The sequence below is a fragment of the Aliidiomarina minuta genome (assembly GCF_003987145.1).
GTDB lineage: Bacteria > Pseudomonadota > Gammaproteobacteria > Enterobacterales > Alteromonadaceae > Aliidiomarina > Aliidiomarina minuta.
In genome coordinates, this window is record NZ_PIPL01000001.1 from 1,721,476 (window position 1) to 1,836,818 (window position 115,343).

At 49.3% G+C, this 115,343-nt stretch carries 107 protein-coding genes, 5 tRNA genes and 1 riboswitch (2 of these 113 only partly in view); of the genes, 39 read left to right on the forward strand and 73 right to left on the reverse strand.

What is annotated here, in order from left to right:
• From pyrC to CWE09_RS08330, 8 genes are all read right to left on the reverse strand, one after another.
• On the reverse strand, window positions 1–463 hold the start of the coding sequence (pyrC, locus tag CWE09_RS08295; protein WP_126803503.1) for a dihydroorotase. The gene continues 590 nt to the left of window position 1, outside the view; the window shows 463 of its 1,053 coding nt (coding positions 1–463); its start codon is at window positions 461–463; the stop codon falls past the left edge of the window.
• A 111-nt stretch (window positions 464–574) separates the two neighbouring features.
• On the reverse strand, window positions 575–1,012 hold the full coding sequence (locus CWE09_RS08300; RefSeq protein ID WP_126803504.1) for a Csu type fimbrial protein: 438 nt from the start codon (window positions 1,010–1,012) through the stop codon (window positions 575–577).
• Between the two features lie 26 nt (window positions 1,013–1,038).
• Entirely contained in the window at window positions 1,039–3,651 is a 2,613-nt protein-coding gene (locus tag CWE09_RS08305; RefSeq protein WP_198679680.1) for a fimbria/pilus outer membrane usher protein, read from the reverse strand.
• A gap of 52 nt (window positions 3,652–3,703) precedes the next feature.
• Window positions 3,704–4,450, reverse strand: a complete 747-nt coding sequence (locus CWE09_RS08310) for a fimbrial biogenesis chaperone (protein WP_126803506.1) — start codon at window positions 4,448–4,450, stop codon at window positions 3,704–3,706.
• Window positions 4,450–4,908 (reverse strand): Csu type fimbrial protein, encoded by a 459-nt coding sequence (locus tag CWE09_RS08315; protein ID WP_126803507.1) that lies wholly within the window; start codon window positions 4,906–4,908, stop codon window positions 4,450–4,452. The genes CWE09_RS08310 and CWE09_RS08315 overlap by 1 nt, the downstream gene beginning before the upstream one ends.
• A gap of 143 nt (window positions 4,909–5,051) precedes the next feature.
• Window positions 5,052–5,141: riboswitch (cyclic di-GMP riboswitch) on the reverse strand.
• A 134-nt stretch (window positions 5,142–5,275) separates the two neighbouring features.
• Complete coding sequence (locus CWE09_RS08320) at window positions 5,276–7,225, reverse strand: MacB family efflux pump subunit (RefSeq protein ID WP_126803508.1); 1,950 nt, start codon at window positions 7,223–7,225, stop codon at window positions 5,276–5,278.
• Window positions 7,226–8,395: an efflux RND transporter periplasmic adaptor subunit gene (locus CWE09_RS08325; protein WP_126803509.1), complete on the reverse strand. Its 1,170-nt coding sequence runs from the start codon at window positions 8,393–8,395 to the stop codon at window positions 7,226–7,228.
• A complete protein-coding gene (locus CWE09_RS08330) occupies window positions 8,392–9,015 on the reverse strand; it encodes a thymidine kinase (RefSeq protein ID WP_126803947.1) in 624 nt (207 codons plus the stop codon). The genes CWE09_RS08325 and CWE09_RS08330 overlap by 4 nt, the downstream gene beginning before the upstream one ends.
• Window positions 9,016–9,197: 182 nt before the next feature.
• Between CWE09_RS08330 and CWE09_RS08335 the strand changes: the two genes are divergently transcribed.
• The 6 genes from CWE09_RS08335 to CWE09_RS08360 all read left to right on the forward strand — a co-directional run bounded on the left by CWE09_RS08335 (window position 9,198) and on the right by CWE09_RS08360 (window position 16,053).
• Window positions 9,198–10,445, forward strand: coding sequence for an adenosine deaminase family protein (locus CWE09_RS08335; protein WP_126803510.1), 1,248 nt, complete (start codon window positions 9,198–9,200; stop codon window positions 10,443–10,445).
• Between the two features lie 3 nt (window positions 10,446–10,448).
• Complete coding sequence (locus CWE09_RS08340; RefSeq protein ID WP_126803511.1) at window positions 10,449–11,318, forward strand: undecaprenyl-diphosphate phosphatase; 870 nt, start codon at window positions 10,449–10,451, stop codon at window positions 11,316–11,318.
• Window positions 11,319–11,380: 62 nt separating this feature from the next.
• Window positions 11,381–11,755, forward strand: coding sequence for a magnesium transporter CorA family protein (locus CWE09_RS08345; RefSeq protein WP_126803512.1), 375 nt, complete (start codon window positions 11,381–11,383; stop codon window positions 11,753–11,755).
• 216 nt (window positions 11,756–11,971) lie between these two features.
• Window positions 11,972–13,465: a methyl-accepting chemotaxis protein gene (locus CWE09_RS08350; RefSeq protein WP_126803513.1), complete on the forward strand. Its 1,494-nt coding sequence runs from the start codon at window positions 11,972–11,974 to the stop codon at window positions 13,463–13,465.
• Complete coding sequence (locus CWE09_RS08355; RefSeq protein WP_126803514.1) at window positions 13,462–13,974, forward strand: DUF6436 domain-containing protein; 513 nt, start codon at window positions 13,462–13,464, stop codon at window positions 13,972–13,974. The genes CWE09_RS08350 and CWE09_RS08355 overlap by 4 nt, the downstream gene beginning before the upstream one ends.
• Window positions 13,975–14,034: 60 nt before the next feature.
• Window positions 14,035–16,053 (forward strand): bifunctional metallophosphatase/5'-nucleotidase, encoded by a 2,019-nt coding sequence (locus tag CWE09_RS08360; protein ID WP_126803515.1) that lies wholly within the window; start codon window positions 14,035–14,037, stop codon window positions 16,051–16,053.
• Between the two features lie 65 nt (window positions 16,054–16,118).
• Here the strand turns inward: CWE09_RS08360 and ssb are convergent, their stop codons facing one another.
• Both ssb and CWE09_RS08370 read right to left on the reverse strand, forming a co-directional pair.
• Window positions 16,119–16,760: a single-stranded DNA-binding protein gene (gene ssb, locus CWE09_RS08365; RefSeq protein ID WP_126803516.1), complete on the reverse strand. Its 642-nt coding sequence runs from the start codon at window positions 16,758–16,760 to the stop codon at window positions 16,119–16,121.
• Between the two features lie 21 nt (window positions 16,761–16,781).
• Window positions 16,782–18,152, reverse strand: a complete 1,371-nt coding sequence (locus tag CWE09_RS08370; protein ID WP_126803517.1) for an MFS transporter — start codon at window positions 18,150–18,152, stop codon at window positions 16,782–16,784.
• A 192-nt stretch (window positions 18,153–18,344) separates the two neighbouring features.
• Between CWE09_RS08370 and uvrA the strand changes: the two genes are divergently transcribed.
• From uvrA to CWE09_RS08385, 3 genes are read left to right on the forward strand one after another with little or no spacing between them, the layout of a single operon-like run.
• Window positions 18,345–21,173: an excinuclease ABC subunit UvrA gene (uvrA, locus tag CWE09_RS08375; RefSeq protein ID WP_126803518.1), complete on the forward strand. Its 2,829-nt coding sequence runs from the start codon at window positions 18,345–18,347 to the stop codon at window positions 21,171–21,173.
• A gap of 13 nt (window positions 21,174–21,186) precedes the next feature.
• Window positions 21,187–21,597 carry an acyl-CoA thioesterase gene (locus tag CWE09_RS08380; protein WP_126803519.1) on the forward strand — a complete coding sequence of 137 codons (411 nt, stop codon included), beginning with the start codon at window positions 21,187–21,189 and terminating at the stop codon, window positions 21,595–21,597.
• A gap of 27 nt (window positions 21,598–21,624) precedes the next feature.
• Entirely contained in the window at window positions 21,625–22,563 is a 939-nt protein-coding gene (locus tag CWE09_RS08385; protein ID WP_126803520.1) for a glutaminase, read from the forward strand.
• Here the strand turns inward: CWE09_RS08385 and CWE09_RS08390 are convergent.
• The 35 genes from CWE09_RS08390 to CWE09_RS08560 all read right to left on the reverse strand — a co-directional run bounded on the left by CWE09_RS08390 (window position 22,557) and on the right by CWE09_RS08560 (window position 59,659).
• Window positions 22,557–23,375 carry a hypothetical protein gene (locus tag CWE09_RS08390; protein WP_126803521.1) on the reverse strand — a complete coding sequence of 273 codons (819 nt, stop codon included), beginning with the start codon at window positions 23,373–23,375 and terminating at the stop codon, window positions 22,557–22,559. The genes CWE09_RS08385 and CWE09_RS08390 overlap by 7 nt on opposite strands.
• A gap of 93 nt (window positions 23,376–23,468) precedes the next feature.
• Window positions 23,469–25,061 (reverse strand): AbgT family transporter, encoded by a 1,593-nt coding sequence (locus CWE09_RS08395; RefSeq protein WP_126803522.1) that lies wholly within the window; start codon window positions 25,059–25,061, stop codon window positions 23,469–23,471.
• 248 nt (window positions 25,062–25,309) lie between these two features.
• Window positions 25,310–26,494 (reverse strand): elongation factor Tu, encoded by a 1,185-nt coding sequence (tuf, locus tag CWE09_RS08400; RefSeq protein ID WP_126803523.1) that lies wholly within the window; start codon window positions 26,492–26,494, stop codon window positions 25,310–25,312.
• Between the two features lie 61 nt (window positions 26,495–26,555).
• Window positions 26,556–28,679: an elongation factor G gene (gene fusA, locus CWE09_RS08405; protein ID WP_126803524.1), complete on the reverse strand. Its 2,124-nt coding sequence runs from the start codon at window positions 28,677–28,679 to the stop codon at window positions 26,556–26,558.
• Between the two features lie 33 nt (window positions 28,680–28,712).
• Entirely contained in the window at window positions 28,713–29,183 is a 471-nt protein-coding gene (gene rpsG, locus CWE09_RS08410; RefSeq protein WP_126803525.1) for a 30S ribosomal protein S7, read from the reverse strand.
• An 82-nt stretch (window positions 29,184–29,265) separates the two neighbouring features.
• Window positions 29,266–29,640, reverse strand: coding sequence for a 30S ribosomal protein S12 (gene rpsL / locus CWE09_RS08415; RefSeq protein ID WP_126803526.1), 375 nt, complete (start codon window positions 29,638–29,640; stop codon window positions 29,266–29,268).
• 1,026 nt (window positions 29,641–30,666) lie between these two features.
• Window positions 30,667–34,875 carry a DNA-directed RNA polymerase subunit beta' gene (rpoC, locus tag CWE09_RS08420; protein ID WP_126803527.1) on the reverse strand — a complete coding sequence of 1,403 codons (4,209 nt, stop codon included), beginning with the start codon at window positions 34,873–34,875 and terminating at the stop codon, window positions 30,667–30,669.
• Between the two features lie 86 nt (window positions 34,876–34,961).
• Window positions 34,962–38,990: a DNA-directed RNA polymerase subunit beta gene (gene rpoB / locus CWE09_RS08425; RefSeq protein WP_126803528.1), complete on the reverse strand. Its 4,029-nt coding sequence runs from the start codon at window positions 38,988–38,990 to the stop codon at window positions 34,962–34,964.
• 208 nt (window positions 38,991–39,198) lie between these two features.
• The gene (gene rplL, locus CWE09_RS08430) at window positions 39,199–39,573 is read right to left on the reverse strand and encodes a 50S ribosomal protein L7/L12 (RefSeq protein WP_126803529.1); all 375 of its coding nucleotides are present in this window, start codon (window positions 39,571–39,573) and stop codon (window positions 39,199–39,201) included.
• Between the two features lie 54 nt (window positions 39,574–39,627).
• Entirely contained in the window at window positions 39,628–40,146 is a 519-nt protein-coding gene (gene rplJ, locus CWE09_RS08435; protein ID WP_126803530.1) for a 50S ribosomal protein L10, read from the reverse strand.
• Window positions 40,147–40,411: 265 nt separating this feature from the next.
• Entirely contained in the window at window positions 40,412–41,113 is a 702-nt protein-coding gene (rplA, locus tag CWE09_RS08440; RefSeq protein WP_126803531.1) for a 50S ribosomal protein L1, read from the reverse strand.
• 4 nt (window positions 41,114–41,117) lie between these two features.
• Window positions 41,118–41,546: a 50S ribosomal protein L11 gene (gene rplK / locus CWE09_RS08445; protein ID WP_126803532.1), complete on the reverse strand. Its 429-nt coding sequence runs from the start codon at window positions 41,544–41,546 to the stop codon at window positions 41,118–41,120.
• A 114-nt stretch (window positions 41,547–41,660) separates the two neighbouring features.
• A complete protein-coding gene (nusG, locus tag CWE09_RS08450) occupies window positions 41,661–42,206 on the reverse strand; it encodes a transcription termination/antitermination protein NusG (protein ID WP_126803533.1) in 546 nt (181 codons plus the stop codon).
• A 16-nt stretch (window positions 42,207–42,222) separates the two neighbouring features.
• Window positions 42,223–42,600, reverse strand: coding sequence for a preprotein translocase subunit SecE (secE, locus tag CWE09_RS08455; protein ID WP_126803534.1), 378 nt, complete (start codon window positions 42,598–42,600; stop codon window positions 42,223–42,225).
• A 60-nt stretch (window positions 42,601–42,660) separates the two neighbouring features.
• A tRNA-Trp gene (locus CWE09_RS08460) sits at window positions 42,661–42,737 on the reverse strand.
• Window positions 42,738–42,861: 124 nt separating this feature from the next.
• Window positions 42,862–43,368 (reverse strand): hypothetical protein, encoded by a 507-nt coding sequence (locus CWE09_RS08465; protein WP_126803535.1) that lies wholly within the window; start codon window positions 43,366–43,368, stop codon window positions 42,862–42,864.
• Between the two features lie 55 nt (window positions 43,369–43,423).
• A complete protein-coding gene (locus tag CWE09_RS08470) occupies window positions 43,424–44,152 on the reverse strand; it encodes a glycerophosphodiester phosphodiesterase (RefSeq protein WP_126803536.1) in 729 nt (242 codons plus the stop codon).
• A gap of 56 nt (window positions 44,153–44,208) precedes the next feature.
• The gene (locus tag CWE09_RS08475) at window positions 44,209–44,721 is read right to left on the reverse strand and encodes a hypothetical protein (RefSeq protein WP_126803537.1); all 513 of its coding nucleotides are present in this window, start codon (window positions 44,719–44,721) and stop codon (window positions 44,209–44,211) included.
• 137 nt (window positions 44,722–44,858) lie between these two features.
• Window positions 44,859–45,389, reverse strand: coding sequence for a hypothetical protein (locus CWE09_RS08480; RefSeq protein WP_126803538.1), 531 nt, complete (start codon window positions 45,387–45,389; stop codon window positions 44,859–44,861).
• 50 nt (window positions 45,390–45,439) lie between these two features.
• Window positions 45,440–46,624: an elongation factor Tu gene (tuf, locus tag CWE09_RS08485; RefSeq protein ID WP_126803523.1), complete on the reverse strand. Its 1,185-nt coding sequence runs from the start codon at window positions 46,622–46,624 to the stop codon at window positions 45,440–45,442.
• Between the two features lie 107 nt (window positions 46,625–46,731).
• A tRNA-Thr gene (locus tag CWE09_RS08490) sits at window positions 46,732–46,807 on the reverse strand.
• 12 nt (window positions 46,808–46,819) lie between these two features.
• Window positions 46,820–46,894: transfer RNA gene (locus CWE09_RS08495), tRNA-Gly, on the reverse strand.
• 36 nt (window positions 46,895–46,930) lie between these two features.
• Window positions 46,931–47,015, reverse strand: a tRNA-Tyr gene (locus tag CWE09_RS08500).
• 16 nt (window positions 47,016–47,031) lie between these two features.
• A tRNA-Thr gene (locus CWE09_RS08505) sits at window positions 47,032–47,107 on the reverse strand.
• 194 nt (window positions 47,108–47,301) lie between these two features.
• Window positions 47,302–48,600 (reverse strand): adenylosuccinate synthase, encoded by a 1,299-nt coding sequence (locus CWE09_RS08510; protein ID WP_126803539.1) that lies wholly within the window; start codon window positions 48,598–48,600, stop codon window positions 47,302–47,304.
• Window positions 48,601–48,677: 77 nt separating this feature from the next.
• Complete coding sequence (locus tag CWE09_RS08515; protein WP_126803540.1) at window positions 48,678–49,832, reverse strand: aminotransferase class V-fold PLP-dependent enzyme; 1,155 nt, start codon at window positions 49,830–49,832, stop codon at window positions 48,678–48,680.
• Window positions 49,833–49,925: 93 nt separating this feature from the next.
• On the reverse strand, window positions 49,926–50,816 hold the full coding sequence (hflC, locus tag CWE09_RS08520; RefSeq protein WP_126803541.1) for a protease modulator HflC: 891 nt from the start codon (window positions 50,814–50,816) through the stop codon (window positions 49,926–49,928).
• Between the two features lie 3 nt (window positions 50,817–50,819).
• Complete coding sequence (gene hflK / locus CWE09_RS08525; RefSeq protein ID WP_126803542.1) at window positions 50,820–51,992, reverse strand: FtsH protease activity modulator HflK; 1,173 nt, start codon at window positions 51,990–51,992, stop codon at window positions 50,820–50,822.
• 33 nt (window positions 51,993–52,025) lie between these two features.
• A complete protein-coding gene (hflX, locus tag CWE09_RS08530; RefSeq protein WP_126803543.1) occupies window positions 52,026–53,330 on the reverse strand; it encodes a ribosome rescue GTPase HflX in 1,305 nt (434 codons plus the stop codon).
• A 19-nt stretch (window positions 53,331–53,349) separates the two neighbouring features.
• Window positions 53,350–53,613: an RNA chaperone Hfq gene (gene hfq, locus CWE09_RS08535; RefSeq protein ID WP_126803544.1), complete on the reverse strand. Its 264-nt coding sequence runs from the start codon at window positions 53,611–53,613 to the stop codon at window positions 53,350–53,352.
• 120 nt (window positions 53,614–53,733) lie between these two features.
• Window positions 53,734–54,690: a tRNA (adenosine(37)-N6)-dimethylallyltransferase MiaA gene (gene miaA / locus CWE09_RS08540; RefSeq protein ID WP_126803545.1), complete on the reverse strand. Its 957-nt coding sequence runs from the start codon at window positions 54,688–54,690 to the stop codon at window positions 53,734–53,736.
• A complete protein-coding gene (gene mutL / locus CWE09_RS08545; protein ID WP_126803546.1) occupies window positions 54,683–56,383 on the reverse strand; it encodes a DNA mismatch repair endonuclease MutL in 1,701 nt (566 codons plus the stop codon). The genes miaA and mutL overlap by 8 nt, the downstream gene beginning before the upstream one ends.
• Window positions 56,384–56,386: 3 nt before the next feature.
• On the reverse strand, window positions 56,387–57,697 hold the full coding sequence (locus CWE09_RS08550) for an N-acetylmuramoyl-L-alanine amidase (RefSeq protein ID WP_126803547.1): 1,311 nt from the start codon (window positions 57,695–57,697) through the stop codon (window positions 56,387–56,389).
• A complete protein-coding gene (tsaE, locus tag CWE09_RS08555; protein WP_126803548.1) occupies window positions 57,694–58,149 on the reverse strand; it encodes a tRNA (adenosine(37)-N6)-threonylcarbamoyltransferase complex ATPase subunit type 1 TsaE in 456 nt (151 codons plus the stop codon). The genes CWE09_RS08550 and tsaE overlap by 4 nt, the downstream gene beginning before the upstream one ends.
• Window positions 58,142–59,659: an NAD(P)H-hydrate dehydratase gene (locus tag CWE09_RS08560; RefSeq protein WP_126803549.1), complete on the reverse strand. Its 1,518-nt coding sequence runs from the start codon at window positions 59,657–59,659 to the stop codon at window positions 58,142–58,144. The genes tsaE and CWE09_RS08560 overlap by 8 nt, the downstream gene beginning before the upstream one ends.
• 17 nt (window positions 59,660–59,676) lie before the next feature.
• Between CWE09_RS08560 and queG the strand changes: the two genes are divergently transcribed.
• Complete coding sequence (gene queG / locus CWE09_RS08565; RefSeq protein ID WP_241974322.1) at window positions 59,677–60,813, forward strand: tRNA epoxyqueuosine(34) reductase QueG; 1,137 nt, start codon at window positions 59,677–59,679, stop codon at window positions 60,811–60,813.
• Here queG and CWE09_RS08570 read toward each other — a convergent pair.
• Complete coding sequence (locus tag CWE09_RS08570; RefSeq protein WP_126803551.1) at window positions 60,810–61,013, reverse strand: YheV family putative zinc ribbon protein; 204 nt, start codon at window positions 61,011–61,013, stop codon at window positions 60,810–60,812. The genes queG and CWE09_RS08570 overlap by 4 nt on opposite strands.
• Window positions 61,014–61,112: 99 nt before the next feature.
• Here CWE09_RS08570 and CWE09_RS08575 point away from each other — a divergent pair, with 99 nt between their 5' ends.
• Together CWE09_RS08575 and CWE09_RS08580 are read left to right on the forward strand one after the other, a co-directional pair.
• Complete coding sequence (locus CWE09_RS08575) at window positions 61,113–63,020, forward strand: ATP-binding cassette domain-containing protein (RefSeq protein ID WP_126803552.1); 1,908 nt, start codon at window positions 61,113–61,115, stop codon at window positions 63,018–63,020.
• Window positions 62,972–63,424, forward strand: a complete 453-nt coding sequence (locus tag CWE09_RS08580) for a TIGR02444 family protein (RefSeq protein ID WP_126803553.1) — start codon at window positions 62,972–62,974, stop codon at window positions 63,422–63,424. Before CWE09_RS08575 ends, CWE09_RS08580 begins: the two co-directional genes overlap by 49 nt.
• Window positions 63,425–63,426: 2 nt before the next feature.
• On the opposite strand, the gene ptrA is transcribed toward CWE09_RS08580, so the two are convergent.
• Window positions 63,427–66,306 carry a pitrilysin gene (gene ptrA, locus CWE09_RS08585; RefSeq protein ID WP_157982839.1) on the reverse strand — a complete coding sequence of 960 codons (2,880 nt, stop codon included), beginning with the start codon at window positions 66,304–66,306 and terminating at the stop codon, window positions 63,427–63,429.
• Window positions 66,307–66,413: 107 nt separating this feature from the next.
• Between ptrA and CWE09_RS08590 the strand changes: the two genes are divergently transcribed.
• Window positions 66,414–67,424 carry a hydrolase gene (locus tag CWE09_RS08590; protein ID WP_126803555.1) on the forward strand — a complete coding sequence of 337 codons (1,011 nt, stop codon included), beginning with the start codon at window positions 66,414–66,416 and terminating at the stop codon, window positions 67,422–67,424.
• On the forward strand, window positions 67,400–67,633 hold the full coding sequence (locus tag CWE09_RS08595) for a YheU family protein (protein WP_126803556.1): 234 nt from the start codon (window positions 67,400–67,402) through the stop codon (window positions 67,631–67,633). Before CWE09_RS08590 ends, CWE09_RS08595 begins: the two co-directional genes overlap by 25 nt.
• On the opposite strand, the gene cysQ is transcribed toward CWE09_RS08595, so the two are convergent.
• Both cysQ and nudE read right to left on the reverse strand, forming a co-directional pair.
• Window positions 67,630–68,463, reverse strand: coding sequence for a 3'(2'),5'-bisphosphate nucleotidase CysQ (gene cysQ, locus CWE09_RS08600; RefSeq protein ID WP_126803557.1), 834 nt, complete (start codon window positions 68,461–68,463; stop codon window positions 67,630–67,632). The two genes, CWE09_RS08595 and cysQ, sit on opposite strands and share 4 nt — an antisense overlap.
• A gap of 4 nt (window positions 68,464–68,467) precedes the next feature.
• On the reverse strand, window positions 68,468–69,025 hold the full coding sequence (gene nudE, locus CWE09_RS08605; RefSeq protein WP_126803558.1) for an ADP compounds hydrolase NudE: 558 nt from the start codon (window positions 69,023–69,025) through the stop codon (window positions 68,468–68,470).
• Window positions 69,026–69,087: 62 nt separating this feature from the next.
• On the opposite strand from nudE, the gene yrfG reads away from it, so the two are divergent.
• Together yrfG and sthA are read left to right on the forward strand one after the other, a co-directional pair.
• Window positions 69,088–69,750 (forward strand): GMP/IMP nucleotidase, encoded by a 663-nt coding sequence (yrfG, locus tag CWE09_RS08610; RefSeq protein ID WP_126803559.1) that lies wholly within the window; start codon window positions 69,088–69,090, stop codon window positions 69,748–69,750.
• A gap of 26 nt (window positions 69,751–69,776) precedes the next feature.
• Window positions 69,777–71,183: a Si-specific NAD(P)(+) transhydrogenase gene (sthA, locus tag CWE09_RS08615; protein WP_241974323.1), complete on the forward strand. Its 1,407-nt coding sequence runs from the start codon at window positions 69,777–69,779 to the stop codon at window positions 71,181–71,183.
• Here the strand turns inward: sthA and envZ are convergent.
• The 7 genes from envZ to CWE09_RS08645 all read right to left on the reverse strand — a co-directional run bounded on the left by envZ (window position 71,163) and on the right by CWE09_RS08645 (window position 75,213).
• On the reverse strand, window positions 71,163–72,497 hold the full coding sequence (gene envZ, locus CWE09_RS08620) for a two-component system sensor histidine kinase EnvZ (protein WP_126803561.1): 1,335 nt from the start codon (window positions 72,495–72,497) through the stop codon (window positions 71,163–71,165). The two genes, sthA and envZ, sit on opposite strands and share 21 nt — an antisense overlap.
• Complete coding sequence (gene ompR / locus CWE09_RS08625; protein ID WP_126803562.1) at window positions 72,497–73,219, reverse strand: osmolarity response regulator transcription factor OmpR; 723 nt, start codon at window positions 73,217–73,219, stop codon at window positions 72,497–72,499. Before ompR ends, envZ begins: the two co-directional genes overlap by 1 nt.
• 108 nt (window positions 73,220–73,327) lie before the next feature.
• The gene (locus CWE09_RS08630) at window positions 73,328–73,525 is read right to left on the reverse strand and encodes a hypothetical protein (protein ID WP_126803563.1); all 198 of its coding nucleotides are present in this window, start codon (window positions 73,523–73,525) and stop codon (window positions 73,328–73,330) included.
• Window positions 73,526–73,590: 65 nt separating this feature from the next.
• Window positions 73,591–74,067 (reverse strand): transcription elongation factor GreB, encoded by a 477-nt coding sequence (greB, locus tag CWE09_RS08635; RefSeq protein WP_126803564.1) that lies wholly within the window; start codon window positions 74,065–74,067, stop codon window positions 73,591–73,593.
• A gap of 43 nt (window positions 74,068–74,110) precedes the next feature.
• Window positions 74,111–74,362, reverse strand: coding sequence for a hypothetical protein (locus tag CWE09_RS08640; RefSeq protein ID WP_126803565.1), 252 nt, complete (start codon window positions 74,360–74,362; stop codon window positions 74,111–74,113).
• A gap of 103 nt (window positions 74,363–74,465) precedes the next feature.
• On the reverse strand, window positions 74,466–74,639 hold the full coding sequence (locus tag CWE09_RS14175; protein WP_157982840.1) for a sll1863 family stress response protein: 174 nt from the start codon (window positions 74,637–74,639) through the stop codon (window positions 74,466–74,468).
• Window positions 74,640–74,664: 25 nt separating this feature from the next.
• On the reverse strand, window positions 74,665–75,213 hold the full coding sequence (locus tag CWE09_RS08645; RefSeq protein ID WP_126803566.1) for a DUF4097 family beta strand repeat-containing protein: 549 nt from the start codon (window positions 75,211–75,213) through the stop codon (window positions 74,665–74,667).
• Window positions 75,214–75,345: 132 nt separating this feature from the next.
• Here CWE09_RS08645 and CWE09_RS08650 point away from each other — a divergent pair, with 132 nt between their 5' ends.
• The gene (locus CWE09_RS08650) at window positions 75,346–77,688 is read left to right on the forward strand and encodes a Tex family protein (protein ID WP_126803567.1); all 2,343 of its coding nucleotides are present in this window, start codon (window positions 75,346–75,348) and stop codon (window positions 77,686–77,688) included.
• A 9-nt stretch (window positions 77,689–77,697) separates the two neighbouring features.
• The gene (locus CWE09_RS08655) at window positions 77,698–78,624 is read left to right on the forward strand and encodes an AEC family transporter (protein WP_126803568.1); all 927 of its coding nucleotides are present in this window, start codon (window positions 77,698–77,700) and stop codon (window positions 78,622–78,624) included.
• 12 nt (window positions 78,625–78,636) lie between these two features.
• Here the strand turns inward: CWE09_RS08655 and CWE09_RS08660 are convergent, their stop codons facing one another.
• The 3 genes from CWE09_RS08660 to CWE09_RS08670 form a co-directional block, all read right to left on the reverse strand.
• A complete protein-coding gene (locus CWE09_RS08660) occupies window positions 78,637–79,539 on the reverse strand; it encodes a putative metalloprotease CJM1_0395 family protein (RefSeq protein WP_126803569.1) in 903 nt (300 codons plus the stop codon).
• Between the two features lie 6 nt (window positions 79,540–79,545).
• Complete coding sequence (locus tag CWE09_RS08665) at window positions 79,546–79,899, reverse strand: hypothetical protein (RefSeq protein WP_126803570.1); 354 nt, start codon at window positions 79,897–79,899, stop codon at window positions 79,546–79,548.
• Between the two features lie 94 nt (window positions 79,900–79,993).
• Window positions 79,994–81,094 (reverse strand): acyl-CoA desaturase, encoded by a 1,101-nt coding sequence (locus CWE09_RS08670; protein ID WP_126803571.1) that lies wholly within the window; start codon window positions 81,092–81,094, stop codon window positions 79,994–79,996.
• A gap of 166 nt (window positions 81,095–81,260) precedes the next feature.
• Here CWE09_RS08670 and fabR point away from each other — a divergent pair, with 166 nt between their 5' ends.
• Window positions 81,261–81,920: an HTH-type transcriptional repressor FabR gene (fabR, locus tag CWE09_RS08675; RefSeq protein WP_126803572.1), complete on the forward strand. Its 660-nt coding sequence runs from the start codon at window positions 81,261–81,263 to the stop codon at window positions 81,918–81,920.
• Here the strand turns inward: fabR and CWE09_RS08680 are convergent.
• Complete coding sequence (locus tag CWE09_RS08680) at window positions 81,853–82,518, reverse strand: hypothetical protein (RefSeq protein WP_126803573.1); 666 nt, start codon at window positions 82,516–82,518, stop codon at window positions 81,853–81,855. The two genes, fabR and CWE09_RS08680, sit on opposite strands and share 68 nt — an antisense overlap.
• A 164-nt stretch (window positions 82,519–82,682) precedes the next feature.
• Between CWE09_RS08680 and CWE09_RS08685 the strand changes: the two genes are divergently transcribed.
• A complete protein-coding gene (locus tag CWE09_RS08685; RefSeq protein ID WP_126803574.1) occupies window positions 82,683–84,704 on the forward strand; it encodes a S9 family peptidase in 2,022 nt (673 codons plus the stop codon).
• Between the two features lie 114 nt (window positions 84,705–84,818).
• Window positions 84,819–86,183 carry an oxygen-independent coproporphyrinogen III oxidase gene (gene hemN, locus CWE09_RS08690; RefSeq protein WP_126803575.1) on the forward strand — a complete coding sequence of 455 codons (1,365 nt, stop codon included), beginning with the start codon at window positions 84,819–84,821 and terminating at the stop codon, window positions 86,181–86,183.
• Here hemN and CWE09_RS08695 read toward each other — a convergent pair.
• From CWE09_RS08695 to coaD, 8 genes are all read right to left on the reverse strand, one after another.
• Window positions 86,180–86,587: a putative zinc-binding protein gene (locus tag CWE09_RS08695; RefSeq protein ID WP_126803576.1), complete on the reverse strand. Its 408-nt coding sequence runs from the start codon at window positions 86,585–86,587 to the stop codon at window positions 86,180–86,182. The genes hemN and CWE09_RS08695 overlap by 4 nt on opposite strands.
• Window positions 86,588–86,688: 101 nt before the next feature.
• Complete coding sequence (locus CWE09_RS08700) at window positions 86,689–87,870, reverse strand: acyl-CoA dehydrogenase (protein WP_126803577.1); 1,182 nt, start codon at window positions 87,868–87,870, stop codon at window positions 86,689–86,691.
• Between the two features lie 25 nt (window positions 87,871–87,895).
• Window positions 87,896–88,747: a cysteine hydrolase family protein gene (locus CWE09_RS08705; RefSeq protein WP_126803578.1), complete on the reverse strand. Its 852-nt coding sequence runs from the start codon at window positions 88,745–88,747 to the stop codon at window positions 87,896–87,898.
• A 77-nt stretch (window positions 88,748–88,824) separates the two neighbouring features.
• Window positions 88,825–89,205 carry a DUF6746 family protein gene (locus tag CWE09_RS08710; protein WP_126803579.1) on the reverse strand — a complete coding sequence of 127 codons (381 nt, stop codon included), beginning with the start codon at window positions 89,203–89,205 and terminating at the stop codon, window positions 88,825–88,827.
• A gap of 69 nt (window positions 89,206–89,274) precedes the next feature.
• Window positions 89,275–90,471, reverse strand: a complete 1,197-nt coding sequence (locus tag CWE09_RS08715) for an ABC transporter permease (RefSeq protein ID WP_126803580.1) — start codon at window positions 90,469–90,471, stop codon at window positions 89,275–89,277.
• Window positions 90,468–91,415, reverse strand: a complete 948-nt coding sequence (locus CWE09_RS08720) for an ABC transporter ATP-binding protein (RefSeq protein WP_126803581.1) — start codon at window positions 91,413–91,415, stop codon at window positions 90,468–90,470. The genes CWE09_RS08715 and CWE09_RS08720 overlap by 4 nt, the downstream gene beginning before the upstream one ends.
• Before the next feature lie 166 nt (window positions 91,416–91,581).
• The gene (gene pckA, locus CWE09_RS08725) at window positions 91,582–93,183 is read right to left on the reverse strand and encodes a phosphoenolpyruvate carboxykinase (ATP) (RefSeq protein ID WP_126803582.1); all 1,602 of its coding nucleotides are present in this window, start codon (window positions 93,181–93,183) and stop codon (window positions 91,582–91,584) included.
• Between the two features lie 138 nt (window positions 93,184–93,321).
• A complete protein-coding gene (coaD, locus tag CWE09_RS08730) occupies window positions 93,322–93,810 on the reverse strand; it encodes a pantetheine-phosphate adenylyltransferase (protein ID WP_126803948.1) in 489 nt (162 codons plus the stop codon).
• Window positions 93,811–93,954: 144 nt separating this feature from the next.
• Here coaD and CWE09_RS08735 point away from each other — a divergent pair, with 144 nt between their 5' ends.
• Genes CWE09_RS08735 through CWE09_RS08750 form a run of 4 tightly spaced genes read left to right on the forward strand, consistent with a single transcriptional unit; the run spans window position 93,955 to window position 97,330 of the window.
• Entirely contained in the window at window positions 93,955–95,145 is a 1,191-nt protein-coding gene (locus tag CWE09_RS08735; protein ID WP_126803583.1) for a glycine C-acetyltransferase, read from the forward strand.
• A 22-nt stretch (window positions 95,146–95,167) separates the two neighbouring features.
• The gene (tdh, locus tag CWE09_RS08740) at window positions 95,168–96,196 is read left to right on the forward strand and encodes an L-threonine 3-dehydrogenase (RefSeq protein WP_126803584.1); all 1,029 of its coding nucleotides are present in this window, start codon (window positions 95,168–95,170) and stop codon (window positions 96,194–96,196) included.
• Between the two features lies 1 nt (window position 96,197).
• The gene (glpE, locus tag CWE09_RS08745) at window positions 96,198–96,521 is read left to right on the forward strand and encodes a thiosulfate sulfurtransferase GlpE (RefSeq protein WP_126803585.1); all 324 of its coding nucleotides are present in this window, start codon (window positions 96,198–96,200) and stop codon (window positions 96,519–96,521) included.
• Window positions 96,518–97,330: a rhomboid family intramembrane serine protease gene (locus CWE09_RS08750; RefSeq protein WP_126803586.1), complete on the forward strand. Its 813-nt coding sequence runs from the start codon at window positions 96,518–96,520 to the stop codon at window positions 97,328–97,330. Before glpE ends, CWE09_RS08750 begins: the two co-directional genes overlap by 4 nt.
• Window positions 97,331–97,332: 2 nt before the next feature.
• On the opposite strand, the gene CWE09_RS08755 is transcribed toward CWE09_RS08750, so the two are convergent.
• The gene (locus CWE09_RS08755) at window positions 97,333–97,740 is read right to left on the reverse strand and encodes a flagellar basal body-associated protein FliL (protein WP_126803587.1); all 408 of its coding nucleotides are present in this window, start codon (window positions 97,738–97,740) and stop codon (window positions 97,333–97,335) included.
• A gap of 200 nt (window positions 97,741–97,940) precedes the next feature.
• On the opposite strand from CWE09_RS08755, the gene CWE09_RS08760 reads away from it, so the two are divergent.
• Together CWE09_RS08760 and ubiA are read left to right on the forward strand one after the other, a co-directional pair.
• Window positions 97,941–98,420 carry a chorismate--pyruvate lyase family protein gene (locus CWE09_RS08760; RefSeq protein ID WP_157982841.1) on the forward strand — a complete coding sequence of 160 codons (480 nt, stop codon included), beginning with the start codon at window positions 97,941–97,943 and terminating at the stop codon, window positions 98,418–98,420.
• Window positions 98,417–99,298, forward strand: coding sequence for a 4-hydroxybenzoate octaprenyltransferase (ubiA, locus tag CWE09_RS08765; protein ID WP_126803589.1), 882 nt, complete (start codon window positions 98,417–98,419; stop codon window positions 99,296–99,298). Before CWE09_RS08760 ends, ubiA begins: the two co-directional genes overlap by 4 nt.
• A gap of 10 nt (window positions 99,299–99,308) precedes the next feature.
• Here ubiA and plsB read toward each other — a convergent pair whose 3' ends face one another.
• Complete coding sequence (gene plsB / locus CWE09_RS08770) at window positions 99,309–101,747, reverse strand: glycerol-3-phosphate 1-O-acyltransferase PlsB (RefSeq protein WP_126803590.1); 2,439 nt, start codon at window positions 101,745–101,747, stop codon at window positions 99,309–99,311.
• A 183-nt stretch (window positions 101,748–101,930) separates the two neighbouring features.
• On the opposite strand from plsB, the gene lexA reads away from it, so the two are divergent.
• The 6 genes from lexA (at window position 101,931) to CWE09_RS08800 (ending at window position 107,571) form a co-directional block, all read left to right on the forward strand.
• Window positions 101,931–102,554, forward strand: a complete 624-nt coding sequence (gene lexA / locus CWE09_RS08775; RefSeq protein WP_126803591.1) for a transcriptional repressor LexA — start codon at window positions 101,931–101,933, stop codon at window positions 102,552–102,554.
• Window positions 102,551–103,003 carry a hypothetical protein gene (locus CWE09_RS08780; RefSeq protein WP_126803592.1) on the forward strand — a complete coding sequence of 151 codons (453 nt, stop codon included), beginning with the start codon at window positions 102,551–102,553 and terminating at the stop codon, window positions 103,001–103,003. The genes lexA and CWE09_RS08780 overlap by 4 nt, the downstream gene beginning before the upstream one ends.
• A gap of 363 nt (window positions 103,004–103,366) precedes the next feature.
• Window positions 103,367–104,473 carry a cytochrome c oxidase subunit II gene (gene coxB / locus CWE09_RS08785; protein ID WP_126803949.1) on the forward strand — a complete coding sequence of 369 codons (1,107 nt, stop codon included), beginning with the start codon at window positions 103,367–103,369 and terminating at the stop codon, window positions 104,471–104,473.
• A gap of 11 nt (window positions 104,474–104,484) precedes the next feature.
• On the forward strand, window positions 104,485–106,083 hold the full coding sequence (ctaD, locus tag CWE09_RS08790) for a cytochrome c oxidase subunit I (RefSeq protein WP_126803593.1): 1,599 nt from the start codon (window positions 104,485–104,487) through the stop codon (window positions 106,081–106,083).
• A 12-nt stretch (window positions 106,084–106,095) separates the two neighbouring features.
• Window positions 106,096–106,674 (forward strand): cytochrome c oxidase assembly protein, encoded by a 579-nt coding sequence (locus CWE09_RS08795; RefSeq protein ID WP_126803594.1) that lies wholly within the window; start codon window positions 106,096–106,098, stop codon window positions 106,672–106,674.
• Window positions 106,675–106,686: 12 nt separating this feature from the next.
• Window positions 106,687–107,571: a cytochrome c oxidase subunit 3 gene (locus CWE09_RS08800; RefSeq protein WP_126803595.1), complete on the forward strand. Its 885-nt coding sequence runs from the start codon at window positions 106,687–106,689 to the stop codon at window positions 107,569–107,571.
• Between the two features lie 18 nt (window positions 107,572–107,589).
• Here the strand turns inward: CWE09_RS08800 and CWE09_RS08805 are convergent, their stop codons facing one another.
• On the reverse strand, window positions 107,590–107,799 hold the full coding sequence (locus tag CWE09_RS08805; RefSeq protein ID WP_126803950.1) for a DUF2909 domain-containing protein: 210 nt from the start codon (window positions 107,797–107,799) through the stop codon (window positions 107,590–107,592).
• A gap of 33 nt (window positions 107,800–107,832) precedes the next feature.
• Here CWE09_RS08805 and CWE09_RS08810 point away from each other — a divergent pair, with 33 nt between their 5' ends.
• Genes CWE09_RS08810 through CWE09_RS08830 form a run of 5 tightly spaced genes read left to right on the forward strand, consistent with a single transcriptional unit; the run spans window position 107,833 to window position 111,714 of the window.
• Window positions 107,833–108,582, forward strand: coding sequence for an SURF1 family protein (locus CWE09_RS08810; protein ID WP_126803596.1), 750 nt, complete (start codon window positions 107,833–107,835; stop codon window positions 108,580–108,582).
• Window positions 108,579–109,166 carry a hypothetical protein gene (locus CWE09_RS08815; protein WP_126803597.1) on the forward strand — a complete coding sequence of 196 codons (588 nt, stop codon included), beginning with the start codon at window positions 108,579–108,581 and terminating at the stop codon, window positions 109,164–109,166. Before CWE09_RS08810 ends, CWE09_RS08815 begins: the two co-directional genes overlap by 4 nt.
• A 10-nt stretch (window positions 109,167–109,176) precedes the next feature.
• Complete coding sequence (locus CWE09_RS08820) at window positions 109,177–110,160, forward strand: COX15/CtaA family protein (RefSeq protein ID WP_126803598.1); 984 nt, start codon at window positions 109,177–109,179, stop codon at window positions 110,158–110,160.
• Window positions 110,161–110,179: 19 nt separating this feature from the next.
• Entirely contained in the window at window positions 110,180–111,079 is a 900-nt protein-coding gene (gene cyoE / locus CWE09_RS08825; RefSeq protein WP_126803599.1) for a heme o synthase, read from the forward strand.
• A complete protein-coding gene (locus CWE09_RS08830) occupies window positions 111,076–111,714 on the forward strand; it encodes an SCO family protein (protein ID WP_241974324.1) in 639 nt (212 codons plus the stop codon). The genes cyoE and CWE09_RS08830 overlap by 4 nt, the downstream gene beginning before the upstream one ends.
• On the opposite strand, the gene CWE09_RS08835 is transcribed toward CWE09_RS08830, so the two are convergent.
• Window positions 111,715–112,785, reverse strand: a complete 1,071-nt coding sequence (locus tag CWE09_RS08835; protein WP_126803600.1) for a polysaccharide deacetylase family protein — start codon at window positions 112,783–112,785, stop codon at window positions 111,715–111,717.
• An 11-nt stretch (window positions 112,786–112,796) separates the two neighbouring features.
• Between CWE09_RS08835 and CWE09_RS08840 the strand changes: the two genes are divergently transcribed.
• Complete coding sequence (locus tag CWE09_RS08840) at window positions 112,797–114,107, forward strand: MATE family efflux transporter (RefSeq protein WP_241974325.1); 1,311 nt, start codon at window positions 112,797–112,799, stop codon at window positions 114,105–114,107.
• 37 nt (window positions 114,108–114,144) lie between these two features.
• On the opposite strand, the gene CWE09_RS08845 is transcribed toward CWE09_RS08840, so the two are convergent.
• Window positions 114,145–115,343 carry the 3' portion of a DUF4397 domain-containing protein gene (locus CWE09_RS08845; protein ID WP_126803601.1) on the reverse strand. It continues 229 nt past the right edge of the window, so 1,199 of the gene's 1,428 nt are visible here — the last part of the coding sequence; the start codon falls outside the window, past its right edge; it ends in the stop codon at window positions 114,145–114,147.

Consider the following 115,343-nt stretch of genomic DNA (forward strand, 5'->3'; position numbering starts at 1 on the left):
CAATAAATACCTGCTCACGGTCAAAGATATCAATATCCGGCTCGGTAACTTCGCCATGCACTAGCAAAGGCACACCCAAATCCGCCATGGCACTCAGCACTTCAGTCAACTGACTGACATCGGTTACCCCAGAGGCGGAGTTCGTAGTAGCCCCTGCCGGATAAAGCTTAAAACCAATAACCGCCTCTTCAGCGGCGGCCGCTCTGATATCGGCGACTGTCGTTTGTTGAGTGAGGTAAAGCGCCATCAAAGGTTGAAAAGCGTATTCTTCCGGGACCGCAGCCATAATACGCTGACGATAAGCCAACGCGAGCTCAACTGAAGTTACTGGCGGTACCAGATTGGGCATCACAACAGCCCGTCCAAACTGACGCGAGCTGGCAGCGACGGTGCCTGCAAGCAAAGGGCCATCGCGCAGATGCAAGTGCCAGTCATCCGGGCGGGTTATACTTAGCGTATCCATAACACTCTCCTGTTGTAGAGCAAGTCGACTTTAAAATCGCCGCTCATTGTACAGCAAAGTGCAGCCAACTGCGCTCATTACTCGCGTAATAGTGCCAGCACGGGGTTCCGCTTAAAACTCAAGAGTCACGGTAATAACATCGTTGTAAAAAGCCGGTGTTGCATTCTGCCGCGCAGGAATGCGCCCGAACACATCATGGACCTCAGTTCCTGCCGTATTGCCACTAACAATTACAGAGACATCACTGCCATCACCCCATATCTGGCTATAAGCCACATCTGTATACAGATTATAAATGAGATTCTCGCCGTTGGCCTGCATGGTCCGTGCCGAATAACTGCCACTGCCAGCACTCAGCAGCAACGAATATTCTGTGCTGCTCGTGCAGGTTACCGTAATCTGACCGGTGCTCTCTGTCGCAGCGGTATCGAATACATCATAACTACCAAAATTAATACTCTGGGCGCTCAGGTTACATTCAGCCTGCACGCTCATGGATGTCAACAACGCGGTCAATAGAACCGTGGACGAAGCAATCTTAATTTGCATTTCCCGAGCCTCCTTTGACCAGGCATTTACTCAAGACGAGGTTCACAAATGACTGTGCCCAAATCGAGAATAGGTTCATCACTTTGCGGTACCTGTATTTTGAATTCACAGTGCTGCTGCTGCCAGTAAACCCTGACTTCATTTTCTTCCCCAAGATCAGTCATAAATACCTCACCCCGGTGGCCAATCGTAAAGCGTTTATTATTAACGGAAGCAATAGCCACTGCACCTATAGGAGCCGGTTGCCCATCCGGCAATATGACGCGGAAAAAAGCATCGCGTGACAGACTTACCGGAAAATCAATAGTTATACCGCTACGATAATAAGGTGCAACTTCGCGTGTCAGGCTTTCAATATTGGCATTCAATGGCAAATCAGCCTGTTCAATACTGATACGATTACGCTGATAAGCGCGCAACCGGGGTATCATCGCATTGCCTTTGCTGTTCGTGCGAGCCACTTGCTGATTATCAGCGTATATCCTTACATCAGGAAAGTCCGGCAATTGCACCAGTGCAAAGCTGCCAGTCACCGGTCTGCTTGCTGACAAATGCCCTTCGATTAAAGTAAAGGCTCCGCGTAATCCAGCCCGGGTCGAAGTGTTATCACCCCGCTGATCGACATCCAGGCGGTACTGCCCATAGTCATTCTGATACTGCAGATTTGCCTGACTTGAGTCGTTATCGCCAAGTCCGCTGCGTAAGCGATAACCGAAGCCAGTTCCGCGCGGCAAGTTACGCTGCAACTGAGCTGAACCTCTCGTATAATTTTCGCTCTGTTGCATGGCTACACTAGCACTGGTGCGCTGCCAGCCCAGCGGCACATTAAGTGAAAGAGTAAAGCGTGTATCATCGGTATCCAGATAGTGCAAGGCAGCCAATCGCAGGTTTAGAAAGCGATACATACGAACGCTGTAGCTTGCATTCACAAATTCAATGTCGTTGCGATCACGAAACTGTTGTTGGGTTAAAGAAAGCTGCAGCGAACCAGCGCGGCCAACAGTAACACTGCTAAAAGCGCGCAGTTGTCTTGCAGGAACCGACCGCAAAGCCAGGTTACCCAGCCGCTGAAAGTCCTCACTGGCAAACTCAACGTCAACGCCCAGATTAAAGCGCCTGCGCTGATGCTGGATTCCGGCACTGTATAACTGCCCGGCATTACCCTCTGAGTAACTAGTAGCTACGGCTGCGTGCAACAAACTGTTCCAGGGGGCGACTAAAGTTCCTCCCGCCCCTGCCAACTGGAGATCCTCAGTCAGCTGAGTGTGCATTTCTGAGGTGAAGTAATTACTCACACCATAGCGATGCAGGCCGCTAAACAGCGGCTGGCCGTAATCGTTGCTGCTCAGGCCATAGTCGCGGCGGATAAAACCCAGTTCTGCTGAATAATCCTGTAACCCAGCTCTTAACAAGCGACGATTAGCAAAGTAATTCTGTTGAACAACCTGCTCACGCCCCAGAATATCCCTGACGACCATACGTGCTTCGCCGTAACCTGTCATAGCAGGTAAGTCGTCTATAGTGAATGGTCCCGCGGGCACCTGCCTGCGAAAACGCAGTGCATCGTTAATGAAGAGATCTACAGTTGAAGGCTCCACCGCTTCCCCAACAAAGCTCAGGCTTGGCATGGTCAGTAATTGTGGCTGGGTGTTAAAATTAGTGCCCCACTGGACACCTGCAAATCGTGCAGAACGGCTCCAGCCGGCCGATCGACTGACACTGTCGCCAAGCACCAGCGTAGTCATATGGTCAGGGTTATCTTTACGCCACTGTGTATCCAGACGAATAACCTCTTGCTCATGAAAGTCTGACTGGTTACGCGCCAACATCCGGTTAGAACCACTGCCCCAACCATTAAATACGCCCAGCTCAAACAGGCCCGATGCACTAACATCATCTTCGCGCTCTACAGCATTGAGATCATAGTTCAGAAAGACGCCAGGACTGGCCTGACTCAGCTGCGGCCTTTCCCGTTCATGCCCGCGCATCTGCAGGCGCTCAAAATGAGAAGGAGAGACCTGAATATTCAGTCGCAGCTGGCGAGGGTTAATGCGGTAGCTAAGATCCAGTCCGCGTAACGAATAAAAATCCTGCCCATACTGCTGAATATAGTAATTATCCGGCAAAGATATTCTCCAGCGCTGCAGATCATTACCCGCCACCAGCACATCGTGCTCAAGCGTAGTTAAAGCTAATACAGTGCCAAAACCTCCCCGATCGTTAATGAATACGTCCAGCCACTGCTCATTGGTGACAACCGCCAGCTCATAAAAATCAAGCACCAGGCGAAAGTCAAAACCCTCCATAGGGCGTAAATCAAAAATATTAAGGGAGACCGCTGTATGAAAAGTGAAGCGAACGTGTGCACTCTCATTGTCAAGGCTGGTGATCTGAACATCTTGAATAGCCGGATGCCCATCGGGAATGACGTCATCCAGCCAGTCAGGAAAATTGTGTTGTTGCGGAAAACGAAACACCAATGAGAGATCGGTTGCAGAGCCCCCATGTTGAATTTCCGCACTCATTCCTGGGGTGCCTTCTATCACCAGACGGGTTCTGTCCTGCCACTCACCTAGGCGCATACCGCTGATTGAATCTTCAGCAGTTTGGGCAACGGCCTGGCTCGGGCTAAACAGCATAAGAAGCGCTGCCAGACAACAGCTTAATATAGCTCGCACTGTCTGGTAATGGTTAGTCGAGCGAAATGAGGCTTGACTGGTCTTTCCCATTTACTCTCGCTTTCAGCTCCAGTCCGCTGGCACTGGTATCCATAAAGTCAGGCGGTAATGCCCACTGCCGGGTGGCACCCGGCAATACATAAGTATTCATAGTGCGGGTAAATTCCTGTTCACCAGACATCATGTTTAAAGCGGTCACCTGTGCATGACCGCTGCCATTGTTGGTAGCGTTAATAACAGGTTCGCCCGCTGAATTTTCGCCAGCAGCCCATTGCAAAGCGTGCTTAGCAGGACTATCCAGGGGCCGGATAAATACCGGCACACCAATATTTAACGCCATTTTTATACCCGCGCTCCTATCCTCAGCCGGTAATTCGCGCAAATATAGACGGTAACTCAATTCAGTATTTTGGTCCGGTGTTCGACGCATGCCTACCCGCACAGTTTGTGTCTCGCCACCATTTATGGTGAAAATCGGCGGTACCGCCAGAATCTCGGTGGTTTCACTATAGATGTCTTCATTATCCTGCTGGGTCCACTTTCTGGCATCCAGCTGAATAGAAACCGGCTGACTACTGCTATTGGTCACCTGCAATGCGAATACCGGACGGTCGGCAGATAATTGCACCCGTATCGGTTTCACGGAAAAACTGCTGGCCTGCGCAGGCAGCATAAAAAGGAAGAGGGCTATAACACCCAAACAACTACAAAAAAGCAGGCGGATACTATCCACCTGCTGTGCTTCGTATGCAGTTTTCATTAGAATACAACAGTAACTGCTACAGTACCCTGATAAGTACCAACCAGTATCTCAGGGTCAGCATCTACACCAGCAAAGACATCAAAAGTCTGCTCCAGACCGTCTCCGGTACCTGCCTCGACTTCCGTTTCGTTCCAGACTTCCGCAAGTGCCTGGTCGCTATATAAATTATAGGCAAGCGTAGCAGTGCCATCTGTGTCGTGAGTCAGTTCACCGTATGCAAGCTCGATCGTATAGTCAGTACCATTGGTACAGGTAACAGTAAGAGTGCCGTTACCGTCATCGCCAGTTACACCTTCGTTTGGATTGACATCCTCAAAGAGCATGGGAATCGCAGAGACTTCACAGCTTTCTGCAATTTCCACAGTGATATCAAAATCAGCGGTGTTTTCAGCCTGAACTGCCAGACTTAAGGTACTTGCTGCCGCCATGGCGGTTATGAGTGCTATTTTTTTCATGGTTGCTTCTCCTTGTGAGAATCCTGTTCCCACATATTACTTATAAGTTAAGAACAGCATTGAAAGCTTGCAGCATGGCTGTTTATAAAGAGGAGGTAACCGAACAAAGGGAAAAGCCAGGTCGACGACTAGGTAATTCGAAGTGTGGCGTCCCCTCGATCATAGAATGGTAACCATTCCTTAGACAGGTAGCTTTGCGTCCCCACCTTTCGATGGGTTTGCCCTTTCAATAATGCGTAACGCCCAGTACAGATTGACGTTACCAGCAATTCTTATCTATTTTTTAACATTGCTGTCAGATTCGACTATAAAGCAACCAGTTACTTTACGCAAAGTATATTTTCCGCCCTCGCCACCTCGCTTTAGATCACTCGCTGGACAGAGCCTGCACCGGGTCCAGACGCGATGCTTTGCGCGCTGGCAGATAACCGAAAATCAGCCCGGTAAGGAAAGCACAGGAGAAAGCCAGTACAACAGGCAATAATGCATAATGCACACTGGTGCCCAGGCTGGCGATAATAGCCGTGGCCCCCACCCCTATGATCACGCCCAGTAAACCGCCCAGCAGTGAAACCGTCAGTGCTTCAATCAGAAACTGCTGCATAATGTGCAGGCGTCGGGCACCTGTTGCCATACGTACACCAATTTCGCGGGTGCGTTCAGTCACACTAACCAGCATGATATTCATCACACCTATGCCGCCGACCACAAGGGAGATAACCGCAATGACACCCAATAGCAACGTCATCGTATTTTCGGTTTCTGTCTGCGCTTCAATAATGGAAGCCATGTTACGTATGGTGAAATCTTCCACACCATGGCGCTCCAGCAGCAATTGGTGCACCTGCTGATGGGTTTCGTGCATAAAGTCAGTGTTGTCTATTGCCACAGTGACATTGCGCACAAAACGTTGACCGAAGAGTCGCAGTGAACCTGTACTGAAAGGCACAAAAACCACGTCGTCCTGGTCCTGCCCCCAGGGCGAGGCACCCCGTTCTTCCATCACGCCAATAACCCTGAACAAGACATTATTGATCAGCAAAAACTCACCTAAAGGGTCAGTTTGCGGGAACATCTGCTGAGCCACAGTTTTTCCAATTACCGCAACTGTGGTGAATAAAGCTTCGTCTTCCTCGGTAAAGAAGCTGCCTTCACTCACCTGCCACTGACGGGCTAAGGGAAAGCTGGAGTAGGTGGCATTGATCTGAGCTTCCTGATCAAAACCCGCCCGGCGCAAGGTTTGGTTACCCGTCAGTTCAGGTACTGCTGTGAGCACATTGGGAATCTCCTGAATAGCATCCACATCTTCCGGCACCAAAGTAGCTACGTTCCAGCGGCCGCGTTGATTGGGAGCTCCGGGAAATACGGTCAGCAAATTACTGCCCATAGCTCCAATGCGATCTACAACTTCCTGTTGCGCGCCCTGGCCTATCGCCAGCATAGAAATAACCGAAGCGACTCCGATTACAATGCCAAGCAAGGTGAGCATGGTACGAAAAATATTGGACCGTAGTGAACGCCCTGCGGTAGTAAAAGCTTCGCCAAGATCATTCAATAAGCTGGCTTTGCCCCGCGGCGGTGTTTTTTTAGGGGCAGCTTTTGAGGTCTGCACTGCTTTGCGCGTATCGCTGACTACATGGCCGTCTTTAATTTCAATCAAACGATCGGCATGCTCTGCGACTTCAGGATCATGGGTAATTAGAATCACCGTATGCCCTGCCGCAGACAACTGCGCCAGAATTTCCATAACGTCTTTGCCGCTTTGGCTGTCCAGCGCGCCGGTAGGTTCATCGGCAAGAATAATATCGCCGCCATTCATCAGCGCCCGGGCCACAGAAACCCGTTGTTGCTGACCACCGGATAACTGACCCGGCCGGTGGTCCAGTCGATCACCCAACCCCAGTTGCTGCAAAAGTTCGCAAGCACGCTGGTGCCGTTCATGCGCCGGTGTACCCGAATAAACAGCGGGTAATTCTACATTGCCCACAGCATCGGCCGCCGCCAGCAAATTATAATTCTGAAACACAAAACCAAAAGCGTCACGACGTAAGGCCGCCAGTTGGTCATGGTTAAGTTTGGCAACGGAGTGACCGCGAAACCAGTAGTCGCCAGTAGTCGGTTTATCCAGACATCCCAGGATATTCATCAGGGTCGACTTACCCGACCCCGAGCTGCCCATAATGGCGACAAACTCACCCGCTTCAATATCCAGATCAACACCATGCAAAACCTGGGTAACCAGTTCACCGGTCTGATAACTTTTAGTCAGGCCGCGCAGACTGATTAAGGGCCTCGAGTTAGTTTCTGTAGTCATCATTTAGCCCCGGGGGCCGCGGCTACCGGCAGGCGCTCCGGCACCTGCGGAACGAATCGGCAATACAACCTCATCGCCAGCTTCCAGTCCGCTTTTGATTTCCACATGCACCCTGTCTGTAAGACCCGGGTCAACACGGACTTTACCTATATTGCCAGCCTCACGACGTACCTCAACATAAGGCCCTTCTGCGTCACGCTGCACTGCAGCAGAAGGCACTGCCACCACATCATGGGCGGCATCAATGACAAAAAATACCTGGGTTGTCATTTCTTTCATCAAAACGCCGTCTGTATTCGGCACTTCAAATAACGCGTTATATAGCACCACGTTATTTTCCACTTCCGGAGTGGGTTCAATCAGTCTCAGTTTGCTTTCCCAGCGCTGTTGTCGGTTGCCCATAGTAGTAAAATATACTGGCATGCCTATTTTTAAACGGCTGATATCGGCCTCGGACACCTGGGCTTCCACGGTCATTTCAGTCAGGTCGGCGATGGTCAGGATCGTTGGTGTAGTTTGCGTGGCATTGAGAGTTTGCCCCCGACGCGCCGGGATGCTGACAATAGTGCCGTCCATAGGCGCAAAAATACGGGTATAATTCAGATTCGCCTCATCGGCTCGCAGACCCGATTGAGTTTGCTCGATTTGTGCTTCAATAGACTCAACCTGAGCTTCCGCCTTTTGCACTTCAGCGTGAGCGGTTTGCACCAACTCTTCTGCGGTAGCCCGGTCAACCTGGAGTCGCTGTTGCCGTTCATAATTAAAACGTGCCAGCTCCAGTGACGCTTCCCTTTCTTTACGTATAGCCAACTGGTTACGCAGCTGGGCACGGCTGGAATCTAACTGAGCTTCCAATAAAGTCGCGTCTATTTCGGCCAGTAAATCACCACGCTGCACTTTGTCTCCGACCTCTACATGTAAGCTTTCCAGCTGGCCTGATACCTGCGCCCCAACATCCACATAATCGCGGGGCTGCAAGCGCCCAGTTGCCGTTACCAGTAACTGAATATCGCGAATCTCAGCATGCGCATAATTAAGGTGTCCACTACCATCGTCACGGTTGGTCCACCAATAGATAGTAGCGACTAATACAATAATCAGGACCAGGATGGTCAGGATCCACAATAAACCAGCACCCCGTTGATGCACTAAGGGTTTTATATTGCCTTTCATTCTTTAGTTACCGCCTGCTCAAGTAAGGAAGGTTGTACACCGGCTTCCTGTAAAGCCTGAAACCAGTGTTTACGACAGCAGGAAACATATTTTTCGTTACCGCCAATCGCAATTTGTTCGCCAGAGCCTACTGCATTGCCCTGTTCATCAACACGCAGTGACATGGTGGCTTTGCGTCCACAATGACATATCGTTTTCATTTCAATTAATTTATCGGCGATAGCCAGCAACACTGCGCTGCCGGCAAAAGCCTGACCAAAAGCATCGGTTCGGATGCCGTAACACATCACCGGAATGCGCAGGTAATCACAGACCCGGGCGAGAGCCCAGGCCTGCTGTTCACTTAGAAACTGAGCTTCATCCAGCAGCACGCAATCTAAGCGCTGCTCCTTATGCTCGGTTTCAATAAGCCGATAGAGATCAGAGTTAACGCTAAAGGTCGCCGCATCGCGGTAAAGTCCGAGGCGAGAATGAATGCGACCCTGTCCGCCTCGCGTATCAGTCGCAGGCGTTAATAGCAGCACCTGCTGCCCGCGTTCTTCGTAATTATGGGCGACCTGCAGCAAAGAGGTGCTTTTGCCAGCATTCATTGCCGAATAGGTAAAGTATAAAGACGCCATCAGGTACAGCCAGAACTCAGTAAATTTCACGCAAAAAGGTAAGTTGCATAATGCGCAATCCCGGAGCTAAAAACCAGTAGCAAAAATAAATTGTTACGATTTAGTTCCAGCGCCCCAACAAGGCTAATTTTCTGATAAAATAACGCGTCACATTCGCCTTAGTTTCTGGAGTAACGCCCCCTATGTCAGCATCTACTACTGCTCACTCTAAGTATTCACTCGATTTCATCCGCGAAATGCCTAAAGCTGATTTGCACCTGCACCTGGATGGTAGCCTGCGCCCAGATAGTCTTATTGCGATGGCGAAGCAAAATAAAATTGAGCTACCCTCGTATACCGTAGATGGCCTGTACGACAAAGTATTTAAAGAAAACTACCAGAACCTGGGCGAATACCTCAATGGTTTCCAGTACACCTGCGCTGTATTGCGCGATTTAGAGAGCCTTGAGCAGGCTTCCTATGAGCTGGCTATAGATAACCTCGAAGAAGGGGTTAATTACATTGAAGTGCGCTTCGCGCCTCAATTGCTCATGGATCCGGCTAAAGGCGTCACCTTTGATAAAGTCATGCATGCAGTGAACGATGGTCTGAAACGGGCGCAAAAAGAATACAATAACGGCCCGTCCGTCAAACAAGAAGGCAAACCACCTTTTCACTACGGCATTATCAACTGTGCCATGCGTATGTTTGGCAACAAGGGATTTTCTCCTTACTACACGCACATGTTCCAGTTACTCAGTGACCACAAACCTATTGATGTCATTAAAGTCGCCGCTATGGAACTGGTACGCGCCAGCGTAAGAGTGCGTGACGAGCAAGGCCTTCCGATTGTCGGCCTGGATATCGCAGGTCAGGAAATTGGCTACCCCGCGCACAAGTTTAAAGAAGTCTATGAATACGCCCACCGAAACTTCCTGCTCAAAACCGTGCATGCGGGTGAAGCTTACGGTGCAGAGAGCATTTATGAAGCACTGACGCAATGCTTTGCTGACCGGCTTGGTCATGGCTACTCACTGTTCTCTCCAGAGATGATAGAAGCCCCTGAGATTGAAGACAAAGCTCAATATGCCAATAACCTGGCTTCTTTTATAGCAGATCGACGCATAGCGGTAGAAGTCTGCCTGACCAGTAATATGCAGACCAACCCGGCCATTGGCGAACTAAAGAATCACAATTTTGGCCACATGCTGGAGAACCGGCTGGCCACTATTATCTGTACGGATAACCGCCTGGTGTCACGTACTACCGTGAGCAACGAGTACAAGCTGGCGCTGGATACCTTTGATGTGCCCTTAAAGCGCCTGAAAGATATTGTCGCTTATGGTTTTAAGAAAAACTTCTTTCCAGGTGATTATCTGCAAAAACGTGCTTACGCTAAACAGACTCTGGAGTACTTTGACAAAGTCGCACACAAGTACGGATTCATTTAACCCATGGCTATCTGGATTGCCGTTGTACTTGGCATAGTACAGGGAGTTTTCATGTTCCTGCCGGTGAGCTCTACGGCTCACCTGGTACTCACTCAACACTGGATGATACAGCAGGGTCATAACCTGCCACCTCCAGAAAGTGCGGAAATGATCTTCTTTGATCTGGTGGTCCATGTTGGCACACTGGTTTCCATTGTGGTGGTCTTCTGGCCCAGCCTGAAAAAGGTAGTCAGCGGTATAACTAACCACTCCTGGCAGTGGGCTTCGCAAAAAAAAGGCACTTACGGCGAGTTACTGTACCTGCGCATGGCCCTTTTGTGCATGCTCTCTGTGCTGGCCACTGCTGTAGTGGGTTTGACCCTCAAACTCAGCATTGAACATGTCTTCGCCACCCCCATTCTGGTCGCTGGCACACTCACCCTCACCGGTATTTTGCTGTGGTGGACGGATGGTCTGAAGCGCCGACCCTATGGTTTGCGTGATCTCAATCCACGCATTGCCACTATTATCGGTGTCGCCCAGGGTTTTGCGCTAATACCAGGTTTAAGCCGTAGCGGGATGACCATCACCTTTGCCCTGTTCTCAGGTTTAAAACGGCGCTGGGCCGCTGAATACAGCTTCTTTTTAGCAATACCCACCATCATGGCTGCGACCCTGGTACAGGGCATTGATGTAGTGCGGTTAGGTGGTTTTACCGACCTCAATTGGACAGCGCTTGCCGTTGCCTTTGTGGTTTCTGCCCTGGTTGGCATTGTCGCCCTTAAAGCGGTGCTGTTTTTCCTCTACCGCGCCAAACTTAAAATTTTCTCGTTTTATTTATGGGGCATGGCGGCGCTGGTTCTGTTTGGTTTTCTCGATACCACGATTGTCTGACAATAGATTCTGGCACGCTTCCTGCTTATTCATTCGTAATACAGATGAATGAAGAGGTCGCCATGTTGGATTCTATCGCAAGCAAAGCTGCTGCCAGCTCTTCGCAGCAGCCCACAGAGAACGAACGCATTACGTTTAGCAGCACCGAGCCGCCTGCCGTGCAAGAGCTGCGCAACCCAAACCGCACTGCTGGTGAAACTTTTCTTGAAGAAGCAGAACGTCTGACATTACTGGCGCGCATGGGTGTGGATCTGGAAACTCTTGAGCGCATTGAAGAAGAAATTGAAGATCTGGAAAGTCTGGAAACCCTGAATGACGAACAACAAGAAGAACTGGCTAGCCTGCTGGAACAACGCGCGGAGCTCTTTCGTGAGGCCAGCGAGCGACAAAACGGCGAACAATTGCCGCCCGGCAGCATGTTATCTATCAGAGCCTGATTTCACCCGAGCAGGTTCAATGCAGCAAAGTATCCAAAGTGATCCATAACTACACTTTCTCTCTATTATAGAGCGGCAAACGTGATCTGCTCTGTACAACCGATAAACATTGCAACTCTGTTTATCGAACGACCAGGCATACAGTTTACCTCTGTCGTCAATAATTTAAGCATTTTCGGTTTTATATATTTTGCATATAAAACTCAAGGAGTACCCATGAATATTACCTCCCTTAGCTTCCGGGCTTCTGCGTTTCGCATTATGGGCATCCTCAATGTCGGTTTATTTATTTTCGCATTGCTACTGGCTCCCTGGCATTCAACCTGGATCGAGGTGCTACTCATTGGGCTGCCTGCGGCCGTAATTCCACTCCTGTTATATCGTCTGCTCGGTGACCATCAGCTCGCCAGAATCAGTTTTGGCATCAGCTTTATGTTATTTGCCGCTTTGCATATCCATCAGTCTATGGGCATGACAGAAATTCATTTTGGTATTTTTGTGTTGCTGGCTGTATTAATTGCTTTTCGGGATTGGCTGGTGATTTTGGTAGCTGCGGCCGTGATTGCTGTGCATCACCTGCTTTTCATGTACCTGCAAAGTAGCGGCGCCGGTGTTTATCTGGTGCCTGAAAGTGACGCCACCCTAACCATAGTTATGATTCACGCCGCCTTTGTGGTGGTGGAAAGCATCGCACTTGTGCTGATCTGCCGTTCCAGTCTGCGCGAAGCCCAGATTAGTCAGGCTTTCTTTGACGTCACTCAAAACCTGGTCACTGCAGACGGTAAAATAGTGCTCAGTACCCGTTGTCCGGAAATGAATTCCCCATTGCTAAAGCAGTTTAATGAAACCCTGCAGACGCTGCACCAGTCGGTAAGCAAAATTGAACAGTCCATAAACGCGATCAAAGAAGAAGCCCACGACATGTTAGTTCAGGGCGACGACTTGTCTTCTGGCATGAAGCAAAAATTGAAAGAAGTGGAAAGCATTGCAGCGGCCACTGAACAGATGTCCCACAACATAGTGCAAACCAACCAACTGGCGCAGCAGGTACTGGAAGCCTCAGAGGAGTCAGAGAAAGCCGCCACTTCAGGCAAGTCGTCGGTTACTCAGACTCAGCATCTGGTGCAGCAACTATCTCAGCAGCTGACTAAGTCAAAAGAAAAAGTCACCGACATGGCCGGCTCTACAGAGCAGATTAAAACCGTGCTTCAGGTTATCGAAAATATCGCTGAACAGACCAACTTGCTGGCTTTAAACGCCGCTATTGAAGCCGCTCGTGCTGGCGAACAGGGTCGAGGTTTTGCCGTAGTGGCTGATGAAGTGCGTAACCTGGCAGGAAAAACTCAAGGCTCTACCGAGCAAATTAAGAAAACTATAGATCAACTGATTAAGTCCAGTGAGGAGTCGGTGCAGGCAGTAGAAACTTCACTCGGCAGTCTCGACAGCACTCTACAGGCGGCCAATGAAAGTGACCAGTGGCTGCAGGCTATTGCAGAAAAAGCTCAGCAAGTAACCAGCTCCGCCCATACCATTGCCAATGCGCTGGATCAGCAAAGCGCCGCCAGTGGCGAAATGGCACACAGTGCACAGGAACTCAGTGGCATGGAACACGAACAAAGTCACCAGGGTGAGCGGGTGGCGCAAAGTGCCCAGCGGTTAGAGAATATCACCCGTATTCTGACCACTGAGGCACAACGCTTTAGCTTATGAACAACCGACACTGGCTGGCGCTGGCTGTGATTGTTATCTGGCTGGTGGCCAGCACCTTAGCCATGTACTGGTTTACCTTCAGTGATTATGGCGAATTTGACCCCGAACAGGAATGGCTGGGCACTCCAGCCTCGCTCCAGCTAGCTCAGTTAGGCATCGCACAATCCGACGTCACCGAGATGCATATTGTGCATGTGCAGCAAAAGGACTGTTCCTGTAACAGGTACGTCAACACTCATATCGAGGTTCTTTCTGCACAACCCCAGCTTAATGAAATACAGCAGCACCGGATAACGCCGGAGCAGGTTGAACAGGCTGGCTTCCGGGTGCCGGCGACACCAATGGCGCTGATTTTTCAGGGCCAGGAGCTGCTCTATGCCGGCCCCTACGCCACAGGTCCTTTCTGCGCGGTTGACGACAGCCTGATAAGCGATGTTTTAAAGGGAACCACCCGTTTAGCGGGAGGCTGGCTGAATGGCCTGGTAAAATCCTGCCGTTGTCTGCAATGAAATATAAATAAAAAACAGGTATATTGCCGGGCATCTGCTTAGCTAAAGAGAAAATACCTAATGTATTTTGCTAAACCTTTTATCGTCGCAACCCTTAGTTGTCTGCTGCTTATCAGTTGTGCCAGCCAACAGCAAAGCACCTCTCTGAAGAGCACTTCCCTGAGTTATCCCTTTGAACTCAGCATTGCCCACATTAATGATACCCACTCCGCATTTGACCCCGTTGCTGCCAGCTTTGCTGCAGAAGGCGAGCAGGTCTTCAACGAGTTTGGCGGGCATCCGCGCCTGCTTAGCCAAATTAATGAATATCGACAACAGGCGCAACAGGATGACCGTAGCCTTCTGTTCCTGCATGGCGGCGATGCCTGGCAGGGAACGGCCTATTTTAAAGTCAACGAAGGGCGTATGAATGCAGATATCCTGAGCCAGATGGGCATAGATGCGATGGCGCTGGGAAACCACGAATTTGATTTAAACAACACTCTGTTAAATCAGTTTATTGAGGATATTAATTTTCCAGTGCTCGCTGCCAATATAGACACCAGCCAGGATCCGGACTTAAAAGAACAGCGCAATCTGAAACCTTATACTGTATTTGCTTTTGACGGTTATCAGAAAACTAAACTCGACGACCTGCGCAACCTGCCGCAGGATAAACACCTGGTAGCGGTGCTGGGTATAGCACTGGACGATATGCCTTCAATTGCCCCTAACACTGGTGAAGTTGAGTTTTTTAATATGGCAGAATCGGCGCAGGCTACAGTTGATGAAATACAGGCTTTAGGCATTCAGAATATTATTGCAGTTACCCATCTTGGCCATGCAGTGGATGTTGAAATAGCCAGCCAAGTCAATGGTATTGCGCTCATCGTCGGCGGTCATTCACACTCACTACTGGGTGACTTCAGTAATCTGAACCTGGGTCGTAACGCGACATATGCCCAACAGATAGACAATCCGGACGGTCAGGGCCGCACCTGCGTAGTGCAGGCGGGGGAATATGCACAAGCCATAGGTAAAGTGCGTGTGCGCTTTGAGCAGGATGGTAATCTGCTTAGCTGCGAAGGTGGCAATCGTTTATTAAGCGGAGATAACTTTTATCGCCATGCCAACCGTCAGGCAGAACAACTATTAGACAGCGATGCCCGCCAGGCGGTTCTGAATTTCATTGAGCGCCAGCCTAACATACGTAGCATTGACGAAGATGAAGCACTGCGAACCCATATAGATACCCATTATAAACCCGCAGTAGAAGCAGCGTACGGCCCGGTCATTGCCATGGTGCCGGAACCCCTGCGCCACGTCCGCCGCCCTGGTGATGACGGCAGCAATGAGCATGGCTCCGCTGTCGCACCTATTGTCGCCCATGCTCAATATGCCTGGGCCAGAAGTCCGGAGGTGGTTGCTATTGCAGGATTACGTGCTGATCTTGCCCTGGTGGGTGCTGGCGGTATCCGCACATCTATTAATGAAGGCGAACTACGCGCCGGCGACATCACGCTGGAGCTACTACCCTTTGCTAACTTCATGTCGATAGTGCCGTTACGCGGCTCAGTGATTAAAGCGCTGCTGCACTCGACTATTAAACAGACCCTGCCTGAGGGCGCGCATGCCGGCAAGTACCCTTACCCGGGCAACCTGCGTTATCACTTCCAGGAAACAGAAGCAGGCCAGGACGGCAGGCTTCTGAGTGTAGATATCAATCAGGGCACCCTTGAGCAGCCTCGCTGGCGCCGCTTGCAGGACAATGTGCTTTATAACGTGGCGATGAACAGCTACAACGCCACCGGCAATGATGGCTGGGACGCTGTTTATGAAGCGCAGAAAGAAAACACAAACCGTGTCGACTTAGCCTATGTCGATGGCAATCTACAAGCCTTTGAAGTCAGCCACATCAGCAAGAGCGGCGACCGCTTAGAGGTACATTATGCCAACGAAGCGCTGAATTGCGACGCTGAGCATATTCACTGCAATACCGACGCACTGGCCGTAGTTGAGTTCGTCTCCAACCAGCCAGGACCGCTGTTAAAACTGGCCGAGCCAGTGGTCAGGCTGCAACGCAAAAATTCAGGCGAATAAGAAAAAAGCCAGTTGCTAAGGGCAACTGGCTCACTTGATATTATCCTTGCGTCAGATGATGTTCGTTAAAAAGGAATGTCATCATCAAAATCAGGATCCGGCGCCAGTGGCTGAGGTTTAGGTGCTGCCTGACCGCCTTGTTGCTGACCGCCCTGCTGCTGCCCCTGACCACCTTGTTGTGGCTGGCCACCTTGCTGCTGACCACCGTAACCGCCTTGCTGTTGCTGGCCGCCGCTATAACCGCCCTGAGGCTGAGCTGCAGGCGCTGGCTGCTGCTGACCACCAGCAAAACCACCGCCCTGCTGGCCACCCTGAGGGGCAGACTGCTGACCCGCAAAGTTGCCGCCACCTTGCTGACCGCCGCCTGAACGGCCATCCAGCATTTGCATTTCGTTGCAAACTATCTCAGTCGTGTAATTATCTTTACCGTCCTGTCCCTGCCATTTACGGGTTTGCAGGCGGCCTTCAATATACACCTTAGAACCTTTACGCAGGTATTCGCCAGCAATTTCCGCCAGACGACGATAACAAACCACACGATGCCATTCGGTCTGTTCGCGTTGCTCACCGCTTTGCTTGTCTTTCCAGGTTTCACTGGTCGCGACGCTTAAGTTTGCGATCGCTGTGCTGTTCTGTGTATAACGTATTTCGGGATCTGCTCCCAGGTTACCGATCAGGATAACCTTATTAATTCCACGACTGGCCATGCCACTCTCCTTTATCCATCTTTAGTTGTATGCGGCCAGCATTTCTCGTGCTGCCTTCTCGTCAAAAGTATCTCGTTCTATTTTCAGGTAGGTAATGCCTTCGTCCGCTATCACAATAGCTTCCATCACACCGCGCTGCTCTGCCAGACGCTCCGCCAGTTCAGCGGCCTGCACGTCTGTTATCTGCGCTACCCGCAAACTGAGGTTGGCGACGCCCGTTGCCAGGCGCATGCGAAAACTAATGGCTAACCATAGCAGTAACAGCACTATGCAAAACAGCATCACGCCGACCATGCCCAGGGTTTGCATAATGTAACCCCCAGTTATACCACCAACGAAGGCTCCAAAAAACTGGCAACTTGTGTAAATTCCACTGGCACTGCCTTTACTTCCGGCGGGGGCAAATTGCGCAAGCATAGCGGGCAGGCTCGCTTCAAGGTAGTTGAAGCCGATAAAAAAGATCCATACGCCCAGGTATAAAACCCATAACGATTCGGCAAAATAAGCAATTACCGACAGCCCAATCACTAATAGGGCAATTGCCACTCTGAAAGTGGGTAGCTGTTGTTGGCGCCGCATAGCCCGGATCATCATGGGCACCATCACGGCAAATGATAAAAATAGTGTTGGTAGATACAACCAGCCATGGCTTTCTGCCGCCAACCCGGCATTGACCAGCGTCAGCGGCAAGGTGACGAACCAGGCCGTCAGCACCATGTGCAATACGAAAATACCAAAATTAAGCCGCATCAACTGATTATTAGCAAGCAGTCGTCTGATTTCTGCAGGTACGGGTACTACATCACGCTTTGGTGTTCGGTTAACGGCTTTAGGGGTCACTGTTAGCACCAGTACAACCGCAAACAATGCCGTGATAGCGGTGAACCAGAACAGACCGCTCATGCCCACGATGCCGCCTAACCAGGGGCCTAACACCAGCGCCAGGGCAAAGGAAAGGCCAATGCACAAACCAATAATGGCCATCACTTTCGGCCGTTGTTCATCGCGCGAACAATCTGAAGCCAGCGCCAGAATTGCACTGGCGATAGCGCCCGCGCCCTGGATAGCCCGGCCTATAATAACACCGGTCAAAGTGTCCGCCGTGGCCGCAACGACACTACCAATAGCAAAAACTATCAGGCCGCCTATGATCACCGGACGACGTCCAATCCGGTCGGAAACCCAGCCCATAGGTATCTGCAAAATAGCCTGCGTCAGGCCATAAGCGCCAATGGCTATGCCAATCAGTAATGGAGAATAGTCGACGTAATCCTGACCATAGACGGCGAGCACAGGCATGATCAAAAACAGGCCGAGCATGCGCAAGCCAAACACCGACGCCAGAGAGACCGCTGCTTTCTTTTCTACCCTGTTTAAACCTTGCTTATCCACGTACCCACACCTGTTTAGAAAAGCTGACTGCATAGTGGCCTTTTTTGCGAGGCGACAGTGTACCAGATAGGATTAGATTGAACCACGCTGAGCGTATGCTTCACCGTTGCTGGCATAATATGCAATAATAGTGGTTTGCCCATCGGGGTTGCCTTTAACGGCCAGACTCGTCACAACAGAAGTTCGGAGATTATGGACAAAATTGACATTCGCGGTGCCCGCACGCACAACCTGAAAGACATTCATTTAGAGATCCCGCGTGACAAACTGGTGGTCATCACTGGCCTGTCAGGCTCTGGGAAGTCATCACTTGCATTTGATACCCTCTATGCAGAAGGTCAGCGTCGTTATGTCGAGTCACTCTCTGCCTATGCGCGCCAGTTTCTGAGTCTGATGGAAAAACCGGATGTGGATTCCATTGAAGGTTTATCTCCAGCTATTTCCATAGAACAGAAATCGACGTCACATAACCCGCGTTCTACCGTGGGTACTATCACTGAAATTTACGATTATCTGCGCCTGATGTATGCGCGGGTTGGTGAACCACGTTGTCCAACCCACTCCGAGCCACTGGCTGCACAAACTATCAGCCAGATGGTTGACCAGGTACTTGAGCTACCTGAAGGCAGTAAAATCATGTTGCTGGCCCCTGTTGTTCAGGGTCGTAAAGGCGAGCATCAGAAAACTCTGGAAAATCTGGCCACCCAGGGTTTCCTGCGTGCCCGGGTCGATGGCAATGTCTGTGATTTAAGCGACCCTCCAACGCTGGAACTGCATAAGAAACACAATATTGAAGTGGTGGTGGATCGGCTGAAAGTACGTCCAGGCCTGGAACTACGCTTAGCCGAGTCATTTGAAACCGCACTTGATTTAAGCGGTGGCACTGCCTTTATCGCACCTATGGAAGGCGATGGCGATGTGCTTACATTTTCCGCCAACTTCGCCTGCCCTGTGTGCGGTTATAGCATGCAGGAACTGGAACCGCGGCTGTTTTCATTCAATAATCCGGCCGGCGCCTGTCAGACTTGTGACGGTCTGGGTGTTGAGCAGTTCTTTGACGCCGACAAGGTAGTGGGTAATTCGGACCTGAGCCTTACCGGCGGCGCTATCCGCGGTTGGGATAAACGTAATTTCTATTATTACCAGATGCTGCGCTCGTTATCCAAGCACTATACATTTGATCTGAACGCACCCTTTAATGCTTTATCAGAAGAGATTCAGAACAAAGTACTGCATGGCAGTGGCGACGAAGAGATCCGCTTTCAATATGTGAATGACCGCGGCGATACCGTAACCCGTAAGCACACATTTGAAGGCATTATTCCAAACATGCAGCGGCGCTATCGGGAAACTGACTCCAGCGCGGTACGTGAAGAGCTTTCCAAATACCTGGCAACCCAGCCTTGCAAATCCTGTGGCGGCGCAAGGTTGCGCGAGGAAGCCCGTAATGTATTTGTTGGTGAAACTACCTTGCCAACCGTGGTCGAAAAATCTATTGGCGATGCCCTGGAGTTTTTCAGCTCGCTCGAGCTAGAAGGTCAGCGCGCTAAAATTGCCGAAAAGATTCTCAAAGAAATTAATGACCGCCTACGTTTTCTGGTTAACGTGGGCCTTAATTATTTAAGCCTCTCGCGCAGTGCCGAAACCCTGTCTGGCGGTGAAGCTCAGCGTATCCGGCTGGCCAGCCAAATCGGTGCTGGTCTGGTGGGCGTTATGTACGTGCTGGATGAACCTTCTATTGGCCTTCATCAGCGCGATAATGAGCGCTTGCTGACTACGCTGCGCCATTTACGTGATCTGGGCAATACGGTGCTCGTCGTGGAGCATGATGAAGACGCTATTCGTAGCGCTGATCATGTTATCGATATTGGCCCAGGTGCAGGTGTTCACGGCGGTCATGTGGTAGCACAGGGTAATGTTGAAGATATTATTGCCAGTAAAGACTCACTTACCGGTGATTACCTGTCTGGCCGTCAGCGTATTGAAATACCCGGTCAGCGTAACAAGCCAGGTAAAGAATGGCTGGAAGTTAGAGGTGCAACTGGTAACAACCTGAAAGGGGTGCACCTGAAGTTACCCATCGGACTTATGACCTGTGTTACCGGGGTTTCAGGTTCGGGTAAATCGACCCTTATCAACGACACTCTGTATCCTTTAGCACATCATGAACTGAATGGCGCCACGACCGGCGAAGCGGCACCTTATGAGAGTGTGCATGGTTTAGAACTACTCGATAAAGTAGTAGATATCGATCAAAGCCCGATTGGGCGCACCCCGCGCTCGAATCCGGCTACCTATACGGGTATTTTTACGCCTATTCGCGAATTCTTTGCTGCAGTACCGGAAGCTCGCTCCCGCGGATATAAACCCGGACGCTTCAGTTTCAACGTTAAAGGTGGACGCTGCGAAGCCTGTCAGGGCGACGGTATGATTAAAGTCGAGATGCACTTCTTACCTGACGTCTATGTGCCTTGTGATGTGTGTAAGGGTAAACGTTACAACCGCGAAACACTGGAGATTCAGTACAAAGGTAAAAATATCCACGAAGTACTGGAAATGACCGTAGAAGAAGCCCGTGAGTTTTTTGCTCCTGTACCGGCACTGGCTCGTAAGCTGCAGACTCTGATGGACGTGGGCCTTTCTTACATACGCCTCGGTCAGGCGGCCACTACCCTGTCAGGTGGTGAAGCACAGCGTGTTAAACTGAGCCGGGAATTGTCCAAGCGGGATACCGGGAAAACCCTATACATACTCGATGAACCTACCACAGGCCTGCATTTTCATGACATTCAGCAGCTACTTATGGTATTGCACCGCCTACGGGATCACGGTAATACAATCGTTATTATTGAGCACAACCTGGACGTTATCAAAACCGCAGACTGGATCGTTGATTTAGGTCCTGAGGGCGGCCACGGCGGCGGTGAGATTCTGGAACAGGGAACTCCGGAAGAGGTGGCCAATAGCAAAACATCGCATACGGCACGCTTCCTGAAGCCATTATTAAAACAGTTAAAATAACAAGGGACGCAGTATGTATAGCGAAGAACTAAAAGTACGTTTTTATGAAACTGATGCACTAGGGCATGTCAACAATACCGTTATTCCGGCCTGGATAGAAACCGGTCGGATTCCGGTTTTCGAACTTTTTGCCAGTCAGGGCAGTCCTTATGAAATCAGCCTTATTGTGGCTAACCTCAATGTAGACTTTTTGCGCCCGGTCTATTTTGGTTTTCCGGTTACTATTAATACCTACATTTCTCGCATTGGTAACAGCTCCTTTGTCATTGGTAGCGAAATCTGGCAAAAAGATAAATTATGCGCCAAAGGGGCCAGCACGCTGGTCAACTATGATTATAAGAACGAATGCTCACTGCCAATAGCTGATGAAATAAAACTTAAGCTTAAAGAAAAAGCTCACCCTGAGCACCCTCTTAAACAATAAGTCTTGAACGGTAAGTAAGGAATTAAGATGGATGCTACGCCTGGACGTCCCAGCAATCAGGAACTGATGCTTGAAGAGATACTTAGTGACGCACTTAATCAGCCCGTAAGCGGTGAAGTAGCAAACTATATCCCGGCACTTGCAATGGTGAATCCGAATCATTGCGGAATAGCTATAGCGACACTGGATGGCGAAGTGCACACGGCTGGCGATGCTGATATTCCTTTTTCCATTCAGAGCGTATCCAAAATATTTGGCCTGGTACTGGCCATGGGCCGCATGGGCGACGACCTTTGGCACCGGGTACACATGGAACCATCCGGGCATGCTTTTAACTCTATAGTGCAGCTGGAATGGGAGCATGGCATACCCCGCAACCCTTTCATTAATGCCGGCGCTATTGTGGTAGCAGACACCCTGACCAGCCATTATTCAGCCAGTAAAGCCGCCATGGTCAACTTTGTACGCAGCTTAGCTAATAAAGATGATATTCATATCAATCAGGATGTGTACCAGTCTGAAAAAATACATGGCAATCGGAATGCCGCGCTCGCTTATCTGATGAAAAGCTTTGCCAACATAGAGTCTGAAGTTGAAGACGTGCTCGATCACTATTTTTTTCAATGCTCTATCGAGATGTCCTGCCGGAATCTGGCCCGTAGTCTGGGTTTTCTGGCCAACCGGGGCATGCAACCCGGCACGGGTGATCAGATTTGCACCCGACGCGATGCACACCGGGTGAACGCCATACTTTCTACCAGTGGCATGTATGATCAGTCCGGCGAGTTTGCTTTCACGGTGGGGTTACCCGCTAAAAGTGGCGTCGGTGGAGGCATTGTAGCTGTAGTACCTAATTATGGTGTGATTTGCGCCTGGAGTCCGAGGCTGAATCAGTTCGGAAACTCCTGTCTGGGCATGAGCATGATCACCAGGCTAGCAGAAAAATTAGGACTTTCGGTTTATTGAGGGCTGAAAACCAAGGCCTGCTCCAGACCAAAACTGGCAAACAGCGGCTCTAACAAATCCTCTTCAGATAAATAGATTAGCTGCTGTTGCATCCAGGATAAAGACACATCACCCTTAGTTTGTAGCATTAATCGCGTTCTGTATTCCTGATCCTTCTCATCCGATACCAGAAACTGTTCGTATAAATCGGGTTCGTTTTTACGTAGCGCACTTAAGTATTCAGAGCCTAACATGATCATATCCAAACGCTCCCCTAGTAGCATATTAATCAGAGTGCGTTTCGTGTCTGCCAGGTACAGGTTGTACTCTTCTTCCAGCAGATTCTTGTCGTCTTGATAACCAACCAGTCCGTAGTGATAACCAACCACGCCACCGATTCGTTCTACCTCCACATCCCGCCGGCCCTGAAGATGAACATAATGATCAGAACCTTCCGTCAATACAGGTCCTAAAGTTATCACGCCTTCCTCAAGCAACGGTTGCCAGCCCCACTGCGCCGACTCAAAAAACAAAACACTGCAACAACCCTGTCCGGAAATCGCCTGATAACGTTGCTGAGGGCGCACTTCATGAATTGAAAACTCATAATCCGACTGGTGCTGGTTGAGTAGCTCCAGCAATTCACCTAGTACATGACGCTCTAATCTTGACGAATAATAAGGCGGAAACTCATAAGCGGCCACAATCACTTCGACAGTCGCATTATCCTGCTCTGGAGCATCCTCCTCCAGAGCATTATAGGCAAGGGCCGTTTGCGCGGCACAAAACACAACCACTAAAAGGGCTATCGTCTTCCTTAAAACTGCTTGCACTAAGCCTCCGGCAAATTCGTTAACATGCAGTCATACTTACTATTTCACTCTGGCCTGTCAACTTAATGCGTTGAACAGCAAAACTCTGAGGTTTTACCCTCCAATAGAGTAATAAGTCGCGGCACCAGGACCTACTGGCATACCCAGTATGAATACCCAAAGATAAAACAGCACTATCCAGCCAGCCAGGAAGACCATCGAATAAGGCAGCATAATGGCAATCAGAGTACCTATACCTAAATTCTTCTGATAACGGGCAGCAACCGCCAGAATAAGCCCAAAATAGCTCATCATTGGTGTAATGATATTAGTCACAGAATCACCAATACGGTAGGCGGCCTGCACCAGCTCAGGCGCATATCCAACCAGCATCAGCATGGGTACGAAGATAGGCGCTGTAACCGCCCACTGTGCAGAAGCGGAACCTAGCATAAGATTAACAAAGGCACACATCAGAATAAATACTACAAAGACTAAAGGCCCAGTCAGGTTAATGCTCTCGAGCAAACTTGCTCCATTCACCGCCATAATAGTGCCGAAGTTAGTCCAGCCAAAAAATGCGACAAACTGAGCGGCAAAGAACACCAGGACTATGTATAAACCCATTGAGCTCATACTGGCGGCCATAGCGTCTATGACGTCCCGGTCCGAACGCAGCACCCGGGTAACATAACCGTAGACAAGACCTGGAATCGCGAAGGTCACAAAGATAAAGACCACAATCCCGTTAAGGAAAGGAGAGCCTGCCACACCACCAGTTTCCTGATTGCGCAATACCCCAGCTTCCGGAATGATTGTTAACGCAAGCAAAACTAACAAACCAAAAAAAGTCAGTCCTGCATAAATAAGGCCTTTTTTCTCCAGCTTGCTTAATTTTTCCATTTTTACGTTTTCGTCGATCTCCGCATTCGGATCCATGTCGCCAGGGTTGTATTTGCCCAGTTTAGGTTCGACGATCTTTTCCGTCACAAAAGCACCCAGTCCGGCTACCAGGAAGGTACTGATAAACATGAAGTACCAGTTCATCTCCGGGCCGACCACATAGTCAGGGTCGATAAGCTGAGCCGCCGAGGTGGTAAAACCTGATAACAAGGGGTCAACGGTTCCAATGAATAAGTTAGCGCTATAACCGGCAGACACCCCAGCAAAGGCAGCTGCCAGGCCTGCCAGAGGGTGACGCCCAAGAGAGTGGAATATCATCGCGGCTAAAGGTACCAGCACCACATAGCCAAGCTCAGAAGCCGTATTTGAAACAACGCCGGCAAAGACTATAGTGACCGTTACCATACGCGGAGATGCGTTCATCACCATGCCACGCATCATGGCTGACAACATGCCAGAACGTTCAGCTATGCCCACACCAAGAATCGCCACTAGCACGACGCCTAATGGCGGGAAGCCAGTGAAGTTAGGGACCAGGTTAGACACTATGTAACGCAAGCCTTCACCGCTCATCAGGCTGTTAACACCGATGATTTCGCCTTCAGTAGCAGGTCGCGGATCCGCTACATTAAGGCCAAAAAAAGCGGCGATGCCACTAGCCACAATAACCACTAAACAAAATAGCGCGAATAAGGTAACAGGATGGGGTAACAGATTACCCAGGTACTCTACGGTATCAAGAAAACGGGTAAAAGCGCCGCGTTTTTTATCTGAAGGGGAAGCTTCAGGTTGGCCTTTAGACATCGGGATTTCCTCTCTCGGCGGCCTATCGTGGCACGCTCATAGTTATAAGCTAGCGCAGCATTGTAAAACAAAAGCCCGGCTTTCGAAACCGGGCTTTGTAACTAGTCTGGCGTATTTACTTTGAACTCTGTTTTACCTGCATTATTCAATTCCCTCAATGCCCGTACCCAAACAACGAAAAAACGGATAAAAACGTTTTCACCATAAAAAAAGGCTCCCGAAGGAGCCTTTTCTAAATCAGCCGGATATTAATCCAGGATTTTTGATACTACGCCAGCGCCTACTGTACGGCCACCTTCGCGAATCGCGAAACGCAGACCGTCGTCCATAGCGATTGGTGCAATCAGATCCACTACGAATTTGATGTTGTCACCAGGCATAACCATTTCTACGCCTTCTGGAAGCTCTACTGCACCCGTAACGTCTGTCGTACGGAAGTAAAACTGGGGACGGTAGCCTTTGAAGAATGGCGTATGACGACCACCTTCTTCTTTGCTCAGTACATACACTTCCGCTTCGAACTTAGTATGCGGAGTGATTGAACCTGGCTTCGCCAGTACCTGACCACGTTGGATGTCTTCACGCTTCGTACCACGCAGAAGCGCACCGATGTTCTCACCTGCACGACCTTCGTCAAGCAGCTTACGGAACATCTCAACACCAGTTACAACTGTCTTCGTCGTATCTTTGATACCAACGATTTCAACTTCGTCACCTGTGTTTACGATACCGCGCTCTACACGACCGGTTACTACAGTACCGCGGCCAGAAATAGAGAATACGTCTTCGATAGGCATCAGGAACGGCTTGTCGATGTCACGCTCTGGCTCTGGGATATAAGTGTCCAGTGCTTCGGCCAACTCAACGATTTTTTGTGTCCATGCTTCGTCGCCTTCCAGGGCTTTCAGAGCTGAGCCCTGAATAACTGGCAGGTCGTCACCTGGGAAATCGTACTCAGACAGCAGTTCACGAACTTCCATCTCGACCAGCTCAAGCAGCTCTTCATCATCGACCATGTCACATTTGTTCATGAATACAACGATGAAAGGAACGCCAACCTGACGAGACAGCAGGATGTGCTCACGCGTCTGTGGCATTGGGCCATCAGTCGCAGCAACTACCAGAATAGCGCCGTCCATCTGAGCAGCACCAGTAATCATGTTCTTAACGTAGTCAGCGTGACCTGGGCAATCAACGTGCGCATAGTGACGGATCGGAGTGTCATACTCAACGTGTGAGGTTGAGATAGTGATACCACGCTCGCGCTCTTCTGGAGCATTATCGATAGATGCGAAGTCTTTTGCAGCACCGCCGTATACTTTTGCAAGTACGGTAGTGATTGCTGCAGTCAAAGTAGTTTTACCGTGGTCAACGTGACCGATGGTGCCGACGTTTACGTGCGGCTTACTACGTTCAAATTTTTCTTTAGCCATTACTATTTCCTTTCTAACAAAGTTTAAAGCCCGATCCTCAAGGACCGGGACCAGACCTTAATTAATTTTTAGCGTTACGAGACTCAATTACTGACTCAGCAATGTTCTTCGGAGCTTCAGCATACTTCAGGAACTCCATAGAGTAAGAAGCACGGCCCTGAGTTTGTGAGCGCAGATCAGTCGCATAACCAAACAGCTCAGACAGTGGTACCTGTCCGTTCACCGCTTTCAGTCCACCTGGGGCATCTTCCATGCCTTCGATGATACCGCGACGACGGTTCAGGTCACCTACTACATCACCCATGAACTCTTCTGGAGTGGTCACTTCAACTTTCATCATCGGCTCAAGGATTGCTGGATTTGCCTGCAACGCACCTTTTTTGAAACCCATGCTACCAGCGATTTTAAACGCCATTTCGTTGGAGTCAACATCATGGTAAGAACCATCATACAGAGTCGCTTTCACGCCCAGTACCTGGAAGCCAGCCAACACACCTTGCTGCATCTGTTCCTGGATACCTTTGTCGACCGCAGGAATATATTCCTTCGGTACCACACCACCGACGATTTCATTGACGAATTCGTAAGTAGGCGCATCTTCGTCATTTTCGTCGATAGCTAACGGCTCAAGACGCAACCAAACGTGACCATACTGACCACGACCACCTGATTGACGCACAAATTTGCCTTCAACTTCAACCTTGTCGCGAATCGCTTCTCGGTATGCAACCTGAGGTTTACCCACGTTACATTCCACGCTAAATTCACGTTTCATACGGTCAACGATGATGTCCAGGTGCAATTCGCCCATACCAGAAATGATCGTCTGACCAGATTCTTCGTCCGTTTTAACACGGAACGACGGATCTTCTGCAGCCAGTTTACCTAAAGCAATACCCATTTTTTCCTGGTCAGCTTTAGTCTTTGGCTCAACCGCGATATCAATAACCGGTTCTGGGAATTCCATGCGCTCCAGTGTGATTTTGTGTTGAATATCACACAAGGTATCACCGGTGGTTACATCTTTAAGGCCGATAGCAGCCGCGATGTCACCCGCACGAACTTCTTTCAGCTCTTCACGGTTATTAGAATGCATCTGTACGATACGGCCAAAGCGTTCTTTCTTATGCTTAACCGGGTTGAAAACAGAGTCACCCGTGTTAACAACACCTGAGTAAACACGGAAGAAGGTCAGAGTACCTACGAATGGGTCAGTTGCGATTTTAAACGCCAACGCCGAGAAAGGCGCGTTGTCGTCTGCTTCACGCACACCTTCAGATTCGTCATCGTTAATACCAGTAATTGGCTTAACTTCAGTTGGCGACGGCAGGTATTCGATAACCGAATCCAGCATCGCCTGTACACCTTTGTTCTTGAACGCAGAACCACACAGAGTCAGAACGATTTCATTGTTCAGGGTACGAGTACGCAAACCAAGCTTAATTTCAGCTTCAGTCAGCTCTTCGCCTTCCAGATACTTGTTCATCAGTTCTTCGTTAGCTTCCGCCGCAGCTTCTACTAACTGATTGTGCATTTCTTCGGCTTCATCTTTCAGGTCATCTGGAATTTCAGCATAGGTAAAGCTCATACCTAAGTCTTCTTCGTTCCAGTTAATCGCCTTCATCTTAATCAGGTCGATAACGCCTTTAAAGTTCTCTTCAGCACCGATTGGGATATGAATTGGAACTGGATTAGCAGCCAAACGGCTCTTCATCTGGTTCACTACAGACATGAAGTCAGCGCCGGCACGGTCCATCTTATTGACGAATACCATGCGCGGTACTTCATATTTGTTAGCCTGACGCCAAACAGTTTCAGTTTGCGGCTGAACACCAGAAGAAGCACACAGAACTACAACAGCGCCATCAAGAACACGCAGGGAACGTTCAACTTCGATGGTGAAGTCAACGTGACCCGGAGTATCAATGATGTTGATACGGTGTTCTGGGAACTGCTTCTCCATACCACTCCAGAAGCAAGTTGTCGCTGCTGAGGTGATGGTGATACCGCGTTCCTGTTCCTGTTCCATCCAGTCCATAGTGGCTGCGCCATCATGAACTTCACCAACCTTATGAGAAAGGCCGGTGTAAAACAAAACACGTTCTGTAGTTGTGGTTTTACCAGCGTCTACGTGAGCGACGATACCGATATTACGATAGCGCTCGATAGAAGTTTTTCTTGCCACGTTATATTCCTCTTAATTGAGTACGAGCGTGAATTACCAGCGATAGTGAGCGAACGCTTTGTTCGCGTCTGCCATACGGTGTACGTCTTCACGCTTCTTAACCGCAGAACCCTTGTTCAAAGAGGCATCTAACATTTCGCCAGCCAGGCGTTGAGCCATGGACTTCTCACCACGTGAGCGGGCAGCGTCAACCATCCAGCGCATAGCCAGAGTGTTACGACGTACCGGACGAACTTCTACTGGTACCTGATAAGTTGAGCCACCTACACGACGTGACTTAACCTCTACGCTTGGACGAATGTTGTCCAATGCAGTTTCGAATACTTCCATGTGGTCTTTATCGCCCTTTTCAGCAACGATATCCAACGCACCATAAATGATTCTTTCAGCGACTGATTTCTTGCCATCAACCATGACAATATTAATAAACTTCGCCAACAACTCTGATCCGAACTTAGGATCCGGAAGGATTTTTCGTTGGCCGACTACGCGTCTTCTTGGCATCTTAATTCTCCGATGTCTTCAGGGATTACCCAAAACATAATAATAAATTTAAAAGTTTGGCCTTACTAAAAACGGAGTTCCGTTAGGACTTAGGCCGTTTTGCGCCGTACTTAGAACGACCCTGTCTGCGATCATTTACGCCAGCACAATCCAATGCGCCGCGAACGGTGTGATAACGCACACCTGGCAAGTCTTTAACACGACCGCCACGAATAAGAACAACACTGTGCTCTTGCAGGTTATGGCCTTCACCACCGATATATGAAGTAACTTCAAAACCGTTGGTTAAGCGCACACGACATACTTTACGTAATGCCGAGTTTGGTTTCTTAGGAGTGGTGGTATATACACGAGTACATACACCACGTTTCTGTGGGCAAGCTTCTAACGCAGGCACGTTGCTTTTCACAACTGGTGCTTTGCGCGGCTTACGCACTAATTGATTTACTGTTGCCATGGTTTCTCCAAGTAATCAGTACTTTTTCAGAACGACACAAAGCGCCCGGGTGAAAACACCCAAGCGCCGCTTTGGTTTTAATGGTTTCAGTCGCTATTACTGACCATCTATTCCAAGTAATTCCCCATCTCGGGGAGGCCGAATTTTATAGGTCATAAAATGCCCTGTCAACCACATCTCGCGATCCGTCGGGGTTTTACGCTATTAACCCGGCTTTGGAGCGTCGTTTTCCGTGTCTCAATATCCAGGCATTGTGCGCGCGGATGGCTACCACGGCAGGTGGAACCTGCCCTACCCGACATCAGCCAGATTTCACGTAGGGCAGGCTGTGCCTGCCGTTGCGATGTATCCGCTTCCCACCTGGCTGGACCATTCATGCACCCGGGCGCTATCACGAGCAGACCTCCAATATCGTGCGCGCGGATGGCTACCTCGGCAGGTAAAACCTGTCCTACCCGACATCAGCCAGATTTCACGTAGGGCAGGCTGTGCCTGCCGTTGCGATGTATCCGCTTCCCACCTGGCTGGACCATTCATGCACCGGGCGCTATCACGAGCAGACCTCCAATATCGTGCGCGCGGATGGTTACCACGGCAGGTGGAACCTGCCCTACCGGCGTTTTTTATAGGGCAGGCTGTGCCTGCCGTTGCGATGTATCCGCTTCCCACCTGGCTGGACCATTCATGCACCGGGCGCTATCACGAGCAGACCTCCAATATCGTGCACGCGGATGGCTACCTCGGCAGGTAAAACCTGCCCTACCCGACATCAGCCAGATTTCACGTAGGGCAGGCTGTGCCTGCCGTTGCGATGTATCCGCTTCCCACCTGGCTGGACCATTCATGCACCCGGGCGCTATCACGAGCAGACCTTCAATATCGTGCACGCGGATGGCTACCACGGCAGGTGGAACCTGCCCTACCGGCGTTTTTTATAGGGCAGGCTGTGCCTGCCGTTGCGATTTGTTTGTTTCCAGCAACAAAAAAGGCTCCCGAAGGAGCCTTTTTTAACTAACGCCGAAACTATTAATCGTCGCTTTGGTTCAGAGCGTCCGATAACGCCTGTTCCGCTTCTTCTGCACTTACCGACTGTTCCTGAGCTTCCTCCACCTCAACCTGACGCTTGCGCGCACGGTCCTGGTGATAGGCGTAACCCGTACCAGCTGGTATCAAGCGGCCAACGATAACGTTCTCTTTCAGACCCTGCAGGCTGTCTTCTTTACCCTGCACGGCAGCTTCAGTAAGAACGCGGGTAGTTTCCTGGAACGATGCCGCTGAGATAAAGGACTCAGTCGACAGTGACGCTTTGGTAATACCCAGTAACTGGCGCTCATACAGCGCTGGCATTTTGCCATCCGCTTCAAGACGACGGTTGTTCTCAATGATACGAGACACTTCGACCTGTTCGCCTTCAAGGAATTCAGAATCACCAGACTTCTGAATAAGCCCTTTACGAAGCATTTGACGAACGATAGCTTCGATATGCTTATCGTTAATCTTAACACCCTGTAAGCGGTAAACTTCCTGAACTTCGTTAGTGATGTAATTAGCCACTGCAGACACACCGCGTAAACGCAAGATATCGTGCGGGGCTTCAGGGCCATCGGCAATAACTTCACCGCGGGAGACCTGATCACCTTCAAAGACATTCAGCTGACGCCATTTCGGAATCATCTCTTCGTAATGATCGCCTTCTGGTGGTGTAATCATCAAGCGACGCTTGCCTTTGGTTTCTTTACCAAAGGAAACAGTACCTGTGATTTCCGCCAGAATAGCCGGCTCTTTAGGCTTACGTGCTTCAAACAAGTCAGCAACCCGTGGCAGACCACCGGTGATATCCCGCGTTTTCGAACCTTCTTGCGGAATACGTGCCAGGGTGTCACCAATGCCTACTTCCGAATTATCACTCAGGCTGACGATAGCGCCACCTGGCAGGAAGTACTGTGCAGGCATTTCGGTGCCGGCGATGTTAACGTCTTCGCCGTCTTCACCTACCAGTTTAACTGCAGGACGCATGTCTTTACCGGCGCTGGTACGTTGACCAGTTTCCAGTACCACGTAACTGCTCAGCCCGGTCAGTTCGTCAGTTTGTGTAGTGATAGTCACGCCATCAATCATATCCACAAACTTAATGCGACCTTTCACCTCAGTAATGATTGGGTGAGTGTGCGGATCCCAGTTCGCTACGATTTCGCCGCCTTCAACAGCGTCTCCATCGCCTTTCTTCAGGATTGCACCGTAAGGTACTTTGTAACGCTCGCGCTCACGACCGTAGGTATCAATTAGCGTCAGTTCAGTTGAACGTGACGTAATCACCAGGTGAGTATCTGAGTTCTCAACAGTTTTCGCATTGTGAAGTTTCAGTTTACCCGGGTTCTTAACCTGGATGTTGTTCTCAGCCGATGCCCGTGATGCGGCACCACCGATGTGGAAGGTACGCATGGTAAGCTGTGTACCTGGCTCACCGATAGACTGCGCTGCGATAACACCAACGGCCTCACCTTCATTAACGATATGCCCACGTGCCAGGTCGCGACCATAGCAGAATGCACAGACACCGCGTAATGAATCACAGGTGATGATAGAACGAACCTTGATCTCATCCACCGAATTGGCTTCTAAGATGTCACACCATTTTTCATCAATTAGTGTGTTACGCGGGATCAGAACTTCATTGGAACCCGGAGTCAGTAAGTCTTCACAAACTACCCGGCCCAGTACCCGTTCACGCAACGGCTCTACTACGTCACCACCTTCAATCAGTGGTTTAACGTATAAACCGTCTTCCGTACCACAGTCGGTCTCGGTAATGACAAGATCCTGCGCCACGTCAACCAAACGACGGGTCAGGTAACCTGAGTTGGCCGTCTTCAGTGCTGTATCGGCAAGACCTTTACGCGCACCGTGGGTTGAGATGAAGTACTGAAGTACGTTCAGACCTTCACGGAAGTTAGCTACGATAGGCGTTTCGATGATTGAACCATCAGGTTTTGCCATCAGACCACGCATACCAGCCAGCTGACGAATCTGTGCGGGGCTACCACGAGCACCGGAATCCGCCATCATGTAGACCGAGTTGAAAGACTGTTGCTCTTCCTGCTCACCCTTGGCATTGGTTACGCTTTCTTTAGACAGGTTATCCATCATGGCTTTGGAAACTTTTTCGTTTGCCGTTGACCAGATATCGATAACTTTATTGTATTTCTCGCCTGCAGTTACCAGACCCTGTTCGAACTGAGCCTGAATTTCCGCAACTTCGGCTTCCGCGCCTTCAATGATGTCTTTCTTAGAATCCGGGATTTCCATGTCGTTAATGCCGACAGAAGAACCCGAAATCATGGCGTAGTGGAAACCTGTGTACATCAGTTGGTCAGCAAAAATCACGGTATCTTTCAGACCACAATCGCGGTAACAGGTATTCAACAGACCTGAGATCTGTTTTTTACCCATGTTCTGATTGATATGCGAGAAGGCGATGCCTTTAGGCAGAATCATGAACAATAACGCACGACCTACTGTGGTTTCGACAATATGAGTAAACTCAGTGACCACACCATCTTCATCACGTTCGCAATCATTTACACGTACTTTAACGCGCGAATGCAGTATTACATCGCCGGTGCGATAAGCTTTTTCAGCTTCGGCCGGGCTTTTAAACACCATACCCTCGCCTTTCGCGTTTATCGATGAGCGCGTCATGTAGTAAATGCCCAATACAACGTCCTGTGAAGGAACGATGATAGGGTCACCACTGGCTGGCGATAAGATGTTGTTGGTCGACATCATCAACGCACGAGCTTCCATTTGCGCTTCTAAAGTCAACGGTAAGTGAACCGCCATTTGGTCACCGTCGAAGTCGGCGTTATAGGCCGCACACACTAATGGGTGCAACTGAATCGCTTTACCTTCGATAAGCACCGGTTCAAACGCCTGGATACCCAGACGGTGAAGAGTCGGTGCACGGTTTAACAGAACCGGATGTTCGCGAATGACTTCGTCCAGCACGTCCCATACTTCAGGAATTTCGCGCTCAACCATTTTCTTCGCCGCTTTAATGGTAGTGGCTAAACCACGACCTTCCAGCTTGCCATAGATAAAGGGCTTGAACAGTTCCAGTGCCATTTTCTTCGGCAGACCACACTGATGCAGGCGCAACTTAGGACCTACGGTAATAACCGAACGGCCTGAGTAGTCAACACGTTTACCCAGCAGGTTCTGACGGAAACGACCCTGTTTACCTTTGATCATGTCGGCCAAAGATTTCAGAGGACGCTTGTTAGAGCCAGTAATAGCACGACCGCGACGACCGTTGTCTAATAAAGCATCAACCGCTTCCTGCAACATACGTTTTTCGTTGCGCACGATAATATCCGGAGCAGCCAGGTCTAACAGGCGCTTCAGACGGTTATTACGGTTGATCACCCGACGGTATAAGTCGTTCAGATCTGAAGTTGCAAAACGGCCACCATCCAGCGGTACCAGTGGACGTAAATCCGGTGGTAACACAGGCAGAACCTGCAGGATCATCCACTCAGGCTTGTTCCCTGAACCTTCAAATGATTCCAGCAACTTCAGACGCTTAGAGATCTTCTTACGCTTAGTTTCTGAGTTCGTTTCAGGCAGCTCTTCGCGCAGCATTTTGATTTGCTCAGGCATGTTCACCTGGCGCAGCATATGCAATACAGCTTCAGCACCCATTTTGGCTTCGAACTCGTCACCGTGCTCTTCAAGCGCATCCAGGTAATCTTCTTCACCCAGTAATGAACCAACTTCCATCGACGTCATACCAGCGTCAATAATTACGTAAGATTCAAAGTACAGTACGCGCTCGATATCACGAAGCGTCATATCCAGCATCAAACCGATGCGGGATGGCAGTGATTTTAAAAACCAGATATGGGCAACCGGGCTAGCCAGTTCAATGTGCCCCATGCGCTCACGACGTACCTTGGTCAGAGTGACTTCAACGCCACACTTCTCACAGATAACCCCGCGGTGCTTGAGCCGCTTGTATTTGCCACATAAACATTCGTAGTCTTTTACCGGCCCGAAAATACGAGCACAGAACAAACCATCACGTTCAGGTTTGAATGTACGGTAATTGATGGTCTCTGGCTTTTTAACTTCACCATATGACCAGCTACGAATCTGGTCCGGCGATGCCAGTCCGATACGAATTCCGTCGAACTCGTCGGTCTGGTTCGCGGGCTTCAGAAACTTCAATAAATCTTTCACGCTTCTTCTCCTGTCGGAGTTAAACCTTCGGGGAGCCGGTTAAGGCTCCCACCTGAGATGCCATGGCGCTCGCGCCGTGACGGCCCTTATTTCTCTTCCAACTCGATGTTAATACCCAGTGAACGGATCTCTTTCAACAATACGTTGAAGGACTCCGGCATACCTGGGTCCATCTGATGGTTGCCGTCAACAATGTTCTTATACATCTTCGTACGGCCGTTCACGTCATCCGATTTAACAGTGAGCATTTCCTGCAGAGTATACGCAGCACCATATGCTTCCAGTGCCCATACTTCCATCTCACCAAATCGCTGACCACCGAACTGTGCCTTACCACCCAGCGGCTGCTGAGTAACCAGGCTGTACGAACCAGTAGAACGCGCGTGCATTTTGTCATCCACCAAATGGTTCAGTTTCAGCATGTACATGTAACCCACGGTTACCGGACGCTCAAAGCAATTGCCCGTGCGGCCGTCGTACAGCGTAACCTGACCTGATTCCGGCAAATCTGCCAGGGTCAGTAATTCTTTGATTTCTGATTCAATAGCACCATCAAATACTGGTGTTGCTATAGGCAGACCAGCTTTCAGGTTTTCAGCCAGACGCATAACTTCGTCATCACTGAACTCTTCTAAATTAACTTTCTGACGTACATCACCCAAATCGTAAACCTGTTGCAGGAACTTACGCAGCTCCGCCAGTTCACGCTGTTCTTTCAGCATCTTCTCTATTTTGGTACCAATGCCTCGAGCCGCAGCACCCATATGGGTTTCCAGGATCTGACCGACGTTCATACGTGACGGTACACCCAGCGGGTTCAATACGATATCAACCGGTTCGCCATGCTCATCATGCGGCATGTCTTCAATAGGTACGATAGTCGAGATAACACCTTTGTTACCATGACGACCGGCCATTTTGTCACCCGGTTGAATGCGACGTTTAACGGCAAGGTATACTTTAACAATCTTAAGTACACCCGGCTGCAGATCATCACCCTGAGTAATCTTGCGGCGCTTCTCTTCGTAACGCGTATCATAGTCAGCACGCAATTCGTCGTGCTGCTGTGACAGGTACTCAAGCTGTTGCTGAGCGTCTTCGTCTTTTAAGTTCTGAGTCAGCCACTTAACGCGATCCAGAGCAGCCAGTTTTGACTCATCAAAGCCATTGGCTAATAACAGATTACGTACACGGGCATAAACCCCTTCTTCCAGGATCTTAAACTCGTCGGTTAAATCTTTCTTAACCTGGGCCAGCTGCATTTCTTCGATGTCCAGTGCGCGTTTATCTTTCTCAACGCCGTCACGGGTAAATACCTGAACGTCAATAACAGTACCAGTGACACCGTTAGGTACACGTAGTGAGCTGTCTTTAACATCCGAGGCTTTTTCACCGAAGATTGCTCGTAGTAGTTTCTCTTCCGGGGTCAACTGGGTTTCGCCTTTAGGCGTTACCTTACCGACCAGAATATCGCCGCCGTTTACTTCAGCACCGATATACACAACACCGGATTCATCCAATTTGCTCAGCGCAGACTCACCAACGTTAGGGATATCAGAAGTAATTTCTTCCGGACCCAGCTTGGTGTCACGAGCCACTGCATTCAGTTCCTGAATATGAATCGTGGTTAAACGGTCTTCGATAGCGACGCGTTCTGAAATCAGAATCGAGTCTTCGAAGTTGTAACCGTTCCACGGCATAAAGGCTACGCGCATGTTCTGGCCAAGCGCCAAATCACCGAGGTCAGTTGATGGACCGTCTGCTAACACGTCACCGCGTTGCACAGGTTCACCCGGATTGACCGTAGGCTTCTGGTTAATACAGGTATTCTGGTTAGAACGCGTGTACTTGGTCAGGTTGTAAATGTCGATGCCAGCTTCACCTGGAACCATCTCTTCTTCATTCACCTTAACCACAATCCGACTCGCGTCTACGTAGTCAATCACACCACCGCGTTTAGCAATTACAGTGACACCAGAATCCACAGCTACTGTGCGTTCGATGCCTGTACCTACTAACGGCTTGTCAGCGCGTAATGTAGGCACCGCCTGACGTTGCATGTTAGAACCCATCAATGCACGGTTAGCATCATCGTGTTCCAGGAATGGGATCAGTGCAGCTGCAATCGACACGATTTGCTGTGGCGATACGTCCATATACTGAACATGTTCTTTGCTACTCAGGCTAAACTCGTTCTGGTGACGACTGGGTACCAGGTCTTCCAGAATTTCGTTCTTATCGCTCAGGTTAATGTTCGCCTGTGCGATAACGTATTTGCCTTCTTCGATAGCCGACAAATAATCCACTTCGTCTGTAACTACGCCATTTTCCACACGACGGTACGGAGTCTCTAAGAAACCATATTCGTTGGAACGTGAAAACGAAGATAACGAGTTGATCAGACCAATGTTCGGACCTTCCGGCGTTTCGATTGGACACAAACGACCATAGTGCGTCGGATGTACGTCACGAACTTCAAAACCAGCACGTTCACGTGTCAGACCACCCGGACCAAGCGCCGAAATACGACGTTTGTGAGTGACTTCTGACAATGGATTATTCTGATCCATGAACTGAGACAGCTGACTTGAACCAAAGAACTCTTTCACCGCCGCCGAAATAGGCTTAGCGTTGATAAGGTCCTGTGGCATCACGCTGTCCAGATCGCCTAAACTCAGACGTTCTTTAACCGCACGTTCTACACGTACCAGACCTACACGGAACTGGTTTTCAGCCATTTCACCTACGGAACGAATACGACGGTTACCCAGGTGATCGATATCATCCACTGTATCCAGACCATTACGGATCTCGATCAGTTTTTGCATCACTGCAACGATATCTTCTTTGCTCAGGTTACCGCTGCCTTCCAGCTCGTCACGACTCAGGCGACGGTTGAACTTCATACGACCTACCGTAGATAAGTCATAACGGTCTTCGCTGAAGAACAGATTCGAAAATAAAGCTTCGGCTGCATCTTTAGTCGGTGGCTCGCCTGGACGCATCATACGATAAATTTCCACCAGCGCTTCTAAGCGGTTGGTGCTGTTATCGATACGCAGCGTTTCGCTCATGTATGAACCGTGATCCAGGTCATTCATAAACAAAGTCTGGAATTTCTTAAAGCCAGCTTCGCGCAGCTCAGCCAAAAGCTCCAGAGTAATAATGTCGTTTGCAGAAGCAATGATTTCGCCTGACTTTTTGTCCACGTAATCGTTAGCCAGTACCTTACCTACCAGGTAGTCTACCGGCACTTCCATCTCATCAACGCCCATTTTCTCGAGCTGTTTGATATGACGGGCAGTAATGCGACGAGCTTTCTCGACCATTACATCGCCGTTCTCATCTTTAATATCAAACAAAGCAGTTTCACCACGCAGACGTTCAGGCACCAAGGCCATGAAGATCTTATCGCGGCGAATTTCAAACTTGGTTTTCTCGAAGAACATATCGAGAATTTCTTCGTTGTTATATTCTAACGCACGAAGAATAATAGACGCAGGCAGCTTACGACGGCGATCTATACGTACAAATACGTTATCTTTCGGATCAAACTCAAAATCAAGCCAGGAACCACGGTATGGGATCACCCGTGCGTTATATAGTACTTTACCTGAAGAATGGGTCTTACCTTTGTCATGGTCGAAGAATACGCCAGGCGAGCGGTGCAACTGGGATGCAATTACACGCTCAGTACCATTGATTACAAAGGTACCGTTTTCGGTCATGAGCGGAATTTCGCCCATGTACACTTCCTGCTCTTTTATATCTTTGACCGTACCGGCCGGTGCGTCTTTGTCATACAGCACCATATGCAGTTTAACGCGCAATGGAGCTGAGTAGGTTACGCCACGTATTTGACATTCTTTCACATCAAATACTGGGTCGCCCAAGCGATAGCTGACATATTTAAGTTCCGCATTACCAGAATAACTGGTTATCGGAAAAACAGAGCGGAACGCGGCTTCAAGACCATACTGGCCTTCCGGATCGGCATCGATGAATTTCTTAAATGAATCAAGCTGAATAGATAGCAAGTAAGGTACTTCAAGCACTTGCGAGCGCTTACCGAAGTCCTTACGAATTCGTTTTTTCTCAGAGTAGGAGTACGCCATGGGGTTCCTCAGCTAGCTGATTTCTGACCCTAACTGCCAGACAGCGTGGCAGCTACTAACAGATCTCGTCAAATCCGTTTACTACAGTTATAAATACTAATGCATTCCAAACTGTAACGAAAAAGAATGCATCCTTTTTAGCGCAAAAAGGCTGGTGACTAAAAAGTCACCAGCCTAAGCCCTGAAAAGGCCTTAATGCAAGTCAAGTTTACTTAATCTCAACTTCTGCACCAGCTTCTTCAAGCTGTTTTTTCAGCTCTTCAGCTTCATCTTTAGACACGCCTTCTTTCACTGCTACTGGAGCAGATTCAACCATAGCTTTAGCTTCTTTCAAGCCAAGACCGGTTGCAGCGCGAACGCCTTTGATAGCAGAGACCTTGTTAGGGCCCGCAGCTTTCAATACAACGTCAAATTCAGTTTGCTCTTCTGCAGCGGCTTCGCCACCAGCAGCAGGTGCAGCTACTGCAACAGCAGCAGATGCGTCAACACCGAATTTTTCTTCAGCAGCTTCGATCAGTTCTACAAGATCCATTACTGGCATCTCTGCGATCGCGTTTAAAATGTCTTCTTTAGTCAGAGCCATGCTTCTAAACTCCTGGGATTATGAATGTATAATTCGATTAAAAAATAAAATCGCTTATTTAGCGTCTTTGATTGCACCCAATACGCGGACAAACTTGGTCGGTACTTCGTTAATAGTACGAACAAATTTAGTAACCGGCGCTTTGAAGGTGGCAAGCAATTTGGCCAATGCTTCGTCGCGAGTCGGAAGTGACGCTACAGCGTCCAGTTTTTCTGGACCCATCAGACCGTTACCGATCGATAGCGCAGTCACATTCAGGTCTTTGTTCTCTTTTGAGAAATCTTTGAACAAACGAGCGGCAGCGCCCGGAGCTTCAAAAGAAAAACCATAGAGAAGTGGACCTTTCAATGCCTCAGACATATCTTCAAACTGAGTACCTTCTAAAGCACGTTTCGCTAATGTGTTCCGCACTACTTGCAGATGCACACCTTGCTCACGGGCCTGGGTACGAAGTTTAGTCATGTCTGCAACTTCGATTCCACGATACTCAGCAACAGCGACGGATAGAGCCTGTGAAGCGATATCGTTAACTTCTTTAACAATCGCTTTTTTTGCTTCTAAACCTAGTGCCACTAGTATCACCTCGTTTTAAATCGGAACTTCGGTGTCAAGCACCTCCGCTCCACGTTACAAGTTGGTAAGTTTGCTGTTGCCAACGCCCTTACCCCTTTGTCACGGTGAATCTCTCCCAGAGAGTCTGAGTCGGACTTCACCATCTGCGCAGGACCTTCTCTTACAAGAAGCGATTAAGCCCTTTCCTCCCGGAATGAGCTCCTGCGGTCTTGGATGAGAGCCGCTTCATAAATGAGAGGCAGCTCCAACCCTAAAACCTTTTGACTTAAGCTTTGCCTTCCAGCGTGCCCTGGTCAATACGTACACCCGCGCCCATAGTGGTCGACAGGCTGATACGTTTAATATAAGAACCTTTAGCTGAAGACGGCTTCGCTTTACGCAGCGCACCCAGCAAAGCTTCCAGATTTTCGACTAACTTAGTACCTTCAAAATCTACACGGCCAATAGTGCAGTGAATGATACCATTTTTGTCATTGCGGTAGCGTACCTGACCAGCTTTTGCATTTTTAACTGCAGTAGCTACGTCTGGAGTTACGGTACCTGTCTTCGGGTTTGGCATCAGGCCACGTGGACCTAAAATCTGACCCAACTGACCAACAACGCGCATTGCATCCGGAGAAGCAACAACCACGTCAAAGTTCATTTCACCTTTTTTGACCAGTTCAGCAAGGTCTTCCATGCCTACTAAGTCAGCGCCGGCTGCTTTTGCTTTTTCAGCATTATCGCCAGAGGTAAATACAGCTACACGAACATCACGACCTGTGCCGTTTGGCAGTACCGTAGCACCACGAACGTTCTGGTCTGATTTACGTGCATCAATGCCAAGGTTCACTGATACGTCAACGCTCTCAGTAAACTTAGCAGTTGCTAATTCTTTTAATAAAGCCACAGCTTCATTGATATCGTAATCACGAGTTGTTTCTACTTTCTCGCGGATAGTGCGCATACGTTTTGTTAATTTAGCCATGACATTAACCCTCTACGTTCAAGCCCATTGAGCGAGCTGAACCCGCGATAGTCCGAACGGCTGCATCCATACTGGCGGCAGTTAAGTCCGGGTCTTTAGTGGTCGCGATTTCTTCCAGTTGCGCACGAGTCACGGTACCAACTTTCTTGGTATTCGGCTCGCCAGAACCACTCTTAATACCAGCCGCTTTCTTCAGCAAGAAAGCCGCAGGTGGGGTTTTGGTTACAAACGTGAAAGAACGGTCTTCAAACACAGTGATTTCAACTGGAACCGGAGCGCCTTTTTCGAGGCTGTCTGTCTGCGCATTAAACGCCTTACAGAATTCCATGATGTTCACACCGTGCTGACCCAATGCAGGACCAACGGGTGGTGAAGGGTTTGCCGAACCAGCTGCAACTTGCAGCTTGATAATGGCGGATACTTTCTTAGCCATGATAATTACCTCTGTAAATGGGTGTAACGCCTCGCACGCTTTGAGGTAGCATGCTCAAACGGCTTCCCGATGTATAAAAACGGAGGCGGATTGTATATTAACCCGCCAGCTTGATCAAGACTTTTCTACCTGACTGAAATCCAGGTCGACAGGTGTCGAACGACCAAAGATTGAAACCGACACTTTCATGCGGCTTTTTTCGTAATCAACTTCTTCCACGGTGCCGTTAAAGTCAGCAAATGGGCCATCGTTAACACGGACCAGCTCACCCGGTTCAAACATCGTCTTCGGACGTGGTTTGTCTTCTGACTCGTTCAGGCGGTTAAGAATAGAATCTGCTTCTTTTTGGCTGATAGGGGCCGGACGTTCAGCAGTGCCACCAATAAAGCCAAGAACACGAGGCGTGCTTTTGACCAGGTGCCAGGTGTCTTCTGTCATCACCATTTCTACCAGCACATAACCTGGAAAAAATTTACGTGCGCTTTTACGACGTTGACCGGCGCGCATTTCAACAACTTCTTCAGTAGGAACCAGTATTTCACCGAAAAGCTCTTCCATGCCCTGGGTCTTTATGTACTCAAGCAAAGTTTTTTGTACACGCTGTTCGTAGCCGGAAAAAGCCTGGACTACATACCAACGTTTTTTCTGTTCTTCAGACATTATTTTCTCCGCTTGCTTACATGTTTATGCCGGTTGCAAGACCAACCACGCGCACCAGAATACCATCTAAGCCCCAAAGCAAAAGCGCTACGATAACAGTGGCGACGATAACAATCATGGTTGTCTGAGTGGCTTCTTTGCGACTGGGCCATACTACTTTACGTATTTCTATGCGGCTCTCTTTTGCAAAGGCAATAAACTGGCTTCCTTTTGCTGTCTGACTCAGTACCGCTGCAGCCAAGGCAACCAGGACCACAACGCCACCAGCGCGAGCTACAACAGACATGTCGCTATACATGTAATTACCTGCGACAGCAGCGACTAGCAAAGCAATGGCAATAATCCATTTAACGCTATCTAACGGGTTTGACTGATTCTCTGTGTTTGCACTCATGGTTGCTGATCCTGCAATCTACGCTGTTACACTGAGTACCATCGGCACTCTGTTAAAATCTGGCAGGGGTGGAGGGATTCGAACCCCCAACCGTCGGTTTTGGAGACCGCTGTTCTACCAATTGGAACTACACCCCTGGAACTTCCATCTACACCAATCAAACTTCCTCTGCTCACACGTAAAACCAAAGGTAATTAAGGCTGGGTAGGATGGACGCCGTATTATACCGATCAAAGCGCTGAAAACAAGCCCATAGCTTGTTTAAAAGCGATAGCCGAAATTAATATCAAGTCCCCGGACTGAACGACCGTCGCGTTCTCCATAACCAAAGCTCACGCCGATATGGCTCCCACCAAGAGACATCCGACGCGGGTAATAATTATACATCAGCATACCGCCATACACAGCGCGCTGATCAGTCTCCCGATAATAAGTCCAGCCATCCTGACGCCAGTACTCAAAACTTCGTTGCACGCCGACTGGGCCAACCCCAATACCTATCGCATGCTCACCGGAATCACCCAGAATATCTGAACGATGGTAGGAGGCAGTTAAGCCAAACAAGCTACCAGAGTCACTGTTATAACGCACCAGGCCACCACCGACCACCCACAAGTCATTATCCGTGGCGCGCGTCATATTAGCACCCAGGCCTGAATACTGAGCGCCAATGCCTATGCCAGGATGGTAAGTCGCATCCGCGTTGGCTAAGGTTGGAAATAAAAATAGCGAACTGCATAACAAAGTATATTTATATAAGTTAATCACAACAACTCCATGACTACACAACGATAAAGTACGTTAACAAGGTTATGATGGCTTTTCAGAACGTACCACGCAATTGTGCCTGGTTAGTTAGTATTTCATCGACACCAGCTTTAATTGCCTGCTCATGCTCTTTAACACTCTCTGGTAAGTACCCTATTACTTTAGCTCCTTTCTGGTGATAACGCTGAACCAGTTTAGGCCTTAATAGCGGTACCCCTTTGAGATTTGGTGGCACTGCATAATACTGATTATCCTGTATGTTGCCGAGCTGGGGTATACCCACCAGCGCAGCGACGCCGGCACGGTAACAGGCTTTATCACGAGCCAGACAGAACGCATCGTTCATTTGCGATTTAAGACGTTCTTCGTGAGTTGAGCCCCACATCAAATAACGCGCTCTATTGCGCAAAAAATGCTCGACCTCGGGCTGTTGTTGCCATTTCTTCAGCTGCTGTAACGTCTGCTCCGCACTGTCCGGCTTTATATCCAGAATCCAGCGTAAGTGTTGGTACTTATCAAGAAATTGATCGAAAAATAGCAACGGCTCACCGTTAAACAAGCGAACCTGCTCAATCTCACGGCGCGTATAGTCACTGATTTTCCATTTATCCGGTGAAATACGCCCCAGATTAGCATCGTGACAAAGCACGATATGACCGTCGCGGGTGCAACGTAAGTCCGTCTCCAGATGTTCAAAACCCAGATCTATAGCCGCATCAAACGCCGCCTCGGTGTTTTCCGTCGCATCAGCGCAATAACCGCGATGGCTAATCCACTCCGTCATATATCGACTCCTTAAATCTCATCTCCTGCATAATAGCAGAGCCGACAAACAGGGGTTTACTGAAATGCCGACGAACGAAGCAAAACACCAACTGCAACCGCTTTAGGCGCAGTATCGTAACTAAGGTTAATGCCAAAGCTGCCAATCTTGATAATGGCACCCAGATTAGCGTTCAGTCGATAACGGTGGAATGTTTCCAGCGGAGCTCTTGGATTAACTCGTTGATAGGACAAGCCTGGCCCAGCGTACAGAATAAAAGCATCAGAAGGAATAAAGGTAAAACCTGCATTAACCAGGGTATATGAACTACTCTCCCGGCCATTCCCGCTATTCCAGACTTCCTCCGGAAGGGCTGCGTTGATATAGAATCCCTGCCGATAATTGATCGCTTCAGGGGCACCAAACCACAAATTAACGTTGCCACTCGTCCTGTACCGTTGACCGTTAATGGTTTCGTCGGGGATAACTGAATATCCGAAGCTAACAACCCAGTCGTCCGCATAAACCTCAGGCGTAGCAAGCCCAAAGATCACTGCCATACCGAGCAATTTCCAGAGTGTTGCTTTCATATAACGTCCTTGTGCGAAAACTTGATAGCAAATGAAGATGTTAAAATTAAGTTTACCACTGAGTGAGTAAATCCACTACTCAATAAAACCGGGCAGGGAGGAAAACGGGGTCAGAGACCCTACACAATCAATGAAACTTAAAATTGATAACCCAGTGAAACCGAAAATGATTTATAGCTACTGTCGGTGTGACCGAACATCACACCGACACCAACGACAAGACCGGGGCTCGTCGCACCATTCTCGTAGAACTGGTACATCGGCCCCGCCCCCCAGTTGATACGGCGATTGGAGGAAAACCGTGGATAGGTCTCCGCGCCTACCGAGCCAACGTAGACTCCCAATGCGTGCTCAGAGTCCGGCCCGCCTTGACCGATAAAGTCAGTGCGCAGCCAGGACGCACCTGCGCCTACGGTTGCATTATTAACAGGTAGCCTGACGCCGGCACTAAGCGCGACTATCTGGCTGCCGGAGGTATAGGAGGCGTAGCCACCGAGTCCGGAATAGTTAAAGCCAAGACCCGCACCAAAGTGCAGGTTGTCTTCACTGGCGTGGCTGGCAGCGGATAAAAAGGGAAAGATAGCAAGAACGGCGACAGGCCTGAATTTGAGCACAAGATAATCCTTTATATGAGCAACAAATATATGAGTAACAAAAAGGGCTCCCATTGGGAACCCTTTTCAGTATTTCGCTGAGCACGCAATGCATGCAGAGGCGATTAATCTAAGATTTTAGATACTACGCCAGCGCCTACTGTACGGCCACCTTCGCGAATCGCGAAACGCAAACCGTCGTCCATAGCGATTGGTGCAATCAGATCCACTACGAATTTGATGTTGTCACCAGGCATAACCATTTCTACGCCTTCTGGAAGCTCTACTGCACCCGTAACGTCTGTCGTACGGAAGTAAAACTGGGGACGGTAGCCTTTGAAGAATGGCGTATGACGACCACCTTCTTCTTTGCTCAGTACATACACTTCCGCTTCGAACTTAGTATGCGGAGTGATTGAACCTGGCTTCGCCAGTACCTGACCACGTTGGATGTCTTCACGCTTCGTACCACGCAGAAGCGCACCGATGTTCTCACCTGCACGACCTTCGTCAAGCAGCTTACGGAACATCTCAACACCAGTTACAACTGTCTTCGTCGTATCTTTGATACCAACGATTTCAACTTCGTCACCTGTGTTTACGATACCGCGCTCTACACGACCGGTTACTACAGTACCGCGGCCAGAAATAGAGAATACGTCTTCGATAGGCATCAGGAACGGCTTGTCGATGTCACGCTCTGGCTCTGGGATATAAGTGTCCAGTGCTTCGGCCAACTCAACGATTTTTTGTGTCCATGCTTCGTCGCCTTCCAGGGCTTTCAGAGCTGAGCCCTGAATAACTGGCAGGTCGTCACCTGGGAAATCGTACTCAGACAGCAGTTCACGAACTTCCATCTCGACCAGCTCAAGCAGCTCTTCATCATCGACCATGTCACATTTGTTCATGAATACAACGATGAAAGGAACGCCAACCTGACGAGACAGCAGGATGTGCTCACGCGTCTGTGGCATTGGGCCATCAGTCGCAGCAACTACCAGAATAGCGCCGTCCATCTGAGCAGCACCAGTAATCATGTTCTTAACGTAGTCAGCGTGACCTGGGCAATCAACGTGCGCATAGTGACGGATCGGAGTGTCATACTCAACGTGTGAGGTTGAGATAGTGATACCACGCTCGCGCTCTTCTGGAGCGTTATCGATAGATGCGAAGTCTTTTGCAGCACCGCCGTATACTTTTGCCAATACAGTGGTGATCGCCGCCGTTAGCGTGGTTTTACCATGGTCAACGTGGCCGATAGTACCGACGTTTACGTGCGGCTTACTACGTTCAAATTTTTCTTTAGCCATGACAGCCTCTCTTCAGATACGCTCGGTGACGATATTCACCAGTGCTTAGTTTTAATTAAAAATACGATGTTTTGCAGTAACGAGGAAGCAGAAGTATAGATAAAGAATGGTGCTGATAGGCGGATTTGAACCGCCGACCTCACCCTTACCAAGGGTGCGCTCTACCAACTGAGCTATATCAGCACGGAAAATTCTTGGAGCGGGTGGCGGGAATCGAACCCGCATCATCAGCTTGGAAGGCTGAGGTAATAGCCATTATACGACACCCGCAAATCTAAACTTCGGCTACCTGGGGCTGCAAAAAAGTGGTGGAGGGGGCAGGATTCGAACCTGCGAAGGCTGAGCCGTCAGATTTACAGTCTGATCCCTTTGGCCACTCGGGAACCCCTCCACAAATTTTTTCTAAATGGTGCCGGCACCAAGAGTCGAACTCGGGACCTACTGATTACAAGTCAGTTGCTCTACCAACTGAGCTATGCCGGCTTCACCGTTTAGGTGGAGCGCATTCTATGGCATGGATTTTACTCTTGCAACAGGTAATGCGCTTTTTTTTTGATTTTTAAGGCCAATTGCTTACTTTTTGCTTAATAAGCTCGGTTTTTAAACGTTTTGTGTAGCAGGCTACGCCTGCTACACAATAAACGAATGATTAACGGCAGGCATAGCCTGCCCTGCGATTACACCGCGAAAGGGTGGCGTAAAGTAATAGTTTCCGCTCGATCCGGACCTGTTGAAATAATATCAACAGGAACTTCCAGCAGCACTTCCAGACGCTTTATGAACGCTAAAGCTTCAGTTGGCAAGTCCTGGTGCTTGGTCGCCCCAATCGTTGGAGTAGTCCAGCCTGGCATGCTCTCGTAAACCGGCTCTACCGCGTCATAATCTTCAGCAGACAGCGGCGGCAACTCGACCACTTCGCCGGAAGGCAGCTTATAACCAGTACAGATTTTAACTTCTTCCAGACCATCAAGAACGTCCAGTTTAGTCAGGCAAAGACCACTGATAGAATTCAACTGCACCGCCCGGCGCATCGCTACCGCGTCAAACCAGCCGGTACGCCGCTTACGCCCGGTAGTGGCGCCAAACTCGTGACCTTTCTCTCCCAGGTGCTGACCTACATCGCAAGCCAGCTCTGTCGGGAATGGCCCCGAACCAACGCGGGTGGTGTAAGCTTTAACAATACCCAATACATAATCAATATAGCGCGGGCCAAATCCAGCCCCTGTTGCAACGCCACCAGCGGTCGTATTGGATGAAGTTACATAAGGGTATGTGCCATGGTCGATATCCAGCAAGGTACCCTGAGCACCTTCAAACATCATGTTATCGCCATTACGACGCGCTTTATCCAGAATACCCGGAATGTCGGCTACCATCTTAAGTAATACAGGAGCTATTTGTTTGCAATAGGCTAATACCTGATCAACGTCTACGGCTGGCTGCTTATAATACTCGGTCAGCGCGAAATTGTGATATTCCACCACTTCACGTAACTTTTCTTCAAAACGCTGAATATTAAACAGATCACCCACACGCAAAGCACGGCGTGCTACTTTGTCTTCGTAAGCAGGACCAATACCACGCCCTGTCGTGCCTATGGCCTGTTTGCCACGAGCCAGCTCACGCGCTTTATCAAGCTCTACATGGTAAGGCAGAATCAAAGGACAGGCTTCACTGATAAGAAGGCGCTCGCGCACGGGAATGTCACGCGCTTCGAGCATTTCGACTTCTTCCATCAAGGCTTCTGGCGAGAGCACCACACCATTGCCAATCAGGCAGGTTACGTTCTCACGCAGAATTCCTGAAGGGATCAGGTGCAGAACCGTTTTCTCGCCATCAATAACCAGCGTATGGCCGGCATTATGGCCGCCTTGGTAACGCACCACATAAGTTGCTTTGTCAGTTAACAAATCAACGATCTTACCTTTGCCCTCGTCACCCCATTGGGTACCGAGAATAACGACGTTTTTACCCATGATTCTCAAACGGTGGAAAATTAAGTCGCGATTCTAGCAAAAAGAAAAGCAAAGTTCAGAGCTTTTTCGCACAAAATTCATGCGAAGCGAATTTGCTGGTAGTCTGCTGCCTCATGATAGAGCGCAAAACCAAAACGCAGGCGGTCATAACGATAGTCTGTAGCAACGCCTTGCTCTTTCAATTGGGCCGCCAACTGCTGCACCCGCTCTGCACTTTGCAGACGAAAGGTAAAGAAATGGCCATGTTCATTGAGATCCTGACACAGTAGGTTCTGGCGACAGATATCTATATGGTTCAGGCTATCAATATGCTGCAGAAATGCCTTCTGCAAAGACTGGATATAGCTGTGAACTTTATGATCGCTCAATCCATCGCGCTGCCACCAGTCGAGCACCGCATGCAAGCGATACAACGCGGTAAAATCCATGGTCGAACCGGCAAAACGAAAACCATCCTGCGCGTAGCCTACCGGGCCTTCCTGAGGTTTCGCCAGGCTTTCAAAGTCGGCAAACCAACCGGTAAATTCAGGCCTTAATTTATTTCCCGGAGGCACCAGGGCAAAACAGGCGCCTTCGCCGGACTGCCCGTACTTATATGCACCAGCCAGGTAAAATACCCGATCCTGATAAGGTCCAAGGTCCGTAGGTACCGCACCAAAGCCATGGTAGCCATCAATCATAATGACCGTATCCTGATCCTGCACCGCATCCAGCCAGCCTTGCGGGTCTGGCGAAGGCACTCCGGAATTAAAGAATACCTGGCTAATAAAAATGACATCATAAGCCTGGGCAGCAACCGCGTCGCGCCAGCGTTGTGGCAGGGTCGCAAAGGGTTCAGTGGCAATGCGTGTCACCTCAACATTCCCACGCTCTTCCAGGCGTCGGCTCTGCCGGTTAAAACTATGAAATTCTCCATCCGTAGTCAAAATACGCAGCGTTTTGGACGGGTCAAAACTGCTCAAAACTCGGTACACCAGTTCATGCGTGTTCGGCGCGAACACAATCTGCTGTGGATTGCTCACATTCAAGCGCTGAGCTATCAGACGCTGCACAGCTGGCACCTTCTCCTCAAAAATACGCTCCCACTTATCATCCGCCAGCCTCGCTGAGTCGTCCCAGTATTCCAGCTGAGCTTCACGGGTTACATCAGGCCAGTAATAATGACTGTGTGGAGAGCAATGTAAAATCCCCGGGCGGGCCGACAAGAATCGTTGGTAGTGTTTTTTGTACATAATATGACTCATTTTTGGCTTTGGGTCAGCATACAAAAAAGCCGGCAACAGGAGAACCTGTAACCGGCTTTTATTCGTCAACAAGGTTACGGCTTAGTCGTTAGAGCCGCCACTCATGCTGTTAAAGTACTTAAAGAAGTCACTTTCAGGGCTGAGTACGATAACATCGTTACCGCCTTCAAAGCTGGCTGTGTAAGCTTCCATACTACGGATAAAGGAGAAGAACTCTGGATCCATTCCATAAGCTTCACCATAAATACCCGCCGCTTCTGCATCACCTTCACCGCGAATCTGGCGCGCTTCACGTTCAGCGTCAGCCAACATAACAGTTACCCGGGCATCAACATCAGCACGAATGAATTCAGACTCCTGACGACCCTCTGAGCGATGCTCACGAGCCACCGCGTTACGTTCAGCACGCATACGTGCATAAATCGCTTCGCTGACTTCGTCTGGCAGGTTAATTTGCTTAACCCGTACATCAAGCACCTGAATACCCAGGTCGCTGGAACCGTCCGCAGCCTGCATTAATGCCTGCTCCATCAGATCTTCACGTTCACCAGATACGATATCCTGAATAGTACGGCTACCGAACTCACTACGTAAGCCTGAGTTAATCCGGCGCATTAACAGTCCTTCTGCCTGAGCGCGATTACCGCCCCCGGTAGACAGGTAAAACTGCGCAAAATCACTGATACGCCATTTTACGAATGCATCCACGATTAAGTCTTTCTGCTCGCTGGTAATAAAGCGGTCCGCTTCACCGTCCAGTGTTTTTACCCGCGCATCCAGTTTTTCGATACGTTCGATAAAAGGCATTTTAAAATGCAGACCCGGCTGGTAAACCACTGCCTGGCCTTCATCATCCTGTGCCACTTTACCAAAACGAATAACGATACCGCGCTCACCTTCAGCAATAGTGAACAGCGAGGAATAACCAAGCAGCGCAAGTATAACGACTATAACACCAATTAAATTTTTCATGGTTTATCTACCTCCCCGTCCGCCTGAGCTACGGTTGGTTGTACCGCGACCAGAGTCAGGTTGTACAACACGACTAGTACCGGTGGCTTGTCCATCTTGAGACTGACCCGTCGGCAATATCGGTGCCGTACGCTGACGTTCCATTATTTTATCTAGTGGCAAGTAAAGCATGTTGTTGCTGCCTTCTACGTCCACCATGATTTTGCTGTTGTTACGATAGATATCCTGCAGAGTTTCCAGGTAAATACGCTGACGCGTAGTTTCTGGATTCGCCTGATACTGAGGTAACAGCTCACGGAAGCGGGCCACTTCACCCTGAGCACGCAATACCATTTGCTCTTTATACGCCTGTGATTCCTGTTGCAGTCTGCGTACGCGACCTCGAGCCGTTGGCTCTATCTCGCGGGCATAAGCTTCAGCTTCACGAATAAAGCGTTCCTGATCTTCCTGTGCTGCAATGGCATCATCGAAAGCATCACGAACCTGTTCTGGCGGTCGTGCTGGCAGGAAGTTAACGTCTACTATTTGCAGACCCAGATTGTAACGTTCAACTAAGCGCTCAACAATTTCACGTGTCTGTGAGCGTATCTGCTCCCGGCCAACCGTCAGGATGTTATCCATGGTGTTGTGACCGATAACATAACGCAAGGCGCTGTCGGTTATTTGTGACAAGCTGCTATCTGGATCTTCTACGTTATATAAGTAGCCACGTGCATTAATCACACGGTACTGAACGCCAAGCTCCACACGGACTACGTTCTCATCTTCGGTCAACATAAAACCGCTGGTTTGTTGTGAACTTACATTGTTCACATCCACGTTAGTTACGCTATCAACGAAGGTCGGCTTCCAGTGCAGGCCTGAAGTGACTTCAGTATGGTAAGCACCAAAACGCAATACTACGCCTCGTTCTGCTTCATTTACGGTATAAAAACCAGAAATGAACCAGACCACAAGAGCCAGCACTACACCAATTCCTATACCTTTTGCAGGCAGGTTGCCACCGCCCTGGCTTTTGCCAGAACCGTTGCCGCCGCCTTTACCACCAAGGCCTAACTTGCCAAGCAAGTTCTTTAAAGCTTCATCAAGATCAGGTGGTCCCTGATCCCGGCCACCTTGGTTTTTCCATGGGTCGCGATTTTTATCACCGCCATTCCCCGGTTGATTCCAGGCCATCGATTACTCCACACTTAACTATAAATCAAAGAGTCAGGATGCCAGCTCGTTACCCGATTCCGCGAACCCGGTAAGCCTGCCAGCGTAATTCTTTAGTAGCCGCTGCCATTCGACAGCAGGCATTCTGACAGATACTAACATATCTCCGTTTTCAAGTATCTGTTCCGCTTCAACGCAGTCTAACTGATACAACTGACTGCGCAGTTTACCTTCTTCTGGTGGTAGCCGTAAATGCTCAACCACCATTTGCCGTGCCAGACGCTCTTCCAGAGCCTGCAGCAACAGTTCGCAGCCTTCGCCCGTCTGTGCTGATAACCAGACTCGTTGGGGCACGCCCTCGTCATCATAATCAATGCGCGCGGTATGCTCGTCGAGTCGGTCAATTTTATTACAAATCAATAACTGCGGGGTTTCGGCGGCATCAATTTCTGTCAGCACAGCATCCACCTGACGCTGATTATCTTCCTGACGTTCATCACTGATGTCCATCACATGGAGCAGTAAATCAGCATCCCGGGTTTCCTGCAAGGTCGCCTTAAAGGCGGCCACTAAATCATGGGGCAAGTGGCGAATAAAACCCACAGTATCAGCCAGAATGACTGGCCCCACATCTTTCAGTTCTATTTTTCGTAAGGTTGGGTCGAGCGTGGCGAACAATTGGTCCGCAGCATACACCGTAGAGTCCGTAATACGGTTAAATAAAGTCGACTTACCTGCGTTGGTGTAACCAACCAGCGCCAGCGTTGGAATCTCAGCGCGTTTGCGCGCCCGGCGCCCTTGTTCACGTTGCTTTTCTACTTTCGCTAAACGAGCCAGAATAGATTTTATACGAGCACGTAATAAACGTCGGTCCGTTTCCAACTGAGTTTCCCCAGGTCCCCGCAGGCCAATACCACCTTTTTGGCGTTCAAGGTGAGTCCAGCCTCGAATCAAACGGGTCGATATGTGGCGTAGCTGCGCCAGTTCAACCTGCAGTTTACCCTCATGGGTACGTGCTCGCTGCGCAAAAATATCCAGAATCAGCCCGGTGCGGTCCAGCACCCGACATTGAAATACTTTTTCCAGGTTTCGTTCCTGAGAGGGGGACAGCCGATGATTGAAAATCACAATATCAGCTTTGCTGCCCTGAACTAAGTCAGCTATTTCCTGCGTTTTGCCACTACCAATGAAAAGTTTGGCATCAGGCGCACGGCGACTAGTGGACACTACATCTAAAGTGCGAACGCCAGCAGAGGACACCAGCAAAGCCAGTTCCTCGACGTCTTCTCGCGCAGATTCATTTGGAAAATCAACATTGACGAGTATAGCTTGCTCGCCGCCTTCATATCTATCAAACAAGCGAGCCTACCTCTGCATACTAGTAATGTTCGACACCGCCTTCTGCTTCCTCATCACCTGTTGTTGGCTGATAGTTATTAGGAATACGTGACGGTACAACTGTAGAAATGGCGTGCTTATAAACCATTTGACTAACCGTATTTTTCAACAGGATGACAAATTGATCGAAAGATTCGATCTGCCCCTGCAACTTGATGCCGTTTACCAGATAAATTGAAACTGGAATACGTTCACGGCGTAACGCATTCAAAAATGGGTCTTGTAAGGTCTGCCCCTTTGCCATGACTGGGTTCCTTTAGCGATTTGTTATTAGAGTTTATGCTGTCGTTAACAGCTCTAGTGTAGCAACTAATTCCTAGATATGCGGATTTTTTCTGTAAATTCAACGTTTGCAGCAACTTATTTATTTAAGCCACATTTGCGGCCGGCTGGGTTGCTCATCATCCAGGAGCTGCATGGCAGTCGTTAACATCGTTCCGGCTAAAGGATCCAACCAATGTAAATCAGGCCAGGAGCGTAACCAGGTAATCTGACGTTTCGCCAATTGCCGGGTTGCTATCACACCGCGTTCCTTCATTTCCGGGTACTTCAACTGGCCATCCAGATACTGCCACATTTGCCGATAACCGACTGCGCGCATGGAGGGTAAATCCAGATGCAAGTCACCACGTTCCTTCAACGTGCTCACTTCCCTTTCGAGCCCTTCTTGCAGCATAAGTTCAAATCGCTGGCTAATTCGTTGATGTAAAATACTGCGATCCTGGGGCGCTATTGCAAACTGATAACTAGGGTAAGCAAGGCCAGGTTGCTGGGTCTGTGTCAGCTCGGTCATGCTTTTGCCAGTCAGCTCATACACCTCAAGGGCGCGCAATAAGCGCTGCGGGTCATTAGGATGAATACGAGCGGCTGCGACTGGGTCCAGTTGTTGCAACTTTTGATGCAAAAAAAGCCAGCCATGTTCTTCGGCCCTGGCCTGCAAAGCCTGGCGAACCTCGCTGTTTGCTTCAGGCAGGTTCGACAAACCGCCTAGTAACGCCCGGTAATAAAGCATAGTTCCACCTACCAACAGTGGAGTTTTACCTTCGGCCAAAGCCTTTTCAATCGCCTTCAGCGCGTCACGGCGGAACTCAGCCGCTGAATAGATTTCCGCTGGGTCACAGATATCAATCAGCGCGTGAGGATACTGGCTCAACTCCTCAGCGCTGGGTTTAGCCGTGCCAATGTCCATGCCCTTATATATTAACGCTGAATCCACACTGATTATCTGACAGGACATACGATCCGCCAGATCCATAGCCAACTGAGTTTTGCCCGCGGCGGTGGGCCCGGAAATGCAAATTACATAAGGTTCTTTATTCATTTGCAAACTCTTGCCACGGCAATAAATTTATCAGGCGCACCCAGTCATCAGACGCCAACTGTGCCTGAGCCTGTTGCCACCAGTAGCGAGCCTGTTCCTCACTGTAAGCATCAAGAACGCTATGCTCTGCCAGCCAACGCAGTACCACTGTGTTTTCTGCCAGCACTTGCTGTGGTTTTAGTTTTTGCAGTAACAGATTAATACTCTGCTCAATACTGGTATGGCGTAGCAATGCCGGCACCTGCAATACTATAGTCCGGGTTCTGCTCAGTAATTTCAACTGCACGCCGAGCTGCGCCAACTGGCTGAGCTCCTTATCGCTAATGGCTTGTTCCAGCTCCAGTTGCACGGGCAACAGCAATGGCTGCCCACTTAACCCTTGCTGCACCTGCTTAGTCAGCCGTTTAAATTCAACCAGCTGCTGTAAATCCGGCAGCGCCAATAAGCCCAGCTGATCGCAATTTTTCAATAACAGCCAACGTTGCGACTGCACACAAAGCCACTGCCAGCTTTTTTTATCCCCCTCAGCCAAAGGAGCTTCGCTAGCGGCCGGTGTCATTAATTTTTCATAATGGGTCGATGCTGTTGCAACCTGAACGGGAGAAGCGGCTGGCTTACCCCTGGACCCTTGCGGCTGCTGATAAAAGTGCCGTGGAGGCGGCTGATAACCTTCTGTAGGGGCGCCTTCCAGCGAATCCGCTTGCGGCAATGCCTGTCGAATGGTCTGTAGTACAAAGTCATGTATCTGACGAGCCTGATGAAAACGCACTTCATGTTTAGACGGATGCACATTCACATCCACGTCGCGGGCAGGCAGCGTCAGGTAAAGCACAAAGGTAGGCTGGCGGTCGGCTGGCAGGAGATCACCATAGGCCTGGCGAATAGCATGATTGAGTAATTTGTCTTTCATCATGCGCCCATTAACGAACATGTACTGCACGTCACCCTGATGACGGCACACTGCAGCGGGTGCTATCCAGCCCTGCAACTGCCAGGGGTCGACCTGATTAACTATGTGCAGCGCGTCTCCTGCAAAAGTGTTACCAGCTACCGCTTTTAAGCGCTGAATTTGCTGAGGTTCAGTAATTGCCGGCCGATAGTCACGGACTTTGCGCTGATTATGGCGCAACTGAATACGTACTTCGGGCGCACCAAGTGCTATCCGTTTAACCACCTCATCGATATGCCCAAATTCCGTTTTTTCGGTACGTAAAAATTTACGCCGGGCTGGCGTGTTAAAAAATAAATCCTGCACATCCACAGTAGTGCCATCCGGATGAGCTGCAGGCTGAATACTCACAGTCATTTCACGGCCTTCACAATAGGCCTGCCAGGCTTCAGACTGTACCGCAGGTTTAGAAGTCAACGTCAGCCTGGAGACAGAACTGATACTAGCCAGCGCCTCACCCCGGAAGCCAAGACTCATAATGCTTTCTAAGTCATCCAGGCTGCTTATTTTACTGGTGGCATGACGGCTTAATGCCAGTTCAAGTTCGTCGTGGGCGATACCCTGCCCGTTGTCCCGGATTCGGATGCGTCGCGCGCCACCCTGCTCGATATCAATAATAAGTTCGGTCGCACCCGCGTCAATGCTGTTTTCTACAAGCTCTTTCACCACTGATGAAGGTCTTTCGACTACTTCACCAGCAGCAATCTGATTAGCCAGCCGCGCTGGTAATTGACGAATAGGCATAAGTCAGGAAGACGGAATTTCCAGCACCTGACCGACACGCAGCACTGTGCTGTTCAACTCATTATGCCGCTGAATAGCGCCCACTGAGGTGTTGTAGCGCTGAGCAATTACCGACAAAGAGTCTCCCGAGCTGACGGTATGCTTCCGCACTTTGGTATTAGCCAGTATGGTGCCATCCAGCGGGTGACGAACAAAGTATTCCCGCACACCATTATACAAAGCATTGGCCAGCCTTTGCTGGTGTCCAGATGAGCGCAGCCGTTGCTCTTCCTGAGGATTGGAAATAAATCCCAGCTCGACTAATACTGAGGGTATGTCCGGGCTGTTCAATACGGCAAAACTGGCTGCCTGCGGTTCACGCCTGTGCAGACGGGTGATACCTTCCAGCTCTTTCAGCAGAATATTCGCGGCATCAAAACCGCCACTCATCGAATTATCAATCGACATATCAAGCAACGTCCGCGCCAGATAAGGATCGCCGCCATTTGAAGTCAGAATCTCGGCAGCACCGCCCAGTAGTTCAGAATGTTGTTCACGATTTTCTAACCAGCGACCCAGTTCTGTATTGGCTCTGCGCCGAGATAATACCCATACCGAAGCACCATGTGGTTGCGGTGTGGTAAACGCATCCGCATGCAGCGAAATAAACATGTCAGCCCGTTCGCGACGTGCCGCACGAGTTCGTTGATTCAATGGCACGCCATAGTCAGCAGAACGCACCAATACAGCCTGCATTCCAGGATCTGCGTTTATGGCATCCGCAAGACGTTGCGCGACTGGCAAGGTTACATTCTTTTCATAAGTACCGGCGGGACCTATAGAACCCGGATCTTCGCCACCATGGCCTGGGTCAATGGCCACTATAACTTTGCGTTCAGGGAGACGATCTGCAGTTCGGGTAATTCGCTCTTCCGGCACTGACTGCCCCGGAATATCAACCACCAGGCGATGACCGTAGCGCTCGTTCGGCGGCAATGGAAAAACGGTTGGCGTCACACCTTCGCTGAGCTCCAATACAATGCGGGTGGTACTACCATTAGGCGCAGAACTGGTGCGAATACGCTGCACCATCATAGATTCAAAATCCAGCGCATCCAAATCGGTAGCATTGCGCGTACCCGCCAGATCAATGACCAGACGATAAGGCTGCCCATCATAAAGCGTAAAATAACTATGCTTAGGCGCCGCGGCCAGATCAAAGACCACCCGGGTTTTATCCGGCGCCGGCCAGACCCTTACAGAGTCCAGAGAACCGGACGCATGCGCCAGCGCTGACCAACCCAGCAAAATAATAAGTAATGCTATTTTTTTCATAGTTTCTGCACAAACTTACGGCCATTTTCAGTCAGACCGGTTACCCGTGCCCGACGACCCGCACCCTCAGCTTCGATAATTATATTAACATCCGCAGGAGGCAGTATACCCTCACCCCGCTGAGGCCACTCCACTAAACACAGGCAATCTTCTGCAAAATAATCACGAATGCCCATAAATTCAAGCTCTTCTGGATCATGTAGTCGATACAAATCGAAATGAAAAACCCGCCACGGTGCCAACTCATAGGGTTCTACCAAAGCATAGGTTGGACTTTTCACGGTTCCGCTGTGCCCCAGGCCTCGAATAAATCCCCGGCTAAAGGTCGTTTTACCCATACCCAGCTCACCTTCTAATGCGATCAGTAGCGCGCTCTCACAATGCTTAGACAACTCTGACCCCAGCGCTTCGGTAGCGGCTTCATCTGCAAGCTGGTAATGCTTTTCATGCATGTTGTGGATTAACCCATATTCTTATTGTTGAAATTACATCACTGGCAATCAACCCTCGGGGCTGTTGTTGCGCAGCACTGTCGGCAGCGGCTCCATGCACCAGGACTGCCTGAGCAACCAGCTCAGCGGGTCCCTGACAAATATTAGCCGACTGTACATACAAAGGTGCTAAAAGCGCCCCTATGATACCTGTTAAGACGTCCCCCATGCCAGCACTAGCTAAACCTGGGTTGCCACTGGTATTAACCGCCACAAAATCATGGCCGTGAACAATGCTACCCGCACCCTTTAGTACCACAACACCACCGTATTGTTCCTGTAAAGCTGCGGCGGTTGCCCAACGGTTTTCTTCATTATCGCTTACCGATGCGGCCAACAGTCGGGCCGCCTCCCCCGGATGCGGCGTCAATACCCAGTCATCACGCTGAAACGGTGACTCCGCTAACAGGTTAAGGGCATCAGCGTCCACCACCAAAGGCTTTTCGCTATCTTTAACCTTATGCCACCAGCTTCGGCCCCAGTCGTTCTGCCCCAGGCCCGGTCCTATTGCTATAACATCCGCCTGTAGCATTAATTGTTCCGCCTGAGGGTCATCCACATTCAACCCACGCAGCATGAGTTCCGGCACGCCAGCGGCCATGCTCTGCTGTCCCGGTGCACAAATCACCGATACCTTGCCCGCTCCTGAGCGCAATGCGGCTAGTCCCGCTAATTGCACGGCCCCTGTCATACCCTGCTCGCCACCGATGATAAGCACATGACCAAACATACCTTTATGACTATTCCAGGGGCGCGGTGCAAATGCCTGCCATAACTGACCACTTTCAAGGCGCCAGGCACTATAGTTGGTCAGGGTGCGGAATTCACGCAGAATACCCAGGTCTGCAAACTCCAGATTGCCGACATAATCTCCGGCCTGGCCGGTAAAAAGGCCACGTTTAAGTGCCACCATAGTTACCGTGTGTCGAGCCTCTACGGCACAACCTAACACGCGACCGGTATCTCCATGCAAACCACTGGGTAAGTCCACTGCAATAACCGCAAGCCGGGCTTCGTTAAGAGTTTCAATGCAGTCCTTTATTTCTCCCCGGACATTATCTTCCAGGCCAGTCCCGAGCAAAGCATCTATGACCACATCGGGTTCACTATCCTGCCAGTCCGGCAACGCTTCGCTCACACCTCCAGCCGTTATCCATTCTTGTTCGGCCCTTTCTGCATCTTCCGTAGAAGGCGCTCTGCTGGCAAACAGGCGCACTTCATAACCGCTTTGCAACGCATGGGAAGCCAGGATATACCCATCGCCTCCGTTGTTTCCCGAACCACACAAAACAGCCACCTTTAAAGGGGCCGGAAATTCATTTTGCAGACACTCAAAAACCGCTTTGCCCGCCCGTTGCATCAGCTGCCACATGCTCACTCCTGCCAGCTCCGCCGCTTTGCTTTCGTTTTCACGCACCTGTTCTGGGCGATAGAGTTGCTGTGGTATGCTATTACTCAATAAAGTTTTCATCGGGCATGTTCTCCATCATGGTTCAGACTACAGACTATCAGTTACTGGCAGATAACATTAAGCGCTGGGGCAAAGAGCTGGGATTTCAACAAGTTGGAATCACTGACATAGATCTTAGTCAACACCAGGCCGCGTTACAAAGTTGGCTGGATAAAAACTTCCATGGCGATATGGATTATATGCAGCGCCACGGCATGTTGAGGACCCGCCCGGATGAGCTTCACCCCGGTAGTGTCCGGGCTATCAGCGTACGCATGGATTACCTGCCCAAGGGCGCTGCATTTGCCAGGGTTCTGAAAAATTCACGGCTCGGCTATGTCAGTCGTTATGCACTAGGTCGTGATTACCATAAACTTATGCGTAAACGACTAAAACAACTGGGCGAAAAAATTAAAGCCGAATTCAGTGAGACAGATTTCCGTCCCTTCGTTGACAGCGCCCCTATTCTGGAACGCCCACTGGCAGAAAAAGCAGGGTTAGGCTGGACCGGCAAACATACCTTGTTACTGGATAGTAAAGACGGCTCCTGGTTCTTTTTAGGTGAGCTACTAATCAACCTGCCGCTACCCACGGATACCCCTCAAGCCGAACAATGCGGTAAGTGCACTGCCTGCATGACTATCTGCCCTACTCAGGCCATTGTAGAACCTTATCTGCTGGACGCCCGGCGTTGCATTTCTTATCTGACGATTGAACTTAAGGGCCCTATACCAGAAGAGTTTCGCAAACCGATGGGCAACCGTATTTATGGTTGTGATGACTGCCAGCTGATTTGTCCTTGGAACCGGTACGCCAGTCCGACTGATGAAAAAGATTTCCATCCCCGCTCCGTGTTGCATGCTCCAGATTTAATCGAATTATGGAACTGGACTGAAACCGAGTTTTTAAAGCATACGGAAGGTTCACCCATACGCCGTATCGGTCACCAACGCTGGTTGCGCAATATTGCGGTCGCTCTGGGTAACGCCCCGGCCAGTGAAGAAGTTGTGCAGGCCTTATTGCAGCGTAACCAACAGGTCAGCGAACTTATTCAGGAACACATTGACTGGGCTTTACAGGAACAAAAGCGTAAGTTGCAGCAGGATGACCAGCCTAGTCAACAAATAAAGCGCCTGGTACGGGTCATAGAAAAAGGCCTGCCACGAGATGCTTAGTCGGGTTTAAAGACGCCGATCACACCATCAAATTCACGCTCGGATCCCGAGCCCTGTGCTTTAGGTTCGCTCATTTTAAAGCCACATTCTACGCACTCGACATGCTCCACCCCATTTTCAGTGAATAACATCAGGCTATCCTGAGCTTTACACTCAGTGCAGGTTGCACCCGCTATAAAACGTTTTTTTTCGCGTGCCATAGGGTCCTCAATGGTTGACTCAGGTTGTTTAGCGTTACGCCCTCGCGGACTGGACACAGCTCAGGTATCATGTCGGCCTGGTTTTAAACGCAGGTTATTATGATACAAGCAGACGCCCTTGGCCTTATTCGCGGTGGCAAACAGCTACTCATCGACAGCAATTTTACCATTTTTCCTGGCCATCGTGTGGGATTAGTTGGTGCTAATGGTTCAGGAAAGTCGTCACTCTTCGCACTGCTGCGCCATGAGTTAAAAGAAGATGCAGGCAGCCTTTATATTCCGCCAGGCTGGCGTATTGCCAGTGTCGCTCAGGAAACCCCCGCACTTGACGACAGCGCCCTGACCTATGTGATCAGTGGCGATAAAGAATTTATGCAGTTGCAGGACCAGCTGAAAAAGGCCGAACAAACCGATGACGGCGCTGCTATTGCCCGTATTCATGGCGAGATGGATGCTATCGGCGGCTACCAGATTGAACCCAGAGCAGCCAGTCTGTTATCCGGGCTTGGCTTTTCTCAGCAGCAACTGAGTGCCCCAGTCAGTTCATTCTCTGGTGGTTGGCGCATGCGCCTGAATCTGGCCCAGGCCCTTATTGCACGGTCCGATTTACTGCTCCTCGATGAACCTACCAACCATTTGGATCTGGATGCTATTTACTGGCTGGAGAGCTGGTTATTACGCTATGAAGGTACTTTAATACTAATTTCCCATGATCGTGACTTTCTCGATGCCGTCATTACGCACACTATCCATATCGACCGTCAGCAAACTCATGAATACAGCGGCAATTACACCAGTTTCCAGCGCCAGCGCAGCGAAAAAATATCGCAGCAACGGCAGGAATTTGAAAAACAGGAACAGCAACGAGCCCACTTACAAAAATTTGTTGACCGCTTTAAAGCTCAGGCTACTAAAGCCAAGCAAGCACAAAGCCGGGTCAAAGCGTTAGAAAAACTGACCGCTACCGCCCCTATTGAAGACTCAGCACCTTTCCAGTTTCAGTTCCGCGAGCCAGCTAAGTTACCCAGCCCGCTTATCGAAATGGAAAAATTACGAGCCGGATATGGCGATACGACAATTCTGCAGAATATCCATCTCAATCTGGTTCCTGGCAGCCGTATTGGTTTGCTGGGTCACAACGGTGCGGGTAAATCAACGCTGATGAAACTGCTTGCAGGAGAGCTGGAGCCCTTATCCGGTGAACGCCGGGTCAGTCCTGGCATCGCCATCGGCTATTTTGCCCAGCATCAGCTGGAAACCCTGAATCAGAAAGAAAGCCCCATTGCTCATGTGCAGCGCCTGGACAGCAAAGCCAGCGAGCAGTCGCTGCGCGACTACCTGGGCAGCTTTGGTTTTAAAGGCGATGATGCCTTTGCCCCTTGCGGCCCCATGTCCGGCGGGGAGAAGGCACGCCTGGTACTGGCCCTGGTAGTTTATCAAAAGCCTAACCTGCTGTTGCTGGATGAGCCAACCAACCACCTGGATTTGGATATTCGCGAAGCGCTCATGCGTGCGTTGCAGGAATTCAGCGGTGCTATGGTTATAGTATCGCATGACCGACACTTTTTGCGGGCTACGGTAGATGATTTTTATCTGGTTGCGAACCAACAGGTGAGTGCGTTCAATGGCGATCTCAGCGACTATCAGAAATGGGTCGAAGAAGAGCGCCAGCAGCAAAAACAGATTTTGCGTGACGACAAGCAGGACGAAGGCGACAACAAGCTAAGTAAAAAAGAATTACGTCAGCAGGCCGCTCAGCAACGGCAACAGCTCAAGCCACTGCTTAACAAAATAAAGCAGGCCGAAACCTTGATGCAGAAAGCTGAACAGGAGCTGGAGCAAGTACACAGCGCTCTTGAGGATGCAGGCCTGTACGATGCAGATCGGAAAAATGAGCTGACTGAATTATTAAAGTCTCAGGCGAACTGGCAACAGCAACTGGAACAGGCGGAGGCAACATGGCTGGAATTGAGCGAAGAACTGGAAAGCTTAAACGATCTGAGTTAACTACGGCTGATTTCTGGGATGCAGCTGCACAGCTTTACGCAGAACCACAGGTGCAGAAATGTTGCCTGCAAGCACAGGATAAGCAGGGTATTAACGTTAATTTACTGCTTTTTATGATGTGGCTGGAAAAACAGTCGAAAATGCTAAGTCTGAGCCATTATGATCAGCTAAAAGCTGCTTTAGAGAGTTTTAATAAGCAGTTTACCGCACCTCTTCGCAATCAGCGACGGCGTCTCAGTGAGCACCCCCAGTTATCAGTAAAAAGTCGCCAGCAACTGAAAGAAAAGTTACTTGCTGCTGAACTGATCTTAGAAGCAGAAGAGCAAGCGCTCATGATAGCGCGCTACCATGAGCTGCCGGAAGATAACACCGCACCAATTTCCTGGCACAGCGTTATCAGCTAACTTTATTCCTGCTGCAACCACTGACGCTGAAAATTGCCAATATCTTCAATTACCTGAGCATCCTCCAATTCCGCCCAGTCGGCATCGCTAAAGCGGGTACCCTGTAGCTGAATCAGCACACGCATCACGTTTTGTTGCTGCTGAATTTCACTCTGGTAAAACTGCACCATATCCGCTTTACTCAGACGCTCTATAGCCTGCTGCAAGCGTAAGCGGGTATCAAAGCTATAGTTTTCACGCTGCCAGTCGGCACGAATACGAGCAGCCTCTTCTCGCAGGTTTTGCGGCTGCTCGCGCAGACTCACTAACAATCCTTCACGTGCCTCAACGAAGGCTTCATCGTCCATCTCTTCTAGGTAAGCAAGATAGTCAGCACGGAAATCATCAAAGTGCTCAAGGAGTTCTGCAGTAGAGGCAACCGGGCTTTGAATATAGAAAGCCATTGCTCCATGCTCACGAGCACCCAGTGCTGTTACACCTACCGCATAACCCAATTGTTTCTCAGTTCGTAACTGATTAAAGAAGCGGTTATGCATCAGTTCAGCCATCAGATTAGTTTTTGCACGGCTCTGAACACTTGTATCCTCAACAATAAAGGCATCCAGAATAGCGCTGTCGTCCAGCTCCAGATTCCGCTGCCATTGCAGTTTTTGTCCTGCGCGCGGGGTTAATACCGGACTGCGCTGATAACGCGCTGACGCATCGGTAGCAACAATTTGCTGCACCGCTGCAACCAGCTCTTCGACGTCTTCTGCACTGTAGTTACCTACCACCAAAGCTCGCAGATAATTATCCGCAAGCAAAGCATCGCGAACCTGTATCAGGTCAGCAACATCTAGTTCACGAAGCGTTTGTAAGCGCTCGCTGTCTTCTGCCGAAGGAACACTAAAAAGATGTCCAAAACGAGGCCCCAGTTGTTGTACCGGGAATTGTCGGTTCTGATTTTCAATGCTTCGACGCAACCTGTCTTTGACCTGTTCCACCCGACTGGCGCTGGGCTCATAACTGGCAAAATCCGCCAGAACACGTTGCGCCAGTTCTGGTTGCTTATCGTTAAAACCTGACATACCAAGAGTAAGACCATTACCGACCGATAAGTTGAAATCAACGCCGGCAATAGAAGCTTCTTTGGCTAATGCCTGCTGAGACAAGCGGAAAGCTTCAACTAAGACACTGGCAGCCAAACGCTGACGTAAATCCCGCTCATGATGGGCCTGGTTAAAATTAAGTGTTACTTCGGCGCGAGGTTCGTGAAAACGCTCGCTACGCTGATACCAGGCTGTCACTCCCTCTTTTTGCACTGCTTTTTGTGGTGATTCAGCACCTGCAATAGGCCGGATTGCCAGATCCTCGGGTAACAGCGTATTCACCGACGGCAGGCTGACATCCACCTCACGGCCCTGCTCTAACCAGTTTGCAATAACGGAATCTTGCAACGGCTCAATGCGATATTCACCATCGAAATAATGTAATTCCTGATCCACTTCTTCTTCCGGCGAAACAAACCAGACACGCAGGTTATCTACAGTTAACTGATCCAATACCCGATGAATCGCTTCCTCATTAAATTCGTCAAATCGGTAAGCTGCGTCAATGACATGTGCCAACGGGTAATGCTGCATGCTAGCTGCCAGGCTGGTAGCGTAGTCAAATGCGCCGCTACGCTCAAGAAACTGAAATCGGTTATCCAGTACCTGTTTTATTTCTTCATAATAAGAAGTACGAACTCCTTCTTCACGAATTTTCTCTATGTATTCAAACAATACACCGACCATTGCTTCGCGGTGTTCCATTCCCTGGCCAGTCAGCTCCAGCTGGATACGAAAACGGCCCGCATTGCCGTAGGCATTTTCCTGAGCCGAGGCGTTTATAGAGTCAACCCACTCCTGTTCACGAAAATAGGCAGCTGGAGTACCAGGCATTTCTGAATTGATAAGGTACGCAATATACTCGTTAGGTTTTTTTCTGAACTCATGCAGATTATTCTCAATGGTAAAGTCCAGTAACAACAGACGCATTTCCATTTGCGGCTTATAAAATAACTGTATTTTACGTTCGCTTCCGGTAACCGCTGGCACTTCAATTTCCGCAACCTCCGCATTGTGATTCGGAATATCGGCAAAAGCGGCACGGGCTTTTTCTTTTAACTGCTCAACTGAATAATTACCTACTACCGAAGCGGTCATCAGATTGGCTGAATAATACTTTTCATAAAAGGCCAGCATTTCTTCATGCAGCACGCTGCCCTCTTTGTCGCCAAGGCTTTCACTGTTACCAATTCGAAACCGCGCTATCGGGTGTTCAGGGTTCATTTTTTTATTGTTTAACGCAAACAAAATAAATCCGTCAGACGCTCGCCGCATCGACCACTCTGAATCTACGGCGTTAATTTCCTTCTCAGAATATTCGGGATAAAACTTCGGCGCTTTAAAGAAGTCTGCAAAGCGGTCCAGAGCTTCATCCAGACGGTCGTTATTGATTTCGAACATGTAGTTAGTATGGTCATCAGCAGTATAGGCATTGTGCTGACCACCATGCCGTGACATGAAATCGCCGTATTCGTCTGGGTCAGGGTACTGCTCAGTACCTAAAAACAGCATATGTTCCAGATAATGCGCCAGCCCCAGCTGCTCATCCGGGTTTTGTAAACTGCCTACATGCACATTCATAGCTGCTGCCGCTTTGTCGGCCTCCGGGTCACTCACCACGATCACCTGCAAGCCATTTTCCAGCTCCAGAACCCCGTATTCACGGTCATCGTTAGGGCTGACATAAATGGGCGGGGCATCGCTCTGAGCTGGCTCGTCCGGAGCCGGCTGACAGGCGGTGAATAAAACAGCTGTCAGTGACAGCAGAATGATGTGGTAAAGGCTGTGTCGCATTTTCATTCCTTTTATTATGAAACGCTGAAAACTGGCTTGCCACGCTCTTTTCAGGCAAACTGGATCTTAACTTATCATGACTTTTATGCAGTCTGTTACCATTTATCATGCCTGAAATATGTTCAACTTTCATTCCTCATCCGCTGCTTAGCAACTGCCATCTGCAGACCTTGTGGTCACGCCTTAGCCGTTATCCACCGCAAATGCGTCCCTACTGGCAGTCACTCGCGCTACCGGATGGTGATTTCATTGATCTGGCGTGGTCCGAATCACCTGAAACTTGCCTTAATGAAAACAGCAAACCACTGCTCATTTTGTTTCATGGCTTAGAAGGGTCCGTACGCTCCCCTTATGCTGATCACCTGATGTGTGCCGCTCGTGCTAAAGGCTGGCATGCTGTAACCATGCATTTTCGAGGTTGTAGTGGCCGTATAAATCGTACCCATAGAGCTTATCACTCAGGTGACACCACCGATGCTCGCTTTTTTATTAACTGGCTGGCCAAAAAGAATCCGCTGAAACCACTTGCGGCAGCTAGTTTCAGCCTGGGTGGCAATATGCTAGTCAAGCTACTGGGAGAAGACCCCACCTTGCCTCTACGGGCGGCGGTTGCCGCTTCTGCTCCCCTCGCACTTGGACCCAGTTCTTTTCGTATTGACCAGGGTTTCTCCAGAGTGTACCGGGGTCACTTGCTCGGCAGTCTGAAACGTAAAGTAGCCATAAAAATGGACGCGGGACTGGTACAGGGCTTTATTCATATCAACAAAACTGAGTTGCAGCGGCTTGATAATTTTCGCCAGTTTGATGATAAGGTAACGGCGCCGCTGCATGGGTTTGCGAATGTCGATGATTATTATGACAGCTGCAGCGGGCTGCGTTTTCTACCCCAGGTACGTCATAGCCTGTTAATTATCCATGCGGCCGATGACCCTTTTACCTGCGAGGCTTCTTTTGCTACACCTGATCAATATCACGACAATGTCAGTTATGAATTAGCTGAGCGCGGTGGTCATGTAGGTTTTATAGGCATAGCGAACAAACGCCCGGCATTCTGGCTTTCCAGCCGTATTTTATCCTATTTACAGGAGCAACTATGCGCATCCCCTATACACAAATAGACGACGCTACCCTTACAGCTTTAATAGAACACTTTGTCCTTCAGGAAGGCACCGATTATGGCGAACAAGAACGTTCGCTGGAGGAGAAAGTAGACGATGTCAGAGCCCAGCTAAAAAGCGGTGAGGCTGTAGTCGTCTACTCAGAATTGCATGAGAGTGTGCATATTCTGCCTGCCGACCAGGTAAACGCCGAGCAGCAAGACGATTAAACCAAACCAGGAAAAACAGACACCCAGTCAATCCGAGGGTCGCCCAACACCATGAAATTCGGGTTACCTAAACTTGCGGTGCGATTATAGGTAACCGCTTCAAAATGCTCGCTAACCAGACTGCCTCCAGCCTGTTCAATAATTACCTGAGCAGCCCCAGTATCCCACTCTCCGGTGGGGCCGACCCGGAGAAAGCAGTCTGCGCTGCCCTCAGCGACCAGGCAAGACTTAAGTGAGCAACTGCCGGTCATCAGGGTTTTTAAGCTACGCTGTGGATTCATTCGGGACAATATTTTTTGCTCAGGCTGCCGACGACTTATCGCCACTATAAGTTCATCTCTGCCTGGATCCCGCAATTGCCGTACCTGGATACTCTGTTCCTGCCCCAACCGCACTCGACTGGCGCCCAGATGTTCCGCCGCCTGGTATAAGGTGTCTTCCGTCGGCCAGTAAATAGCACCCAGCACAGGGGTATGCTGATCAATTAGCGCAATGCTTATGGCAAAATCACCACTACCTTTAATAAACTCCTGAGTACCATCAATAGGATCAATCAACCAGTAACGTGACCAGTTACGACGCTCTGTCCAGGGCACAATTTCTTCTTCCGATAACACTGGCAACACAGGTTTAAGCGCAGCCAGTGCCTGACTCAAAAACTTACTGGCCGCAAGATCAGCGCTGGTTACTGGCGTATCATCACTTTTTTCGTCAACTGAAAAGTCTCCGGACCGATAATAGTCAAGCACCAGCTCTCCCGTCTGACGGGCGATTTGCGCAACTTCCTTCTGCAATCTGCGCAGTTCATCTCTATCGGTATGCACTGCCATGTTATTAACCGCCCCCTCTTTGCAGCCAGCGTTGCATTAGCAGTAAAGCAGCCACGCTACGTGCTTCAGTGAAATCATGTTGGAGTAGTAGCTCATCCAGCTGGTCTACTTTCCAGGGCACTATTTCCAGCGGCTCAGGTTCATCGCCAAGCAAAGTTTCCGGATACAGTCCCCGCCCCAGAAAAAGGGTCATAGAAGCGGAGAAAAATGCAGGAGCCATGGTGACTGACTTCATTTCAGTTAACTCACCAGCGCCATAACCAATCTCTTCACGCAATTCGCGATTCGCTGCTTCCGCAGGTGTTTCTCCGGGGTCAATGAGTCCTTTAGGAAAACCCAGCTGGTAGTTGTGCAAACCAGCAGCGTACTCACGTACCAGCAACATAGTGTCGTCATCAAGCATTGGAACTATCAGAACGGCACCCCGGCCTCTCCCCTGCACACGCTCATACTGGCGTAATTCGCCATTACTGAATTCGAGGTCAACGCTTTCAATACGCAGGAACCTGCTTTTGGCAACCAGTTCACGCGCTAAGACTTTGGGTACTTGCTTCTCGGCCATATTTCCCCGACACTGCTAGGTATGCTGTTACTCTACTATAAACCCAAAGCGTAATGAAACCTATGCTCAATTGGTCACAAATCGATACCCTGCTACTGGATATGGACGGCACCCTGCTCGATCTGCATTACGATAATCGCTTCTGGATAAAAGAGTTGCCGCAACATTACGCCGCTTATCATGGTTTACCTGAGGAAGAAGCTGCCGCTATTATGCAACAGCAGTTTGCTAAAGTGGCAGGGACTCTGAACTGGTATTGCCTGGATTACTGGCAGGAGACACTGCAGTTGCCAGTACGCGAACTTAAGCAGCAACTCACTCACCTAATCCGAATGCGGGAAGATGTGCCCGCCTTTCTGACGGCAGCGCGTCAGGCCAACAAACGCATAGTACTGGTTACTAATGCACACCCCGATGCGCTGGCGCTGAAGAATCTGCATACGCAACTGCAGCATTACTGTGACATTCAGTATTCGACCCATGAATTTGGCGCCTGTAAAGAAGATCAGCAATTATGGCAAAAGCTGCAGCACAAAGAGCGTTTTGATCCTAAGCGCAGCTTGTTTATTGATGACGGCGAGCACATTCTGGATGCAGCTGCTGAGTTTGGCATTGAGCATCTGCTAGGTGTAGCGAATCCTGACAGCACTCAGTTAAATAAAGCATTCAGCCGGTATCGCTGTTTTGACAACTACCATAGCTTGCTGCCTATAATAACTAATTAATTTTCTTACCTATTTGGATGTGGTGCATGGCAAAGAAAAAGTATGACTACGACGCCATCGTGATTGGTTCAGGACCTGCAGGCGAAGGTGCCGCGATGAAGCTCGCTAAAAGCAAGCAACGAGTTGCCATGGTCGAGCGTTATAAAAGCATAGGTGGCGGTTGTACCCACTGGGGTACTATTCCTTCCAAAGCCCTGCGCCATTCGGTCAGCCGTTTAATCGAATTCAACTCTAATCCGCTTTTTTCACGTCAGGATCATCCATTACACCTGACCTTTCACGAAATTTTGAAACACACCGAATCCGTTATTCAGCGTCAGGTCAAACTACGCGGTTCTTTTTACGAGCGCAATGCAGTGCAAATCATTCATGGCGAAGCCAGCTTTGTCGATAAACATACCCTGCAGGTGACTAACAGAGACGGTTCAAAAGATTTAATCAGCGCTGAAAAATTTGTCCTCTCCACCGGATCCAGACCCTATCGCCCCAAAAACATCGACTTTAGTCACCCGCGTATTTACGACTCTGACACTGTACTTTCATTACAGCATGACCCGCGCAGTATCATTATCGTTGGTGCCGGTGTTATTGGCTGCGAGTATGCCAGCATCTTCCGCGGCCTGGGCGTTAAAATAGATCTCGTCAATATGCGCGACCGCCTGCTGTCATTTTTAGATACTGAAATTTCTGACGCGCTGAGCTATCACCTGCGCAACAGCGGTGTGGTCATTCGCCACGGTGAGGAATATGCAAAAGTAGAAGGACACGACGATAAAGTCGTGATGACCACAGAGTCCGGTAAAATAATGAGCGCCGACTGCCTGCTATTTGCAAATGGCCGCTCTGGCAATAGCGAATCACTGAATTTAGAGACAGTAGGCGTCAAGCCTAATGAACGTGGTCAGGTAGAAGTAGACGAACACTATTGCACCGGTGTCGACAACATCTTTGCCGTTGGCGATATCATTGGTTACCCCTCGTTAGCCAGTGCTGCCTATGATCAGGGCCGTATTGCGGCAACGGCTATGCTTGAAGGCAGCTGTGAAACTAAACTTATCGCCGATATTCCGACCGGTATCTATACTATTCCGGAAATCAGTTCAGTAGGCGCTACCGAAGAAGAACTGACCGCCCAGAAAGTACCTTATGAAGTCGGCCGGGCGCTCTTTAAACATCTGGCCCGGGCACAAATAGCGGAAACTCAGGTTGGCTGCCTGAAGCTGCTCTTTCATCGCGAAACCCGGGAAATCCTGGGTATTCATTGCTTTGGAGAAAGAGCGGCCGAAATTATTCATATCGGTCAGGCGATTATGGAACAAAAGAATGGTGGTAATTGCCTGGACTACTTTATTGACACCACCTTTAATTATCCGACCATGGCCGAAGCTTACCGGGTTGCCGCTCTGAATGGTTTAAACCGCGTCGTTGACTGATTTTCGCTGGTGCTGCAAAGGCAGTTCAACGTGCACCAGCAAGCCGCCTTCCGGTCGGTTGCTTAAACTTACCTGGCCTTCGTGAAGCTGTACAAAGCGTTTTACGATTGCCAGGCCAAGCCCTGAGCCTTCGCCTCCTCGCGCAATATCTCCCTGGGTAAAAGGTTCAAATACCTCTTCCATACGGTCAGGATCAATACCGGGTCCTGAATCCATGATATCCAGCCAGACCAGCTGTTCTTCCTTGTTATACCCTGTAGTCACTACCACTGGAGATTGCCCATAATACTTGGCATTATCAATCAGGTTAGCTACCACGCGTTTAATAGCAATAGGTTCCATAGGTAGCAGAGGTAAGGGTGAAAGCTGCAATTCCAGCTTTTCCTGATCCGTATACTGATACGCATCCGCAACTTCACGAATAAGCAGGTTCAAATCTTCCACGCTGAATGTGTCGTTATCCCGTGCTCTGACATAATCAATAAACTGATCGATAATGGCATTCATGTCTTCAATATCGTGCACTATACCTTCAACCAGGTAGTCTTCACTCGACGGCATCATTTCAGTTGCCAGCCGGATGCGAGTTAGCGGGGTGCGTAAATCATGAGAAATGCCTGCCAGCAGCAATGCCCGATCCTGTTCCAGACGTCGAATCCCCCGCGCCATCTGATTAAAAGCGCGAGTCACTTGCATGATTTCAGTAGCCCCTTTTTCTTCTAATTTGCCAGGGTACTGGCCACGACCTATCTTACGTGCAGCACTCTGCAAGTCGCGCAAAGGGCGGTTTAACCAACGGGCAAACCATGCACCACCGACCACACTCAGAGTACCAATGAGGATCAAGTAAAAAATCAGGGGAGAGAACTGTTTCTCATCGATTTCAGTCAGCAGAATACGCTGCCAGATATCAGGTTCGGAGCGCAGATTAACCCACACATAGAAGTGATCATCCCGGCTGACCCTGACTTCTACTTCTTGCCCCAAAACCCGCTCCATCTCTCCAGACAAAAATTGATAGTGCACCGTATCCGACAAGCCGACGCGCTCACCCTGGGACTGTGTGAATCTTTCAACGCCGGTGATTGACTGATAATCCGCTCTTATTTGATCGCTTCCAGGAACCTCCAGCTCATCAATAAAAGCATGCGTCTCCATTTGCTTACCAAGCAGAAAAGTTAGCTGTTGCACACTAGGTTTAACCACATACATAGCTATCATAAAATAGGAAACAGCCTGGTTAATTACCAGTACAAAAGCAATAAGAGCAACCGTCCTGGCAAAAGCAGTACGCGGCAATAAACGAAAAGACATTAACGCTGGGTTCCATCGGGTACAAATACGTAACCCATACCCCATACCGTTTGCAGATAACGGGGGCTGGTTGCATCTTCCTCAACAATGCGTCGCAAGCGGGACACCTGAACATCAATACTACGTTCTAAAGCGCTGTAATCACGCCCTCTGGCAAGGTGCATGAGTTTATCTCTGGATAAAGGTTCACGTGGATGACTGACCAGGGCTTTTAATACCGCGTATTCACCGCTGGTAAGTGGTATCGGCTCGTCTCCCCGGCGCATTTCACGGGTAGCCAGGTTAAACCAGAAATCACCGAATTCGACGATAGTCTCCTCGTCACTTGGTGCACCGGGCACTTCCTTTCGTTGACGCCGTAACACAGCATTGACCCGAGCCAGCAATTCACGCGGGTTAAAAGGCTTGGCCAGATAATCGTCAGCGCCTCCTTCGAGGCCCATAATACGATCCACTTCATCGCCTTTGGCGGTCAGCATGATGATAGGTAGCTCACTGTTGCTGGCCCGCAGGCGTCGGCAGATAGACATACCATCTTCATCCGGCAACATTAAGTCGAGGACCATCAGGTTAAAGTTTTCTCGCGCCAGCAAGCGGTCCATTTGCTTACCATCGCCCACTGCACGCACGGAAAAACCCTGCTCCATCAGGTAACGCTCCAGTAAGGCGCGTAATCTCATGTCGTCATCGACTACTAATATTTTTGGGGTTTCATTGCTCATGGCTGAATATCTACTAGTTTGAACTCAGCTCAATATAGAGCGGCGGAGGCTTATTTGCAAAAGGCCCAGCGCTTAATTGGGACTATTATTTGTTACAAAGCATGTCGCCTAAGATTCGTTTTCCGTGTCATCCACAGGAACCTGTTTTCTTGGATAATTCAGCCAGATGATACTACTGGGGCCGCCCCTACCAGCCTCTACCTGTTGCACCTTTTCCCAATCAACGACCATACGTGAACTATGTTGACTCTGTGCTGCACAAGCTGTTAGTAACCAGACAAGTAATAAAACACCAATACCGCGCATACCCACCTCGCAAACAAAATAGCGTTGCTTAAATTATAGCCAGTCATACGGCAGTGATATGTACTTTATGATTTTAAATAGGTTATTTCATTGATATACCAGGTTTTATTTCCAGATGGTGTAGCTACGGTAGCTTCGTCATCCACTTCCTTTTTTAGTAAGGCCCGGGCCATGGGGGAGTCAATAGATATGTAGTCTTTGCGGCCATAGATCTCATCCGGCCCTACAATTTTGAAGCTCAATTGCTGACCCTCATCGTCCTCTACACGCACCCAGGCCCCAAAAAACACTTTACCCTGTTGGCGTACGTCATATTCGACAACTCTGACCTGCTCCAGACGTTTGCGCAGGAAACGGATGCGCCGATCAATCTCACGAAGACGTTGCTTATTATATTTATAGTCAGCGTTTTCACTACGATCGCCAAGACTAGCCGCCCAGCTTACTTTTTGCGTGGTCTCCGGGCGTTCTTTACGCCACAGATGATCCAGCTCAGCTTGTAGTTTTTGGTAACCTTCAGCGGTTATCAGATTGGTTTTCATCAACGTCATCTACCTGTCTGCTGTATAACATGGCTTCCAGCCATTATTTCATATGCACTTTACCACCAATCATCTTATAAGCGGGAGTCCCCCGGATCATGGTTTCACGGGCAAACTCCTGATCACAGCCGGGACAGTGACAGGCTTTGATCGTATGGTCTTCGAGGATGCGCTCGATAAAACACTTAACCAACGCGCCTTTCCCACCTTTGCGGTATTTAAAAAGCTGAGTTTTACACTTTGCGCAGCTTATCTGTACGGTTCTTTTGGGTCCTTTTTTATTCGGTTTTGCCACCAATACCTCTGTTGCCGATGCCGATAGCTCTAGTCTAACAAGTAAAAAAAAGAGGGTCAGTAAGACCCTCTTTTGTTATACAGAAAGATGCTAAACACATTGATTAATCTTTCTGTGCTTCATCAATCTTTTTCTTTAACTCGTCCATCTTTTTTTCCGCACTAATTTGAGCATCTGCGCTGGAATTTTTCGCCTCAGCCTTTAGCTGATCAAGCTCTGCTTTCCACTTTTCTACCTGAGCTTCGCCTTTACGTTGATAAGCATCTGATTTGCTCATAGTCACTCTCCTTTTTTGGGTTAATTTAATTTTTTGACCGCTGACTTATTTGCACCGGCCCTTTAATGTCCCGGGTGCTCACTTTACCTTCGCTGCCATTTACCACCCGAATACCTCCGGTACTCTGCGCAAACACATTGCCAGCCGCATTTTCTATACGGACCATGCCCTCCAGTTGACTGACCTCTATATCTCCACGGCCACTATTCAACTCCGCAGAAAAATGTGCTGGAACCAATACCACCAAGTCAATATAGGGCTCCTGACCAGAATAATTACCACCGATAAAACCGGCTTCCAGATAGGCAACTTCGTTACGCGCCTCCAGGTTCAACCGGATATCTTCTTCAGCGTAATAATGAATACGTGCCAGCACTTCAATATCAGTGCGCTCAGCTTCACCACTAAGGCTTATTTTCCCGGCTCCCATACGACTGCTGAAATGCTCCAGCTGCGTCGCATTGAGGCTTAGTTTGCGCTCCTCAATATGAGGCGGCGGTGTCGCCTGGGCCGGCAACACAGAGCCTGCCATCAATAGTGCAAAACCAAGTGACGACACTATAAATTCTTTCATCTTTCTCCCCACTTTTAAGCTCTTTCCACTCCCTTTACCTAAGAACATCTGACTAGCGACCTGGCGTTAGTCCCTGTGCTATGATGCAGGGCAGTTTTAAACCTTTCGAATTAAAGATAGCAGAGAGAATTCATGACGCACGTTGTTTACACTATTGCGCAGGAACTTAACGTTCGTCCTGCCCAGGTTCAGGCCGCCATCACTCTACTTGATGACGGTGCCACCGTTCCTTTTATCTCCCGATATCGTAAAGAAGCCACTGACGGGTTAGATGATACTCAGCTACGTAACCTGGCTCAGCGCCTGACCTATTTGCGTGAATTAAATGAACGCCGCGCCTTTATCATTAAGAGCATTAATGACCAGGGCAAGCTTACAGACGAATTACAGCAGGCAATCAACGAATCCGCATCAAAAACTGAACTCGAAGACCTATACCTGCCGTTTAAGCCGAAACGACGCACTAAAGGTCAGATCGCTATTGAAGCCGGGCTTGAGCCACTGGCTGATACCTTGCTGAATGACCCCACTCAGACTCCCGATACGCTGGCGGCGGACTACATAAATAGCGAAGCGGGTTTTGCCGATAATAAAGCGGTTCTTGAAGGTGCCCGCTTTATTTTGATGGAGCGCTTTGCCGAAGACGCCGCTCTGCTCAAAAATATTCGCGCCTCGCTATGGAAAGAGGCCGCTTTGAGCTCATCTATGGTGACAGGCAAAGAGCAGGAAGGCGCTAAGTTCCGCGACTACTTCGAATATCAGGAACCTTTGCATCAGGTACCGTCGCACCGTGCCCTGGCACTGCTTCGCGGTCGTAACGAAGGTATCCTTCAGTTGCAGTTAAAAACTGACCCTGACCAGGACGAAAATGTGCGCAGTAGTCGTTACGAAGGTGTGATTGCTAACCATTTCAACCTTCAGTTTAATCAGCGCCCGGCAGATGCCTGGCGTCAACAGGTCGTACAATGGACCTGGCGCATCAAAATATTACCCCGCATGGAAACCGACCTGCTGGGCCATATGCGCGAAAACGCTGAAAAAGCGGCTATTAATGTGTTTGCGACTAATCTTAAAGATCTGTTAATGGCAGCTCCTGCAGGTCAGCGTACGACCCTGGGTATTGACCCAGGGCTGCGCACTGGCATTAAGGTAACGGCGGTAGATGGCACCGGCAAACTACTTACCCATACCACCCTGTTTCCACATGCACCACAAAATGCCTGGGATAAGACCATTCGCTCTTTGCAGCAAATTTGCACCATGCATAAAGTGGAACTGGTCGCTATTGGTAACGGCACAGCGTCAAGAGAAACCGATAAACTGGTTGGGGAACTGATGAAGCTGGCCCCTGAACTTAAACTCACTAAAGTCATGGTCAGCGAAGCCGGGGCTTCAATATATTCAGCCTCTGAACTGGCCGCCAAAGAATTTCCGGAGCTTGACGTATCCTATCGTGGTGCAGTTTCTATCGCCCGTCGATTACAGGACCCACTGGCTGAGCTGGTTAAGATTGAACCTAAGTCGATTGGTGTTGGTCAGTACCAGCACGATGTCAGTCAGTCGTTACTGGCTGACAGTCTGGATGCGGTTGTTGAAGACTGTGTGAACGCCGTAGGTGTCGATGTGAATACTGCCTCTGTACCTTTGCTGGCGCGCATTTCAGGTTTAAGTCGGGTGCTGGCGCAAAATATTGTTACCCACAGAGACAAGGAAGGTGCTTTTAAAGAGCGTAAAGCACTGTTGAAAGTCGCTCGTATGGGTCCAAAAGCTTATGAACAAGCGGCTGGTTTCCTGCGTATAATGGATGGCACTAACCCACTGGACGCCTCAGCCGTGCATCCCGAAGCTTATCCTGTTGCCGCCCGCATAGCGACCGAAAATGGCCGTGCCGTCACAGACGTTGTCGGCGATATCGGTTTCCTGCGTAAACTGGAAGCTAAAGACTATACCGATGACAATTTTGGCCTGCCTACGGTTACCGATATTATAAAGGAATTGGAAAAACCTGGCCGCGATCCGCGCCCTGAGTTCAAAACAGCCACCTTTAAAGAAGGTGTAGAGACTTTAAAAGATCTCAAGCCGGGTATGACTTTAGAAGGTGTCGCCACCAACATCACTAATTTTGGTGCTTTTGTCGATATCGGCGTGCATCAGGACGGGCTGGTACATATATCCTCTCTGTCCCAAAGCTTTGTTAAAGATCCGCATGATGTTGTTAAGGCGGGCGATGTGGTCAAAGTCAAAGTCATGGAGGTCGATATTCCACGCAAAAGAATCAGCCTGAGCATGCGACTTGACGATGAATTGCCTGTCCCTGATAGCAATAATTCGCCACGCAGTCCTAAACCAAAAAGCCAGCGTCCGAATAAAGCGCCAGCTGCAGCTAATCGGCAGCGCGCTCAGAAAGCAGAACCTACGAATGCCGTAATGGGGAATGCACTGGCAGACGCTTTTGCTAACGCGAAGAAAAAGTAAGGCACTCTGATGAGCGGTTTTGCGGTGGTATTAAGCTTTTTACTGGCAGGTTATCTACTGCAGAAGTTAAGCGTATTACCTGAAAAAACCGGGCCATTACTTAATAAATACGTGGTAAATGTAGCAGTGCCAGCCATGGTACTGCTGCATGTACCTCGCTTAACTATAGACTCGACGCTCTGGGTTCCACTGATTACCCCCTGGGCCATGCTTATTCTCAGCGCACTGCTGGTTTTACTCCTGGCTCATTTTTGCAATTGGTCGCGGGAAGTAACAGGTGCGCTAATGGTAGTGGTGCCATTAGGAAATACCTCTTTCCTGGGTTTTCCTATTATAGAAAGCTTCTATGGTACTGAGGGTTTGGTCTATGCGGTGCTCTACGATCAGCTAGGGTCTTTTATAGGCCTGGCTCTCTACGCCACTTTTGTTGCCAGCTGGTACGCCAAAGACGACGACCGAAAAAATTATTCAGCGACACAACTGCTACTTCAAATACTCAGATTCCCCCCCTTCATAGCTTTGCTGCTAGCTACGATATTACTCTTTAGCGGCAGTCAGTACCCGCTAACAATTGAGCAAATCATCGGAAGCATTGCAGCTACTTTGGTACCTGTTGTGATGATAGCGGTAGGTTTACAGTTAAGGCTCAGCATACCCCGTCAGGACATTTCGCCTTTTGTTTCCAGCCTGGGGATTAAGTTAATATTGATGCCGCTTTTAGCGTTAAGCTTCATGTTAGTGGCCGGACTAGACGGACTGGCCGTGAAAGTGTCACTGTTAGAAGCCGCTATGCCGCCAATGATAACCGCCGGAGCGATAGCCATGGCAGCGGGTCTCCGCCCACCGTTGGTATCCGCTATTATTGGTTATGGGGTGTTGTTCAGTGTGCTCAGTATTCCAGCCTGGTACTGGATAATTGAAACCTTGATAGGGTAGATTGGCAGGCTGTTAAGCAACACCTAATAAGAAAGACTCATTCGGGCGATAACTGCCCTGATAAAAACGCTCGATACGATCGCCACGAGCTGACATCAAGGCATCAACTTCGGCAAAGCCCGGATAACCGTCGCTAACTCCGGTACCATCATAACTTCCATCTTCCATACGCCGGGTAATAATGGGGGCTACAGCCGGGGTGACTGCATTCTGTGGTACTGCCCAGTCACTATTGAGCTCACTAAAACCAGCACTCCCAACCTCACGAATTTCCGTCATCTGCTCCTGACGTAGCTCAGTACGGGCTTCATTTTCCCGGAGGCTGGCTTCCTGAGCAACTTGACGATCCGCTCCGGAGGGCTGAGTGGGTGCCATAGCCGCGCGTCTGACAATCTGCATTTTTTGCAAGGTGGCCTGAGGGTCACCTGGTATTGGTGTTATATCAATATTTACCTGGCCGGCCACTGCATATGGACGACCATCCGGACCCATTTCAAATTCATATTGTGGGCTACTGGCATAGCGGCCGCCAATACTGGCGTGAGTTTCTTCATGTTGACGTACTTCGCGGTCACGTGTGCGTAATTCCTGCAGCTCAGGCTCTTCGTTCTCTTCCTCGCGCGTTCGCTCTTGCTGTTGTTCAGAACCGCGACCGTTCTCGCGCTGGCCATCGCGCTCCTGAATACGAGGAAAGCCAGCTTCCGCCCGTGCGTCTGCCAGTTGGTTCGCGTAGCTGTTATTAGAAGATTGAGGCGAGCGCTCTGAGTCAGAGCCCATACCGCGCTCACGTTGGGAGGCTTCATTCTGGTTGATTTGCGTGACGATTTCACGCATCTGGTTGTCACGACGCATCACATCAGTAGGCTGAGCAGCCGTAGTCGGTAAAAAGCTGACTGGCGGTGTCGTGATATTCATAACGCGTTAACGCATTTCAGTTGATTGGGGACGAATGCTCATCAGACTATCAAAAGTACTTTGAGCTGCTTCAATTGAACGGGCGTTGGCACGAAATACCATTTCCCCCTCATTCAGGTTAATCAGTTCACGGGTAATAGCATCAGGGCTAATGCCTGTTTCTTCCGTTGCACGAGCGGCAATCCGATCATCCTGACGCTGTACAGCCTGTTGTGCTTCAAGAACCTGCTCACGCTCCTGCCGACGCACAGGTTCACGGGCTATCTCGGAACTGGCTTCATTCACCTGATCACTGCCGCGATGCATACCGGTAAGGCCGTTATTCATTATGCTGCCGGAACCAATATAATTAACTTCCATAATCGCCTCACATAAAAAAACCGCATACTGTCAACAACTGAAGTACGCGGTTAATTATTGTTCAAAACAAGTGAAAAGTAAAGTTTAATCCCTGCTATAGAGCAGCCCTTACCATACGACGCCAGCGTCTGCGCTCTTGCCGGAATTCAGTTTTCAACTCCCGGTAACGGGCAGCTAACGATGAATGTTCAACCTGATCTTTGAATACCTGTGTTCGCGCATCCAATAAGGCTTTTTTACTTTGATAGTAGGCTTTTGCCTGTTTCAGTAAGTCTTCATACTCGTGCTGCAAGCGCTCTGCCGAAGTTTCCCGGTGCTCCTGCAAGCGTCGCCACATCATATCCAGACGCGCTTTTTCAATTTGATATTCAGAAGCCCGTTTCAGTTTACTCGCCAGACCTACATAGCTCATACCACGAATCAGCCACTTAGTCGGATCGAACTGATACCAACGTATGCCATTTCGGTAATCACCAGAGAATATATGGTGGAAATTATGGTAACCCTCACCAAAGGTGACAAAGGCTAAAACGCCATTGTCACGGGCTGAATTACGCTCGGTGTAAGGACGCGTACCCCAGATATGGGCCAGCGAGTTGATGAAGAACGTGGTGTGATGACCTATCACCAGGCGCAGAAAACCACACAACAACAAGGCGCCTATTACATTTCCCATTAGCAGACCTATTAATAGCGGCACACCAAAGTTCATGCCCAGGGTCAATGCCAGGTAATGCTTATGCTGCCACATAACAATAGGGTCACGCTGCAGATCTTTTACATTAGCGTAATCGTTGTAACTGTCTTCCTGATGCTCACGCAGCATCCAGCCAATATGCGAATACCAGAAGCCACGACTTGCTGAATAGGGGTCATTGTCATCATGATCTACATGTTTATGGTGTTCACGGTGATCCGAAGACCAGTGCAACGCGCTGTTTTGCAACGCTAATGCGCCACCTAAGGCGAACAACAAACGTACGCTCCAATGAGCATCATAGGTGCGGTGGGACCATAAACGATGGTATCCCGCAGTAATCGAAAGGCCGGCATAACAGAACAAGCCCAGCGCTGCCCACCATAATCCCGCGCTTAAACCGACAGTGAGCCCGTACCAAGGCACACCAATAGCGGCGATAGCGAATGTGATGGAAAAAACAGCTACATTGAGCCATAGGATGGGAGCTTTTTTCATAAGTACCTTTAAGATTTAATTCAGCTTACAACTGTTCGCTGAATGTAACTAGGTTTGTGCAAAACTGCAAGTGAAGTTTTGCAAATTGATCTTAACCTCTGGCAAAGATACACTTTGCCCTTGCCCTTCCAGCAGCCCAAGCTATTGATAATAAGGTTGACCCACCATGTCCGGCATCCGAGCACGACAAAAAGAAAAAACACGGCGCGCTCTTATTGATGCAGCTTTGAATCAGATGAGTGCTGAAATATCATTCTCCAGTCTCAGTCTGCGTGAAGTTGCCCGTGAAGCCCAGATAGCCCCCACTTCCTTTTACCGCCACTTCCAGAACATGGAAGAGCTGGGTTTAACTCTGGTTGACGAAGGCGGCCTGGCTTTACGTCAGCTCTTACGTCAAAGTAGACAGCGAATTGAAGACGGTGGTTCCATTATCAACGTTTCTCTGGAAACTTTTATGTATTTTGTCAGCAATCACACCAGTGTATTCCGTCTTCTGCTTCAGGAACGAAGCGGCACATCGCGTGAGTTCCGGGCCGCGGTTGCCCGTGAAATCGATCACTTTAAAGCTGAACTGGCTGACTACCTGGTTGTTGAACGGGATATGCAGCAGCGACTCGCTGAAGTGCAAAGTGATGCTATCGTGCGCGTAGTTTTCAGTGCCGGAGCGGATGCGCTGGACCTCAATCTAGACGAACGTAAGCACTTAATGCATCAAACTATGGTTCAGGTGCGCATGATAGCGCGTGGAGCATTATTGTTTAAGGACGATAATCACCTTTTGCCAACCAACGTCCACAACCCCGAAAAACCTGATCATTCCAGGTAGCACGAACCGTAGATGGATATGGCTCGCTGGTCCGTGGATCACGACATAAACCATCGGTAATCTGTACACGCATGCGGTCCTCACGAGTCTGGATATCGTAAGTCCACATATCCAGATAATAGTCCGGTTCACTGGCTGGCAGGCGTCGGTACTGCTCTTCCTGAGGCACTTCAAAGAAAACGTCTTTATCGGTTATTTTTAATAACCATTGTGGTTGCTCGCCCCGGGCCATGAAACGCAAGGGACCGCGCATATCAGCTTTAGCTTCTTGCCACTCTTCAGGCAATGGCCGCACTTCGCAGTCCGAGGTCTGATCGCCCCGGGTCCAGGTTGCGCTGTCTCCACGAAAACGAAACTCTGCATTTTCAGCGCGGAACACTTTCCCTACCTGAGTGCCACGATCCAGCCAGCGCGAACTGCGACTATCACTGATAACCACCCGAGCACCATAGAACTGGGCCAACACCTTCTCTCCATCGCAGGTCCACTCACTATAACTGGCACGCTCAGCCCCCGGGTTTCTTTCCAGAATAGGGGTTTGCTGGCACGCAACCAAAGACACTAAGGCACTGGCTGCTAAGATCGGTACTGCTTTCATAATTTCTCTCTCGTTGTCTATGCTATAGACACTTATTTTCGTTACTGGATTCGGCTAGCCAGTGAAGATTTACTTGCAAATAGCAAGTGCAAATAGCAAGCCATCTGAATTTCCTGTTACACTCAATAATGTAAATTCATAATCATAATAATTCAGGAGTTCTCATGGCCAGACTCATAACCTTCTGCCTGGGGGCCGCGCTAACTATCAGCGGTGCTGCACAGGCTAAAGAGATAACGCTACAGGATATAGTAGAAAGTAAACGGGTTAACCAGGCAATTGCCACCGCCAGCGGAAGTCATACCGCGTACACGCAGGTTCGACCACGTACAGCTTATGAGGAAGACGATGGCCCCTCACACGTAGAACTATACGTGCTCGATAAAGAAGGTGAAAGCATTCCTTTTATCACTGGCGAAGTTCGTATCGGTCAGATCGCCTTCAGTCACGATGAAAAATACATACATTACCTGTCCACTCGTGGTGACGATGAACATACCAACCTTTACCGCATTCCGCTGCGAGGTGGTGAATCCAGTAAGCTGCTCAAACACGCAACTGCTATCAGCAGTTTTTCACAGAGCACTGACGGTAGCTGGCTCGCTTTTACCACCCGTGAAGCTGGCCCTGAGAAAGCCGACGAACTAGCCAAAAAAGGTTTTCGTGCCGAAGTCTATGAAGAAGAACTGCGCATGGGCCAGGTCTTTATTCAGGACCTGAACGATAAAGATGCTGAACCTCAGCTCATTGAGCTGGACGAACATGTGCTGTCCGCCAGTGTTCGCCCTGAACATCAACAGCTTTTGCTACGCGTAGCTCCTACTCCCTTTGTCGATGACGACTTAATGCGCAGTTCTTTTGTCATCATTGATACCGAGGGTAACGAGATAGTTCGCCTCAACACTGAAGGTAAGTTAGGGCGTTCTGCGTTTTCAGATGATGGTTCACAACTGGCAGTTATTGGTGCTGAAGACAAACATGACCCGGCAGAAGGGCGTTTATATCATGCCAATCTGGAAACTGGTGAAGTACGTGATCTAGTACCCGGTTACGCAGGCCATATCCGTGATTTGCACTGGCAGGACAACCAGAACCTGTTGTTCATGGGCGAAACTGGCACCGAAACCGAAGTGGTCAGTATAAACCTGCAAAACAATGAGCGCAGCACACTGATTGCAAAAGGTCAGGTAATAATTTCCCGTCTTGCCGATAGTTCAGACAACGGTGACTTGACCCTGCTGGTTAATACACCTGCGCATCCATCCGAGGTTTATCGTCATAACGACGGCAATCTACAACGTCTGACCGACTCTAACCCCTGGTTAGCCGATGTGCGCCAGCCGCGTCAGGAAACCATAGTGCACGAAGCACGTGACGGTCTGCGCCTGGAAGGTATCCTGGTATATCCACTAGACTATCAGGAGGGACAGCAGGTACCCGTGATCATGGCCATCCATGGCGGTCCTGAGGCTCACATACGTAATGGTTGGAATGACCGTTACAGCACCCCAACCTGGTATGCTGCACAGCAGGGATACGCGACTTTCTTTCCGAACTACCGGGGCAGTACCGGGCGTGGTGTGAACTTCAGCAAGCTCGGTCAGAACGATTATGCTGGCAAAGAGTTTGACGATATCGTAGATGCCAAAGAACACCTGGTTGAAATTGGTCTGGCCGATCCGGATCGAGTGGGTATTACCGGTGGTTCCTATGGCGGTTATGCTTCTGCCTGGGGCGCCACTAAACAGACTGAGCACTTTGCTGCCAGCGTGATGTTTGTCGGTATCAGCAATAACCTGTCTAAATTCGGTACTACGGATATTCCAAACGAGATGCACCTGGTGCATGCGCGCAGCTATCCCTGGGATAAATGGGACTGGTATCTGGAGCGCAGCCCTATTTACTGGGCTGAGCAAGGACGTACCCCGCTTCTGATCATGCACGGCAAAGAAGACACCCGGGTTCACCCCAGCCAGTCTATGGAGCTTTACCGCTACCTGAAGGTGCATGACAACGTGCCGGTACGTCTGGTGCTTTATCCCGGCGAAGGTCACGGCAACCAGCGCACAGGTTCACAACTGGATTACGCAGAGCGTCTTATGCGCTGGATGGATTTCTATCTGGTGCAGCAGGCTGAAGGCATTCCGGATCATGAGTTACCTCATGCGGAACGACTGAACGACTAAAATCGTTGAAAGTACTCAAGCCCGGCTTTTAATGCCGGGCTTTTTTGTGGCAGATCAATACAGCTGAGCAACAAATTTCCTAAGCTAGGCTTCTACCCTAACCAAGGAGCTCACATGCCAGGTTTTCATTGGTCACCTGAACTTATTGCTAAATACAATATTAACGGACCCCGCTACACGTCCTACCCAACCGCACTGGCATTGCAGGCTCCTTTTTCTGAACAGCAGGTGCAAGAGGCACTTGAGGGTTCCGATGACCCGCTCAGTCTTTATGTGCATATCCCTTTTTGTCATGAGCTTTGCTACTACTGTGGTTGCAATAAAATAGTTACTCGCCATCAGCATAAAGCCGATACCTATTTAGACGCTTTACAGCAGGAAATGCGTTTCTACAAAACGCGGCTCGGCAAACGTCAGTGCCGTAACCTGCATTTAGGTGGGGGCACCCCGACCTTTCTGACTCTGCAACAATTAACCAGGCTTATGGAAATGCTGGCTGAAGAGTTAGCTTTTGATGCCCACAAAGCCGAAGAAGTCAGTATTGAGATTGACCCCCGTAGTTGTTCAAGAGAAAAATTAAGACACCTTCGCAAACTTGGCTTCAATCGGGTCAGTTTCGGCGTGCAGGACTTTAATGAACAAGTACAGATAGCTATCAACCGGGTGCAAAGTGAAGTACTGGTTGGCAACCTGATAGAGGAAGCCCGAAGCCTGGGTTTTAGTTCTATTAACCTGGATCTGGTATATGGCTTACCGCTGCAAAATACGGATAATTTCAGCTATTCATTGGACAAGGTCATTCAGTTAAATCCAGATCGCATCTCGCTGTTCAGTTATGCACACCTGCCGCAGCGTTTTGCGGCGCAACGTAAGATCAAAGACGCCAGCTTACCATCAGCACAAGATAAGCAGGCTTTGCACTTGCAGGGCATTGAAACCCTGGTTGCAGCGGGTTATCAGTTTATTGGCATGGATCATTTTGCCAAGGCTGATGACAGTCTCGCTCAAGCTCAACGCCAGGGACAGTTACAGCGTAACTTCCAGGGCTACACTACGCATGGTCAGGACGCTCTGTTAGGTTTAGGTGTGTCGTCTATAAGCCAGGTCAATGGCGTTATCTGGCAACATGAAAAAGATTTAAAAGACTATTACCGGCGCATCGAAAATGGACAACTGCCAGTGAATAAAGGCATTCACCTCACCCCGGATGATAAAATAAGAGCCGATTTAATCGCTCAGCTTATATGTCATTTTGAACTGAATAAAAGCGACTTTGCCGCTAAGTGGAGCATTCATTTTGATTTTTACTTTGCATCCAGTCTGGAAAAAATGAAGCCTTATATTGCAGACGGTCTGGTGCAGCTGAGTCATGATTCAATACAGGTAACTAACCACGGAAGGCTTTGGATCCGTATTATTTGCAGTGCCTTTGATGCTTATCTGGAAAACCAGCAGCAACAGTATTCAAAAGTTATTTAAGGAGTATGCAGGTGGGCGCTGAAGGTGTCATCGGCTTCTATTCCCATTGTTTCGCACACATATTGCATAGCCATGAAGGTTTCCGCCAGGGAGCATGAGCCGTTGCTCTTATGCTGAAAGCCGAGCGTGTCCAGTCGGATATGCCAGGTTGGAATCACTCCATGTTGAGCTAACGACTGTTTTACACATTGCTGTGAACAGCCATCTAAAGCCAGAATATTGCGCCCCGAACAGGCTATCTGCACATGTTTAGGCACACGCCCACCCACTCCGGCTATGCTCGACATGCAACCCAGTTCCTGATTGTGCAGCCAAAGTGCCAAATCATTGGCTAACTGCGCCAGGTTGGATGAACCTGAACATGCATAGACTAAAGGTTTGTCGGGTGAATTTTTAACACTCATAACTTGCTCCCTTCAAGAGGTTCCATGGCATCAGTTTATAGCTTTTGCCATATTCCGGATTGACCCATATCAAGGAGCCCACTTCGACAGGCAAATTGAGCTCAGCCAAATGCGGCAATGCCAGTTTGCGCCCGCCCCAGAATCAGCGCATGCACATCGTGCGTGCCCTCATAGGTATTCACCGCTTCCAGGTTCATAACATGGCGTATGACATGATATTCATCGGAAATGCCATTACCACCATGCATATCTCTGGCAGCACGTGCGATATCCAGTGCCTTGCCACAACTGTTTCGTTTGATCAGGCTGATGGTTTCCGGCGCCAGCTGGTCGCTGTCGGCCAGTCTTCCCGCCTGCAGGCAACCTAACAACCCCAGGCTGATTTCGGTCTGCATATCGGTTAATTTCTTCTGTATCAACTGAGTGGCGGCCAGAGGACGGCCAAACTGTTTGCGGTCCAGTGTGTACTGGCGGGCGGCATGCCAGCAGAATTCAGCCGCGCCTAAGGCACCCCAGGCAATGCCGTAGCGGGCTTTATTCAGGCAACTGAAAGGGCCTTTAAGGCCTTTGATATCGGGGAAGATATTGCTTTCAGGAACAAAAACATCCTGCATCGCAATTTCGCCGGTAATGGATGCACGCAAGCTGAACTTACCTTCAATTTTGGGCGCACTCAGACCCGGCATGTCTTTGTCCAGTACAAAACCGCGGATATCGCCGTCCAGCTTAGCCCAGACCACAAACACATCAGCAATAGGGCTATTGGTAATCCACATCTTGCTGCCATTCAGCAAATAACCGCCGTCTACGCGCTGCGCTCTGCTTTTCATGCTCGCAGGATCTGAGCCCGCATCGGGTTCGGTCAAACCAAAACAACCCACCCATTCGCCACTGGCGAGCTTAGGCAAATACTTATCCCGCAAGGCCTGGGTACCAAACTCATAAATCGGATACATTACGAGTGAACTTTGCACGCTCATAGCGCTACGATAACCACTGTCTACCCGCTCAACTTCCCGAGCAATCAAACCATAACTGACATAATTGACACCAGCACAGCCATATTTTTCCGGCAAAGTAGCACCCAGTAAACCCAACGCGCCCAGCTCGGTCATGATCTCGCGGTCGAAAACTTCATTACGGTTTGCCATCAGTATTCGTGGCTGCAACTTATCCTGACAGTAAGCCCGGGCGGTGTCTTCGATCATACGTTCATCATCGCTCAGCATCTGCTCCAGAACGAAAGGGTCCTGCCAGTTAAAAGTCGCCGCTTTACTACTCATTCTGCTTCCTTAATTCTATTTATGATTAACCATCATCCGGAGTATCCGCCCCAGCCTCGGGTTTAATTTCCCGGCGTTCAGTCTGCTGCGCCGCACGCAAACGTTTGCTATCAGTTACAAATCCCCAGCACAGACGAGTATTGTGCAAAACCGCTTGTTTACAAAAGTCCGGGCTGGATGTGGCCGTAGCATCTTCTATCAGAATGACATTGTAATCCCGAAAGCAAGCCTCTTCCATGGTAGTCGTAACGCACTGGTCCGTATTAATACCAGCAAATAATAGAGTACTGAAGCCCTGAGTCCTTAAAATCTGATCCAGGTGAGTGCCGTAAAAGCCACTGGTGCGTACTTTGTCCACAACGACATCCGAATCGCGTTGCTTTTGTTTTAACTCTTCTACAATCTCGGTGCCCCAGGTATTCGAAAGCAAAGCCTTATAATCGTTCATGGACTCGCCAATACCGCGCATTTTGATGCTTTTTTTATACTGATATAAAGTCGGCGGACCTAAATTCCTGAGGTCTTCGCGGTTCGCCCAGCCTATCCAGATAACCCAAAGGTCATGTTCACGCGCCCATTCTAGCGTACGTTGAATTCCAGGAATTGCGCTGCGACAACGTTCGGTAGCAAAACCCGCCTGATCCGCCCAGCCACTCTGACTACAAAAATCATTTTGCATATCAACAATGACCAGAGCCATGCGCCGGGTGTCTTCTATGATGGGAGTTTCATCTGTATGAATGCAGAATAACTTGCCAATGGGGCGATGATGAGGTGAGAGATCTATATGATCTGGCTCCAGATGCCAGCGTTCGCTGCTCGCACCCAGTTGCACACCACCTCGTTCAGTGGATTGATAAATTCTACGCTCTGACATAAGGATCCCCTGCGCTACACAAGTCCGTGCATTTCAGCGTAGGGGATCTTTTTAAAAGCGTCACTGTTAACGCTGTTTTAGTTTCCTAATAACTGCTGCATAACCTGCAGGTAACGGGCCCCTTCTTCACGGACTCTGTCATAATCCATGGTTTCCGAGCCCAGGTGCACTTCCTCAAGCACGTCCGCGGTTTGCGCCAGTTCTGTCTGCAATCGCTCTAAAGCGACTTCCAGCGTATAGGTAAGCTCATGTATCTGTACCATGTTTTCTGCTGATATATCTTCCTGCTGCAAGATAGTTGCTAGCTTTTGGTTATGGCTTTTCAGGTTACTGACAGCCTGCTCCAGCGAGTCTGCTGGCAGCGCTTCATAATGCTCAAGTCTGTCATCATGAGCCGTTGCTGCAGCCCCCCAAAGCAAAGCTGTAACCGCTAATACCCGTGCAATATTTGTCATCATTATCACCTATTCATAAGATCCAGAGGTAAGCAGATGATAATGATTATCATTTATTCATTCAAGCATTAATCAGGTATTTGCAATTACCCGCCAGATATCTTTCCAGCTTGGCTCTTTACCATACATAGTAATACCCAGCCGGAATAACCGCGCCGCCAGCTTACGTGCCCAATACAAGGTGGCCAGCATTAATCCCAGCGCTATCAGCCATTGCCACCAGGGCACGCCTACTTCAGCAACCCGAATTGGCATAGCGGCAAAAGAAGTGAGTGGAAACAGGCTTAAGAAAACAGCCAGTCCGCTGTCTGCCGAACCTATAATGGACAAGCTGACAATCACCGGTAGCATAGGTATAAACATCACAATGCTGCGCGACGAATGATTGGGATCATCAATGGTAGCAGCAAACCCAGCCAGGAAGCTGTTGACCAGTAGCAGCCCCAGCAACAGAAATACTATAGAGTTCAGCAGGATAATCAGACTTAAAGGAATGCTCAGCATGCCTCCTGCCACGATCATATGCATACCATTCATCAGTAGTAGCAACAGCAGGGCCGTAATCAGCATGGATTTAACGCTGTGCATAGTGACCCCGAGTATCTTACCGTCCATCCACTCCTGAGGGTGCAACAAGGTCAGTAGTTGCTCAGTCACACGCTGCTGTTTTTCTTGCGTAATAGCGGACATCAACAGGCCAAAGCCATTCATAACGCCGATAAATAACAGCAATAATATGCCACCGGTAATGAGCCCACGCCCACGCCGTTCTTCTTCTGCCGCAGCCGCATCTTCTTCCTCCAGACGCGAGGTGTAAACCATGTGAATATCCACGTCCTCAGTGTAGAAATCACGCTGCTCCTGAGTCAGTTCTAAAGATTCCAGCTTACGTTGCTGCATCCAGTCGGTCAGCACCGGTCTTACCTGATCCTGCCAGGAGGCGCTTTTCTCAACCTGTAAAGTTAAATCATAACCTTCCACTTCCAGCAGGCCATCCCACTCGTCGCCAAGCGACTGCAGGATACGCTCGCGATCGGCAGAATACATGCGTACAAACTCAACCTGCTGTGCGCGGGGCAACTCGCCCTCGGCTATCACTGCAATGCGTTGTTCGCTTTCAAAAAGACCCATAATGAAAGGCCAGAGCATGGCCAGAATAAAGCCACCGCCCATCAGACCTATAGTCAGCAGCTCCTGCTTCCACTTAAAAAAGCGCAGGAATTCAAAACGCGCGACGCGCAGTACCCGTGTCATATAAACCGATTTCATAGGGTTACCTCCTTGTCCTTCGACGCCTTATTCACGCCCCGCACTGCTGAGAGATACAGGTCATGTAATGGCTGTCGGTAACGACGAAATTCCTGTAGCGGTCCACACTGCGCGGTTTGCTGCAGTAAATCCTGCAAGGAAGCGTTCAAATCCACTTCAGCCGAGTACTGAGTCCGCTCAGTATTGCTCGCATTTAAGTTGTTATAAGGCAGGTTAGCCAGTTCCTGAGGTTCTACTGACTCAGCAAAAGTAAAACGTATATGCTGGGTTTCTGCCAGTTGTTGATGAATGGCATCAATAGGCCCGGATGCTATCACTGAGCCCAGGTTCATCAGTATAAACTGATCGGCTAAACGCTCCACTAGGTCCATCTGGTGGGCACTTAGCAGGATAGTAACCCCAGCTGCTTTTAAGTCTTTAAGTACATCCAGTACATGTTCCTGATTGACCGGATCCAGTCCTGAAAAAGGTTCATCCAGAATCAATACAGGCGGCTTATGCATCAAAGTGGCTATCAGCTGTATTTTCTGTTGATTGCCTTTCGACAATTGCTTTAAGTGCTCATTGGCTCTTTCCGTCAGGTCAAAGCGTTGTAGCCAGATTTCCAGCTGCTCATCTATCTGCTGTTTGCTCAGACCACGTAACTGGCCAATATACACCAGGTTCTGACGCAACGTACGGTCCTGATACAGGCCCCGGTCTTCCGGAAGATAGCCAAAACTGCCATCTGGCAAATGGGCAAATTCCTGCCCATCCCAATGCACCCTGATACTGCCTGAGTCAGGTTCGGTAAGACCGACCAACATACGCACGAGCGAAGACTTACCTGCACCGTTAGGGCCCAGCAAGGCAACAATTCCGCCAGCCTCCACCGTGAAGGAAACGTCGTCTACAGCGCGTACCGTAGAATATTCCTTAATTAAGTTTTTAATTTCAATCTGCACACATCCACCTTTGTGTTTATATTTTTATTTGCTATTTCCTGCTTCTAGCGTAAAGACATCCAGACAATAAATCATTAAAAAAATGACAACCGGTCAAATGACGTTATAAATGGAAAACAGGCACAAAAAAACCGGCCGGAGCCGGTTTTTTTGTTACGAAGCATAATTACAACTGAGGCCCGGCTGCAACCAGCGCTTTACCATCTTCGTTGTCAGTAAACTTCTCAAAGTTCACAATAAAACGCGCCGCCAGATCTTTAGCCTTCTCTTCCCACTCTGCCGCATCTTCATAAGTCTGACGCGGGTCCAGAATAGAATTATCCGGCACGCCTGGCAAAGCGGTTGGAATAGCGACATTGAAATAAGGCAGATTAACAAACTCAGCATCTTCAATACTACCATCCAGAATAGCATCAATAATGGCACGAGTTGCCTTAATGGAAATACGTTTGCCGGTGCCATTCCAACCGGTATTCACCATATAAGCTTCCGCGCCGGCGTCCTGCATGCGCTTGCCCAGAACTTCTGCATACTGAGTTGGATGCAAGCTCAAAAATGCAGCACCAAAACAGCTGGAGAAAGTAGGCGTAGGCTCAGTAATACCACGCTCTGTGCCCGCCAGTTTAGCGGTAAAACCCGACAGGAAGTGATACTTAGTCTGCTCTTTAGTCAGTTTAGCGACCGGCGGCAAGACACCGAAAGCATCTGCGGTCAGGAAAATAACTTTCTTGGCATGGCCCGCTTTAGAAACCGGCTGTACGATATTGTCGATGTGATAAATCGGGTAAGAAACACGGGTGTTCTCGGTTTTTGAATTATCATCAAAATCAACGCTGCTATCATCACGCACTGTTACGTTTTCAAGCAGAGCATCACGTCGAATCGCATTGTAGATATCCGGCTCAGCTTCCTTCGACAGGTTAATGGTTTTAGCATAACAACCACCTTCAAAGTTAAATACACCGTCATCGTCCCAGCCGTGCTCATCATCACCGATAAGCTGACGCTTGGAATCCGTCGACAATGTTGTTTTGCCAGTTCCGGACAAACCAAAGAAAATGGCTACATCACCTTTCTCGCCGACATTGGCCGAGCAATGCATAGAGGCAATGCCGCGTAACGGCAGGAAGTAGTTCATCATCGAGAACATGCCCTTCTTCATTTCGCCGCCATACCAGGTACCGCCGATAAGCTGAACACGTTCGGTCAGGTTAAAGGCAACGAAATTTTCCGAATTCAGGCCCTGCTCTTTCCAGTTTGGATTGGTGCATTTAGCGCCATTCATAACAATAAAATCAGGCTCAAAAGTCTGCAGCTCTTCAGCGGTCGGGCGAATGAACATGTTCTTAACGAAATGCGCCTGCCAGGCCACTTCGGTAATAAAACGTACGGCAAGACGAGTGTCTGCATTCGCACCGCAATAAGTGTCTACCACAAACAAGCGCTTGCCAGAAAGTTGCTGGGTCACTAAGCCCTTTAGACTGTTCCAGGTATCCTGTTCAATAGGTTTATTGTCATTCTTACCTTGATCTGACCACCAGACGGTATCCCGGGTCGTATCATCACGAACAATGTATTTATCTTTTGGCGAACGCCCGGTAAAGATTCCCGTGTCCACTGCGACTGCACCTGTGTCGGTGACAGTGCCTTTTTCATAACCCTGAAGGTCAATACGTGTTTCTTCTTCAAACAACTTATCGTACGACGGGTTATGAACAATTTCCGTGGCGTCTGTAATGCCATATTGGCTCAGATCCAGATCGGTCATGATACGACTCCTGAGGGTGCAGTCTGTTACAAGTTATGGTATTCGAACATGACCGGCGCTGACGGCAAGAATAAGCCCCTGCTGACGGTCAGAATTTGGTCGCCGATGATAGCCCTTTTACAGCTAAAAAGATAGGCTTTACAAACCTTCGTGCAGGGCTTTTTGTAAAGCTTCGGCCACCCGGGCATCAGTAAATTGGGTTACATCACCATGATGTAGCGCCACCTCTTTGACTAAGGTAGAGGAAATAAATGAGTTTTCTTCAGACGGCGTCAGAAAAACGCTCTCCAGACCCGGGTGTAACCGCCGGTTCATATTCGCCAGCTGAAATTCATATTCAAAGTCTGAAACCGCGCGTAAGCCGCGGATAAGCACAGTCGCTTCCTGTTCGCGGGCAAATTCAACCAGTAACCCGGAAAAACCGATCACACTGACATTAGGGAGATGTTCAGTGACAGCGCGCACTAGATCGACGCGCTTATCGAGATCAAACAGAGGTTTCTTACTCGGGCTCGATGCAATTCCTACGACAACTTCACTAAACAGGTTGGCCGCACGCTCAATAAGATCAGCATGCCCATTAGTGATAGGATCAAAGGTTCCGGGGTAAATAGCTTTTTTATGCATAGCAATTTCCACTCGCTCATAGTTACCGCGAATCATACTCTTTCCTCTGACCAGCGTCTAATCTGAGAGAAAGGGATGATAATTCTGTCGCAGCCGCGTAAAATAGAGCAATACATACGCCTACTACTATTCAGAGGGTCGAGGATGAAGAACGATTTTTACCAACAGGTACGTGAGCAGATTGAAGAAGTGCGCGAAGAGGGCTTGTTTAAAAAAGAGCGTATTATTTCTTCCTCGCAATACTCAGAAATCGAAGTCAACCACGACAAGGTATTAAACTTCTGCGCCAACAACTACCTGGGCCTGGCGAACCACCCTGAGCTTATCAAAGCAGCCAAAGATGGCCTGGATAAGCACGGCTTCGGGGTCGCTTCAGTGCGTTTCATCTGCGGTACGCAGGACATCCATAAAACGCTGGAGCAAAAACTGAGTGAGTTTTTAGGCACCGAAGACACCATTCTCTACTCCTCATGCTTTGATGCCAATGCGGGCCTGTTTGAAACTTTACTAGGTCCGGAAGACGCCATAATCAGTGACGCGCTGAACCACGCCAGTATTATTGACGGCGTTCGCTTGTGTAAAGCAAAACGCTACCGCTACGCCAATAATGACATGCAGGCGTTAGAAGAACAGCTGCAAAAAGCAGTCGCCGACGGCGCCCGACATAAATTGATCGCTACAGACGGTGTGTTTTCTATGGATGGCGTCATTGCCAACCTCAAAGGCGTTTGTGACCTGGCCGATAAATATGACGCACTGGTCATGGTCGATGACTCTCATGCCGTTGGTTTTGTCGGACAAAAAGGTCGCGGAACCCATGAATATCACGACGTCATGGATCGTGTTGATATTATCACGGGTACTTTGGGTAAAGCCCTGGGCGGTGCCTCTGGCGGTTTTACTGCAGCCAAAAAAGAAGTAGTGGAATGGTTACGCCAACGCTCGCGCCCCTACCTGTTTTCCAACTCACTGGCCCCTTCCATAGTAACGGCTTCTATTCGTGTGCTGGAAATGCTCAGTGAAGGCGATGAACTGCGCGACAAACTCAATCAGAACAGTCAGTATTTCCGCGAGAAAATGACGGCGGCAGGTTTTGAACTGGCCGGCGCAGACCACGCTATTATCCCGGTTATGCTAGGCGATGCTAAACTAGCCTCAGAAATGTCCGACCGCCTGTTAGCAGAGGGTATCTATGTGATCGGCTTTTCATTCCCGGTAGTACCTAAAGGTCAGGCCCGTATACGCACCCAAATGTCGGCTGCACACAGTCGCGCACAGCTGGACAAAGCTATTGACGCCTTTATCCGCATCGGTAAAGACCTGGGCGTGATTTAAGACCTTAATTCAGGAGTAACGAATGAAAGTATTAGCTAAGCTCAAAGCCGAAGAAGGCATCTGGATGAGCGAGTCAGAAAAGCCTGAAATCGGCCATAACGACTTGCTGATCAAAATTAAGAAAACCGCGATCTGCGGCACCGATGTGCATATATACAACTGGGACGAGTGGTCACAAAACACAGTTCCCGTTGGCATGACCGTGGGCCACGAATATGTCGGCGTAGTAGCTGATATGGGCGCCGGTGTACAAGGCTTTGAAATTGGTGACCGGGTATCCGGCGAAGGCCACATTACCTGCGGCCATTGCCGCAATTGCCGGGCCGGACGTCGCCATTTATGCCGCAATACGACAGGCGTAGGCGTAAACCGCCCTGGCGCTTTTGCCGAATACCTGTCTATTCCTTCTATTAACGCCTTTAAAATACCGGACGAAGTCAGCGATGACATGGCCGCTATTTTCGATCCTTTTGGTAACGCTGTGCATACTGCCCTTTCTTTCGACCTGGTCGGTGAGGACGTGCTGATTACCGGTGCAGGGCCTATTGGCATGATGGCCGCAGCGGTAGCTAAACATGCGGGTGCACGACACATTGTGATCACTGATATTAACGACTTCCGCTTGCAGCTAGCTAAAAAAATGGGAGCTACCCGGGTCGTCAACTCTAAAGAAGAAAACCTGCTGGATGTCATGAACGAGCTGGGCATGCATGAAGGTTTCGATGTCGGTATGGAAATGTCTGGTGTCGCGGTTGCTTTCAACGACATGCTCACCGCTATGAACCACGGCGGCAAAGTTGCACTATTGGGTATTCCGCCGGGCGATATGGCGATTGACTGGAATCAGGTCATTTTTAAAGGTTTGGTCATTAAAGGCATCTATGGCCGCGAAATGTTTGAAACCTGGTATAAAATGGCTGCGCTCATTCAGTCGGGTCTCGACTTGAGCCCTATGATTACCCACAACATGCCTGTCGATGATTTCCAAAAAGGTTTCGACATCATGCGTTCTGGTAAGTCCGGTAAAGTCGTTCTCGACTGGGAAGCCTGAGATGACTGACTTCGAGCGTATCTCTATTGCTAACGCGCGGCAGCTTATCGCCGCGCAGGATGCAACCATAGCCGATATTCGCGACCCGCAGTCTTTTGCTCTAGGACACATGCCTGGCGCTTTTCATCTGACGGACGCCAATTTGCACCAGTTTGTATTAGAAAAAGATACCAAAAAACCGCTTATTGTCGTTTGTTATCATGGCATCAGCAGCCAGGGCGCTGCCCGCTACCTGATTGAACAGGGGTTTTCTGAGGTTTACAGTCTGGACGGTGGTTTTACAGCCTGGCAGCAACATCAACCTGATCAGGTTGCCCGCGGATGAAATTGCTGTTGACGCACCCGGACCCCGAACACATGGCAAATGCCCGACAGTATCTGTTACGTCATGGCATTCCAGTCAGCGTTTCCGAGCGCTCCGGACAACTTGAGCTTTGGTTGTTACAGGACAACTACCAGGAGACAGCGCTCAACCTGCTGCGCGACTTTGACGATTTACCAGCGGATCATCAGGTGGCTCAGCCATCGCATCAACAGTCCATGTTTGGCCCAACCCTGCGCAGCCTGAGCCAACAAGCTGGCCTGCTCACATTTGCGATATTCTTGATGACGCTGGCAGTGGCCGCTGCTCAGCTCGTCTTTTCGCCGCAGGCAGTGATGGGCAGCTTAATGATCACACCGCTGCATAGCATGCAGTTATCACTTAGCGAACCCTGGCGTCTGGTTACCCCAGCATTTATTCATCTTTCAGCGACTCACCTGGTATTTAATTTATTCTGGTGGTGGTATCTCGGGGGCCGTATCGAACTGCGCCTGGGAGCCGGTCATTTGGCGCTGATTTTCCTTGTGACCGCGATAAGTTCCAACCTACTGCAATGGTATACCAGTGGGCCGCTATTTGGCGGTATGTCTGGCGTAGTGTACGGGTTACTGGGATTTTGTACCTTGTATAGCTGGCGCCGCCCCACCTCATTAAGTCTGCCACCAGCATTGATTGTGTTTATGGTGGCTTGGTTGTTGCTTGGTTACACTGATTTACTCTGGGTTAATGTCGCCAACGAAGCGCATTTAATGGGCTTGATCAGTGGTTCGCTACTGGGTGCTTTATATCGTTTACGAGAAAAATCAAGTTAAGGTTACTGGTAGAGATAGTTGGTGAAAATAAGGTTTTCAATCACTTCTCTACCAGTTTCCTGTTCCATTAGCTCCTGCGCTCTACTCAAGCAATCGCGGCGAATTTCATCTCGCCCAGTTAAGGAGCGGACCTTGCCTTCCTGAGCCTCGCCGAAGATCTCAATAAAGGCGTCCCGTAATAACGGAGCGTGATGCTCTAATAACTGCAGGTCGTTGACACTCCCCACTACTGCCTGAACAGAAATTCGCACATAACCAAGATGACGAGTGTCATCTAACTTCACAAAGTTAGTTGTAATATCAGGTTCAAAAGCGAAATAAACTTGGCGCTGTTCGCTTTGTGCATGCACCGATGCAGTGAGAATCCAAAGCATAACTGTAATTAATGCGCCCTTTACGTACTTTCTCATTTCATTACCCCTGCATCCATTACTTAACCCTCTGTTAGTTGATTATATGTAAGTCGACTTTTACAGCAACAACTGCGCCTAGTCTGCAACTTCTGTTATCATGCGTCTATCATTTAATCTTAAACAAATTTATGGTTTCCGATACTCTTTTTAGCGGCAGCCGCTGGGATTTCTTAAGGCCTAAAACGATTCCTGACACATTGGCTAACTGGCTTTTTGATTCTGGTTCACTAACCGCCAAACTAAAAGCACTTAACCCTGATTTCGAGGTTGAGGTTTTGCGTCATGCGAACGGCCGTATCTACCATGATGAAGTCGCCTTACTTGAGAAAGATGTGCCTTGTCAGGTGCGGGAAGTTATTTTAAGAAGCGCAGGATTACCCGTAGTATTTGCGCGAAGTGTGATTCCAAACGCTGATGACGCGAGCCTGAATGCGCTGAACTCGATCGGCAATCAACCGCTTGGCGAGGCCTTGTTTAGTCGCTCTGATGTCACTCATGGGCCTATTGCGGTGACTCAATTTTCAGCGCAAAGTAATATGGCATCGTTCAATGAGGAGTTACTTGGTTCACGGCAGGCTCTTTGGGGACGCCGCCGTAAATTTGAGATAACTGACAACCCGGTCCTGGTCACTGAAGTATTTTTATCATCCGCACCCTGTTATAAGGAGCCTGCATGAGCCGTCTACACCATTATCACAAGCTGATGCGTATGGATAAACCCGTTGGTACCTGGTTATTGGCCTGGCCTACTTTCTGGGCGCTGCTCGTTGCTGGTGCCGGAGACCCTTCGTTACGTATGGTCGCTATCTTTGCGGCTGGTGTTTTTCTGATGCGTTCTGCAGGCTGTGTTATCAACGATTTTGCCGATCGTAAGATTGATGGCAAAGTCCGGCGTACTCAACAACGGCCGCTAGCTACTGGTGCGGTAACAGCAGCCGAAGCCCTAATCCTTTTTGCGGGTTTAGTGCTACTTGCCTTTTTGCTTGTACTTACTCTGAATACGTTAACTATCGGCCTAAGCGTCATAGCTGTCGTGCTGGCCGCTTTTTATCCTTTTGCAAAACGCTTTACTTACTTGCCGCAATTGTTTTTGGGCGCTGCCTTTAGCATGGCAATTCCAATGGCATTCGCAGCTGTTGAGGGCCGATTACCCTTAATTGCCTGGGTGCTGTTCGCGGCAAATTTGCTTTGGACGGTCGCCTACGACACAGAATACGCTATGGCAGATCGCGAAGACGACTTACGCGCCGGAATTAAGTCCAGCGCTATACTCTTTGCCCGTTTCGACATTCTGGCCATTGCTGTTTTACAACTGCTTACCTTATTACTGCTGTCCATAGCTGGCTGGATGCTGCACGCGGCTCCTTATTACTGGATTGCGCTCGCTATAGCCGCCACCATGTTTGCCTGGCAGCTGTGGATGATTAGCGGTCGTCAGGCTGACCAGTGTCTGCGGGCTTTTAAACAGAATCATTACGTGGGCATGGCCATTGCCATTGGCCTGGCATTGCACTTCTGGTTACCGGACGTGCCCTGGTTAGGCAGCATCCTGTAACCTGGGAAGCCTAATGGCTTCCCAATAACTTTTGCACAGACTGGCGGATAGTTTGCACTATGGAGCTGGGTAACAAAGAATCTATTTCATCACTCAATAGCGCAACGCGCTGATCAGAACAATATTCGCCGCTTTCGGCCACCACGATATATCCCTGCTGTTTGAGGACATTGACTAAGGTACTGAAAATACGCTTATCAAAAAACTCAGGAGCATCTATACCGTGCATGGAACCCAGACGTTCAGCCAGCAGTTCGCTGTGTTTTTCCAGGTCCGTACGAGAAAGCGATCCTGATTGCTGCAATAATTCCAGCACTATGCCGTAGCGGATCAAAGTCTCATTAATGCTGTTCGCCAGCAGGCGCAATTGAAAATAACCACTACTGTCATGTGCCGGGACACTGTACTGCTCGCCGTCATACTGTAACCAACCCTGTTCATGCAATTGCTCACAGATAGCGGCGGTCCATACAGGCACGTCTTCAACATCCTGACTCAGATACAGCTCAGCCCTTAACATAGGTATTAATCTAGCAATAAATGTGGCTGCATCACTACTTTGAAAGCGTTGATGAGCAAGGCTGTATATAGCTACTAACGCAGGCACTGCAAATAAATGCAGGATATTGTTGCGATAATACGTCAACGAAATGGCCTGTTCAGGCAATAAGGTAGCAACGTCGCCCACAGCGTCACTATGTACCTCAAACTTATTCATTTTAGTGGCCTGTTTCCAGAGTTCTTCACCTGTAACCTCGGGTGCCACTGCAAAACTACTGTAAGGCACTTCGCTTAATAACTGCAGGTAACCATCAAACTGCCGTATTAGCTCTTCTTTAGTTAATGAACGGTTTTCGGAACAGAGCAGGCAAAGTCCGCTTAAATTTACGCTATTGACCACAGCTCCATCATTAATATGGCGCATGAGTTTATCAGCCAGCTGATTCACTCGCGGCGTCATCCAACTTGGTTTTGCTGGCTCCTCCAGTCCTCGGGTGCTGGAGTCCCTCCAATCTGGCTGGTGTTCATCCAGGTACTCATCCAAGCGCACCGGTTTGCCAAAAGTAACGTAACCATGGCCAAAATTACGCAGTTTACGCAGGATTCCAAACACCTGGAAAACCGATTCCTTCTTTTTGTTATTACCACGCAACTCTTTATGGTAAGTACTCACTTCCATGACATGCTCGTAACCGATATACACAGGTACAAGGCTTATGGGTCGGCTAATGCCGCGCAGCTGTCCCTGGAAAGTCATAGCTAACATGCCTGTTTTGGGTGCCAACAGGCGTCCCGTACGACTGCGCCCACCCTCCATAAAGTACTCAACTGAATAACCTTTCTGGAACAGGCGTCCCAGATATTCGCGAAAAGCAATGGAGTACAATTTATTGCCACGAAAACTGCGGCGAATAAAAAAAGCGCCACCGCGGCGGAATATCGGGCCAGCGGGCCAGAAGTTCAGATTCACTCCGGCAGCTATATGTGGCGGTACCAAACCTTCCTTATAAATAACATAACTGAGTAGCAGGTAATCCATATGGCTGCGATGACAAGGTACATAAATGATTTCATGCCCGTCCTGTGCGAGCTTGCGTACCGTTTCACCATGGCGCACGTCAATACCGTTATACAAACGGTTCCACAACCAGGTCATTACCCGATCACCAAAACGCACCAGGCCCTCGCGGTAATCCGCAGCAATTTCTTCCAGGTAAGTTTTAGCCCGCTGTTCGGCTTTCGCTTCGCTAACTTTTTTGCTTTTCACCTCATCAGCAATCGCCTGGCGCATAACAGGAGTGCGCAGCAAGGAACGGATCATCTCATCCCTGCTCCACAACTTAGGTCCCGCCACGGCGTGTCGTAAACGGCTAAAATGGGTGCGGGCAACCCGTGCCAGCTTAGCACCTAAATTAGTATCGCTGGCATGCCTGTCAGCCATTGTACGCAGGCTCACTGGACGGCTGATACGTACCATGATGTTACGGCCTGCAAACAGCAATAACATAAAACGCTTCCACAAATTAGGTACTTCAATATCGGCAGTAAGTGCACCTGCAGGCTCTTCCCGCCCGGCATTTCGTCCCCAGAAAAGAGCAATTGGATGCATGACAACGTTGCACTCAGGTTGCTGCTGATGTAATTCCAGCAACTCCTGAAACGGTTGCCCATAATCGTACTTCAGACGCCCGCGAGGATCTTCAATATAAAGCACCCGGGGAAAGGTCTTGTCACCTATCTGCAGAGGCTCCGTAGGATCCGGCAAACCTAGCCGGCGAGTTGCCTTTTGGGCAACCACCAAATCAGTGAAGCTCGGGGAGCGCATGACATAAACCAGATGATCGGCTGCGGAAGGCGTCGCTTCATCTTCATCACGAATAGCTTCAAACTGGGTAAGCCAGCGTACTGGCCATTTAAATATTGAAAACAACAAATGTTTCATGCTCATAACTGTCCACACAAAGTCAGCAAAGGGAGGCCCCACTGGCATCCTGCAATGTGTTACAGCATACCATTCCACAGAAAATTTGTCGCAAACCGGTAACATCACAAAAAAGTAACAGAAATATTTGCACTGGTTGAAATACTGTATATACTCACAGCATACTGTATAGAAAAACAGGTAACTCAGATGCGACCTTTAACACCACGACAAGCAGAAATACTGGACCTTATTAAGACAAATATTGAGGCGACCGGTATGCCACCTACCCGGGCTGAAATTGCCAAACGGCTAGGTTTTCGTTCCGCCAATTCTGCGGAAGAGCACCTTAAGGCTCTGGCCAGAAAAGGGGTTATTGAAATGATGCCCGGCATGTCTCGTGGTATTCGCCTCTTACAGGAAGAAGTAGAAGAACCGGAACAGCCCGGACTACCTTTAATCGGACAAGTCGCAGCCGGTGAGCCTATCCTGGCGCTGCAGCATATAGAAAGTCATTACCAGGTTGACCAGCATCTGTTTCAGCCTCAAGCGGATTTCCTGCTACGGGTAAATGGCATGAGCATGCAAAAAATTGGCATTCTGGATGGTGATTTACTGGCGGTACATAAAACCACCCAGGCTCGCAATGGTCAGGTCGTTGTCGCCCGCATTGAAGATGACGTGACAGTCAAGCGCTTCGAACGCCACGGCAGCAATGTCATGTTACACCCGGAAAATGATGAATTTTCTACTATCCATATTGATTTAACTTCACAACCACTGACCATCGAAGGGTTAGCCGTTGGTGTAATAAGAAATGGAGCTTGGTTATGAGCCACATTATTAATAATAGTCGTCGCATCAGTCATCCAGGCCTTTGGTCAGATGAGCATACAACGCAAATAACTACACAGATAAACTGGCATCCTGAACAGGAAAAGCTGCAGCAGATGCTACGTACTATCAGTACGCTGCCAAAAGCCTCTGACAAGTGGGTAACTATTATTGGCACACCTACTCAGTTAACTAGTAAAGCCTTCCTACAGCAGCTAGAAACCGCCGGCATTTCCAGGCACCGAATACGCTGGATCCGGACTCGTGATGAAGATACCGCAGTCTGGGCCGCCGAACAGGCTATGCTTATTGATAATAGTGAGCTTGTGATTGCCTGGTTGGGCCAGTGTAAGGGTCGCAATTTACAGCGTGCGTCGCTGGCCGCGAGAGTCAGCCAGGCCAGCACTTTTCTCTTTACCGGTAACGATTCCCCAACTCCACTCCACTAGCCTTTTATGGCTATCCCAAGGGGCTGTTAACTACAGCCCCTTTTTTATTAACAATTTTGGTGTTATTTTGATACAGATTAAAGCGTAATAAACTAAAGTTTTAACTAAGCTACATCGTTGTACTCGGTTGAAATGAATAAAGCCTGTATCACCAATAAAAAATAAACACCTGCTACGCAGGTAATAACTAAAATATAACAAAGGGTTAGGCGAGAATTGCGATTCAGGGGAAGAGCTGTTCCTGTTCTTGCTGATCTCTTTGTTCTGGCGTTGCCGCCTTTCCCCAAAGGCTGACAACAAAAGAATAAGAGGAGATGTCGAGTGAAATCGAGACTTTACCGCGTCCTGGCGGCAGTTTTAGCGATGCTAACAATGCCTGCTGCATACGCAGAAAGCCTGCAGATTAACCTTCCGCGCGGCGCTACAGATATTAGTAATACAGTGTATAACCTGCACATGTTCGTATTCTATGTCTGTGTGGCTATCGGGGTTGTTGTATTTGCGGCCATGTTCTGGTCCATGATCCGCCACCGCAAGTCGCGTGGTCAGGTGCCAGCAAAATTCCACGACAACGTGAAGGTGGAAATCGCCTGGACCATTATTCCCTTTCTGATTCTAATCACTATGGCGGTGCCTGCCACCCGGGTCCTGATCGACATGGAAGATACTTCCGATTCTGACATGACGGTCCTTATCACAGGTTCACAGTGGCGTTGGAACTACGAGTATTTTGAACATGATGTTCAATATCGCAGTAGCCTGGCTACTATGCGAGATCAGATATATGGAAACTTGGAAAAAGGTGAAAATTACCTGTTAGAAGTCGACCGGCCGTTAGTTATACCTACAGACCGTAAAGTCCGCTTCCTGATAACTTCCGACGACGTTATTCACTCCTGGTGGGTGCCTGAGTTTGCCATTAAAAAAGACGCTAATCCCGGTTATATAAACGAAGCCTGGACCATCGTTGATGAGCCTGGAATTTACCGCGGTCAGTGTGCTGAACTTTGTGGTCGTGACCACGCTTTCATGCCTGTAGTTGTTATCGCCATGGAGCCCGATGATTTCGACGAATGGATAGCTAACGAGGAAACTCGTCAGGCTGAAGCCAGAGCCGAAGAAGAACGCTTACTGGATATGGAAATGAGTATGGATGAGCTCATGAGCATGGGTGAAAATGTTTACACCGCTCAGTGTGCAGCCTGTCACCAGCCGAACGGACAAGGTGTGCCGGGTGTATTCCCTGCGCTTGCTGGCGAAGGCATGTCCGTAGACCCTGATGGAATCGAAGACCATATAGATATAGTGGTTAATGGTGCATCCGGCACTGCCATGCAGGCCTATCGTAACCAGCTGACTATGCGCGAACTTGCTGCTGTTATTACCTATGAGCGTAATGCCTGGGATAATGACACCGGTGATACGGTGCAGGCAGCCGATATACATAATTTCATTCAGGGTAACCAATAAGGGAGATGGCCATGAGCACAGTAGTTGATACACATCCTGATCATGATCATGATGACCATCATGACCATAAGCCCACAGGCATTAAACGTTGGTTATTCACCACCAACCATAAAGACATAGGTACACTTTACCTGCTCTTTAGTTTCCTGATGTTTTTAGTGGGCGGTACCATGGCGCTGGTTATTCGCGCCGAACTATTTCAGCCGGGGATGCAGATTGTAGATCCTCATTTCTTTAACCAAATGACCACTATGCATGGTCTTATCATGGTCTTCGGTGCTGTTATGCCTGCCTTTACCGGGCTGGCAAACTGGATGATACCTATGATGATAGGCGCGCCAGATATGGCGTTGCCGCGTATGAATAACTGGAGCTTCTGGATACTCCCGTTTGCGTTCATTATTCTGCTGTCGTCGATGTTCATGCCTGGAGGGGGACCCGCATTCGGCTGGACCTTCTATGCACCGCTCTCCACCACTTACAGTACAGACTCTACCGCTCTGTTCGTATTTGCCATTCATATCATGGGCATATCATCCATCATGGGGGCGATTAACGTTATCGTGACCATTATGAATATGCGTGCACCTGGCATGAGTTACATGAAAATGCCGCTGTTCGTGTGGACCTGGTTCATTACCGCCTTCCTGCTTATTGCAGTAATGCCAGTATTGGCCGGTGTGGTGACCATGGTGTTAACGGATAAGTACTTTGCGACCAGCTTCTTTGACGCGGCGGGCGGGGGTGATCCCGTACTTTTCCAGCATTTATTCTGGTTCTTCGGGCACCCTGAAGTCTATATTATGATACTGCCTTCGTTTGGTATTGTATCCGCTATTATCCCAGCCTTTGCCCGTAAGCCTCTGTTTGGTTATGCCTCTATGGTGTATGCAACAGCGGCCATAGCAGGGCTGTCATTCCTGGTCTGGGCACACCACATGTTTACCACGGGTATGCCAGTGTTCGCATCCCTGTTCTTTATGTATATGACCATGCTGATTGCAGTGCCTACCGGGGTTAAGATCTTTAACTGGGTGAGCACTATGTGGCGGGGGTCCATGACCTTTGAAGCACCTATGCTCTTCGCACTGGCTTTCGTAATACTGTTCACCATCGGTGGTTTCTCCGGCATTATGCTGGCTATTACACCGGTTGATTACCAGTATCATGATACTTATTTCGTAGTGGCCCATTTCCACTATGTATTAGTCAGTGGCGCAGTCTTCTCTATCATGGCGGCTGCCTATTATTGGTTGCCCAAATGGTCTGGGGTTATGTTCGATGAAGGCCTGGCGAAACTGCACTTCTGGTGCTCGGTGATTTCGGTCAATATCCTGTTCTTCCCTATGCACTTTGTAGGTTTAGCAGGCATGCCACGCCGTATCCCTGATTATGCGCTACAGTTTGCGGATATAAACGCAGTGGTCAGTGTTGGCGCCTTCCTGTTTGGTTTCTCACAGCTGATCTTCCTTGCTGTTGTGGTGAAATGCTGCATGAAGAAAGGCGAACCTGCACCGGCTAAACCATGGGAAGGTGCTGAAGGTCTGGAATGGGAAGTGCCTTCACCGGCTCCGTACCATACTTTTGATACACCACCACAGATTAAGTAAGAGGTAATCCTTATGCGCGAACAACAACAGCAGAAGCCAGATAACAGCCGGGTCATTACCCGACTGCTAGCCTCAGTGGTACTCATGTTCGCCTTTGGTTTTGCGCTGGTGCCCCTGTATGAGAAGTTTTGCGAAGTAACCGGTTTCAACGGGCGCACTACCAATACAGCGGCAGCAGCAAGCGATGGTAGCGTTATAGACACCAGTCGCTTAGTAACAGTGGAATTCCATACGCGTGTGAACCGTGGTCTACCCTGGGAATTTGAATCAGAAATGCGCCGTATCCAGTTGCATCCGGGCGAAACTAAGGTTGTGAATTTTACAGCTAAGAATCGCACCGGCCGTGATATGACGGGCCAGGCGCTACCTTCTGTTTCACCGGGTGAGGCTGCACCTTACTTGCTTAAAACTGAGTGTTTTTGCTTCCAGAACCAGCCCCTGGCGGCAGGTGACACGGCGGTCATGCCTATGCAGTTTTATATTGACCCGGATATTCCCAACCATATTCGCACCTTCACCCTGTCATACATGATGTATGACATGACAGAAGCCGCTGCCAAAGGACGTGTCGTTGTCGACACTTCTGAGTGAGGAATAAAAAAAATGAAAAACGAGAACGTGGAACACGAAAAGTATTATGTCCCAGACCAAAGTATATGGCCCATTGTAGGAGCCGTTGCTCTGGGTCTTATCGCTTATGGGGCAGCACATTACACAATTGAATGGTCGAACCAGGAATCTGGTTTTGGTCACTGGGTGCTACTGGCAGGTATCGTAGTATTACTCATTATGCTGACTGGCTGGTTTCGTGATCAGATTCGCGAATCCCAGCAAGGTCTGTACAGTGCGCAAATGAGCCGTTCTTATCGACAGGGTATGAGCTGGTTTATTTTCTCCGAAGTTATGTTCTTTATGGCTTTCTTTGGTGCCCTCTTTTACGCACGCATGATTGCAGTGCCATGGCTTGGCGGTGCGAGCAATAATGCTATGACGGGTGAAGTCTTATGGCCTGCTTTTGAAGCTATCTGGCCGCTGACTACTACACCTGATGGCACTGAAACCCAGGCTATGGGCTGGGGCCTGCCACTAATGAACACTATGATTCTGATAACGTCTTCCGTTACTCTGCATTTTGCTCATGTTGGTCTGGAAAAAGATAAGCGTAAATCATTAACCACATGGTTAGCGATTACTATTGCGCTGGGTCTTATATTCCTGGGGTTCCAAATGTACGAGTACGTGCATGCTTATCGGGATCTGGGGCTGACTCTGCAATCCGGTATCTATGGTAATACCTTCTTCCTGCTGACTGGTTTTCACGGTATGCACGTAACCCTGGGAGCCATCATGTTAATTGTGATGCTCGCCAGGGTCATGAAGGGACATTTCAGTAAGAATAATCAGTTCGCCTTCGAAGCGAGTGTCTGGTACTGGCACTTCGTCGACGTGGTTTGGGTACTGTTGTTCTTCTTTGTTTATATTATCTAACTAAAACGCGCCTCTACCTCAGTAGGGGCGCGGATTTGGCGTTATAATTCCGGTTGCCAGGGCAAGCAAAATAATGACAATAGCCAGCACGGAAAAGACTAAACGACGACCTATATAAAATGACATCGGGGGCTGCTCCGGATCGCCTTTGATCATAGTGAACAGTCCTTTGAATAAGTTAAAAATGACATACAGCAGTAATGCGGCGAGTAGCAGTTTTAAAATGATGTTAAACAAAATTTATTCTCCAGAGTTATTATCATGCCCGTCCTTCGTGTAGGTCGACTTCGACTTCATCCCGGCGCTTTGCTTATTACTTTGCTTGCAATTGCTATCATGGTCAAGCTGGGCTTCTGGCAAATTGATCGTGGCCAGGAAAAGCAGTCTATCATTGATAATCATGCGATTGGCGTGGAATCCGAGGCTCAGCGACTAAACCCAGATACTATTTACTCATCAAATATGCGTACCGATGAGGTTGTTCGTGCACGCGGCTCCTTTCGCGAGAATCAGTATTTCCTGGTAGATAATCAGACCTTCAATGGCCGCGTGGGATATCACGTAGTAGCACTTTTGGAGAGCGAAGCTATTGACCCTTTTCTGTTACCCGTAAACCTCGGATGGGTATCTATTGAGGGCAGCCGCCAGACTTTACCTGAGGTTAGTTTACCAGCAGGTGAAGTAGAGATAGAAGGCAGAGTCCATGTGCCTGCAGAGAAACCTTTTTTGCTTGGCGAACAAGCATTTTCCGACGAACTACCAATGCGGGTTCAGTACCTTGAGCTCGAGAAACTAAAACAACATCTGCAATTACCACTGACAGACTTTAGTGTGCTGCTGGATGAAGAAGCAGATTTTGGATTTCCCCGTGACTGGCCTGTTGTCGTGATGGAGCCCCACCGCCACTACGCCTACGCAGTACAATGGTTTGGCCTGGCAATTGCCGCGCTGGTCATTTTCCTCGTTGCCAGCCGGGTTAAATCCAAAGCCAAGGAGAAGTACCCACAATGAAAGCAACAAAAGAACTCAGCCCTGAACAATTAGTGCAACGTCGTAAAAACAGACGGCTGTTTATTGGCATATTTTTGTGTTTTGCTATTCCCCTTGTTGGTGCCAAAATCATTCTGGATATGGGCTGGTACAACCCTGGCGTGACCAACAAAGGTGAATTAGTAGATCCCCCGGTAGAACTCAGCCAACAGGATAATGAGCAACTACCTGATACCTGGCGCCTGGCTTTTGCCATGACAGAAAATTGCGATCTGGTCTGTGAGAATAGCCTCTACGTTATCAACCAGACGCATCTTGCATTAGGTCGCGAACGTAGTCGAGTCACGCCCGTCGCAATTCAGCAACAAGAAGAAGTAAGTAATTTGCCGGAACTGTCGCCCGATAGCCAAATGCAGTATCTGACACTAACTAACGCTCATCAGCAATTAGCAGAAATTGAACCGAGCAGCATGTTCATAATTGACCCTAATGGTTTCGTTGTTATGTATTATGTAGTTAGTCAGGACCGCGAGCAGGCCATTCAGCAAGGTCGTGACATGCTCGACGACTTAAAAAAATTATTAAAAATGTCTCGTGTTGGATAGGAAACTGATTATGCGCAGGCTCACAAAGTTTTCTCTGGTTTTCTGCTTTATCGTTATTGTACTGGGTGCTTTCACCCGCTTAACGGACGCCGGGCTCGGTTGTCCAGACTGGCCAGGGTGCTACGGTTTTCTAAGTGTTCCGCAAAGCGAATCAGGCCGTGCGGTAGCTGAACAAGCTTTCCCCGACGCACCCCTGGATACTCAGAAAGCCTGGAATGAAATGATTCATCGTTATGCTGCGGGTACACTTGGGCTGCTCGTACTAGCGATTGCGATCATTGCCATTCGCAGACGCCGGGAGGTAACCTCTAAACCGCTGAAACTTCCTGTAGCTTTGCTTGGGCTCATTATATTTCAGGCCTTGCTCGGCATGTGGACGGTTACAATGATGCTGCAGCCAGCGATAGTAATGGCTCACTTGCTAGGCGGCTTCACGACCTTCTCATTGCTTTACCTGTTGTACTTAAGAGAAACGCCCTACCAAATTTCGGGAGGCGAGCAGGGATTACGACGGTTCAGAACGCTAGCCATGGTCAGCTTATTGGTTGTAGTTGCTCAGATTGCTCTGGGCGGCTGGGTGGCTGCTAACTATGCTGCACTGGCCTGTACCGAACTTCCGATATGCGAAGGAAACTGGGCCAGTAACCTGAATATTAGTGGTGCCTTTAGTTTGCCCGAGGCTGATACCTATGAATTTGGCGTACACCCATACGATGAGCGCATGACCATGCATGTGTTCCACCGTCTGGGCGCTATCGTAACTACCTTGGTTGTTGGCTTTCTATTGTTTAAATTATGGAAACACGCAGTATCCAGTTATTTCCGTCGCCTGACTCTTGCCATCACCCTTCTGTTAGTGGTGCAATTGGCCCTTGGAGTCAGTAATGTAGTATTTAGTTTACCGCTTTCAGTAGCGGTTGCTCACAACGCCGTAGGCGCCCTGTTGCTACTCTCATTAGTCGGGCTAAACTACAATTTAGCCCGTAAAGCATGACCAGGGGGGAGAAGTATTTATGACACAACAAGCAATAGCCCGCTCTCAGGAACGTCGCGCCAGCTGGCGTGAGTATCTTGAGCTGACCAAGCCAAGAGTAGTGGCCTTATTATTACTTACCGCGGTAGTAGGTATGTGCCTGGCCACCACTGGCTGGGTAGATTGGCAGATTATGCTGCCAGCCATTACTGGTATCGGCCTGATGGCTGGATCAGCAGCCGCGGTTAATCATCTGGTAGATCGTCACATTGATGCAAAAATGGCACGAACTTTACGTCGGCCACTACCTACAGGTGCATTATCGCCGAAAAAAGTAATCATCTTTGCAACGGTCATGGGCCTTCTTGGTTACCTGCTGCTGGAGCTTTTTGTGAATCGTCTGACTGCTATGCTGACATTAGCCAGCCTGGTCGGTTATGCGGTTGTTTATACGATGTACCTGAAACGGGCAACACCACAGAATATAGTGATCGGCGGTATTGCTGGTGCTGCGCCCCCTTTATTAGGCTGGACTGCAGTAACCGGTGAAATTCACGCTAATGCAGTGTTGCTAGTCATGATCATCTTTACCTGGACGCCACCTCACTTCTGGGCGCTGGCGGTACACCGGGCGAAAGACTATGCCAAAGCGGAAGTTCCTATGCTACCCGTTACTCACGGCATAGATTTCACCAAAACCTGCATTCTGCTTTATACCGTATTATTGACAGTGGTTTGCATCCTGCCCTATCTGATTGGCATGTCTGGCCTTATCTATTTAGCAGGTGTGAGTGCACTTAATATTGGTTTCCTGGCTTATGCATGGAAGCTCAAGTTTGCGCCCAATAAGATGACTGCATACAACATGTTTAAGTATTCAATCTGGTACTTAATGGGACTGTTCATTCTTCTACTCGTGGATCACTACATATTCTCATGATGCAAAAGCTTTTATTTCCTATTGTTCTCGCAATCGTTGCCGTAGTTGGCGTGGTCAGTTACCAGCTCATGAATGACGACTCACCACCTGAACTTGAGACCAGCTTGCTGTATTCGTCGCCCCGAACTATTGAGCCTTTTGTACTGCAAGGCACTGAAGGTAATGAAGTGACTAATAGTGACCTGGAAGGACAATGGACCATTCTGTTTACAGGTTATACTTTTTGCCCGGATATCTGCCCGACTACCATGGCTCAGCTGAAACAGCGCTGGTCTCAGCTTACGGCGACTACTAATACGCCAGTCAGAGTCTGGATGGTTTCGGTAGATCCGCAACGTGACGATATTCCGCGTTTACGTAATTACGTAGAATTCTTTGGAGAAGACTTTTTTGGTGTGACCGCAGAGCACAAAGAGCTTTTCCCCTTTGTGCGTAATCTGGGTCTGATGTACAGCATTCCAGACGAGGATGAGACCAATTATCTGGTAAATCACAGCGCTGCTTTGATACTCATTAATCCAGATGGGCATCAGCAGGCGGTATTTCGTGCCAGTCACGAACCTGGAATGATCCCTACTGTGAATCCACAGTTACTGATTAATGATTTTAATCGTATTGTCAGCTACCTGGAATAATTAACCAGGCCAGCTGCCATCCTCACGTGGCCGTATCCACTGCATCGAGAACCAATAGAACCGACCAGACTTACTAATGCTCGGTGCGGTGCAGTTGTAACGTGAGCGGCCATAGTTGAGATCTTCCTCGGCCTGCAACCGCATCCGGTTCTCAGTAATCCATTCTACCTCACCAGGCTGACCACGAATGAAGCAATTTACCTGACTGGGATTAAAGTCGCGTACTTCAAAAGCAACCTCTAAAACAGGCCGGGCTTTATCATGCGCCAGCAGAGTATCCTCATATTCAATTTCTTCAATAGGAAATGACAAGGCAGCCATCTTAGTTCCTAAGGTATCCAGGTTGGCATACATACCAGCAGCTGCAAAACGTGGGATCGCCCGCATATCAGTGGTCGGGCCGAAGCCACCTGAATGCTGTCCAAAACCGGTAAAACCCAGCTCCTCCACCAGTTCAGCTAATTCGTTATCATATTCACCATATGGATAAGCAAACAGCTGATAACTTACTCCGACTTCATCCAATATTTTTTGTTCTGCCTGCAATATATTTTCGGCTGAACGCTGGCGCCAGTCCGTTTCGCTTTCTCCTTCCTGGCGTCGTGGCATATGCGCGTGGTCTGTAGTGTGATTTGCAATAGTGACACCGTCTTCATGCATTTGACGGATTTGATCCCAACTCATATAACGCCCTGGAGTGTTACCCACCGGGTCTGTGGTTACAAACAATGTATAGGGCACTTCAAATTCCATTAGAATAGGATGGCCGTTGGTAAATATATTCTGATATGCATCATCAAAAGTCAGTACTACCGCTTTATCAGGTAATTCCTGCTCGCCTTTTACCCCGGCAATAGCGTCACGAATGTCGATAACGTTGAAATCATTATCTTTTAAGTATTGCAGGTGTTCACGTAATTCTTCTTCATTGACACTGGTAGAACGTGGTGTGCTGTCACTGACATGATGATACATTAAAATGGATACACTGGGTTCAGCTTCTGCCTTCACCAGGGGGCTGACAAATAGCATTGTAGTCGCCACGACCGCCGTTATTAACCAACGAAACATAGGTATTCCTCTTGAGTCACTATTCAGTTGCCGACCATCGTAAAGTCTTTGCTATTGCCCTGCCGATGATCATTTCTAATATCGCCGCCCCCATGCTGGGGCTGGTAGATACCGCCATCATAGGCCATTTACCCGATGCTATCTACCTGAGTGCGGTCGCACTAGGCGCTATGGCTATTAACTTCATTTACCTGCTAGCTGTCTTTTTGCGCATGTCGACGACCGGCGTTGTGGCGCAGTCATATGGTGCTCAGGACGTGCCAGCGCAGCAGCGTCATTTTGTACACGGGCTACTATTTGCTCTGGCACTAGGCCTTTTATGTCTGCTCATGCAACCACTTCTGTTGTGGGCGCTATGGCAACTGGTCAGTGGCGATCAAGCCTTGCAGACTCTCACCAATAGCTACATTAGTATTCGTTTATGGGGCGCCCCCGCAGCGCTTACCAACCTGGTGGTACTCGGAGTACTCCTTGGCCGCCAGCAAAGTAAAAGCGCGATGTCCCTGGTTATTCTGGCAAACCTGGTCAATGTCATGCTTGATGTCATTCTCATTATTGGTTTGGGCATGAACGTCGCCGGAGCCGCCTGGGCTTCTGTAACGGCCGAATGGGTGACCGCCATCGCCGGTGTGGTAATAGTTACTCGCAGCTTGCAGATGAAGCTGGGTCAATGGCCCCGTGCCCGCTGGCAGGAATGCAAACAGTTATTCAGCCTCAATCAGGACATTTTAATACGTTCCATAGTGCTGCAACTGTGCATGGCCATGATGACAGCTTATGCCTCCTATTACGGGCAGGTTACCGTAGCGGCCAATGCGGTACTCATGCAATTCCTTATGCTCATTTCCCTTGGGCTTGACGGCATCGCTTATGCGACTGAGGCGTTACTGGGCCAGGCCAAAGGACAAAATCGCCGCGACAGGCTACGTCACTGGTTTTGGTTAACTTTATTCTGGTCAGCCATCTTTGCGCTAATTTACAGCCTGTTATTTTATTTTTTTGGTCTCAATATTATTGGTCTCATTACGAACATTCCTGAAGTTATCGAAAGTGCAGGCCTTTACTTGCCCTGGCTTATCGCGCTGCCCTTACTGGCGCACTGGAGCTACTTTTTCGATGGCGTTTATATTGGTTTGTCGCATAGCAAGGCCATGCGCGACAGCATGCTCATGGCCGCTGCATTTGGCTTTTTACCGGCCTGGTGGCTGACTCAGGCCTGGCAGAATCACGGCTTATGGTTTGCACTCAGTGTTTTTATGGTCAGCCGCGGGTTGGCTCAGGCCTGGCTGATTAAAAAACGGGGCATGTTGCAACTGGAATAAAAAAGCCACCCGCAGGTGGCCTTGAAGAGCACAACAATTATTCAATAGTCACAAAGTCGTCCAGTAAAATAAGGCCTGGAGCTACTTCGGTACCCATAGGATCACGAGCGATAGCGGTGTAAAGACCGCCAGCTGATAACTCAAGCTCTAACGGACCTATAGCAGCATCCTGTGTACCGGCAGCAGTCACTGTTACAAAATAGGTACCGGCAGCCAGCGCCACATTACCGGTAGACTGAATTTCCTCAGCATCAAAATCAACACCAGGGAAAGCAGGATCTTCATCCGTAATGTCGTCTGTTGCAGTTACATAGATATCAACTTCACCAGCCATAGGTGACGCATGGAAAATACGCACGCGGGCTTCAGTGGCTACGCGACGATTATCTTCTGCAGCCAGAAACAGACTCGCAGGTGTATTTTCGTCAAGCAACCCTACCGCCAGTACGCTGAATACGTCACCATCCTGCAGGTTGAACCCGGCATTTAATACTGCATCTGTAGCACCGGATGCCGTTACAAAAGCTTCGTAATCCGCAGCCCCAAGATTCAGATAATCGGTAAAGTCGGGAAAGGCTAGTGCTGCCACCGCCGGTTCTGCCGTGATTTCATTAGCATGTACATCAACAGCGGGGGCATCTGAAATGGCATGCACTATACGGATATCACCGCCCGTAGTGGTTGAGTAAACAACGCTTGCGCCTTCGCCATCAGCCAGCACTAATGCAATAGGTGCTTCATCGCTATTCGCGCCGGTATTTGGCGTAGCGATGACGACAAGATCGGCACCCGCTGGTAAACTTAGCTCCGGTGAGCGAAAAAGTACTGCCTCGCTGTCACCTGCCGCCGTCAGCGTAACCTGATAGTTATCACCACCGGCGACTTCAAACTGGCCGGAGTCGTCTTTATAGCCGAGCGTGTAAGCTGCTGCTTCTGCAGAGATATCAGCATCGTATTCAGTCAGGTACACATCTACTGTGACATCAGCTGGAACACCATGGACTACCTGCAGACGCGCATTGCCATCGCCTATGGCACTAAAGTCATTCGCAATGATGTGAGGACCAAACTCGTAGGTCCCTTCTACCCCCAGTAAACCAAGGGCAAAGACGTCGTACCGAGTCTGGTCTTCCAGTTCGAGACCTTCCGCATTAATGACAGTGGTCACCTCACCGCCTGGCAAAATACCATCGACCGTGACATCATAAGACGCTGGTTCGACGTCCAGAACAGGTG

Excerpts from the sequence above, each read along its gene's own strand:
- CWE09_RS08300 (WP_126803504.1), bottom strand. The coding sequence starts at position 1,012 with ATGCAAATTAAGATTGCTTCGTCCACGGTTCTATTGACCGCGTTGTTG.
- CWE09_RS08305 (WP_198679680.1), bottom strand. The coding sequence starts at position 3,651 with ATGCTGTTTAGCCCGAGCCAGGCCGTTGCCCAAACTGCTGAAGATTCA.
- CWE09_RS08310 (WP_126803506.1), bottom strand. The coding sequence starts at position 4,450 with ATGAAAACTGCATACGAAGCACAGCAGGTGGATAGTATCCGCCTGCTT.
- CWE09_RS08315 (WP_126803507.1), bottom strand. The coding sequence starts at position 4,908 with ATGAAAAAAATAGCACTCATAACCGCCATGGCGGCAGCAAGTACCTTA.
- CWE09_RS08320 (WP_126803508.1), bottom strand. The coding sequence starts at position 7,225 with ATGATGACTACAGAAACTAACTCGAGGCCCTTAATCAGTCTGCGCGGC.
- CWE09_RS08325 (WP_126803509.1), bottom strand. The coding sequence starts at position 8,395 with ATGAAAGGCAATATAAAACCCTTAGTGCATCAACGGGGTGCTGGTTTA.
- CWE09_RS08330 (WP_126803947.1), bottom strand. The coding sequence starts at position 9,015 with ATGGCGTCTTTATACTTTACCTATTCGGCAATGAATGCTGGCAAAAGC.
- CWE09_RS08335 (WP_126803510.1), top strand. The coding sequence starts at position 9,198 with ATGTCAGCATCTACTACTGCTCACTCTAAGTATTCACTCGATTTCATC.
- CWE09_RS08340 (WP_126803511.1), top strand. The coding sequence starts at position 10,449 with ATGGCTATCTGGATTGCCGTTGTACTTGGCATAGTACAGGGAGTTTTC.
- CWE09_RS08345 (WP_126803512.1), top strand. The coding sequence starts at position 11,381 with ATGTTGGATTCTATCGCAAGCAAAGCTGCTGCCAGCTCTTCGCAGCAG.
- CWE09_RS08350 (WP_126803513.1), top strand. The coding sequence starts at position 11,972 with ATGAATATTACCTCCCTTAGCTTCCGGGCTTCTGCGTTTCGCATTATG.
- CWE09_RS08355 (WP_126803514.1), top strand. The coding sequence starts at position 13,462 with ATGAACAACCGACACTGGCTGGCGCTGGCTGTGATTGTTATCTGGCTG.
- CWE09_RS08360 (WP_126803515.1), top strand. The coding sequence starts at position 14,035 with ATGTATTTTGCTAAACCTTTTATCGTCGCAACCCTTAGTTGTCTGCTG.
- ssb (WP_126803516.1), bottom strand. The coding sequence starts at position 16,760 with ATGGCCAGTCGTGGAATTAATAAGGTTATCCTGATCGGTAACCTGGGA.
- uvrA (WP_126803518.1), top strand. The coding sequence starts at position 18,345 with ATGGACAAAATTGACATTCGCGGTGCCCGCACGCACAACCTGAAAGAC.
- CWE09_RS08380 (WP_126803519.1), top strand. The coding sequence starts at position 21,187 with ATGTATAGCGAAGAACTAAAAGTACGTTTTTATGAAACTGATGCACTA.
- CWE09_RS08385 (WP_126803520.1), top strand. The coding sequence starts at position 21,625 with ATGGATGCTACGCCTGGACGTCCCAGCAATCAGGAACTGATGCTTGAA.
- CWE09_RS08395 (WP_126803522.1), bottom strand. The coding sequence starts at position 25,061 with ATGTCTAAAGGCCAACCTGAAGCTTCCCCTTCAGATAAAAAACGCGGC.
- tuf (WP_126803523.1), bottom strand. The coding sequence starts at position 26,494 with ATGGCTAAAGAAAAATTTGAACGTAGTAAGCCGCACGTAAACGTCGGC.
- rpsG (WP_126803525.1), bottom strand. The coding sequence starts at position 29,183 with ATGCCAAGAAGACGCGTAGTCGGCCAACGAAAAATCCTTCCGGATCCT.
- rpsL (WP_126803526.1), bottom strand. The coding sequence starts at position 29,640 with ATGGCAACAGTAAATCAATTAGTGCGTAAGCCGCGCAAAGCACCAGTT.
- rpoB (WP_126803528.1), bottom strand. The coding sequence starts at position 38,990 with ATGGCGTACTCCTACTCTGAGAAAAAACGAATTCGTAAGGACTTCGGT.
- rplL (WP_126803529.1), bottom strand. The coding sequence starts at position 39,573 with ATGGCTCTGACTAAAGAAGACATTTTAAACGCGATCGCAGAGATGCCA.
- rplA (WP_126803531.1), bottom strand. The coding sequence starts at position 41,113 with ATGGCTAAATTAACAAAACGTATGCGCACTATCCGCGAGAAAGTAGAA.
- rplK (WP_126803532.1), bottom strand. The coding sequence starts at position 41,546 with ATGGCTAAGAAAGTATCCGCCATTATCAAGCTGCAAGTTGCAGCTGGT.
- nusG (WP_126803533.1), bottom strand. The coding sequence starts at position 42,206 with ATGTCTGAAGAACAGAAAAAACGTTGGTATGTAGTCCAGGCTTTTTCC.
- secE (WP_126803534.1), bottom strand. The coding sequence starts at position 42,600 with ATGAGTGCAAACACAGAGAATCAGTCAAACCCGTTAGATAGCGTTAAA.
- CWE09_RS08470 (WP_126803536.1), bottom strand. The coding sequence starts at position 44,152 with ATGACGGAGTGGATTAGCCATCGCGGTTATTGCGCTGATGCGACGGAA.
- CWE09_RS08475 (WP_126803537.1), bottom strand. The coding sequence starts at position 44,721 with ATGAAAGCAACACTCTGGAAATTGCTCGGTATGGCAGTGATCTTTGGG.
- CWE09_RS08480 (WP_126803538.1), bottom strand. The coding sequence starts at position 45,389 with ATGGGAGCCCTTTTTGTTACTCATATATTTGTTGCTCATATAAAGGAT.
- tuf (WP_126803523.1), bottom strand. The coding sequence starts at position 46,624 with ATGGCTAAAGAAAAATTTGAACGTAGTAAGCCGCACGTAAACGTCGGT.
- CWE09_RS08510 (WP_126803539.1), bottom strand. The coding sequence starts at position 48,600 with ATGGGTAAAAACGTCGTTATTCTCGGTACCCAATGGGGTGACGAGGGC.
- CWE09_RS08515 (WP_126803540.1), bottom strand. The coding sequence starts at position 49,832 with ATGTACAAAAAACACTACCAACGATTCTTGTCGGCCCGCCCGGGGATT.
- hflC (WP_126803541.1), bottom strand. The coding sequence starts at position 50,816 with ATGAAAAATTTAATTGGTGTTATAGTCGTTATACTTGCGCTGCTTGGT.
- hflK (WP_126803542.1), bottom strand. The coding sequence starts at position 51,992 with ATGGCCTGGAATCAACCGGGGAATGGCGGTGATAAAAATCGCGACCCA.
- hfq (WP_126803544.1), bottom strand. The coding sequence starts at position 53,613 with ATGGCAAAGGGGCAGACCTTACAAGACCCATTTTTGAATGCGTTACGC.
- miaA (WP_126803545.1), bottom strand. The coding sequence starts at position 54,690 with ATGAATAAAGAACCTTATGTAATTTGCATTTCCGGGCCCACCGCCGCG.
- mutL (WP_126803546.1), bottom strand. The coding sequence starts at position 56,383 with ATGCCTATTCGTCAATTACCAGCGCGGCTGGCTAATCAGATTGCTGCT.
- CWE09_RS08550 (WP_126803547.1), bottom strand. The coding sequence starts at position 57,697 with ATGAAAAAAATAGCATTACTTATTATTTTGCTGGGTTGGTCAGCGCTG.
- tsaE (WP_126803548.1), bottom strand. The coding sequence starts at position 58,149 with ATGCATGAAAAGCATTACCAGCTTGCAGATGAAGCCGCTACCGAAGCG.
- CWE09_RS08560 (WP_126803549.1), bottom strand. The coding sequence starts at position 59,659 with ATGAAAACTTTATTGAGTAATAGCATACCACAGCAACTCTATCGCCCA.
- queG (WP_241974322.1), top strand. The coding sequence starts at position 59,677 with ATGGTTCAGACTACAGACTATCAGTTACTGGCAGATAACATTAAGCGC.
- CWE09_RS08570 (WP_126803551.1), bottom strand. The coding sequence starts at position 61,013 with ATGGCACGCGAAAAAAAACGTTTTATAGCGGGTGCAACCTGCACTGAG.
- CWE09_RS08575 (WP_126803552.1), top strand. The coding sequence starts at position 61,113 with ATGATACAAGCAGACGCCCTTGGCCTTATTCGCGGTGGCAAACAGCTA.
- CWE09_RS08580 (WP_126803553.1), top strand. The coding sequence starts at position 62,972 with ATGGCTGGAATTGAGCGAAGAACTGGAAAGCTTAAACGATCTGAGTTA.
- ptrA (WP_157982839.1), bottom strand. The coding sequence starts at position 66,306 with ATGCGACACAGCCTTTACCACATCATTCTGCTGTCACTGACAGCTGTT.
- CWE09_RS08590 (WP_126803555.1), top strand. The coding sequence starts at position 66,414 with ATGCCTGAAATATGTTCAACTTTCATTCCTCATCCGCTGCTTAGCAAC.
- CWE09_RS08595 (WP_126803556.1), top strand. The coding sequence starts at position 67,400 with ATGCGCATCCCCTATACACAAATAGACGACGCTACCCTTACAGCTTTA.
- cysQ (WP_126803557.1), bottom strand. The coding sequence starts at position 68,463 with ATGGCAGTGCATACCGATAGAGATGAACTGCGCAGATTGCAGAAGGAA.
- nudE (WP_126803558.1), bottom strand. The coding sequence starts at position 69,025 with ATGGCCGAGAAGCAAGTACCCAAAGTCTTAGCGCGTGAACTGGTTGCC.
- yrfG (WP_126803559.1), top strand. The coding sequence starts at position 69,088 with ATGCTCAATTGGTCACAAATCGATACCCTGCTACTGGATATGGACGGC.
- sthA (WP_241974323.1), top strand. The coding sequence starts at position 69,777 with ATGGCAAAGAAAAAGTATGACTACGACGCCATCGTGATTGGTTCAGGA.
- envZ (WP_126803561.1), bottom strand. The coding sequence starts at position 72,497 with ATGTCTTTTCGTTTATTGCCGCGTACTGCTTTTGCCAGGACGGTTGCT.
- ompR (WP_126803562.1), bottom strand. The coding sequence starts at position 73,219 with ATGAGCAATGAAACCCCAAAAATATTAGTAGTCGATGACGACATGAGA.
- CWE09_RS08630 (WP_126803563.1), bottom strand. The coding sequence starts at position 73,525 with ATGCGCGGTATTGGTGTTTTATTACTTGTCTGGTTACTAACAGCTTGT.
- greB (WP_126803564.1), bottom strand. The coding sequence starts at position 74,067 with ATGAAAACCAATCTGATAACCGCTGAAGGTTACCAAAAACTACAAGCT.
- CWE09_RS14175 (WP_157982840.1), bottom strand. The coding sequence starts at position 74,639 with ATGAGCAAATCAGATGCTTATCAACGTAAAGGCGAAGCTCAGGTAGAA.
- CWE09_RS08645 (WP_126803566.1), bottom strand. The coding sequence starts at position 75,213 with ATGAAAGAATTTATAGTGTCGTCACTTGGTTTTGCACTATTGATGGCA.
- CWE09_RS08650 (WP_126803567.1), top strand. The coding sequence starts at position 75,346 with ATGACGCACGTTGTTTACACTATTGCGCAGGAACTTAACGTTCGTCCT.
- CWE09_RS08655 (WP_126803568.1), top strand. The coding sequence starts at position 77,698 with ATGAGCGGTTTTGCGGTGGTATTAAGCTTTTTACTGGCAGGTTATCTA.
- CWE09_RS08660 (WP_126803569.1), bottom strand. The coding sequence starts at position 79,539 with ATGAATATCACGACACCGCCAGTCAGCTTTTTACCGACTACGGCTGCT.
- CWE09_RS08665 (WP_126803570.1), bottom strand. The coding sequence starts at position 79,899 with ATGGAAGTTAATTATATTGGTTCCGGCAGCATAATGAATAACGGCCTT.
- CWE09_RS08670 (WP_126803571.1), bottom strand. The coding sequence starts at position 81,094 with ATGAAAAAAGCTCCCATCCTATGGCTCAATGTAGCTGTTTTTTCCATC.
- fabR (WP_126803572.1), top strand. The coding sequence starts at position 81,261 with ATGTCCGGCATCCGAGCACGACAAAAAGAAAAAACACGGCGCGCTCTT.
- CWE09_RS08680 (WP_126803573.1), bottom strand. The coding sequence starts at position 82,518 with ATGAAAGCAGTACCGATCTTAGCAGCCAGTGCCTTAGTGTCTTTGGTT.
- CWE09_RS08685 (WP_126803574.1), top strand. The coding sequence starts at position 82,683 with ATGGCCAGACTCATAACCTTCTGCCTGGGGGCCGCGCTAACTATCAGC.
- hemN (WP_126803575.1), top strand. The coding sequence starts at position 84,819 with ATGCCAGGTTTTCATTGGTCACCTGAACTTATTGCTAAATACAATATT.
- CWE09_RS08695 (WP_126803576.1), bottom strand. The coding sequence starts at position 86,587 with ATGAGTGTTAAAAATTCACCCGACAAACCTTTAGTCTATGCATGTTCA.
- CWE09_RS08700 (WP_126803577.1), bottom strand. The coding sequence starts at position 87,870 with ATGAGTAGTAAAGCGGCGACTTTTAACTGGCAGGACCCTTTCGTTCTG.
- CWE09_RS08705 (WP_126803578.1), bottom strand. The coding sequence starts at position 88,747 with ATGTCAGAGCGTAGAATTTATCAATCCACTGAACGAGGTGGTGTGCAA.
- CWE09_RS08710 (WP_126803579.1), bottom strand. The coding sequence starts at position 89,205 with ATGATGACAAATATTGCACGGGTATTAGCGGTTACAGCTTTGCTTTGG.
- CWE09_RS08715 (WP_126803580.1), bottom strand. The coding sequence starts at position 90,471 with ATGAAATCGGTTTATATGACACGGGTACTGCGCGTCGCGCGTTTTGAA.
- pckA (WP_126803582.1), bottom strand. The coding sequence starts at position 93,183 with ATGACCGATCTGGATCTGAGCCAATATGGCATTACAGACGCCACGGAA.
- coaD (WP_126803948.1), bottom strand. The coding sequence starts at position 93,810 with ATGCATAAAAAAGCTATTTACCCCGGAACCTTTGATCCTATCACTAAT.
- CWE09_RS08735 (WP_126803583.1), top strand. The coding sequence starts at position 93,955 with ATGAAGAACGATTTTTACCAACAGGTACGTGAGCAGATTGAAGAAGTG.
- tdh (WP_126803584.1), top strand. The coding sequence starts at position 95,168 with ATGAAAGTATTAGCTAAGCTCAAAGCCGAAGAAGGCATCTGGATGAGC.
- glpE (WP_126803585.1), top strand. The coding sequence starts at position 96,198 with ATGACTGACTTCGAGCGTATCTCTATTGCTAACGCGCGGCAGCTTATC.
- CWE09_RS08750 (WP_126803586.1), top strand. The coding sequence starts at position 96,518 with ATGAAATTGCTGTTGACGCACCCGGACCCCGAACACATGGCAAATGCC.
- CWE09_RS08755 (WP_126803587.1), bottom strand. The coding sequence starts at position 97,740 with ATGAGAAAGTACGTAAAGGGCGCATTAATTACAGTTATGCTTTGGATT.
- ubiA (WP_126803589.1), top strand. The coding sequence starts at position 98,417 with ATGAGCCGTCTACACCATTATCACAAGCTGATGCGTATGGATAAACCC.
- plsB (WP_126803590.1), bottom strand. The coding sequence starts at position 101,747 with ATGAGCATGAAACATTTGTTGTTTTCAATATTTAAATGGCCAGTACGC.
- lexA (WP_126803591.1), top strand. The coding sequence starts at position 101,931 with ATGCGACCTTTAACACCACGACAAGCAGAAATACTGGACCTTATTAAG.
- CWE09_RS08780 (WP_126803592.1), top strand. The coding sequence starts at position 102,551 with ATGAGCCACATTATTAATAATAGTCGTCGCATCAGTCATCCAGGCCTT.
- coxB (WP_126803949.1), top strand. The coding sequence starts at position 103,367 with ATGCTAACAATGCCTGCTGCATACGCAGAAAGCCTGCAGATTAACCTT.
- ctaD (WP_126803593.1), top strand. The coding sequence starts at position 104,485 with ATGAGCACAGTAGTTGATACACATCCTGATCATGATCATGATGACCAT.
- CWE09_RS08795 (WP_126803594.1), top strand. The coding sequence starts at position 106,096 with ATGCGCGAACAACAACAGCAGAAGCCAGATAACAGCCGGGTCATTACC.
- CWE09_RS08800 (WP_126803595.1), top strand. The coding sequence starts at position 106,687 with ATGAAAAACGAGAACGTGGAACACGAAAAGTATTATGTCCCAGACCAA.
- CWE09_RS08810 (WP_126803596.1), top strand. The coding sequence starts at position 107,833 with ATGCCCGTCCTTCGTGTAGGTCGACTTCGACTTCATCCCGGCGCTTTG.
- CWE09_RS08815 (WP_126803597.1), top strand. The coding sequence starts at position 108,579 with ATGAAAGCAACAAAAGAACTCAGCCCTGAACAATTAGTGCAACGTCGT.
- CWE09_RS08820 (WP_126803598.1), top strand. The coding sequence starts at position 109,177 with ATGCGCAGGCTCACAAAGTTTTCTCTGGTTTTCTGCTTTATCGTTATT.
- cyoE (WP_126803599.1), top strand. The coding sequence starts at position 110,180 with ATGACACAACAAGCAATAGCCCGCTCTCAGGAACGTCGCGCCAGCTGG.
- CWE09_RS08830 (WP_241974324.1), top strand. The coding sequence starts at position 111,076 with ATGATGCAAAAGCTTTTATTTCCTATTGTTCTCGCAATCGTTGCCGTA.
- CWE09_RS08835 (WP_126803600.1), bottom strand. The coding sequence starts at position 112,785 with ATGTTTCGTTGGTTAATAACGGCGGTCGTGGCGACTACAATGCTATTT.